This window comes from Amycolatopsis sp. ATCC 39116, from assembly GCF_000231075.2.
GTDB classification, from domain to species: Bacteria; Actinomycetota; Actinomycetes; order Mycobacteriales; family Pseudonocardiaceae; genus Amycolatopsis_E; species Amycolatopsis_E tucumanensis.
The window spans coordinates 1-115343 of the sequence record NZ_AFWY03000002.1 but is presented as its reverse complement, the minus strand read 5'-3'; the positions used below and the strand labels follow the sequence as shown (position 1 = coordinate 115343).

100 protein-coding genes and 2 tRNA genes (1 of these 102 running past the window's edge) are annotated in these 115343 nt (G+C 71.0%); 42 read left to right on the top strand and 60 right to left on the bottom strand.

Annotated elements, in window-relative coordinates:
- From AMY39116_RS0303210 to AMY39116_RS0303190, 5 genes are all read left to right on the top strand, one after another.
- On the top strand, window positions 1-1482 hold the 3' portion of the coding sequence (locus tag AMY39116_RS0303210) for an FtsW/RodA/SpoVE family cell cycle protein (protein WP_020416271.1). It extends 15 nt beyond the left edge of the window; only the last 1482 of its 1497 coding nucleotides appear in the window; the start codon falls outside the window, past its left edge; the stop codon is at window positions 1480-1482.
- A complete protein-coding gene (locus AMY39116_RS0303205) occupies window positions 1479-2945 on the top strand; it encodes a penicillin-binding protein 2 (protein WP_020416270.1) in 1467 nt (488 codons plus the stop codon). Before AMY39116_RS0303210 ends, AMY39116_RS0303205 begins: the two co-directional genes overlap by 4 nt.
- A gap of 3 nt (window positions 2946-2948) precedes the next feature.
- Window positions 2949-4130 carry a serine/threonine-protein kinase gene (locus AMY39116_RS0303200; protein ID WP_020416269.1) on the top strand — a complete coding sequence of 394 codons (1182 nt, stop codon included), beginning with the start codon at window positions 2949-2951 and terminating at the stop codon, window positions 4128-4130.
- Between the two features lie 37 nt (window positions 4131-4167).
- On the top strand, window positions 4168-6153 hold the full coding sequence (pknB, locus tag AMY39116_RS0303195; RefSeq protein ID WP_027935588.1) for a Stk1 family PASTA domain-containing Ser/Thr kinase: 1986 nt from the start codon (window positions 4168-4170) through the stop codon (window positions 6151-6153).
- Window positions 6154-6361: 208 nt separating this feature from the next.
- Window positions 6362-8002, top strand: coding sequence for a hypothetical protein (locus AMY39116_RS0303190; RefSeq protein WP_157358393.1), 1641 nt, complete (start codon window positions 6362-6364; stop codon window positions 8000-8002).
- Here AMY39116_RS0303190 and AMY39116_RS0303185 read toward each other — a convergent pair.
- The 5 genes from AMY39116_RS0303185 to AMY39116_RS0303165 are packed head-to-tail and all read right to left on the bottom strand — an operon-like array spanning window position 7996 to window position 12111.
- Entirely contained in the window at window positions 7996-9351 is a 1356-nt protein-coding gene (locus AMY39116_RS0303185) for a cell wall metabolism sensor histidine kinase WalK (RefSeq protein ID WP_020416266.1), read from the bottom strand. The two genes, AMY39116_RS0303190 and AMY39116_RS0303185, sit on opposite strands and share 7 nt — an antisense overlap.
- A complete protein-coding gene (locus AMY39116_RS0303180) occupies window positions 9348-10028 on the bottom strand; it encodes a response regulator transcription factor (RefSeq protein ID WP_157358391.1) in 681 nt (226 codons plus the stop codon). The genes AMY39116_RS0303185 and AMY39116_RS0303180 overlap by 4 nt, the downstream gene beginning before the upstream one ends.
- A 33-nt stretch (window positions 10029-10061) precedes the next feature.
- Window positions 10062-10697 carry a hypothetical protein gene (locus AMY39116_RS0303175; RefSeq protein ID WP_020416264.1) on the bottom strand — a complete coding sequence of 212 codons (636 nt, stop codon included), beginning with the start codon at window positions 10695-10697 and terminating at the stop codon, window positions 10062-10064.
- Window positions 10694-11473 carry an ABC transporter ATP-binding protein gene (locus tag AMY39116_RS0303170; protein WP_020416263.1) on the bottom strand — a complete coding sequence of 260 codons (780 nt, stop codon included), beginning with the start codon at window positions 11471-11473 and terminating at the stop codon, window positions 10694-10696. Before AMY39116_RS0303170 ends, AMY39116_RS0303175 begins: the two co-directional genes overlap by 4 nt.
- Window positions 11470-12111, bottom strand: a complete 642-nt coding sequence (locus tag AMY39116_RS0303165; protein ID WP_027935587.1) for an aminodeoxychorismate/anthranilate synthase component II — start codon at window positions 12109-12111, stop codon at window positions 11470-11472. The genes AMY39116_RS0303170 and AMY39116_RS0303165 overlap by 4 nt, the downstream gene beginning before the upstream one ends.
- Before the next feature lie 116 nt (window positions 12112-12227).
- On the opposite strand from AMY39116_RS0303165, the gene AMY39116_RS0303160 reads away from it, so the two are divergent.
- Window positions 12228-13544, top strand: a complete 1317-nt coding sequence (locus AMY39116_RS0303160; RefSeq protein ID WP_020416261.1) for an FAD-dependent oxidoreductase — start codon at window positions 12228-12230, stop codon at window positions 13542-13544.
- Here the strand turns inward: AMY39116_RS0303160 and AMY39116_RS46760 are convergent.
- Window positions 13541-13696 (bottom strand): hypothetical protein, encoded by a 156-nt coding sequence (locus tag AMY39116_RS46760; protein ID WP_020416260.1) that lies wholly within the window; start codon window positions 13694-13696, stop codon window positions 13541-13543. The two genes, AMY39116_RS0303160 and AMY39116_RS46760, sit on opposite strands and share 4 nt — an antisense overlap.
- Window positions 13696-14532 (bottom strand): class E sortase, encoded by an 837-nt coding sequence (locus tag AMY39116_RS0303150; protein ID WP_020416259.1) that lies wholly within the window; start codon window positions 14530-14532, stop codon window positions 13696-13698. Before AMY39116_RS0303150 ends, AMY39116_RS46760 begins: the two co-directional genes overlap by 1 nt.
- Window positions 14533-14624: 92 nt before the next feature.
- Here AMY39116_RS0303150 and crgA point away from each other — a divergent pair, with 92 nt between their 5' ends.
- Window positions 14625-14891, top strand: a complete 267-nt coding sequence (gene crgA / locus AMY39116_RS0303145) for a cell division protein CrgA (RefSeq protein ID WP_027935586.1) — start codon at window positions 14625-14627, stop codon at window positions 14889-14891.
- 189 nt (window positions 14892-15080) lie between these two features.
- Window positions 15081-15380, top strand: coding sequence for a PH domain-containing protein (locus AMY39116_RS0303140; protein ID WP_020416257.1), 300 nt, complete (start codon window positions 15081-15083; stop codon window positions 15378-15380).
- Here AMY39116_RS0303140 and AMY39116_RS0303135 read toward each other — a convergent pair.
- Window positions 15377-16312: a rhomboid family intramembrane serine protease gene (locus tag AMY39116_RS0303135; protein WP_164470586.1), complete on the bottom strand. Its 936-nt coding sequence runs from the start codon at window positions 16310-16312 to the stop codon at window positions 15377-15379. The two genes, AMY39116_RS0303140 and AMY39116_RS0303135, sit on opposite strands and share 4 nt — an antisense overlap.
- A gap of 28 nt (window positions 16313-16340) precedes the next feature.
- Window positions 16341-16892, bottom strand: coding sequence for a peptidylprolyl isomerase (locus tag AMY39116_RS0303130; RefSeq protein WP_017985993.1), 552 nt, complete (start codon window positions 16890-16892; stop codon window positions 16341-16343).
- Window positions 16893-16989: 97 nt separating this feature from the next.
- Between AMY39116_RS0303130 and AMY39116_RS0303125 the strand changes: the two genes are divergently transcribed.
- The gene (locus AMY39116_RS0303125) at window positions 16990-17592 is read left to right on the top strand and encodes a hypothetical protein (protein ID WP_235716044.1); all 603 of its coding nucleotides are present in this window, start codon (window positions 16990-16992) and stop codon (window positions 17590-17592) included.
- A 150-nt stretch (window positions 17593-17742) separates the two neighbouring features.
- Here the strand turns inward: AMY39116_RS0303125 and AMY39116_RS0303120 are convergent, their stop codons facing one another.
- Window positions 17743-18195: a hypothetical protein gene (locus AMY39116_RS0303120; RefSeq protein ID WP_027935584.1), complete on the bottom strand. Its 453-nt coding sequence runs from the start codon at window positions 18193-18195 to the stop codon at window positions 17743-17745.
- Window positions 18196-18356: 161 nt separating this feature from the next.
- Window positions 18357-18872, bottom strand: coding sequence for a DUF2020 domain-containing protein (locus tag AMY39116_RS0303115; protein ID WP_020416253.1), 516 nt, complete (start codon window positions 18870-18872; stop codon window positions 18357-18359).
- Between the two features lie 126 nt (window positions 18873-18998).
- Between AMY39116_RS0303115 and AMY39116_RS0303110 the strand changes: the two genes are divergently transcribed.
- Both AMY39116_RS0303110 and AMY39116_RS0303105 read left to right on the top strand, forming a co-directional pair.
- Window positions 18999-20003 (top strand): M14 family zinc carboxypeptidase, encoded by a 1005-nt coding sequence (locus AMY39116_RS0303110; protein WP_020416252.1) that lies wholly within the window; start codon window positions 18999-19001, stop codon window positions 20001-20003.
- Window positions 20004-20036: 33 nt separating this feature from the next.
- A complete protein-coding gene (locus tag AMY39116_RS0303105; RefSeq protein ID WP_020416251.1) occupies window positions 20037-20666 on the top strand; it encodes a transcriptional regulator in 630 nt (209 codons plus the stop codon).
- Here the strand turns inward: AMY39116_RS0303105 and AMY39116_RS0303100 are convergent.
- The 7 genes from AMY39116_RS0303100 to AMY39116_RS0303070 all read right to left on the bottom strand — a co-directional run bounded on the left by AMY39116_RS0303100 (window position 20656) and on the right by AMY39116_RS0303070 (window position 26539).
- The gene (locus AMY39116_RS0303100; RefSeq protein WP_020416250.1) at window positions 20656-21534 is read right to left on the bottom strand and encodes a spermidine synthase; all 879 of its coding nucleotides are present in this window, start codon (window positions 21532-21534) and stop codon (window positions 20656-20658) included. The genes AMY39116_RS0303105 and AMY39116_RS0303100 overlap by 11 nt on opposite strands.
- 10 nt (window positions 21535-21544) lie before the next feature.
- On the bottom strand, window positions 21545-22381 hold the full coding sequence (locus AMY39116_RS0303095; protein ID WP_020416249.1) for a hypothetical protein: 837 nt from the start codon (window positions 22379-22381) through the stop codon (window positions 21545-21547).
- Complete coding sequence (locus AMY39116_RS0303090; RefSeq protein ID WP_235716042.1) at window positions 22378-23691, bottom strand: hypothetical protein; 1314 nt, start codon at window positions 23689-23691, stop codon at window positions 22378-22380. The genes AMY39116_RS0303095 and AMY39116_RS0303090 overlap by 4 nt, the downstream gene beginning before the upstream one ends.
- Window positions 23688-23978 carry a DUF6403 family protein gene (locus AMY39116_RS0303085; protein ID WP_020416247.1) on the bottom strand — a complete coding sequence of 97 codons (291 nt, stop codon included), beginning with the start codon at window positions 23976-23978 and terminating at the stop codon, window positions 23688-23690. Before AMY39116_RS0303085 ends, AMY39116_RS0303090 begins: the two co-directional genes overlap by 4 nt.
- Before the next feature lie 101 nt (window positions 23979-24079).
- Window positions 24080-26191, bottom strand: coding sequence for a DUF262 and DUF1524 domain-containing protein (locus AMY39116_RS0303080; RefSeq protein ID WP_020416246.1), 2112 nt, complete (start codon window positions 26189-26191; stop codon window positions 24080-24082).
- A 57-nt stretch (window positions 26192-26248) separates the two neighbouring features.
- Window positions 26249-26321: transfer RNA gene (locus AMY39116_RS0303075), tRNA-Ala, on the bottom strand.
- Between the two features lie 29 nt (window positions 26322-26350).
- On the bottom strand, window positions 26351-26539 hold the full coding sequence (locus AMY39116_RS0303070; RefSeq protein WP_017985983.1) for a DLW-39 family protein: 189 nt from the start codon (window positions 26537-26539) through the stop codon (window positions 26351-26353).
- 169 nt (window positions 26540-26708) lie between these two features.
- Between AMY39116_RS0303070 and AMY39116_RS0303065 the strand changes: the two genes are divergently transcribed.
- The 3 genes from AMY39116_RS0303065 (at window position 26709) to AMY39116_RS0303055 (ending at window position 29516) form a co-directional block, all read left to right on the top strand.
- Window positions 26709-28106 carry an FAD-binding oxidoreductase gene (locus AMY39116_RS0303065; RefSeq protein WP_020416245.1) on the top strand — a complete coding sequence of 466 codons (1398 nt, stop codon included), beginning with the start codon at window positions 26709-26711 and terminating at the stop codon, window positions 28104-28106.
- A 61-nt stretch (window positions 28107-28167) separates the two neighbouring features.
- A complete protein-coding gene (locus AMY39116_RS0303060; RefSeq protein ID WP_020416244.1) occupies window positions 28168-28401 on the top strand; it encodes a CsbD family protein in 234 nt (77 codons plus the stop codon).
- 146 nt (window positions 28402-28547) lie between these two features.
- Window positions 28548-29516, top strand: a complete 969-nt coding sequence (locus tag AMY39116_RS0303055; RefSeq protein WP_020416243.1) for a MerR family transcriptional regulator — start codon at window positions 28548-28550, stop codon at window positions 29514-29516.
- Here the strand turns inward: AMY39116_RS0303055 and AMY39116_RS0303050 are convergent.
- Both AMY39116_RS0303050 and AMY39116_RS0303045 read right to left on the bottom strand, forming a co-directional pair.
- A complete protein-coding gene (locus tag AMY39116_RS0303050; protein ID WP_020416242.1) occupies window positions 29513-30370 on the bottom strand; it encodes a YceI family protein in 858 nt (285 codons plus the stop codon). The genes AMY39116_RS0303055 and AMY39116_RS0303050 overlap by 4 nt on opposite strands.
- A 103-nt stretch (window positions 30371-30473) precedes the next feature.
- Window positions 30474-31607 (bottom strand): PP2C family protein-serine/threonine phosphatase, encoded by a 1134-nt coding sequence (locus AMY39116_RS0303045; RefSeq protein WP_020416241.1) that lies wholly within the window; start codon window positions 31605-31607, stop codon window positions 30474-30476.
- 149 nt (window positions 31608-31756) lie between these two features.
- Here AMY39116_RS0303045 and AMY39116_RS0303040 point away from each other — a divergent pair, with 149 nt between their 5' ends.
- Complete coding sequence (locus tag AMY39116_RS0303040) at window positions 31757-32584, top strand: LLM class flavin-dependent oxidoreductase (protein WP_020416240.1); 828 nt, start codon at window positions 31757-31759, stop codon at window positions 32582-32584.
- A gap of 60 nt (window positions 32585-32644) precedes the next feature.
- On the opposite strand, the gene AMY39116_RS0303035 is transcribed toward AMY39116_RS0303040, so the two are convergent.
- From AMY39116_RS0303035 to AMY39116_RS0302995, 9 genes are all read right to left on the bottom strand, one after another.
- Window positions 32645-32718: transfer RNA gene (locus tag AMY39116_RS0303035), tRNA-Ile, on the bottom strand.
- 30 nt (window positions 32719-32748) lie between these two features.
- Complete coding sequence (locus AMY39116_RS0303030) at window positions 32749-33465, bottom strand: DUF3566 domain-containing protein (RefSeq protein ID WP_017985957.1); 717 nt, start codon at window positions 33463-33465, stop codon at window positions 32749-32751.
- Window positions 33466-35985 (bottom strand): DNA gyrase subunit A, encoded by a 2520-nt coding sequence (gene gyrA, locus AMY39116_RS0303025; protein WP_020416239.1) that lies wholly within the window; start codon window positions 35983-35985, stop codon window positions 33466-33468. It lies immediately after the preceding gene.
- Window positions 35986-36028: 43 nt separating this feature from the next.
- Window positions 36029-37996 carry a DNA topoisomerase (ATP-hydrolyzing) subunit B gene (gyrB, locus tag AMY39116_RS0303020; RefSeq protein WP_020416238.1) on the bottom strand — a complete coding sequence of 656 codons (1968 nt, stop codon included), beginning with the start codon at window positions 37994-37996 and terminating at the stop codon, window positions 36029-36031.
- A gap of 178 nt (window positions 37997-38174) precedes the next feature.
- The gene (locus tag AMY39116_RS42135) at window positions 38175-38786 is read right to left on the bottom strand and encodes a DciA family protein (RefSeq protein WP_027935582.1); all 612 of its coding nucleotides are present in this window, start codon (window positions 38784-38786) and stop codon (window positions 38175-38177) included.
- 115 nt (window positions 38787-38901) lie between these two features.
- Complete coding sequence (gene recF, locus AMY39116_RS0303010; RefSeq protein WP_020416236.1) at window positions 38902-40059, bottom strand: DNA replication/repair protein RecF; 1158 nt, start codon at window positions 40057-40059, stop codon at window positions 38902-38904.
- 10 nt (window positions 40060-40069) lie between these two features.
- Window positions 40070-40960, bottom strand: coding sequence for a phosphogluconate dehydrogenase (NAD(+)-dependent, decarboxylating) (gnd, locus tag AMY39116_RS0303005; protein WP_020416235.1), 891 nt, complete (start codon window positions 40958-40960; stop codon window positions 40070-40072).
- Window positions 40961-40991: 31 nt separating this feature from the next.
- Entirely contained in the window at window positions 40992-42125 is a 1134-nt protein-coding gene (dnaN, locus tag AMY39116_RS0303000) for a DNA polymerase III subunit beta (protein WP_020416234.1), read from the bottom strand.
- Between the two features lie 587 nt (window positions 42126-42712).
- Window positions 42713-43525, bottom strand: coding sequence for a DMT family transporter (locus tag AMY39116_RS0302995; protein ID WP_020416233.1), 813 nt, complete (start codon window positions 43523-43525; stop codon window positions 42713-42715).
- A gap of 74 nt (window positions 43526-43599) precedes the next feature.
- On the opposite strand from AMY39116_RS0302995, the gene AMY39116_RS0302990 reads away from it, so the two are divergent.
- Window positions 43600-44520 carry a LysR family transcriptional regulator gene (locus AMY39116_RS0302990; RefSeq protein WP_020416232.1) on the top strand — a complete coding sequence of 307 codons (921 nt, stop codon included), beginning with the start codon at window positions 43600-43602 and terminating at the stop codon, window positions 44518-44520.
- Here AMY39116_RS0302990 and dnaA read toward each other — a convergent pair.
- Entirely contained in the window at window positions 44498-46111 is a 1614-nt protein-coding gene (dnaA, locus tag AMY39116_RS0302985) for a chromosomal replication initiator protein DnaA (RefSeq protein ID WP_020416231.1), read from the bottom strand. The genes AMY39116_RS0302990 and dnaA overlap by 23 nt on opposite strands.
- Before the next feature lie 519 nt (window positions 46112-46630).
- Here dnaA and rpmH point away from each other — a divergent pair.
- The 8 genes from rpmH (at window position 46631) to AMY39116_RS0302945 (ending at window position 52344) form a co-directional block, all read left to right on the top strand.
- On the top strand, window positions 46631-46774 hold the full coding sequence (rpmH, locus tag AMY39116_RS0302980) for a 50S ribosomal protein L34 (RefSeq protein ID WP_017985946.1): 144 nt from the start codon (window positions 46631-46633) through the stop codon (window positions 46772-46774).
- Between the two features lie 22 nt (window positions 46775-46796).
- A complete protein-coding gene (gene rnpA / locus AMY39116_RS0302975; protein WP_081617639.1) occupies window positions 46797-47216 on the top strand; it encodes a ribonuclease P protein component in 420 nt (139 codons plus the stop codon).
- Window positions 47209-47517 (top strand): membrane protein insertion efficiency factor YidD, encoded by a 309-nt coding sequence (yidD, locus tag AMY39116_RS0302970; RefSeq protein ID WP_027935580.1) that lies wholly within the window; start codon window positions 47209-47211, stop codon window positions 47515-47517. Before rnpA ends, yidD begins: the two co-directional genes overlap by 8 nt.
- 4 nt (window positions 47518-47521) lie before the next feature.
- Window positions 47522-48637, top strand: coding sequence for a membrane protein insertase YidC (yidC, locus tag AMY39116_RS0302965; protein WP_020416229.1), 1116 nt, complete (start codon window positions 47522-47524; stop codon window positions 48635-48637).
- A 29-nt stretch (window positions 48638-48666) separates the two neighbouring features.
- Window positions 48667-49203, top strand: a complete 537-nt coding sequence (locus tag AMY39116_RS0302960; RefSeq protein WP_020416228.1) for a R3H domain-containing nucleic acid-binding protein — start codon at window positions 48667-48669, stop codon at window positions 49201-49203.
- A gap of 481 nt (window positions 49204-49684) precedes the next feature.
- Window positions 49685-50341, top strand: a complete 657-nt coding sequence (gene rsmG, locus AMY39116_RS0302955) for a 16S rRNA (guanine(527)-N(7))-methyltransferase RsmG (RefSeq protein ID WP_020416227.1) — start codon at window positions 49685-49687, stop codon at window positions 50339-50341.
- Window positions 50342-50443: 102 nt separating this feature from the next.
- Window positions 50444-51346 (top strand): ParA family protein, encoded by a 903-nt coding sequence (locus tag AMY39116_RS0302950; RefSeq protein ID WP_084506005.1) that lies wholly within the window; start codon window positions 50444-50446, stop codon window positions 51344-51346.
- Window positions 51343-52344 carry a ParB/RepB/Spo0J family partition protein gene (locus tag AMY39116_RS0302945; RefSeq protein ID WP_020416225.1) on the top strand — a complete coding sequence of 334 codons (1002 nt, stop codon included), beginning with the start codon at window positions 51343-51345 and terminating at the stop codon, window positions 52342-52344. Before AMY39116_RS0302950 ends, AMY39116_RS0302945 begins: the two co-directional genes overlap by 4 nt.
- A gap of 95 nt (window positions 52345-52439) precedes the next feature.
- Here AMY39116_RS0302945 and AMY39116_RS0302940 read toward each other — a convergent pair whose 3' ends face one another.
- A complete protein-coding gene (locus tag AMY39116_RS0302940) occupies window positions 52440-53390 on the bottom strand; it encodes a D-alanine--D-alanine ligase (RefSeq protein ID WP_027935578.1) in 951 nt (316 codons plus the stop codon).
- A 51-nt stretch (window positions 53391-53441) separates the two neighbouring features.
- Window positions 53442-54755 carry a PLP-dependent aminotransferase family protein gene (locus tag AMY39116_RS0302935; RefSeq protein WP_027935577.1) on the bottom strand — a complete coding sequence of 438 codons (1314 nt, stop codon included), beginning with the start codon at window positions 54753-54755 and terminating at the stop codon, window positions 53442-53444.
- Window positions 54756-54936: 181 nt separating this feature from the next.
- On the opposite strand from AMY39116_RS0302935, the gene AMY39116_RS0302930 reads away from it, so the two are divergent.
- A complete protein-coding gene (locus tag AMY39116_RS0302930) occupies window positions 54937-55584 on the top strand; it encodes a GNAT family N-acetyltransferase (protein ID WP_027935576.1) in 648 nt (215 codons plus the stop codon).
- An 80-nt stretch (window positions 55585-55664) separates the two neighbouring features.
- Here the strand turns inward: AMY39116_RS0302930 and AMY39116_RS0302925 are convergent, their stop codons facing one another.
- The 9 genes from AMY39116_RS0302925 to AMY39116_RS0302885 all read right to left on the bottom strand — a co-directional run bounded on the left by AMY39116_RS0302925 (window position 55665) and on the right by AMY39116_RS0302885 (window position 66376).
- Window positions 55665-56798, bottom strand: coding sequence for an N-acetylmuramoyl-L-alanine amidase (locus AMY39116_RS0302925; RefSeq protein ID WP_020416221.1), 1134 nt, complete (start codon window positions 56796-56798; stop codon window positions 55665-55667).
- Between the two features lie 202 nt (window positions 56799-57000).
- A complete protein-coding gene (gene trxA / locus AMY39116_RS0302920) occupies window positions 57001-57327 on the bottom strand; it encodes a thioredoxin (RefSeq protein ID WP_017985934.1) in 327 nt (108 codons plus the stop codon).
- 31 nt (window positions 57328-57358) lie between these two features.
- Window positions 57359-58351: a thioredoxin-disulfide reductase gene (gene trxB / locus AMY39116_RS0302915; protein WP_020416220.1), complete on the bottom strand. Its 993-nt coding sequence runs from the start codon at window positions 58349-58351 to the stop codon at window positions 57359-57361.
- 101 nt (window positions 58352-58452) lie between these two features.
- Window positions 58453-59220 carry an anti-sigma factor gene (locus AMY39116_RS0302910; RefSeq protein ID WP_020416219.1) on the bottom strand — a complete coding sequence of 256 codons (768 nt, stop codon included), beginning with the start codon at window positions 59218-59220 and terminating at the stop codon, window positions 58453-58455.
- Window positions 59217-59852 carry an RNA polymerase sigma factor SigM gene (sigM, locus tag AMY39116_RS0302905; protein WP_027933195.1) on the bottom strand — a complete coding sequence of 212 codons (636 nt, stop codon included), beginning with the start codon at window positions 59850-59852 and terminating at the stop codon, window positions 59217-59219. Before sigM ends, AMY39116_RS0302910 begins: the two co-directional genes overlap by 4 nt.
- A 10-nt stretch (window positions 59853-59862) precedes the next feature.
- A complete protein-coding gene (locus AMY39116_RS0302900) occupies window positions 59863-61452 on the bottom strand; it encodes a protein kinase family protein (protein WP_020416217.1) in 1590 nt (529 codons plus the stop codon).
- A gap of 80 nt (window positions 61453-61532) precedes the next feature.
- Window positions 61533-63410, bottom strand: coding sequence for a murein biosynthesis integral membrane protein MurJ (gene murJ, locus AMY39116_RS0302895; RefSeq protein ID WP_020416216.1), 1878 nt, complete (start codon window positions 63408-63410; stop codon window positions 61533-61535).
- A 315-nt stretch (window positions 63411-63725) separates the two neighbouring features.
- A complete protein-coding gene (locus AMY39116_RS0302890) occupies window positions 63726-65855 on the bottom strand; it encodes a DUF6049 family protein (RefSeq protein ID WP_020416215.1) in 2130 nt (709 codons plus the stop codon).
- The gene (locus AMY39116_RS0302885) at window positions 65852-66376 is read right to left on the bottom strand and encodes an NUDIX hydrolase (RefSeq protein WP_026153651.1); all 525 of its coding nucleotides are present in this window, start codon (window positions 66374-66376) and stop codon (window positions 65852-65854) included. Before AMY39116_RS0302885 ends, AMY39116_RS0302890 begins: the two co-directional genes overlap by 4 nt.
- A gap of 131 nt (window positions 66377-66507) precedes the next feature.
- Here AMY39116_RS0302885 and AMY39116_RS0302880 point away from each other — a divergent pair, with 131 nt between their 5' ends.
- From AMY39116_RS0302880 to AMY39116_RS0302870, 3 genes are all read left to right on the top strand, one after another.
- Window positions 66508-67941, top strand: coding sequence for a CCA tRNA nucleotidyltransferase (locus AMY39116_RS0302880; RefSeq protein ID WP_020416214.1), 1434 nt, complete (start codon window positions 66508-66510; stop codon window positions 67939-67941).
- 34 nt (window positions 67942-67975) lie between these two features.
- Entirely contained in the window at window positions 67976-69265 is a 1290-nt protein-coding gene (locus AMY39116_RS0302875) for a sensor histidine kinase (protein WP_020416213.1), read from the top strand.
- A 72-nt stretch (window positions 69266-69337) separates the two neighbouring features.
- Window positions 69338-69709 (top strand): hypothetical protein, encoded by a 372-nt coding sequence (locus tag AMY39116_RS0302870; RefSeq protein WP_039791182.1) that lies wholly within the window; start codon window positions 69338-69340, stop codon window positions 69707-69709.
- Here the strand turns inward: AMY39116_RS0302870 and AMY39116_RS0302865 are convergent.
- The 5 genes from AMY39116_RS0302865 to AMY39116_RS42130 are packed head-to-tail and all read right to left on the bottom strand — an operon-like array spanning window position 69706 to window position 82518.
- Entirely contained in the window at window positions 69706-71553 is a 1848-nt protein-coding gene (locus AMY39116_RS0302865; protein ID WP_027935575.1) for a TNT domain-containing protein, read from the bottom strand. The two genes, AMY39116_RS0302870 and AMY39116_RS0302865, sit on opposite strands and share 4 nt — an antisense overlap.
- A gap of 37 nt (window positions 71554-71590) precedes the next feature.
- Window positions 71591-73360: a hypothetical protein gene (locus AMY39116_RS0302860; RefSeq protein WP_020416210.1), complete on the bottom strand. Its 1770-nt coding sequence runs from the start codon at window positions 73358-73360 to the stop codon at window positions 71591-71593.
- A complete protein-coding gene (locus AMY39116_RS0302855) occupies window positions 73327-75372 on the bottom strand; it encodes a YrhB domain-containing protein (RefSeq protein WP_020416209.1) in 2046 nt (681 codons plus the stop codon). Before AMY39116_RS0302855 ends, AMY39116_RS0302860 begins: the two co-directional genes overlap by 34 nt.
- Entirely contained in the window at window positions 75372-76880 is a 1509-nt protein-coding gene (locus AMY39116_RS0302850) for a TNT domain-containing protein (protein WP_020416208.1), read from the bottom strand. The genes AMY39116_RS0302855 and AMY39116_RS0302850 overlap by 1 nt, the downstream gene beginning before the upstream one ends.
- 28 nt (window positions 76881-76908) lie before the next feature.
- Window positions 76909-82518 carry a toxin glutamine deamidase domain-containing protein gene (locus tag AMY39116_RS42130; protein WP_020416207.1) on the bottom strand — a complete coding sequence of 1870 codons (5610 nt, stop codon included), beginning with the start codon at window positions 82516-82518 and terminating at the stop codon, window positions 76909-76911.
- A 1223-nt stretch (window positions 82519-83741) separates the two neighbouring features.
- On the opposite strand from AMY39116_RS42130, the gene AMY39116_RS44575 reads away from it, so the two are divergent.
- Window positions 83742-85241, top strand: a complete 1500-nt coding sequence (locus tag AMY39116_RS44575) for a hypothetical protein (protein WP_051123471.1) — start codon at window positions 83742-83744, stop codon at window positions 85239-85241.
- Between the two features lie 247 nt (window positions 85242-85488).
- Here AMY39116_RS44575 and AMY39116_RS0302835 read toward each other — a convergent pair whose 3' ends face one another.
- Genes AMY39116_RS0302835 through AMY39116_RS0302825 form a run of 3 tightly spaced genes read right to left on the bottom strand, consistent with a single transcriptional unit; the run spans window position 85489 to window position 87699 of the window.
- The gene (locus AMY39116_RS0302835; RefSeq protein WP_027935574.1) at window positions 85489-85818 is read right to left on the bottom strand and encodes a hypothetical protein; all 330 of its coding nucleotides are present in this window, start codon (window positions 85816-85818) and stop codon (window positions 85489-85491) included.
- Window positions 85815-86405 carry a YbaB/EbfC family nucleoid-associated protein gene (locus AMY39116_RS0302830; RefSeq protein WP_020416205.1) on the bottom strand — a complete coding sequence of 197 codons (591 nt, stop codon included), beginning with the start codon at window positions 86403-86405 and terminating at the stop codon, window positions 85815-85817. The genes AMY39116_RS0302835 and AMY39116_RS0302830 overlap by 4 nt, the downstream gene beginning before the upstream one ends.
- Before the next feature lie 55 nt (window positions 86406-86460).
- A complete protein-coding gene (locus AMY39116_RS0302825) occupies window positions 86461-87699 on the bottom strand; it encodes an MFS transporter (protein ID WP_039791177.1) in 1239 nt (412 codons plus the stop codon).
- A gap of 232 nt (window positions 87700-87931) precedes the next feature.
- Between AMY39116_RS0302825 and AMY39116_RS0302820 the strand changes: the two genes are divergently transcribed.
- The gene (locus AMY39116_RS0302820) at window positions 87932-88567 is read left to right on the top strand and encodes a YqgE/AlgH family protein (RefSeq protein ID WP_255346830.1); all 636 of its coding nucleotides are present in this window, start codon (window positions 87932-87934) and stop codon (window positions 88565-88567) included.
- Here the strand turns inward: AMY39116_RS0302820 and AMY39116_RS0302815 are convergent.
- Window positions 88564-88968: an SdpI family protein gene (locus tag AMY39116_RS0302815; protein ID WP_027935573.1), complete on the bottom strand. Its 405-nt coding sequence runs from the start codon at window positions 88966-88968 to the stop codon at window positions 88564-88566. The genes AMY39116_RS0302820 and AMY39116_RS0302815 overlap by 4 nt on opposite strands.
- Window positions 88969-89034: 66 nt before the next feature.
- Here AMY39116_RS0302815 and AMY39116_RS0302810 point away from each other — a divergent pair, with 66 nt between their 5' ends.
- Both AMY39116_RS0302810 and leuS read left to right on the top strand, forming a co-directional pair.
- Entirely contained in the window at window positions 89035-90126 is a 1092-nt protein-coding gene (locus tag AMY39116_RS0302810; protein ID WP_027935572.1) for an esterase-like activity of phytase family protein, read from the top strand.
- Window positions 90127-90160: 34 nt separating this feature from the next.
- Window positions 90161-92995 carry a leucine--tRNA ligase gene (gene leuS / locus AMY39116_RS0302805; protein ID WP_020416201.1) on the top strand — a complete coding sequence of 945 codons (2835 nt, stop codon included), beginning with the start codon at window positions 90161-90163 and terminating at the stop codon, window positions 92993-92995.
- Here the strand turns inward: leuS and AMY39116_RS0302800 are convergent.
- On the bottom strand, window positions 92992-93735 hold the full coding sequence (locus AMY39116_RS0302800) for a TetR/AcrR family transcriptional regulator (protein ID WP_020416200.1): 744 nt from the start codon (window positions 93733-93735) through the stop codon (window positions 92992-92994). The genes leuS and AMY39116_RS0302800 overlap by 4 nt on opposite strands.
- Before the next feature lie 391 nt (window positions 93736-94126).
- Here AMY39116_RS0302800 and ptsP point away from each other — a divergent pair, with 391 nt between their 5' ends.
- On the top strand, window positions 94127-95758 hold the full coding sequence (gene ptsP / locus AMY39116_RS0302795; RefSeq protein ID WP_020416199.1) for a phosphoenolpyruvate--protein phosphotransferase: 1632 nt from the start codon (window positions 94127-94129) through the stop codon (window positions 95756-95758).
- A 529-nt stretch (window positions 95759-96287) separates the two neighbouring features.
- On the opposite strand, the gene AMY39116_RS0302790 is transcribed toward ptsP, so the two are convergent.
- From AMY39116_RS0302790 to AMY39116_RS0302775, 4 genes are read right to left on the bottom strand one after another with little or no spacing between them, the layout of a single operon-like run.
- Window positions 96288-96905: a DUF1707 domain-containing protein gene (locus AMY39116_RS0302790; protein ID WP_020416198.1), complete on the bottom strand. Its 618-nt coding sequence runs from the start codon at window positions 96903-96905 to the stop codon at window positions 96288-96290.
- A gap of 48 nt (window positions 96906-96953) precedes the next feature.
- Window positions 96954-97598 (bottom strand): response regulator transcription factor, encoded by a 645-nt coding sequence (locus AMY39116_RS0302785; protein ID WP_020416197.1) that lies wholly within the window; start codon window positions 97596-97598, stop codon window positions 96954-96956.
- A complete protein-coding gene (gene macS, locus AMY39116_RS0302780; RefSeq protein WP_020416196.1) occupies window positions 97595-98731 on the bottom strand; it encodes a MacS family sensor histidine kinase in 1137 nt (378 codons plus the stop codon). The genes AMY39116_RS0302785 and macS overlap by 4 nt, the downstream gene beginning before the upstream one ends.
- Window positions 98728-99906 (bottom strand): AI-2E family transporter, encoded by a 1179-nt coding sequence (locus tag AMY39116_RS0302775; protein ID WP_020416195.1) that lies wholly within the window; start codon window positions 99904-99906, stop codon window positions 98728-98730. Before AMY39116_RS0302775 ends, macS begins: the two co-directional genes overlap by 4 nt.
- Before the next feature lie 195 nt (window positions 99907-100101).
- Here AMY39116_RS0302775 and AMY39116_RS0302770 point away from each other — a divergent pair, with 195 nt between their 5' ends.
- From AMY39116_RS0302770 to AMY39116_RS0302750, 5 genes are all read left to right on the top strand, one after another.
- Entirely contained in the window at window positions 100102-100803 is a 702-nt protein-coding gene (locus tag AMY39116_RS0302770) for a hypothetical protein (protein ID WP_020416194.1), read from the top strand.
- 217 nt (window positions 100804-101020) lie between these two features.
- A complete protein-coding gene (locus tag AMY39116_RS0302765; protein WP_020416193.1) occupies window positions 101021-101479 on the top strand; it encodes a hypothetical protein in 459 nt (152 codons plus the stop codon).
- Window positions 101480-101519: 40 nt separating this feature from the next.
- Window positions 101520-101765, top strand: coding sequence for a hypothetical protein (locus tag AMY39116_RS0302760; protein ID WP_020416192.1), 246 nt, complete (start codon window positions 101520-101522; stop codon window positions 101763-101765).
- Window positions 101766-102051: 286 nt separating this feature from the next.
- Window positions 102052-102963, top strand: coding sequence for a hypothetical protein (locus AMY39116_RS0302755; RefSeq protein ID WP_020416191.1), 912 nt, complete (start codon window positions 102052-102054; stop codon window positions 102961-102963).
- Window positions 102964-103159: 196 nt separating this feature from the next.
- Window positions 103160-106069 carry a hypothetical protein gene (locus AMY39116_RS0302750; RefSeq protein WP_020416190.1) on the top strand — a complete coding sequence of 970 codons (2910 nt, stop codon included), beginning with the start codon at window positions 103160-103162 and terminating at the stop codon, window positions 106067-106069.
- Between the two features lie 56 nt (window positions 106070-106125).
- On the opposite strand, the gene AMY39116_RS0302745 is transcribed toward AMY39116_RS0302750, so the two are convergent.
- On the bottom strand, window positions 106126-106896 hold the full coding sequence (locus AMY39116_RS0302745) for a dioxygenase (protein WP_027935570.1): 771 nt from the start codon (window positions 106894-106896) through the stop codon (window positions 106126-106128).
- Between the two features lie 124 nt (window positions 106897-107020).
- Between AMY39116_RS0302745 and AMY39116_RS0302740 the strand changes: the two genes are divergently transcribed.
- On the top strand, window positions 107021-107392 hold the full coding sequence (locus AMY39116_RS0302740) for a hypothetical protein (RefSeq protein WP_020416188.1): 372 nt from the start codon (window positions 107021-107023) through the stop codon (window positions 107390-107392).
- On the opposite strand, the gene AMY39116_RS0302735 is transcribed toward AMY39116_RS0302740, so the two are convergent.
- A complete protein-coding gene (locus AMY39116_RS0302735) occupies window positions 107378-109576 on the bottom strand; it encodes an excinuclease ABC subunit UvrA (protein ID WP_020416187.1) in 2199 nt (732 codons plus the stop codon). The genes AMY39116_RS0302740 and AMY39116_RS0302735 overlap by 15 nt on opposite strands.
- 62 nt (window positions 109577-109638) lie before the next feature.
- Between AMY39116_RS0302735 and AMY39116_RS0302730 the strand changes: the two genes are divergently transcribed.
- Genes AMY39116_RS0302730 through AMY39116_RS0302720 form a run of 3 tightly spaced genes read left to right on the top strand, consistent with a single transcriptional unit; the run spans window position 109639 to window position 111785 of the window.
- Complete coding sequence (locus tag AMY39116_RS0302730; protein ID WP_235716041.1) at window positions 109639-110592, top strand: YafY family protein; 954 nt, start codon at window positions 109639-109641, stop codon at window positions 110590-110592.
- Window positions 110593-110596: 4 nt separating this feature from the next.
- Window positions 110597-111403 carry an AraC family transcriptional regulator gene (locus AMY39116_RS47320; protein ID WP_235716040.1) on the top strand — a complete coding sequence of 269 codons (807 nt, stop codon included), beginning with the start codon at window positions 110597-110599 and terminating at the stop codon, window positions 111401-111403.
- The gene (locus tag AMY39116_RS0302720; protein WP_020416184.1) at window positions 111369-111785 is read left to right on the top strand and encodes a thioesterase family protein; all 417 of its coding nucleotides are present in this window, start codon (window positions 111369-111371) and stop codon (window positions 111783-111785) included. Before AMY39116_RS47320 ends, AMY39116_RS0302720 begins: the two co-directional genes overlap by 35 nt.
- On the opposite strand, the gene AMY39116_RS0302715 is transcribed toward AMY39116_RS0302720, so the two are convergent.
- The 3 genes from AMY39116_RS0302715 to AMY39116_RS0302705 form a co-directional block, all read right to left on the bottom strand.
- The gene (locus AMY39116_RS0302715; protein WP_020416183.1) at window positions 111780-112550 is read right to left on the bottom strand and encodes an alpha/beta fold hydrolase; all 771 of its coding nucleotides are present in this window, start codon (window positions 112548-112550) and stop codon (window positions 111780-111782) included. The two genes, AMY39116_RS0302720 and AMY39116_RS0302715, sit on opposite strands and share 6 nt — an antisense overlap.
- Window positions 112547-113950 (bottom strand): replicative DNA helicase, encoded by a 1404-nt coding sequence (dnaB, locus tag AMY39116_RS0302710; protein WP_017985894.1) that lies wholly within the window; start codon window positions 113948-113950, stop codon window positions 112547-112549. The genes AMY39116_RS0302715 and dnaB overlap by 4 nt, the downstream gene beginning before the upstream one ends.
- Before the next feature lie 443 nt (window positions 113951-114393).
- Complete coding sequence (locus tag AMY39116_RS0302705; RefSeq protein ID WP_020416182.1) at window positions 114394-115182, bottom strand: ESX secretion-associated protein EspG; 789 nt, start codon at window positions 115180-115182, stop codon at window positions 114394-114396.
- Window positions 115183-115343: the final 161 nt, after the last annotated feature.

Genomic DNA, 115343 nt, shown 5'->3' with positions numbered 1-115343 from the left:
CTGTCGGACCAGGCAGCCTCCATCTACGCGACCAACCCCCCGCGGGAAATGCCGACCCGGCGTGGCACGGAACTGGCCATGCTGGGTTTCGCCGCGTTCATCGTGACGTGCGCGTTCGTGCTCGTGCAGGCGAACCAGGAGCAGGAGCTGTCCTGGTCGATCGTCTGGTACGGGCTGGCCTACCTGGGGCTGTTCTCGGTCGCCCACGCGGCCGTGCGCAAGTGGGCGGCGTACGCGGATCCGCTGATCCTGCCGTGCGTCGCGCTGCTCAACGGCCTCGGCCTGGTGATGATCTACCGGATCGACCTGGCCAACGCCGAGAAGGCGACGCAGGCCAGCAAGGACTTCACCGCGGACGCGCCGAAGCAGGTCTTGTTCACCGCGCTCGCGCTGGTGCTGTTCCTCGCCGTGCTGATCCTGGTCAAGGACCACCGGACGCTGACCCGCTACGGCTACACCGCCGGCCTGGTCGGCATGGTCGCGCTGGCGCTGCCCGCGGTGCTGCCCAGCTCGCTGTCCGAGGTCAACGGCGCGAAGGTGTGGCTGAAGCTGCCGGGCTTCTCCATCCAGCCGGCGGAGTTCTCGAAGATCCTGTTGATGATCTTCTTCGCGTCCTTCCTGGTGGCCAAACGCGACCTGTTCATGATCGCGGGCCGCAAGGTGTTCGGCGTCGAGCTGCCGCGCGCGCGTGACCTGGGCCCGCTGCTCATCGCGGCCGGTGTCTGCCTGCTGGTCCTGGTGTTCGAGAAGGACCTGGGCACCTCGCTGCTGCTGTTCGGCATCGTGCTGGTGATGCTCTACGTCGCCACCGAGCGCGCGATCTGGGTGGTCACCGGGCTGAGCTTCTTCATCGTCGGCTGCCTGATCGCCTACCAGCTGTTCACGCACGTCGAGCAGCGCGTGGCGAACTGGATCGACCCGCTGGCGACCTACTCCGACCCGGGCGGCGGCTACCAGATCGCGCAGGGCCTGTTCGGCCTCGGCACCGGCGGCGTCGGCGGCACCGGCCTCGGCGCCGGGCGCCCGGAGATCGTGCCGGAGTCGAACACCGACTTCATCACCGCCGGCCTCGGCGAGGAGCTCGGGTTCGTCGGGCTCGCCGCGATCCTGATGATCTACCTGCTGCTGGCCACCCGCGGCATGCGCAGCGCGCTGGCGGTGCGGGACACCTTCGGCAAGCTGCTCGGCTGCGGCCTGTCGTTCGCGATCGTCATGCAGGTGTTCGTGATCGTCGGCGGGGTCACCAAGCTGATCCCGATGACCGGCATCACGACGCCGTTCCTGTCCTACGGCGGCTCGTCGCTGCTCGCCAACTACATCCTGGTCGCCCTGCTGCTCCGCATCTCGGACGCGGCGCGGCGGCCCGCCCAGAAACCCCGGCCCAAGCAGCCGCAGCAGCAGGCTCCGCTGGCCGAGGCGCACACGGTGATGGTGCAGCGGCCGCCGGCCGGGGGCAATCCGACAGGGGAACCGACGGCATGAACAAGCCCATGCGCCGCGTCGGCATCGCCATGATCACCATGGTGGTGCTGCTGCTGGTCAACATCACCTACATCCAGGTGGTGAAGGCCGACGACTACCGCACCGACTCGCGCAACCAGCGGGTGCTGCTGGACCAGTACTCCCGGCAGCGCGGCAGCATCGTGTCGCAGTACGACGGCCAGGTGCTCGCCGACGTGGTGGCGACGAACGACAAGCTGAAGTTCGAGCGCCGCTACACCGACGGCCCGATGTACGCGCCGGTCACCGGCTACTACTCGGTGCGCTACGGCTCCGGCGGCCTGGAGCGCGCCGAGGACGACATCCTCAACGGCGAGGACCCGCGGCTGTTCGTGCGCCGCCTGTCGGACATGGTCACCGGACGGGATCCGCGCGGCGGCAACGTGCAGCTGACGATCAACCCGGCCGTCCAGTCGGCGCTGTACAACGCGATGACGTCGAAGGGCTACACCGGCGCCGCGGTCGCGATGAACCCGAAGACCGGCGAGATCCTCGCGATGGTCTCCACCCCGTCCTACGACCCGAACGCGCTGGCCTCGCACGACAGCACGGCCCAGCAGGAGGCGTGGACGCGGTTCACGGACGACCCGAAGGAGCCGATGCTCAACCGGGCGATCTCGCAGACCTACCCGCCGGGCTCGACGTTCAAGCTGCTGGTCGCGGCCGCCGAACTGGAGAACGGCGCCACCGCCGACACCCCGGTGAGCAACGCGCCGAACGTGCAGCTGCCGGGCACCCGGGTCACGCTGGAGAACTACGGCGGCGCGGCCTGCCCCGGCACCACGTTCAAGGAAGCACTGGCGCACTCCTGCAACGTGCCGTTCGCGACGTTCGCCGGCCAGCTGGGCGCCGACAAGCTGAACCAGATCGCGGTCAACTTCGGCATCGGCACGCCGCTGTCGATCCCGATGAACGTGGCGCCGTCCAGCCTCGGTGAGATGGACTCGCAGGCCGCGCTGTACCAGAGCGGCATCGGCCAGCGCGACGTGCGGCTGACCCCGCTGCAGGACCTGATGCTGTCCGCCACGATCGCCAACGGCGGCATGGCCATGAAGCCGCAGCTGATCAAGAAGCTGCTCGCGCCGGACCTGTCCGACCTGGAGACCTTCTCGCCGCAGGAGCTGACCGGCACGCCGGCGCTGTCCGCGGAGAACGCGGCCGTGCTGCGCGACATGATGATCGCCTCCGAGGCCAACACCAAGGGCGGCGGCAAGCGCGCGAACATCCAGATCGCGTCCAAGACCGGCACCGCCGAGCACGGCACCGACCCGAAGGCCACGCCGCCGCACGCCTGGTACACCGCGTTCGCGCCGGCCGCCGACCCGCAGATCGCCGTCGCGGTCATCGTCGAGTCCGGCGGCAACCGCGGCCTGGAGGCCACCGGTGGCACCGTGGCGGCCGAGATCGGCCGCGCCGCGATCAACGCCCAGCTCGGGGGTGGGTAGCGCATGCTGTCCACCGGTCAGCTGCTGGCCGATCGCTACCGTCTCGTCCACCGCATCGCCGTCGGCGGGATGGGCGAGGTCTGGCAGGCCAGCGACACCCGGTTGGACCGGATCGTCGCGGTGAAGGTGCTCAAGGCCGAGCTGTCCCAGGACGCGGAGTTCCTGCACCGCTTCCGCACCGAGGCGCGCACGACCGCGTCGCTGAACCACCCCGGCATCGCGGCCGTGCACGACTACGGCGAGACGGTCGCGGGCGAGCACGCGATCGCCTACCTCGTGATGGAGCACGTCGACGGCGAGCCGCTGGCCGGGATCCTGATGCGCGAGGGCAGGCTGGCGGCCGACCGGACGCTGGACATCCTCGAGCAGGCTGGCAACGCGCTGCAGGCCGCGCACGAACGCGGTCTGGTGCACCGGGACGTCAAGCCGGGCAACATCCTGGTCACCCCGAACGGCACGGTGAAGGTCACCGACTTCGGCATCGCGAAGGCGGCCGACGCGGCGCCGGTGACCAGGTCCGGCATGGTCATGGGCACCGCCCACTACATCGCGCCGGAGCAGGCGCTCGGCCACGACGCGGAGCCGGCGAGCGACGTGTACTCGCTGGCCGTGTGCGGTTACGAGTGCCTGGCCGGGCACCGGCCGTTCCTGTCCGAGAACGCGGTCACGGTCGCGATGATGCACATCCGCGACCTGCCGCCGCCGCTGCCGCCGGACGTGCCACCGCACGCCCGCGCGGTCATCGAGGCGACCCTGGTCAAGGACCCGCGGCAGCGCTACAACAGCGGCGGCGAGTTCGCGGCCGCCATCGCCGCGGTCCGCAACGGGCACGCGCTGCCGACGCCGTCCGGACTGGTGCAGACTTATGCCCCGGTCGTCGGCCCGGTGGCTGCCGTCGGCCCGGTTTCGCAGCCGGCGATGCAGCCGGTGAGCCCACCCGGTATGCCGCACCCGAGCGGGGTGCTGCCGATGCCGGTGCCACCGCGGCGGCGGGTGCCGATCGCCGTGTGGGTGCTGCTGGCCGTTCTGGTGGCCGGGATCGTGGTGGTTCTGCTGGTGCTCCTGCCCGACTGGGGCGGCGACAGCGGAACCGGCCGCGTCCCGGGCGGTCAGGTCGGCACGACCGACATGGTTCCCGGCACGCGGCAACTCCCTCCCCCCGAAGAGACGACCTACGAGGCATGATGAGCACACCTTGGACGGAACGGAACGGCTTTCTCCGATGACTGCACCCAGGATGCTGTCCAACCGCTATGAACTGGGCGACACGCTCGGTTACGGCGGCATGTCCGAGGTCCACCACGGCACGGACGTCCGGCTGGGCCGCGAGGTCGCCGTGAAGATCCTGCGTGCCGACCTCGCCCGCGACCCCCAGTTCCAGGAGCGGTTCCGCCGCGAGGCGCAGAACGCCGCGGCGCTGAACCACCCGGCGATCGTCGCCGTGTACGACACCGGTGAGGCGCAGACCGAGTACGGTCCGCTGCCCTACATCGTGATGGAGTACGTCCGCGGCCGGACGCTGCGCGACATCGTCAAGACCGAGGGGCCGCTGTCGCAGAAGCGGGCCATGGAGGTCATGGCCGACGTCTGCGCCGCGCTCGACTTCTCGCACCGGCACGGCATCGTGCACCGGGACGTGAAGCCGGCCAACGTGATGATCACCGACCAGGGCGCGGTCAAGGTGATGGACTTCGGCATCGCCCGCGCGATGCACGACGGCCAGGCCGCGATGACCCAGACCGCCGCGGTGATCGGCACGGCCCAGTACCTGTCGCCGGAGCAGGCGCGCGGCGAAGGTGTGGACGCCCGCAGTGACGTCTACGCCGCGGGCTGCGTCCTGTTCGAGCTGATCACCGGCGAGCCGCCGTTCACCGGTGACTCGCCGGTCGCGGTGGCCTACCAGCACGTGCGGGAGGACCCGAAGGCGCCGTCGGCGGTCAACCCCGCGGTGTCGCCGGAGCTGGACGCGATCGTGCTGAAGGCGCTGGCCAAGGGCCCGGCCAACCGGTACCAGTCGGCCGCCGAGATGCGCGCCGACCTGGTGCGGACGCTGTCCGGGCAGCGGCCGTCGGCGCCGATGGTCATGACCGCCGACGAGCGGACGCAGGTGATCGGCGGGGCGCCCGGTCACGCGGCCGACTACGACTACGACCCCGACGCGGTCGAAGAGGACGAGAAGCGCCGGAAGCGCAGGCGCGTCACGGCCGCGGTGATCTTCACGTTGATCGCCCTCGGGCTGATCGCGTTCATCATGTGGCTGGCGGGCGCGTTCGAGTCGAAGCCGGCGACCGCGATGATCCCCGAGGTCAACGGCCAGCAGCAGGCGCAGGCCGAGGCGACGTTGCGGGACAAGGGTTTCACCAACATCGTGCTCGCGGACAAGCCGTGCGTGCGCCAGCCCAACGGCGTGGAGACCTGCTCGGCGGACGCGGTCGGCAAGGCGATCAACACCGATCCCGCCGCCGGCGTGAGCGTCGCGCTCGACCAGAAGATCACGCTGTACATCGGACGCGCGCCGGCGAACGTCGCGGTGCCGAGCGTGCTCGGCAAGACCCGGGAGGAGGCCCTGGCCCTGCTCAACCAGGTCGGGCTGCTCCTGGACCCGAACGTCCAGGAGGTCGACGTCAACGACGAAGACCAGTACGGCAAGGTCCAGAGCCAGAACCCGAACGCGAACACGCAGATCGCGCAGGGCAGCACGGTGTCCATCAAGATCGGCAAGACGCCGAACATGGTGGAGGTCACCGACTACACCGGCCAGCAGTACGACGTCGCGAAGGCCGGCCTGGAGGCGCTCGGGTTCAGGGTCAGCAAGCAGGAGGCCGACTCCGACCAGCCGGAGGGCCAGGTCCTCAACCAGAAGCCGAACGCGGGCCAGCAGCGCGAGGGCTCGACCGTGACCCTGACGGTGTCGAACGGGTCGGAGCAGAGGATCTCGATGCCGGACCTGCGTGGCCTGACCCAGAACGAGGCGCTGCAGCGGATGCAGCAGCTCGGCTGGGACGGCCAGGTGAACTACCAGTCCGACAAGCTGTCCGACGAGGACATGGACGGCAAGGTCACCGGCAGCGTGCCGACGGCGGGCAGCCAGATCAAGAAGAACGAGACGATCACGCTGCTGATCGGGGATTCCGACAACAGCGGCGGTGGCGGCGGCAACGACAGCACGACGCCGACCACGCCGACGCGGATCCCCGGATTCCCGTAAACCAGCGAGTGACGAAGGGCCCGCTTCCCCAGGGAGGCGGGCCCTTTCGTTTGGCACACGATCAGCGAGTGGCTGTGACAGAACTGGCACACAACGCGAATAGCGTGCGGACATGGTCTCCGCTCCGCCGATACCCCCTGCCCGGATTCGGGAACCCGATCTCGCCTCGCGCGAGCCGATCGAGAGCGGCAAGCGATGGCAGGCGGTCGTGGCAGTGGCCGGTGGGACCGCCCTGATCGCGGCACAAGCCGCGCGGTACGGCAACTGGATCGTCGACGACGCCGCCATCACGTTCGGCTACGCCCGCGGTTTCGCGGAAGGTCTGGGGCCGGTTGTGCAGCCCGGCGCGGAAGCCGTGGAGGGGTACTCGAATCCCACGTGGACCGCGCTGCTGGCGATCGGCAAGCTGCTCGGCTTGTTCGACCGGGGCGCGATCCTCGGCATCCCGGACTACGTCCTGTTCCCGAAGGCGCTGGCGCTGGTGTGCTGTGCGGGCATCCTCGCCGCGGTCCACTCGGCGGCGACGGTCGTGGGGCGTCGGCCTTGGGTGGTGACCCTGGTCGCCGGGGTTGCGCTCGCGTCCGTGCCGTCGTTCGTGATCTGGTCGTTCTCCGGTCTGGAGAACTCGCTGTACGCGCTGGTGGTCGTCGCGCTCGCGGTGACGGTCTTCCGAGCCGTCCTGGCCGGGCGGTTGCGGACGCGGGGGGTCGCGGCGGCGGCCGGGGTACTCGCTGCGGCGGCGGCCCTGACCCGGCCGGAGGGCGCGGTCTACGCGGCGGTTTACCCGTTGGTGTTGCTGATCCACCTGCGCGGGCCGGTGCTGTGGTCGAGCGTCCGGCACGTCCTCGTCTCGGTCGCGGCGTTCGCGGTCCCGTACGGCGGGTACCTCCTGTGGCGTTACGCCGAGTTCGGGCGGATGGTGCCGAACACCGCCGTGGCGAAGAAGCAGGGCGTGCCGGAGATCGAGCAGCTGACCCGCGCCGGTGACCTGGTGCAGTACCTCGGGGCGCCGGCCGTGCTCGTGCTGGTCGTCCTGATCGGGCTCGCCCTCGCCCGCTCCTCGTCGTGGCGAGACGGCATGGTCGCGTTGCTGGTGCCGCTCGGTCTCGCGTCGCTCGCGTACGCGGTGCTCGAACCGGACTGGATGGGCCAGTTCCGGTTCGCCACACCCGTGTGGGCGCTGCTGGCGTTGATCGCCGCGCTCACGACGGTGGAGGTCTTCCGAGCCGCGCGAGCGCGTGGCCGCGCACTGATCACAGTCGCGCTCGTCGCGACGCTGCTGCCGTCCGGTGTGGTGCTCGCGGAGGCGGGCGAGAAGTTCAGCCGGACGCCGACACTGCCGATGTGCTTCATCGCAGACCGGTTCGGGCGGATGTTCAACCAGTACGCGGACATCCTGGGCGTGCAGGAGGGCTCGGTGCTCGAACCCGACCTGGGGGGCACGGCCTTGACCAGCCGGTTGCACGTGGTCGACCTGGCCGGTCTCGTGGACGCGAAGATCGCGGACTTCTACCACGACGGGGACATGGCGGGACTGCGCGACCACGTGTTCGAGACGGTCCAGCCGACGTTCGTGCACTTCCGCTTGTACTGGGGCGGAGTCACCGGACTCGCCGGCGATCCACGACTCGCACGCGACTACGTGCCGCTCTACGAGTACCCGCTCCCGGCCGACTACGGCGGCGACTTCGTGCGCCGTGACGTGGCCGGCGACCCGGTGCTGCTCGACGCGGCACGGGAGTACGCCCGGGAGACGATCCCGGTGACGGAGAGCCGGATCAACGCGTGGGGCCTGCGACAGTGCGGTGACACGCTGGCACCGGGACAGACGACGCTCGGACTTCACTGACCCCGCGGCAAGACCACGGTGAACACCGCACCGTCCTGTTCGGACACCGTGATGCGGCCGCCGTGGATGCGGGCGTTCTCCTGGGCGATCGCCAGTCCGAGTCCGCTGCCGGAGGTCGCCGTGCGCGCCCGGTCGCCGCGGGCGAAGCGGTCGAAGACCAGCTCGCGGAGATCCTCGGGAACACCCGGACCGGAGTCGGCCACTTCGGCCGTGACCACCCCGGGCCGCGTTCCGTCGATGGTGACGGTGATCGGCGCGGCACCGTGGGTGAGCGCGTTGGTCAAGAGGTTGCGCGCGATGGTGTGCACCCGCCGCGGATCGGCGCACACCGTCACGTCGCCGACCGTGTGAAGGGTGGTGCCGTCAGCGCCACCGACCAGGTCGATCGCCTCCGCCCACAGGTCGGCCAGGTCCAGGGGGCCGGCATGGAAGTCGGCCACACCCGCGTCGAACCGCGACATCTCCAGCAGGTCCTCGACGAGGTTCGCGAGGCGCCGCGACTGCACGGACAGCAGCCGGGCGGCGCGCCGGCGGGCGTCCGGGTTCTCGCTGTCGACTCCGTCAGCGGCGGCGACCACCGTCGCCACCGGTGTGCGCAGGTCGTGTGCGACGTCGGCGACGAAACGGCGCTGCTGTTCCTCTTTCGCGCGCAGCTCCGCGATCGACCGCCCGACCTGCTCGGCCATGGCGTTGAACGACCCGGCCAGGTCCGCGAGCTCGTCGCCTCCCCGAACGACCAGGCGCGTGTCGAGCTCACCCCCGCCCAGCCGGATCGCGGCGTTCGCGACCGCCCGCACCGGCCGCTGGATCCGCTTGGCGGCCACCATCCCGCCCGCGATCCCGAGCACCGTCACCAGCAACGCCATACCGGCGAGGTTGCGCCGCAACTTCGACAGGTCCGCCCGCAGCGCGTCCAGGGTGTAGTACTCGACGAGCACAACGTGCTTGACGGGCGACCCGGCCAGCACCAGGAACGGTGAGTTCTCGGGCTCGGTGCCCAGCGGCTCGTCCCCCGCGCGAGCGGCGGACAGCAGCCATCCCGGCACCGCCACCGGCGGCTCGGCGCCGTGCAGTACCGCCTGCTCGCCGGTGTAGTCGAACACGCTCCACGCGACCGCGTGTTCGCGCGACATGTAGTCGATCACCCGGTCGGTGGACAAGTTCTGAGCGACGAACCGCACCTGGGCGAGATCCGACGCGAAGTCGGCGCGCGACGCCGAGTGGAAGCGCCGCGTGGTGTCGTTCGACTGGAGCTGGTAGGCCGCCAGCGCCATCGCCGCCGTCGCTGCCACCGTCACCACGACGACCGCGGCCGCGATGCGTGCGCGCAGACCGAAGTGCGGCCTCATGGCCTGGTCAGCCGGTACCCGAGGCCGCGTACGGTCCGAATCAGCTCGGGATGCGCGGGATCCTTCTCGATCTTCGCCCGCAGCCGGGCCACGGCGGCGTCGACCATGCGCGAATCGCCCACGTAGCCGTAGTCCCAGACCCGTTTGAGCAGCATCTGCCTGCTCAGCACCTGCCCCGGGTGGTTGGCGAACTCGACGAGCAGTTTCAGCTCGGTGGCGGTGAGGTTGAGCTCCGCCCCGTCGGCCCGCACCGTCAGGCCGTCGGTGTCCACCTCGAGGTGACCGACCTGCAACTTCGGGGTGGACGGCGCGGCACCGCGCCGCAGGATCGCCTTGATCCGGGCGTCGACGACCCGCGGTTCGACGGGTTTCACCACGTAGTCGTCCGCGCCGCCCTCCAGCCCGACGATGACGTCCACCGGGTCGCCGCGCGCGGTCAGCATGATGACCGGCACCAGGCTGCGGGCCCGGATGCGACGGCAGACCTCGAACCCGTCGACGTCCGGCAGCATGACGTCCAGCAGGATCAGGTCGACCACGCGTGCGCCGTCGAACAACTCCGCCAGCGCGCTCTCGCCGGACTCCGCAACGACCACGTCGTGCCCGAGCCCGCCGAGCGCGAGCGAAAACGCCTCCGCCAGTGCTTCGTCGTCCTCAACCAACATCACCGACGCCACGAACACCCCCAAACCGGTGTTCCGGCACGATACTCAAGCCCGCCGGTGCACGAGCCAGCCCGTGGCCGCGGCACTCGCCACCAGCAGCAGCGCGCCACCGAGCAGGCCGAGCGCCACCGCGCCGCTGTGGGAGCCCGCGCCGGTCAGGGAGCGCAGCATCGGGTTCACCACCGGCACCCACCGGACCAGCAGCACGACCCCGAGCAGCGCCAGCGCGGCCAGCACGGTGTAGCCGATCCGCGGCAGCAGCAGCCGCGAGCAGGGCAAGCCGAGCGCGATGCCGGTCGCCGCGCAGGCCGCGTGCGCTACCACCCCGTCGGTCAGGACGGCGGCGGGCAGACCGTGGTGCACCAGGGCCGCCCACGCCAGGGACACCGCGGTGAGCACCACGCAGCAGAGCGCGGCCGCGGCCACGAACCCGGCGAGCACAGTGGACAGCCGGCGGGCGTGGACCAGCGTGATGAGCCGCTGAACCGGGTCCTCGGCGTCCACCAGCGCGATGGTCAGCCAGCACGCCACGACCGTGAGACCGCCCGCGCTGACGGCGAACTCCGGCGGAACCGGCGCCGTCGGATCGTTGTACAGGACGGCGAGCAGGACCAGGTAGGCCAGCGACGGCGGCAGCCAGCGCTGCGAATGCCCGAGCAGCGCGAGCTGGTAGCGGATCACCGGCGTGCCTCCGGGGTGTCGACCCGCACCACCGACCAGCCGCCGCTCAGCGCCTTGAGCAGCAGTTCGTCCGCGCTCTCCGCGGCGACGGTCAGTTCGACGTGGTCGCCGTCGTGGCGGGTGGCGAGCACCCCGGGCAGGTCCACCGCGCCGGAGCCGCGCAGCACCACGCGTGCGGCCCGGTCCACCACCCGCAGCACGCCGTCGGTCAGGCGGAAGACCTCGGTCGCGTGGGCGTGGGCGCGCTCGTCGCGGTGCTCGGTGAACACCACGCTCGCCCCGCGGGCGCTGGTTTCGGCGATGATCTCGGCCAGCACGCCGTGCGCGTCCGGGTCGAGCCCGGACCACGGTTCGTCCAGCACGAGCAGGTCCGGTTCGGTCAGCAACGCCTGGGCCAGCCCGACTTTCTGCGCGTTGCCCTTCGACAGCTGCCGCAACGGGGCGCGCGGACCACCGGCCAGCGCCAGCCGGTCCAGCAGCGCCCTCGGGTCCACTTCGGATGCCCCGGAGATCCGGCCGAGGTGCCGCAGGTAGGCGAGCGCGGTCATCCGCGTCGAAGCCGGGAACCGGTCGGGCACGTACCCGACGCGCGGGCGGCCGGTGACCGTGCCGGACGTGGGCCGGGACAGCCCGGCGAGGATCCGCAGGAGTGTCGACTTGCCGGAGCCGTTGGCGCCGACGATGCCGACCACGGTCCCGGGGCGCACGTCGAGGTCGACCCCGGTCAGCACCGGGGCGTCACCGTAGCGCTTGCCGACCCCCAGCAGCCGGATCACGCAGCGGCGGCCTTCTGCAACGCCGCGACCTCACGCTCCAGCGCGTCGACCACCGGCGCCTGGACCGGGTGACCGGCGGTGGCCATCCAGTTCGCCAGCATCCGGTGCCCGCCCTGCGTCAGGACCGACTCGGGGTGGAACTGCACGCCCTCGACCGGCAGCTCGCGGTGCCGCATGCCCATGACCACACCGGACTCGGTGCGCGCGGTGACCTCGAAGGAGTCCGGGATCGTCTCCGGCAGCACGGTCAGCGAGTGGTAGCGGGTCGCGGTGAACGGGTCGGGCAGGCCGGCCAGCACGCCGCTGCCCTCGTGGTGCACCTGGCTGGTCTTGCCGTGCAGCAGCTCCGGCGCGCGGTCCACCGTCGCGCCCCACGCCACGCCGATCGCCTGGTGGCCGAGGCAGACGCCGAGCATCGGGGTGTGAGTGTCGGCACACTTGCGCACGACGTCGATGCTCTGGCCGGCGCGCTCCGGGGTGCCGGGGCCGGGCGAGACGAGCACCCCGTCGAACTCCGGCACGCGGTCGAGGTCGACGACGTCGTTGCGCCAGACAGTGCATTCGTTGCCGAGCTGGGCCAGGTACTGGACCAGGTTGTAGACGAAGCTGTCGTAGTTGTCGACGACCAATACGCGCATGCCGCCCAGCGTACCGGCGTCCACGATGTGGACCGCAATTCATATCACAGTGAAAGTAAGGGTCACCTATCTTTACCGTGGCAAGGGTGAGCCGTAGTCCTCTTCGCGTCGCCATCGTGGGCGCCGGCCCCGCCGGCATCTACGCCGCCGACATCCTCGACAAGTCCGACGCCGACGTCAGCATCGACATCTTCGAACGCATGCCGGCGCCGTTCGGGCTGATCCGGTACGGCGTCGCGCCCGACCACCCGCGCATCAAGGGCATCGTCACCGCGCTGCACAAGGTGCTCGACCGGCCCGGCATCCGCCTGCTCGGCAACGTCGACTACGGCACCGACATCAAGCTGGACGACCTGCGCGAGTTCTACGACGCGGTCATCTTCGCCACCGGCGCGATGAGCGACCGCGCGCTGAACATCCCGGGCGTCGACCTGCCCGGCAGCTACGGCGCCGCGGACTTCGTGTCCTGGTACGACGGCCACCCGGACGTCCCGCGCACCTGGCCGCTGGACGCGACCAGTGTCGCCGTCCTCGGTGTCGGCAACGTCGCGCTGGACGTCGCCCGGGTGCTCGCGAAGACCGCGGACGAGCTGCTGACCACCGACATCCCGCCGAACGTGTACGAGGGCCTGAAGTCGAGCAAGGTCACCGACGTGCACGTGTTCGGCCGCCGCGGGCCCGCCCAGGCCAAGTTCACCCCGCTCGAGCTGCGCGAGCTGGACCACTCGCCGAACGTCGAGGTCATCGTCTACCCCGAGGACATCGAGTTCGACGACGGCTCGATCGCCGCGATCCGCGCCTCCAAGCAGGTCGACATGGTGGTCAAGACGCTCCAGGAGTGGGCGATCCGCGACCAGGGCGACCGGCCGAAGCGGCTGCACCTGCACTTCTTCCACTCGCCGACGGAGATCCTCGGCGACGACCGGGTCACCGGCCTGCGCACCGAGCGCACCGAGCTGACCGGCGACGGCAACGTCCGCGGCACCGGCGAGTTCCACGACTGGGACGTCCAGGCCGTGTACCGCGCGGTCGGCTACCTGTCGTCCGAGCTGCCGGAGATCCCGTTCGACCACGACAGCGGCACGGTCCCGAACGAGGGCGGCCGGGTGCTGGACATCGACGGCGACCAGGTGCCGGGCGTGTACGTGACCGGCTGGATCAAGCGCGGCCCGGTCGGCCTGATCGGCCACACCAAGGGCGACGCGGCCGAGACGATCCGCAACCTGCTGGCCGACGCGGACCAGCTGACCGCGCCGGAGCAGGCCGACCCGGACGCGATCACGTCGTTCCTCGCCGACCGCGGCGTCCCGTTCACCACCTGGGAAGGCTGGGGCAAGCTGGACGCGCACGAACGCGCCCTGGGTGAGCCGCAGGGCCGTGAGCGCGTGAAGGTCGTGGAGCGCGAGGAGATGATCCGCGTCTCGCGCGGCTAGTTCACCGACACCTGGTTGAACGGGAGCATCGGCTCCAGCCAGGGAAAGACGACGAACAGCAGCAACGCGATCACGCCGAGCACCAGCACGAGCGCGATCAGGGCCCGGACCGCGACCGGTCCGGGCAGCTTGCGCCAGATCCAGCCGTACATCACACGCCTCCGATCGCCTGCAGCAGCTGTTCGTAGGTGGCACCCGGGGTCTTCGGGTACTGGTTGGTCAGCACCGCGTGCACGATCAGCCGCTGCTTGTCGGAGAACCGCGGGTGGCAGGTGGTCAGCGTGAGCAGGGCGACCTGCTGGGCCGTCGGCAGCACGTCGGCGGTCTGGTGCGGCACCGGCGCGACCACCTCGCCCTGGTCCGGCCGCACGATCTCCCGGCCGAAGGTGCGGCCGTACGGGCCGCCGTCCGGCGCGTCCGTGCGCAGCGTGCCGACGTTCGCGCACTGCGGCCGTGCGGCCTTGTCCGCGTTCCAGTTCGCGAGCTCGTCGGAGTGCGGCAGGACGCGGTAGACGAAGAAGTCGCTCTGGGTCTCGATCACGATCGCGTCGCACGAGGCGAGCAGGTCGAGGTCGTTGAACGGGGCGCCCTTGCCCACGCGGTGCCCGGCGACGGCGAAGTTCCCCGGCTCGCCCGGCAGCGCGGTGCCCTTGTAGTGCCCCGGCCCGACTTCGAGCGCCTTCGCGTCGGTACCCTCCTGGATCGTGAAGTGGTAGTCCGCGCCGAAGCTCGGGATGTACATCTTCGCGAACGCCTCGCCGTCGATCAGGTCGGCGTGCAGCGTGCGGCCCTGCGCCCAGTCCTGGTCCAGCGCCACCGTCGCGCTGGCCTGCTTGCGCGCGGAGAACAGGTCCGTGACGTAGAGCTCGTAGACCACGAACAGGAGCACGACGAGTCCGGCGGTGATCAGCAGTTCGCCGATCGTCCGCACGGTCCTGGCGAAACCGCCACCGGACTTCTGCGGTGGCGGGGCGTCGAGGACTGCCACGCGCGCTCCTCTCTCGGGGACGCTTACGTTAACGTGTGAGGTAGGAGGTGGATGCGCACCACCTGGCCAAACCCGAACACCGCGAGGTTCCGATGCCCAAGTCCAAGGTCCGCAAGAAGACGGCTTACACGCCGCCGGCCGATCGGCGCACGCCGGTCAAGGTGCGTGCCGCTGGGCCGTCCAGCCTGATCTACAAGATCGTGATGTTCGGGCTGATGCTGCTCGGCCTGGTCTGGCTCGTCGTGAACTACATCGCGGGCGACAAGATCCCGTTCATGGCGGACCTTGGCAACGGCAACTTCGCGGTCGGCTTCGCGTTGATGATCGTCGGTCTGCTCATGACGATGCGCTGGCGCTGAGCGGAAGATCACAGCGATTGCCCCGAACAGCCGCTTGACCACTAATTACAGCACTGTGACTTTTCCCCAGTGTGGATAACCACTGTGGATAACTCGTCTCCGCACTGGGCTCCGCGACCCGTTCTGGTCGGAGCCGGTTGTGCCGCGGCCGTTTTCGCGGCGGCCGCGGCGGTACTGGCGAGCGACCGCATGGGCACCGTGTTCTTCGCCGTCGCGGCGATCGCGCTGACCGCGTTGTCCCTGCACGGTTTGCTCGTCCGCCCCCGTCTCACCGCGGATCCGCGTGGGCTGCGGATCCGCACCACGACGGGAAAACACGACCTGCACTGGCCCGAGGTGACCGCGCGCGTGCGCACCACTCGCCGCCTCGGCCGCGACTCGGCGACGCTGGAAATCGAAGCGGGCGAGCAGCTGTTCGTCTTCGGCTGGCTCGAACTCGGCGCCGACCCGCGGGACGTGCTCGACACGCTGACCGCGTTGCGGCCCTAGCCGGGGATCCCGCAGTTCAGCTCGTCACCACGGTAGCCGCACACCACGCTCGCCAGCTGCGCATCACGCACGAACACCAGCACCAGCAACGCGATCAGCAGCACCGCCACCGCGCCGCCCTGCCAGTACTGGCGCCCCTTCGCGGGGGCGTACACCATCGCCGCCGTGACGAGCGCGCCGACGACCAGGCCACCGAGGTGGCCGAGCAACGAGATGTTCGGCAGCGACACGGTGATGATCAGGTTCAGCACGATCGTGCCGATCGCGTACGCCGGGTTCAGCCGCAGCCGGATGACGGCGACGAGCATCGCGCCCAGCAACCCGTAGATGGCACCGGACGCCCCCGCCGTGCCCCGGTCGACCCCGTCGAACAGGTACACCGCCACCGCGCCGCCCAGCAGCGACACCAGGTACAGCACCGTGAAGCGCACGCGCCCCAGCAGCGTCTCCATGTCGCGGCCGAGGATCCACAGGGCGAGCATGTTGACCGCGAGGTGGATGGGGCCGTAGTGCAGGAAGCCGGACATGACCAGCCGCCACCACTCGTCCTCGCCCGCGATCGCCAGCGGCCACAACACCCCGTCGCCGAACAGTGGCGCGGTGTCGTTGCGGGTCAGGCTGCCCGCCTGCGACACCGTGACCACGTACGCCAGCACGTTGAGCACGATGAGGATCGGCGTGACCACCGGCCGGTGCGAAACCTGGGCGCCGGCGACCGTGCGCGGCGTGTAGCGCTGGACGTTCTGCTCGCGCCGCCCGGTCTGCACGCAGTCGATGCACTGGTAGCCGACCGAGGCCTCACGCAGGCAGTCCGGGCACGCCGGACGGCCACACCGGACACAGCTGAGCCCGGTGGGGCGCGACGGGTGCCACCAGCAACCGGGCAGGGCCGACTGCTGGGGCGGCTGCGAGGCAGGCGGGTGGGGAGGCATGTTCACGATGCCTCCAACCTACCCTGGCTCAGCCTGCGCGTTCGATGTCGATCTTCTCGATGACGACGTCCTGCAGCGGCTTGTCCGCCGGGCCGGTCGCGGTGTTCGCGATCGAGTCCACGACGTCGCGCGACTGCTGGTCGGCGACCTCACCGAAGATCGTGTGCTTGAAGTTCAGGTGCGGCGTCTTGGCCACGGTGATGAAGAACTGCGAGCCGTTGGTGCCCGGTCCCGCGTTCGCCATCGCCAGCAGGTACGGCCGGTCGAACTGGAGTTCGGGGTGGAACTCGTCGCCGAACTGGTAGCCGGGGCCGCCGCGGCCGGTGCCGGTCGGGTCGCCGCCCTGGATCATGAAGCCCGAGATGACGCGGTGGAAGATCGCGCCGTCGTAGAACGGGCCGGAGTTCTCGCCCTTGGCGTTCGGGCGCTGGTACTCCTTCGTGCCCTCGGCGAGGCCGACGAAGTTGGCCACCGTCTTGGGGGCGTGATCAGGGAAAAGGTTGATCCGGATGTCCCCGGCGTTGGTGTGCAGGACGGCGGTCGCCTTCGCACCAACGAGGGATTCACTGCTCTGGGTCACCGCTTCATCGTGCCATCCGCAGCGAGATCGGCCGGAAACGGGCAGGATGGTTACGGGGATGGAACGTGAGACGAAACGATTGTCGAGGTGAAAGGCCATGACCCGAGCTGCGGACTCGGTGGGTGAGTCGGTCAAGGCCGGCTTGCTCGGCCTGAGCAAGCGGGCCGTCGAGGTCGGCAAGGCAGGCGCCGAGGTGACCGCTCAGGCCGCCCATGCGGCCGAGAAACGGCTTTCCGAGAGCACCGAGGAGGCGCGCAAGGAAGCCGCCAAGCGGGGCCGTCAGGCCCGGAAGGACCTGAGCAAGGCCAGCAAGCAGGCGCGCAAGGAGGCCGCGGCGCGGCTCGCCGAGCTGCGCAAGCCCGGCCGCAAGGCCCGCAAGGCCGCGGTGCAGGCCGCGAAGGCCGCCGGCGAGTCGAAGCGCAAGGCCAAGAAGGACTTCAAGCAGGCGAAGAAGGACTTCCGGGCCGCGCTGGAGGAGGCGAAGCTGGCCGCCAAGGGCACGAAGAAGAGCCGCAAGTGGCCGCTCTTCCTGGTGCTGGGCGTCCTGGCCGCGGCGGGCGCCGCGGTCGCGCTGCGTGGCAAGCAGGAGCCGCCGGTGGCCACCGAGCCGCCGCGCGCCGCGCCGAAGCCGGCCACCCCGGAGTCGACGGCGAACGGCCAGCACGCGCCGAGCCCGTCACCCGCGGAAAAGCAGAACTGACACGTTCCACCGGAGGTGCCGCTCGGCTCTGAGCCGAGCGGCGCTTCCGCCTGCGCGGGCGACGTCCGCGGGATGCCCGCACATGCGAAAACGGCCGCTTTCCCTACTGGTACCGAAGGGAAAACGGCCGCTTCGCGCGCGTGGCCTGCCTCAGGCGGCGGCCGCGTGCTTGTCGATCAGCTTGCCCAGGCGGGGCAGCGCCTCCTCGACGTTCTTCTTGCCGTTCGGGCGCAGCTTCTCGTAGACCTTCTTGATGCTGTCGCGGCTGCTCTTGGCGGCGCGCGCGTCGGTCACGCCCAGCAGCGCGTCGGCGGCCTGGTCACCACGGCTGGACAGGTAGGCGCCGAAGTCGCCGCCACCCTGGCCCTTGAAGTCGGCGTAGAACGGCTCGAGCGCGGCGGTGAAGTCGTCGAGCAGGCTGTCGACGGCGGAGCCGATGATGCCCGGCTTGATCTTCTTGACCGCGGCGAAGCCGGTCTTGATGACGGCGCCGGACACGCCGCCCTTGTCCGAGACCTCTTCGTCGACCAGCGTCTCCAGGTCGGTCACAACGGCCGGACGCCTGCTGGAGTCGAGCAGGATTTCCTTGAGGGTGTCAGCCACGAATGTCTGTCCTTCTTCACATCGAGGTACACGGGGGGCTTCTCGCAGCCCGTGGCACGGCGCCGGCCGCAGGTCTCGACCGAACGCGTGCTGGTCCTCCCCCGGCTGCGAGGTGCGATCAGGGTAATACAAGATCAACTTGACACTGCACCCTGGCGGCCTTAAAGCCGCGAGATCGCCTGCCGGGCAACGGTTCTCGCCTTCACCGTCTGTTGCTGATCGGTGGTCACCACGACGGCCGTACCGCCCTTGGCCACGGCATATACCGCGCCGTCCGGTTTCGCTGCGTAACCGCCCTGCCACCCTGGCGGATCGGTCGCGGGGTTGCTCGTGGCCACCGGGGCCGCCTGGTCGACGATCGCCTTCGCCACCGCCGGATCGCCGGTGTAGACGCGCACGGTCAGCTGGAGCTTCCCGGAGCGCGCGTAGAAGAAGCACGTCGGGTGCGGCTGGTCGGCGGAGACCTCCACCTTCGACACCCGCTGCCCGTTGGCGTCCGCGACGAACGAGTTCTCCAGGTACGGGCAGGGCGCGGCACGGGCCGGCGTGGGCTCCGGCGGCAGCTGCACGGCGGTCGTCGCCGGCGCACTCGGGGACGGCGGCGTCTCCGGAGCCTGCTGGGCGGCACAACCGGCCAACGCGGCGGCCGCGATCAGGGCGGGCAGAACTCGTCGCATAACCCGATCAGTGAACCACCCGGCGCCCGCCGGGTTGTGGCGGGCGCGCCGCTACAGCAGGGTAGAAGGCACTACTCTACGTGTTCATTCGGAGGCGAAATGTATTCACGTCGGGCCGCCGGTGGCGTGCTCGCCCTGGTGACCGGAGCCGCCCTGCTGGCCGGGACCGCGCCCGCGCAGGCCGTCGCGGCCGAATTCCCGGCCGGCGACGAGGGCTACCACACCTACGCCGAGGTCACGACGGAACTGCAGAAGGCGACCGCGAACCACCCGGACATCGCGGTGCTCTCCAGCGTGGGCAAGTCTTACGAGGGCCGCGAGCTGAACCTGGTGAAGATCAGCGACAACGCCGCCGCCGACGAGGGCGAGCCCGAGGTGCTGTTCACCTGCAACCAGCACGCCCGCGAGCACCTGACCACCGAGATGTGCCTGCACATCGTGCAGCGCTTCACCGACGGCTACGCGACCGACCCGCACATCCGCTCGCTGGTCGACGGCCACGTGATCTGGGTGATCCCGAACGTCAACCCGGACGGCTCGGAGTACGACATCTCGGACACCGACTACAAGTACTGGCGCAAGAACCGCAGGCCCGTGGACGGCGGCAAGATCGGCACCGACCTCAACCGCAACTGGGGCTACAAGTGGGGCTGCTGCGACGGCTCCAGCACGCGGCCCGCCTCGGACACCTACCGCGGCCCGTCGGCCTTCTCCGAGCCGGAGACGCAGGCCGTGTCGAGGTTCGTCGACTCCCGCGCGTCGGGCGGGAAGCAGCGGATCAAGGCGCACATCGACTTCCACACCTACTCCGAGCTGGTGCTCTGGCCGTTCGGGCACACCGAGGAGGACACCGGCGAGGGCATGACGGCCGAGGACAACGCCCGCTTCCGCGATGTCGGGCAGCGCATGGCGGCGACCAACGGGTACACCGCCCAGCAGTCCAGCGATCTCTACGTCACCGACGGTGACATCAACGACTGGATGTGGGGCACCCACAAGATCCTGACGTTCACCTTCGAGATGTACCCGACGAGCCCGTTCCCCGGCTTCTACCCGCCGGACGAGGACATCGTGCGGGAGACGACCCGCAACGACGCGGCCGTGGACATCCTGATCTCCGAGGCGCGCTAGACAATCGATCCAGGTTTTGTACATCATGCCCAGGTGACCGATGCCGACGCGGTGCTCTCCGCGCTCCGACCCGTGCTCGACGGCCTGGCCGCCACCTTCGGCGGCAACTGCGAGGTCGTCCTGCACGACTACCGGCGGCCGGAGGGCTCCGTCGTCGCCGTCGCGGGCGAGGTCACCGGCCGGGCGCCCGGCGGCTCGATGAGCGAGCTGGGGCTGAGCCTGCTCAAGCAGGGCCGCGACGCGCGCGACCAGATCAACTACCTGACGCGGACCCCGGCCGGGCGCGTGGTCAAGGCCTCCACGATGCTGCTGCGCGACCGCGACGGCGAGGTGTTCGGGGCGTTGTGCGTGAACCTGGACGTGACCGACCTGCGGCACGCGGCCGTGCTGCTCGGCGAGCTGGCGGCGGTGACCGCGCTGCCCGACGCGACCACGACGTTCACCAACGACGTCGGGCAGCTGATCCGCGCGGTCGTGGCCGAGGAGGAGCTGAAGCTCGGCCGTCCGGTGAGCCGCATGACGCGCGCCGAGCGGCTGGACCTGTTCCGGGCCCTCGACGAGCGCGGGCTGTTCGCGCTGCAGAAGGCCGTGCCGGAGGTGGCGGCCGCGCTGGGGATCTCCCGCGCGTCGGCCTATAACCACCTGGCCGAGATCAGGTCCTAGGCGGCAGGCCGAAGACGTTCCACGGCGGACGCGGGGTGTCCAGCGCCTCGTCGTCGTGGATCGGTTTCGCGTTGCCGCGGAACCGGTCCAGCTCCTCGCCGCTGGTGACGCGGGCCGGGAAGGCCGCGGACGCGGCGCGGCGGGTGATCTCGTCGACGGGCAGGTCCGCGCGCGAGGCGACCAGCACGACGTTGCCGAACCGCCGCCCGCGCAGCACCCCGGAGTCGGCGAGCATCACGACGTGCGGGAACACGGCGCCGATGGTGGCGACGACCCGGCGGGCGAACTTCAGGCCCGGCCCGTCGGCGACGTTGATCAGGTACGTGCCCGCCGGCCGCAGCACCCGCGCGACGTCGGTGGTGAACTCCAGGGTCGCCACGTCGCCCGGCATCTTCGCGCGCTGGAAGACGTCCGCGACGACCAGGTCGGCCGAGTCGTCGCGGCGCGTTGCGACGCCCTCGCGGCCGTCGGAGATGCGCACCCGCAGGTTCGGGACCGCGCGCAGGTCGAGCTGTTCGCGGACGAGGTCGATGAGCGGCTCGTCGGCGTCGAAGACGAGCTGCCGCGAGCCGGGCCGCGTGGCCGCGATGTAGCGCGGCACGGTGCAGCCCGCGCCGCCGAGGTGCAGCGCCTCCAGCGGGCCGCCGGCGAGGCAGTCGATCACGTCGCCGATGCGCCGCACGTACTCGAACTCCAGGTGCGTCGGATCGTCCAGGTCCACATAGGACTGCGCGACCTCGTCGACGGTCAGGAGCCAGGCGTTGGGGCGGTCGGCGTCGGCGAGCAACTCGGCGAGTCCGAAGCGGACCGGGTAGCGGCCTGGAACCGGTCGGGCGGCGCCGCGCCGCTTCGTGCCTCTGCCTGCCATTGCCGCAACTTTACGTGACGCGACGGCAGCGTTCGCTCAGCGCGTCGACCCGCTTGGCCAGCGCGTTGTAGTCCGCCTCGGTGCGGGCGTCCGGGATGTCGTCCAGCAACCGCACGTAGTCGTTGATGATCGAGGCGGGGTGCCGTCCGTCGAGGTCGATGATCTGCTGGGCCAGCACGGCGGCTCCGGCGTTGAGCCTGCTGCGGGCGTCGCCTTCCGCCGTCCGCTGTTCCTGCACGCGGATCGCGAGCCGGGCGGCGCGCCGGGCCGCGAGGTTGAGACCGACCGCGCCGAGCACGACGGCCAGCACCGCGGCTCCGGCGATGAGGAACCGCGGCAGCGGCGCGCTGACCTCACGCGCGCCGTCCGGGACGGTGCCGGCGCGGACGAGCAGGTCGTAGTTCACCGCGACGACCTTGATCGCCTCCAGCGGCCGGTCGGCGAACTGGTCGATGCCGCGTTTGATGATCTGTTCGGCCACGAAGGCCTTGCCGAAGTTTTCGTCGTCGCGGTCGGGCAGGAGCGCGCAGCCGTAGGTGTCGTACTCGTCGCCGTCCTGGCTGAGCAGCAGGACGAGGTTGCCGTCGGCGGCGCGCTCGACGTCGTCACAGCCTTCGCGGAGGTCCGCGCCGGGTTCGTCGAGGATGACGACGAGCCGCCGGTTGCCGATGACCCGTTCGGCCGCGGCCTCGTCGAGGTCCACCCCGTCCGCAACGTACACCGAGGACGTGCGCACGTCGCGGGCCATGGCGCCGTCGAAGATCCCGCCGGTCCACAGTGCCCAGAGCGCGAAGGCGAAGCAGACGACGGTGGCGATGCCGAAGGTGCTGCGGAAGAACTTCGTCATGCCAGCCTGCCCCGGAGGTAGACAGCGGGCCGGTACTCCCGGCGCTTCAGGGTCTTCGCCACGTGGTCGAGTTCGGCCTCGGCGTCGTCGAGGAGTGCGGCGACGTGCTGGTCCGGCAGGTTCTCGGCGACGGCTTCCCGCGCGGACTGGAGGGTGGCGATCGCCCTGGTCAGCGCGGGGTCGGTGGTGTCGCCGGTAAGCCCGGAGACCTCGATGGCCAGCGCGGTGAGGCCGGCCATCCGCACGCTCGCGCCCGACCGCCGTCGCGCGGCCGTGCGCACCGCCCGCGCCGTCAGGACCAGGAAGACCACCGCGCAGGCCGCGAAGATCCACGGCAGCGCGGGCAGCGCGACCCGGACGGGGTCGAACGGCTGGTACGGCAGGGGGCGGTCGAACAGGCCCGCGTAGCGGACGTCGGTGACGCGGTCGAGGTAGGCGCCGAGGATGTTGCGCTGCGGGTAGGCGTAGAGGCTGAGCCGGTCGCTGTACTGGCCGTAGAAGCTGGCCGCCGCGACCTCGGCGAAGTCGGCGGCCTGCGGCCCGTGGTACTCGACCCACTCGCCGACCATGACGACGATCGGCTTGCCCGGGAAGACGCTGGTCAGCGCGGTGCCGTAGTCCGGGATGGGCTGCCCGGCCTGCTGCCGCGGGAGGACGACGAACAGCGCGCCGTTCGGGAAGGCGTCGGCCGCGGAGGGGATGTCGGTCATGCCGTGCACACCGGTGGCGCGCAGGTCCGCGACGACGGGTTCGAGCTCGGCGGCGGTCGGCTGGCGGTACCGGATGGTGTCGGTGTCGGGTGGTTCGGGCCGGTCCTGGATGTGGGCGATCAGGAAGAGCAGCAGGTCGGTGACGTCACCGGCGGCGAACTGGGCGCGCCAGCCGGTGAGCCGGTCGGCGACGACCTGGCCGGGGTCGCCGGTGACCTGGGTGCCCATGATCGTGATGTTCGCGTTCTCGACGTCGCGGACTCGGTCGCGCTCGGCCTTGTCCAGCCCGGGCGGGGCGACGAGGATGCGGACGTCGGTGCCGCCGGTCGCCGCGCGGACCTGCTGTTCGTCCCACTGCGCGATCGAACCGGGCAGGCGGGTGACCGGGTTGGCGGCGACGAGCGCGGTCATCTCCTCCACGGAGGGGACGGTGGTGTCGCTGAGCTCGCCGGCCTCGCCCTCACGGATGGGTTCGGTGTGCGTCGGCGACTGTCCGTAACTGACGTCGAAGGCCTGCCCCTGGGCGACGAGGAAGACGACGAGAACGCCGATCGCGGCGGCGAGGCAGCCCCAGCGCAGCCATTCGAGCCCGCGCTTCACGCGTCGCGCCACAGCTGATCGGCCCGGCGGGCGGCGTGCTCGGCGGTCTCGGCCGCGCCGGTGCCGCCACCGTCGGCGAGCAGGCGCTCCGCCTTGGCGAGGAGGTGTTCGGCCTCTTCGACGTCGGTCCGGGCGGCATCACGACTGATCTGCGCCCTGGCGACAGCCGCCCGCGCCGACGACCAAGCGGTGCCGGTGGAGCGGCGCCGGTCGCGCCACCGCGGAAGCAAGACGACACCACCGCCCGCGAGGACGAGCACCACGGCAGCGGCGAGCCAGACGGCCAAGGAGGACAAGGGAACCCCAGCGGATCAGGTGATCAACGAGCCCTGATTGTCCATGATCGGAAGGCCGGGCGCGACAGGTTCACCCAAGATGTCACATCAGATCATGCAGCAGCTTCGGCACCGTTGCCCAGTTGACGCTCCAAAGCCTGCCGGACCAGGCCGAGGACATACGGGATGTCGTCCTCTCGGCTCAGTCCGACCTCGACGTCACCGTTCCCCCAGCGGCCGAGGTTGGTCACGTCCTTTGCGATGCCACGCACATCCCGGAGCTCGGAGAACGGCATGTTGAGGGAAAGCCTCAGCCGAGACGCCTGCGGCACGATGTCGACGATGTTCGTCTCCGCCTTGTACGCGATGTAGAGCTTGAGGACTTCCTCGTTGATGTTCGGGTCGAGCGCGAGCAGATGCGGTCGTAGCGCCTCGAAGAGGACGCGCATCGGGCGGCCGACAGCGAGGTGCGGATGGTCCTCGAGGCTGTATCTCGAGCCCGCCTGCCCCTTCTTGGGGCGGTACGCATCCAGCACACTGTCGTCCAAAGCTGGCGCCGACCAGACCTTGACGACAAGGGAGGCCAGACGGTCCGCTCGTGCGTCGATGGCAGCCTCGTCCCATCGCTCGACAGCGCCAAGGCCCTGGTTCAGGCGCAGCGGGCTCTCCTTGAAACCGCCAGGCATGTCCCGCTTCTCGGCGAACGGCCGGTCGCTGTACTCGCTGTTGTAACCGGTAAGCGTCAGATTGCCGATGGTGTGCAGCTTGGCCGCGTGGACACGTTCCCAGTCGGGCCCCAGTTCCTGCCGCCACGAACTGGACAGGTTCTCGTTCTGCGGCATGATGTGCTCGACGGTGTACTCGTCGACAGGAACCCGTTCCTTCCGATCGAAGTTCTCAAGACGTCGCAACCAGTACGACCGACGCGGCAAGTTGTACATGTCACGGGTCACAAGTTCACGTGCGAACTCCGCGTCGTTGGGAAACCGACGATACGACGGCAACAGCAAAAATGCGGCCTTGACGCTTTCCAGGTAGCGATCTTTCTTGAGCGATCTACTGAAAGTCGAGAACGTCTTGTTCAGCGAATTGGTCGGAATAGCACAGATTGCCCGCCGGAACACGTAGGACTCGATCAAGCGTAGCGTTTCAAGGAACTCGTCCCGAGACAAAACCTGAGTGGCGTAGTCATTGTACAGTTCGAGCAGCAACGGGTACGCCACGTCGACTTTTAGGTCACGCAAGTCGGCGAACGCATCGGCGAGCCCACTATCGCTTTCGCGCTTCAAAGCCATGGCACAGTAGTAACCGGCGTAAGCACGCACGTCCGCCACCAGCGCGTCGACACCTGCTGCGGCTACTTCCTCACGGCGTGCGTATGACTTGAAGGCGTCGTAGACCGCACGAACATTGGGGATTTCGCCAGTTCGGACCGTGAGGTAGTGGCGCATGAACGAGTCAAAGTGCGCACCGTACCCCTCCTGACCGAAACCGAGTTCCATCGGCCGCCAATGTCGTTCGTACAACTCGTTCTGCAGGTCAGGTTCGAGACCCATCAAAACGAAGTTGCGGATCAGATCAGCTTGACTGAGCTCCCTGCCGGTGGAGTTCATGCTCTCAAAGATGAGCTGAGGGTTGTCCTGCTCGCGGTTCAGCGAGACATCGACGATGACCAGCTTGCTCAAGCCGCGGCACAGCGACACCAGGTCACCGTTGAGCGCTCCTATCCGTTCGTCGAAGAACTCGAAGTTCTGCTTGATACGCACGGAGTGATCGGCGGGGAGGTCTCGCTGCTGTAGCAGCGCCGTGAGACTGTCCTTGTCCGTCTGCGTGAGTAGCAGTTTGAAGGCCTTCTCCCCGTCCTCCAACGGATTGAGCAGGTAGTAGTTGCGCAACTTCTTCGCGGAGAAGCCGTCGACGGGTTCGCTGTCGCCTAGGTGGCGCGAGAGGGCCTCCAACAAGAGGCTCACTGTTGTGAGGCGTTGCTGTCCGTCGATCACCAGAAGGGGCGACTGACTGGAAACCTGGTAAAGCCCCTTCTCGACGTAGACGACCGAGCCTACGAAGTGCGCACTGACGCCTTCATCCCTGCCCGCCCGGAGAATGTCCGACCACAACTGCTCACACTCGGCACGCTGCCAACTGTAAGTCCGCTGGTAGATCGGTATGACGAACTGCGGCGACTTCTTCAGAAACTGGAGAAGTGAAGCCTCGGTTGCCTTCACGCCCGCTACACCCCCATGTGACGCGGTCAAGCAGCGGCAAGCGCTGATGTCACTTTGTGGAGCTGAGGGGAATCGAACCCCTGACCTCTGCCTTGCAAAAGCAGCGCTCTACCAATTGAGCTACAGCCCCGGACGCGGGCCCCCAAGCCCGCGGGAAGTTCAGTTGTTCGTGCCTGCCTCGGCGGCCTTCGCCGGCGCGCTGCCGTTCGTCGAGACCGCGGCCAGCGGGCGCTCGGTCGGGGCGGTGGCCTCGCGCCACAGGTCGGCCTCAGCCTTCGCGTCCTTGTTGCGCTTGATCACGAACAGCACCCCACCCGCGACGACTGCGAGCGCCAGCAGCTTCTTCACGTTCAGGCCCCTCTTCGACGGTCCGGCTGACCTCACGATGCTACTGCACCCACCAGGGGGAGGTTCGCGCGGTGCGGACGGCCGCGAATTGTAATGCCGGTCACATCCACTTCGACTTCCTCTGGTGGTTCGCGCCACGTCCACCGTCCGCCCGCGAAAGCAGGAAGTCATGAACCCCTTCGACGTGGAGACCTTGCGGCGGTCCCTCGACGGCGCCGCCCTGACACCCGGCGATCCGGGCTACGACCAGGGCCGCGCCGTGTGGAACGGCCTCATCGACCGCCATCCGGCGGTCATCGTCCAGCCGTCCGGCCCGCGTGACGTCGCCACGGCGCTCGCGACCGCCCGGGACTCCGGGCTGGAGGTGGCTGTCCGCGGCGGCGGGCACAACGTCGGCGGGGCCGCGGTCGCCGATGGCGGCCTGACCATCGACCTGAGCAGCCTCGACCAGGTCGTGGTCGACCCCGGCAGCCGCACCGCGCGGGTCGGCGGCGGCGCGCGCTGGCGACAGGTCGACACCGCGACCCAGGGGCACGGCCTGGCGACCGTCGGCGGCACCGTCAGCGACACCGGCGTCGCCGGCCTCACCCTCGGCGGCGGCTTCGGCTGGCTCACCAACCAGTACGGCCTGGCCTGCGACAACCTGCTCTCCGCGGAGGTCGTCCTCCCCTCCGGCGACGTGCTGCGCGCGTCGGACACCGAGAACACCGACCTGTTCTGGGCCCTGCGCGGTGGCGGCGGGAACTTCGGCGTCGTCACCGAGTTCGAGTTCCGGCTCCACCCGGTCGGGCCGATCGTCCAGCTCGGGCTGTTCTTCTGGGACGACGACCGCGGCGCCGAAGCCCTGCGGCACATGCAGGGGATCGTCGAATCGTTGCCGCGGAAAGCCGGCGCCATCATCGCGGCGCTGAACGCTCCGCCCGCCGATTTCGTGCCCGAGGAACACCACTTCCGCCCGGGTTACGCGCTCCTCCTCGCCGGTTTCGGCCCGGAACCGGAATTCGGCGAAGCCGCGCAGCAGGTCCGCACCGGTCTCGCGCCGCTGTTCGAGTTCACCACCCCGATGCCCTACGTCGCGCTCCAGCAAATGCTCGACGAGACCGCGTTGCCGGGCATCCTCGCCTACGAGAAAGCGCTTTACCTGGACCGCTTCTCGGAGCCGGTCATCACCGCGGTCACCGAACGGATGCCGCTGCGGAGCTCGCCGATGTCGTTCCTGCCCAACATGTTCGCGGGCGGCGCGTTCACCGAGGTCGCCGACGACGCCACGGCGTTCGGCGGCGCCCGGAACCCCGTGGTGCTGTTCAGCATCGCCGCGCTGGCCACCGACGCGGACCTCCTCGCGCGTGACCGGCAATGGGCCCGGGATCTGTGGGACGCCGTGGCGCCGCATTCGTCCGGCACCGGCGGCTACGTCAATTTCATGACCGACTACGAGGACGACCGCGTGCGCACGAGTTTCGGGGCCGCGAAATACGCACGGCTGGCCCGGATCAAGGCGCACTACGACCCGGAGAACCTGCTGCACCGCAACCCGAACATAAAACCCGCACTCGCACCCGCGTGAGTGATTAGCGCCCTCGCCACCCGGGTAGCCGATTCGTGACGGTGACGAAGGAGGGGCAGGAATGACCGACAAGGAAGACCGTCAGGAAGGCATCAAGGGCGCGGTCGAGGGCCTGAAGGGCAAGGTCAAGGAGACCGCGGGCACGTTCCTGGGGAACGACTCGGCGCAGCGGGAAGGCCGCGCGCAGCAGGAGAAGGCGGACGCGCAGCAGCGGGTCAGCGAGAAGGAAGCCGAAGCCGACCGGGCGCGGGAGGAAGCGGCCCTCGGTGAGGCGCGGCAGCGCAGCGAGCAGTAACACACCCCGAGACACGGCCAGGTCAGACGCGGCACGGTTCCCCGTCTGTCCTGGCCGTTCCACGTGGAACCAAGGTTGACCTTGTCCCTGGGGCAAGCCCCACAGTCGCTTCCGCCGGGCAAACTGCCTGGTACGAGGAGGGCGACATGGGACTGCTCACGATCGGGGCGTTCGCCCGCGCGGCGGGACTGTCCCCGAAGGCCTTGCGGCTCTACGACGACCTGGGCCTCCTCCGGCCCGCGTCGGTCGACCCGGTGTCCGGCTACCGGCGGTACTCGCCGGACCAGCTGGAGCGGGCCCGCCTGATCGGTTTGCTGCGCCGGACCGGGATGCCGCTGGCGCGGATCTCCCTGGCGTTGTCCAGCTCCGATCCGGCAACCGAGGTCCTCGCGTACTGGCGTTCGGTCGAGGCCGACGTCGCGGCGCGCGGGCGGCTCGTCGCCTTCCTCGTCGAGCAACTGTCCGGAAAGGACACTGCGATGACGGGACTCATCCACGCCGCACGCGCCGACCGTGGCCTGGTGCGGGAATCGAACCAGGACGCCGCCTACGCCGGGCCGCACCTGCTGGCCGTCGCCGACGGGTTCGGCCAGGGCGGGCACCAGGCGAGCGTCGCCGCGATCGAGGCCGTGCGGCCGCTGGACTCGCTGACGAGCGGCGATCCGCTGGCGGCCCTCGGCGAAGCGTTCCGCGCGGCCGGCGCCGCAGTCCGAAACCTCGAGGACGCCGGCACCACGCTGACCGCGCTCCTGTGGTCGGGTTCCCGGCTCGGGGTCGTGCACGTCGGCGATTCGCGCGCGTACCTGCTGCGCGCAGGCGAGCTCCACCAGCTGACGCAGGACCACGTGCAGGGCACCGCGATCCCGGCGACGCTGGTCAAGGCCTTGCACCGGCAGCCGGCCGAGCCGGATCTGCTGCTGCGCGACGGCCGGGACGGCGACCGGTACCTGCTGTGCTCCGACGGCCTCTACAACGCGGTGCCGGCCGACGTGCTGCACGCCGAGCTGCGGGCGGCCGCCACCCCGGGCGACGCCGTCGGCACGCTGGTCGACCTCGCGAACCGGCGTGGCGGCCCGGACAACATCGCCTGCGTGGTCGCCGACGTCGCGGCTTAGGCGCCGCGGACGGCCTGGACGTCGAAGCGGAGCTCGACCGTCGAACCGACCACGACCAGGCCCTTCGCGAGCGTCTGCTGCCAGTTGATCGTGAAGTCCTCGCGGTGCAGCTCGGCCTTCGCGACCGCGCCGAGGCGCTCGCCGTTCCACGACCGCAGGCCGAGGTAGCTCGCGTCCAGGCGCACGCCGCGGCTCGCACCGCGCAGGTTGAGCGTGCCGTCGATCTGCCAGCGGTCCCCGGCCACGCGCTGGGCCCGGTCGCTGAAGAAGTGGATCTTCGGGAAGCGTTCGACGTCGAGGAAGTCGGGCGAGCGCAGGTGCTCGTCCCGCTTCTCGGCAGCGGTGTCGATGCTGGCCGCGTCGATGACGACCTCGATCGACGAGTTCTCGATCCGCTCGCCGACAGTGACGCTGCCGTGGAAGCGCGTGAACCGGCCGTGGACGCGGGACAGGCCGATGTGCCGCGCGACGAAGCGGATCGACGTGTGGTCCGGGTCGATCACCCAGCGGCCCGGACCCGGCAGGCGGACGCTCGCGTCGGGGTGCAGCTCGACGTCGCCCAGGGAGGTGTGGTCGCCGCTGGCGACGTCGACGGTGTGGGTGGCCTCGCGGTAACCGCCCGCGGTGATCGTCACCTGGTAGGTGCCGGTGGCCGCGGTGACGACCACCAGTCCGTAGTCGTCGGACACGGCCCGGAACACCCGCGGGCTGCGCTTGTGCCGGAGGACCATCTCGGCGCCGGCCAGCGGGTTGCCCGTCTCGTCCCGCAGCCGGGCGCTCACCAGGCCGGCGCCGGCCGCGAAGGTGACGGGCTCCCCCTGCCGGCCGTCACGTCGACGCAGGCGGCTGAACATCGGAGGCGCTCCCATCGGTCGGTGGTCCGCAGGCGACCATAACCAGCCGAACGGCGTTCCGTGACCCGGTCGTTACCAGAGTCACCGCTCCGGCATCGCTGAATCACCCCATCCAGTCGAGGCAGATGACGCAGGCGTCGTCCTTGGGGTGCCCGGCGGCGGCATCGACAACGGCCCTGGTCATCGCCTGCACCACGGCACGCGGGTGCAGGTCGGCGGTCTCCCGCGCCAGCCTGCTCAGGTCCACCGACGCCGCCTCCCGCTCCAGCATCCCGTCGGTCAGGAGGAACAGCCGGTCACCCGGGCGCAGGTCGACGACCTGGACCTCGTGCGGCTTGTCCTGCAGGCCGGTGCCGAAGGGGGTGTCGCGGTGCAACGGCAGCTCGCGGACGTGGCCGTCGCGCAGGAGCAGCGGGAGCGGGTGCCCGGCGTTGACGACTTCGGCGCGGCCTTCGGCCAGCTCGAAGCGGAACAGCTGACCGGTCGCGTAGGGGATCTTCGCGTGCTCCCGCACGGCCCGGTCGGCCTCCGCCGCCTGGTCGGCGAGGGACCGGTTGGCGCGGCGGGCGCCGCGCAACGCGCCCATGAGCAGGGTCGCGACCAGGCCAGACTGGACGTCATGGCCGACCGCGTCGGTGATCGTCAGGTTCAACGTGCCGTGGTCGAGGGCGTAGTCGTAGGTGTCGCCGCCCACGTCGTCGGCGGGCACCAGCGCGCAGGCGAGCGTGAACTCCGGGGCCTCGCAGCACGGGGCAGGCGGCAGCAGCTGGTGCTGGATCTCGGCGGCCAGGCTCACCTGGGTGGTGCGCTCGCCCCACTCGTAGAGATCGGTGAAGCGCCGGTCGGTGACGATGAGGTAGGCGAGGGCGTGGGCCACCTCGCCCACCTGCTCCAGCACGTCGGGGCGGGGCACGGTCGTTTCGAGCAGACCGATGGCGTCACCGCGGTGCGTGACGGGCACGATGACGCGCCCCTGGTCGTGGAACGGCTCCTGGCTGTAGAGGACGCGCTCGTAGACGGTGCCGGCCAGGTCGACGCGGTCGGCGTCCGCGCCGCGCAGGGCTGTGCCGTGAAGCCGGACGAGCGCGCGGGCCACGAGGTCGACGAGCAGGAACGAGGTGTCCGAAGCGGCGAACCGCTCGGCCAGGTAAGCCGCGACCACGTCGACCGAGCGAACCGGAGAGGCCCGCTCAGCGGCGGCGAGCACCGCCGCAAGACCGGACGGGACATCGGACATCGCCGGCTCCCTCCCTCGGTCGCGGTGGATACCCGCTCAGACCGGCCGGTTAACCCTCCAGCGGCGGGTCCTGTCGGATGCACGGTGGCTCGTTCGTAGAAGATGTGAAGCTCGGCACCAGGCCGGGCCACGTGGGAGGAGCTCCACCGATGACGGGTGGTTCGACACACGAGATCAGGCCGTTGCGGTTCGGCGTCGTCGCGCCGATCACCACTGACATGCCGGCTTGGCGTGATCAGTTGCGCGGGCTGGCCGACAGTGGTTTCTCGACGGTCCTGATGCCCGACGTGCCGCAGTGGCAGCCGGCACCGGGCCCGGCGCTCGCCGTGGCGGCAACGATCACCGGCCTGCGCGTGGGCACCTGGGTGTACGCGTCTCCGGTGCGGCCCGCGTGGATCACGGCGTGGGAGGCGCACTCGCTGTCCGTGCTCACCGAGGGGCGGTTCGAAATGGGCATCGGCACCGGCCGGCCCGGGATCGCCGACCAACTCCGTGAGCTGGGTCTGCCGCTCCCTCCGGAGGGCCAGCGGTGGAGCCAAGTGCGTGACGTCGTCGCCGCCTTGCGGGAGCTCGACGGTCCGGACCGGCACACGCCGGTGGCCATGGCCGTGCGCGGCCCGAAGGCACAAGCGCTGGCGGCTGAACTCGCCGACACGGTGACCTTCGTGATGCCACAGATCGAGACCCGGGCGGCGACGGTGCAACGGGTAGAAAGCTTCGACAACCACCGCGGTGCGGAACTGGCATTGCACGTACCTGTGGTCGGCGACTCGGTCGCCGCGTTCATGGCCGGACCCGACACCGACCCCGCCGCCGTCCGGGCCGCGGACTCGCTCGCGTTCCTGCCCAGCGATCCCGCCGCTGCGGCCGAGGAAATCCAGCGGCGACGCGAGGAAATCGGCTTCTCCTACTTCGTGTTCGGCGCTGACGCCGCCGGTGCCCTCGCGCCGGTGGTCGCCGAGCTGGCGGGACGGTAGGCAGCCAACAAAGACTCAGCCCCCGTTTCCCTTGGTTGGGAGACGGGGGCTGACCTGTTGTGGGCCCAGGAGGACTTGAACCTCCGACCTCTTCGTTATCAGCGAAGCGCTCTAACCGCCTGAGCTATGGGCCCTCGAACGGAGAGAAGACTACAACATGCCTTCTACTCGCGTTCCGACAGGGTCACCTCTAGGCCTCCGGCCAGGTCGGCGGACACGTTGTAGATGAACGCGCTCACCGTGGCCAGCGCCGAGAGCAGCACGATGTTGATCGCGCCGAGGATGGCCGCGATGCCGAACACCCGGCCGGCGCTGATGAGCGGTTCGTTGGTCACGCCGGCGCCCTCGCCGGACACCAGGGACGAGTAGGTGCCGTTCAGCTTGTCCCACACGCCCATGCCGTCGAGCACCGTGTACAGCACGCCGACGGCCACCAGCCACACGAAGAACAGCGCGACACCGAGAACCAGCGACAGCTTCAGCACCGACCAGGGGTCGAACCGCTTGATCTGCAGGCTCGCCCGGCGCGGGCCGCGGCCGGGGCGGCGCAGTGCGCTGGGCGTCGAACGTCCCTTGGTGCCGGCACTGGCGACGCTCACCGTTTCCTGCCCCCTCAACCCTGACAACGCGTCGTCGCGCGCCGCGGGGTTGCCGAACAGACCCTGCGCCGCCGAACCGGTGACGACCGGCTGGTCGTCACCGTTCGAGTACAACACAGTTTTCTCGGCCTGGCCTTCCGACGACCACCCGTCCCGGTAACCGCCTGCCTTGGGGTCGGTCGTCGTGCCCTGACCGGCGTCGCGGCTCAGCCGCTGCCAGGGCGGCGTGCCCGCGTCACCGGTCTGCGCACCGTGCTGTTCGGGGTTCTCCGGTGTCGTCACTTAGCTCTCTTCCGAGACGGGTTCTTCGGTTCCTCCGTTGCCTTCACCATTACCGACGCCCGAGGGCTCATCAGCGTTGCGTGCGACCGCGAGAAGAGTCGTACCCTCGCCCAGGTTGATCAACCGCACGCCCTTCGTCTGCCTGCCCGCCTTGCGCACCTGGTCCGCGGGCGTGCGGATGACGCCGCCGCTGGAGGTGATGGCGTAGAGCTCGTCGTCGGCGTCGACGATGAGCGCCCCCACCAGCCTGCCACGCTTGCGGTCGTGCTGGATGGTCAGCACACCCTTGCCGCCGCGGCCCTGCACCGGGTAGTCCTCGATCGGCGTCCGCTTGGCGTACCCACCGTCGGTGGCGACCAGCAGGAACTTGTCCGGCTTGACCACGTTCAGCGCGAGCAGCTCGTCACCATCGTTGAACCGCATGCCGAGCACACCCGACGTCGGGCGGCCCATCGGGCGCAGCGTCTCGTCGGTGGCGTGGAACCGGATCGACTGGCCCTCGGCCGACACCAGCAGCAGGTCGTCCTCCGGGCCGGCGAGCACCGCGCCGACCAGCTCGTCGCCCTCGCGCAGGTTGATGCCGATCAGGCCGCCGGAGCGGTTCGAGTCGAACTCGCTCAGCCGCGTCTTCTTGACCAGGCCCTTCTTCGTGGCCAGCACCAGGTACGGCGCGACCTCGTAGTTCGGGATCTCGATGATCTGCGCGATCGTCTCGTCCGGCTGGAACGCCAGCAGGTTCGCGACGTGCTGACCGCGGGCGGCGCGGTTGGCCTCGGGCAGCTCGTACGCCTTCGCGCGGTAGACGCGGCCCTTGTTCGTGAAGAACAGGATCCAGTCGTGCGTCGAGCACACGAAGAAGTGCTGGACGATGTCGTCCTGCTTGAGCTGCGCGCCCTGCACGCCCTTGCCACCGCGGCGCTGCGAGCGGTACAGGTCGGTCTTGGTGCGCTTCGCGTAGCCGGTGCGCGTGATGGTGACCACCACGTCCTCGACCGCGATCAGGTCCTCGACCGACACGTCGCCGTCGAACGGGATGATCTGGGTGCGCCGGTCGTCGCCGAACTTGTCGACGATCTCGGTCAGCTCGTCCTTGACGATCTGCCGCTGGCGCTCCGGCTTGTCCAGGATGTCCTGCAGGTCGGCGATCTCCAGCTCGATCTTCGCCAGTTCGTCGACGATCTTCTGGCGCTCCAGGGCAGCCAGGCGGCGCAACTGCATGTCCAGGATCGCGGTGGCCTGGATCTCGTCGATGTCCAGCAGCTCGATCAGGCCGGTGCGCGCCTCGTCGACCGTCGGCGACCGGCGGATCAACGCGATGACCTCGTCCAGCTGGTCCAGCGCCTTGACCAGACCACGCAGGATGTGGGCGCGTTCCTCGGCCTTGCGCAGGCGGAACCGGGTCCGCCGGACGATGACCTCGATCTGGTGCTTGACGTAGTGCCGGACGACCTGGTCCAGCCGCAGCGTCCGCGGCACGCCGTCGACGAGCGCCAGCATGTTGACGCCGAAGTTGTACTGCAGCTGGGTGTGCTTGTAGAGGTTGTTCAGCACGACCTTGGCGACCGCGTCCCGCTTGAGCGTGACCACGATCCGCATGCCGCGACGGCTGTTGGACTCGTCGGCGATGTCCGCGATGCCGGTCAGCTTCCCGTCCCGCACCAGGCTGGCGATGTTCTCCACCAGGTTGTCCGGGTTGACCTGGTAGGGCAGCTCGGTGACGACCAGCGTCGTGCGGCCGCGGGCGTCCTCCTCGACCTCGACCACCGCGCGCATCCGGATCGAACCGCGGCCGGTGCGGTAGGCCTCCTCGATGCCGGAGGTGCCCAGGATCAGGCCCTTCGTCGGGAAGTCCGGGCCCTTGATCCGCTGCATCAGCGCGGCCAGCGTCTCGTCGTCGCCGGCCTCCCAGTTGTCCAGCGCCCACACGACACCCTCGGCGACCTCGCGCAGGTTGTGCGGCGGGATGTTGGTCGCCATGCCGACCGCGATGCCCGACGTGCCGTTGACCAGCAGGTTCGGGATCCGCGACGGCAGGACGTCCGGCTCCTGCGTGCGGCCGTCGTAGTTGGGCGAGAAGTCGACGGTCTCCTCTTCGATGTCCCGCAGCATCTCCATGGCCAGCGGGTCGAGCCGCGACTCGGTGTACCGCATGGCCGCCGCGGGGTCGTTGCCCGGCGAGCCGAAGTTGCCCTGGCCGTCGATCAGCGGGTACCGCAGCGCCCACGGCTGGGCCAGCCGCACGAGGGCGTCGTAGATCGCCGAGTCGCCGTGCGGGTGGTAGTTGCCCATCACGTCGCCGACCACGCGCGAGCACTTGTTGTACCCGCGCTCCGGCCGGAACCCCGAGTCGTACATCGAGTAGAGGACGCGGCGGTGCACCGGCTTGAGGCCGTCCCGCACGTCCGGCAGCGCGCGCGACACGATCACGCTCATCGCGTACTCGATGTACGAGCGCTGCATCTCATGCTGGATGTCGACCGGCTCGGTGCGGTCGTGTTCCGGCGGCAAGGTTTCCGTCATGGGGTCCTTCTACTGACGAATGGGAAAAGGAGGCGGGGGCGCGCTACACGTCGAGGAAGCGGACGTCCTTGGCGTTGCGGGTGATGAACGAGCGCCGGGCTTCGACGTCCTCGCCCATCAGGACGCTGAACAGCTCGTCCGCCGCGGCGGCATCGTCCAGCGTGACCTGCAGCAGCAGCCGGCGGGACGGGTCCATCGTGGTCTCCCACAGCTCTTCGGCGTTCATCTCGCCGAGACCCTTGTACCGCTGGATGCCGTCTTCCTTCGGCACCTTGCGGCCGGCTTCGGCGCCGGCCGCGAGCAGACCGTCGCGCTCCTTGTCCGAGTACGCGTACTCCGGCTCCGACCGCGGCCACTTGATCTTGTAGAGCGGCGGCTGCGCGAGGTAGACATGGCCGTGCTCGATCAGCGGGCGCATGAACCGGAACAGCAGCGTCAGCAGCAGGGTGCGGATGTGCTGGCCGTCGACGTCGGCGTCGGCCATCAGCACGATCTTGTGGTACCGCAGCTTGGAGAGGTCGAAGTCGTCGTGGATGCCGGTGCCCAGCGCGGTGATCAGCGACTGGACCTCGTTGTTCTTGAGCACCCGGTCGATGCGGGCCTTCTCCACGTTGATGATCTTGCCCCGGATCGGCAGGATCGCCTGGAACCGCGACTCCCGCCCCTCCTTGGCCGACCCGCCCGCGGAGTCACCCTCCACGATGTAGAGCTCGCACTCCTCCGGGTTGGTCGACTGGCAGTCCTTGAGCTTGCCGGGCAGGCCGCCGATCTCCAGCGCGCCCTTGCGGCGCACCAGGTCGCGCGCCCGGCGGGCGGCCATCCGCGCCTGCGCGCTGGACAGCGCCTTGTTGATGATCGTCTTGGCTTCGGCCGGGTTGCGCTCGAACCAGTCGGACAGCCACTCGTTGGTCTTGGACTGGACGAACGACTTGGCCTCGCTGTTGCCCAGCTTGGTCTTGGTCTGGCCCTCGAACTGCGGCTCGGCCAGCTTGATCGAGATGATCGCGGTCAGGCCCTCGCGCACGTCGTCGCCGGAGAGGTTCTCGTCCTTCTCCTTGAGGAGTTTCTTGTCCCGCGCGTACGCGTTGACCACGCGGGTCAGCGCAGCGCGGAAGCCCTCCTCGTGGGTCCCACCCTCATGGGTGTTGATGGTGTTGGCGAAGGTGTGCACCGACGGCGTGAACGAGTTGTTCCACTGCATCGCGACCTCGACCTCGAGGCCGTCGCCCTTGGCGTCGAAGCAGATGATGCTGGAGTGGATCGGGTCCTTCGAGCCGTTGATGTGCTTGACGAAGTCCTCGAGCCCGCCCGGGTAGTGGTAGACGCGCTCCTTGACCCGCGCCTGCTTGCCGTCGGCGTCGGCCTCGGTCTCCGCCTCGGTGACCCGCTCGTCGCGCAACGTGATGCTCAGGCCCTTGTTCAGGAAGGCCATCTCCTGCAGGCGGCGCGAGACCGTCTCGGTGTTGTACGTCGTGGTCTCGAAGATGTCCGGGTCGGCCCAGAAGGTGGTGGAGGTGCCGGTGCCCTCGGCGGGGCCGACCTCCTCCAGCGGGCCGGGCTTGGAGTGGTCGTAGTGCTGGCGCCACTTCTTGCCGTCGCGGGAGACCTCGACGTCGAGCGCCCTGGACAGGGCGTTGACGACGGAGACACCGACGCCGTGCAGACCGCCGGACACCGCGTAGCTCTCGCTGTCGAACTTGCCGCCCGCGTGCAGCACGGTGTGCACGATCTCCAGCGTCGACTTCTTGTGGACCGGGTGCTCCTCGACGGGGATGCCGCGGCCGTCGTCGACCACGCGGACGCCGCCGTCGGCGAGGAGGGTGACCTCGACCTTCGTCGCGTAGCCAGCCATGGCCTCGTCGACCGAGTTGTCGACGACCTCCCAGATCAGGTGGTGCAGACCGCGTTCACCGGTGGAACCGATGTACATGCCTGGCCGCTTGCGGACCGCCTCGAGACCCTCGAGCACCGTGATGGAGGACGCGTTGTAGTCGTTCTGCTGAGCTGCCACGAGCCTGCTTTCTCCTCAGTCTTGCCCAAGGGACTCCCCCACTGCCCTCCAGTCTACTTGGCCAGCTCCGCTGACATGCCGCAAGGACACCCCTGATTTCGTCACAGAGGCCCGAACGCGAGCGTCGCCGGGTCCGGCGCTATCCGGCGGGGGTCGAGCCGCGATACGACGCGCTCAGTCACCCATAGGTGTCGCGCGGCCCGCGACCGGGCACGTGCCGCGGGCCCTTCCGCCAGCTCGGGGCGGTCGGGCCGTGGATGCGCATGCGCTTGACCACACCGTGCCCCACCCCGGCGGCGATCTTGGCGATGAGCTGGCTCTGCAGCAGGCGCAGCTGCGTGGCCCACGCGGTCGAGTCGGCGCGGACGGTGAGCTCGCCGTCCTTCAGCGTCACCGGCTGGGCGTGCTCGGCGACGTCCTCGCCGACCAGGCGGGCCCACTCGCCGAAGACCCGGCTGCTGGTCACGCGCTCCTGCCAGCCGCGTTCGGCGACCAGCCGCCCGACGAGGCGGCCGAACGGCTGCGGGTCGCGGGCGTCCGGGCCGGCTCCCGACCAGCGGCGCCGGCGCGGGCTCTGGCCGCCGAGCTCGAACTTCCGCCTGCCCGGCTCGGTGCCCCTGGCGTCGGCCTTGGCGCGAGCGGCGGCCAGTGCGGAGCGGACGAGATCACGTCCGGTAGTGTTCCCGTTCGGCCCAGCCGGGACGTCACCGTCCGTGTCTGATCCACTCTTCTGGGGAGTCTGCGCCGCTTGTGGCGCGGTTGAAGATCGCTCGTTTGGCCGCTTGGTCACGCGGGGCGATAACGCGTTCACCGTGTTATCCACACTATCCACAGAGTTGTCCCCAGATCGGTGGGTAACTCCTGTGTCGCCGGTCACTCGCCGTGGCTCATCAGGCCGTTCGTCATCAGGCACTGCGCACCTCCCCGTCGGCGACGGTGAACCGGACCCCGGCGAGTTCCGCTGGCACGTCCTCGTCCACCGCCGCGGTGACCAGCACCTGTTCGGCACCCGCGGCCACCTCGGCCAGCCGTGACCGGCGCCGCCGGTCGAGCTCGGCGAAGACGTCGTCGAGCAGGAGCACCGGCTCACCCGCTTCCCGCCGCAGCAGCTCGTAGGACGCCAGCCGCAGCGCGAGGGCGAACGACCAGGATTCCCCATGGCTCGCGTAGCCCTTCGCGGGGGCCTCGCCGAGGATGATTTCCAGCTCGTCGCGGTGCGGCCCGACCAGGCTGATCCCCCGTTCCAGCTCCTGCTGCCGGACCTGCGCCATCGCCTCCACCAGGATACCGGTGAGGACCTCCGGTTCGGCGCGTTTCCCGTCCGGAACCCCGTACCCCTCGGGCAGTGCCGCGCCGAGGCTGGACCGGTACGAGATCTTCGCCGGCCGCGAGTCGGGCGCCACCCCGGCGTAGGCCGCGGTGGTGTGCGGCCCGAGGTCGGCGACCAGGTCGAGCCGCGCGGCGAGCAGCTGGGCGCCGACCACCGAGAGGTGGTTGTCCCACACCTCCAGGGTCGACAGCGCGTACGGGTCGTCGCGCGCCGCACCCTTCTTCTTGCCCGCCGTCTTCAACAACGCGTTGCGCTGCTTGAGGATCCGCTCGTAGTCCGCGCGCACCCCCGCGTACCGGGGCGCGCGCTGCACCAGCAGCTCGTCCATGAACCGGCGGCGCTCACCCGGGTCGCCGCGCACCAGCGCCAGGTCCTCCGGGGAGAACAACACGGTGCGCAGGATCCCGAGGATGTCCCGCGGCTTCCCGACCGCGCCCCGGTTGACCCGGGCGCGGTTCGCCCGGCCGGGGTTGATCTCCAGCTCGACGGTCAGCTCGCGATCCTCGTTGACCACGGCCGCCCGCACGAGTGCCCGCTCACAACCGTGCCGCACCAGCGGGGCGTCCGTCGCGACCCGGTGCGACCCGAGGGTCGCCAGGTAGCCGATCGCCTCCAGCAGGTTGGTCTTCCCGCGGCCGTTCTGGCCGACGAGGACCGTCGGTCCGGGGGTGAGCGGCAGGTCAGCGTGCTCCCAGGAGCGGAAGTCGGTGACCTGCAGGTGCCGTATGTGCACGGCTGGGTGCCTACTCGCCGGCCTTCTTAACGGCGTGGCCGCCGAACTGGTTGCGCAGCGCCGCGACGGCGCGCATGGCGGACGAGTCCTTCCGCCGCGAGGCGAACCGCGCGAACAGGGCGGCCGAGATCACCGGCGCCGGCACCGCGTGGTTGATGGCCTCCTCCAGCGTCCACCGGCCCTCGCCGGAGTCCTCGACGTAGCCCTCGAGGTCGTCCAGCTCCGGGTCCTCGTCCAGCGCCCGCACCAGCAGGTCGAGCAGCCAGGACCGGACGACGGTGCCGCGCTGCCAGCCCTTGATCACGGCCGGCACGTCCTCGACGACCTTCGCGGCCTCGAGCAGCTCGAAGCCTTCGGCGTAGGCCTGCATCAGGCCGTACTCGATGCCGTTGTGGATCATCTTCGCGTAGTGGCCCGCGCCGACCGAGCCGGCGTGCGAGAAGCCCTCCTCGCGCGGGCCGTCCGGGCGCAGCGCGTCGAAGATCGGCATGGCGCGCTCGACGAGCTCCTTGTCGCCGCCGACCATCAGGCCGTAGCCGTTCTCCTTGCCCCACACGCCACCGGACACACCGCAGTCGAGGTAGCCGATGCCCTTCGCGGACAGCACCTCGGCGTTGTGCTTGTCGTCGGTGAACCGGGAGTTGCCGCCGTCGATCACCAGATCGCCCTCGGCGAGCAGCTCACCCAGCTCGGCCACCGTCTCACGGGTCGGCCCGCCCGCGGGGACCATCACCCAGACGATCCGCGGGGCGTCCAGTTTGGACACCATGTCGGCGAGCGAGGTCGAGTCCGAGACCGCCTGGTTGCGGTCGAAGCCGACCACCTCGTGCCCGGCGGCGCGCAGCCGCTCGCGCATGTTGAAGCCCATCCGGCCGAGGCCGACCAGTCCCAGCTGAACCATGGAACTCCCCTTCGTGCTTTCTCCGTCGCGGTCAGCCGGGTAGGCGGACCGGCATCAGTAGATAGAGGTAACCAGGAACGACCTGGCCCTGCTCATCGGCCGGCTTGATCAAAGCCGGACGGTTCGGGGTGGTGAAGGTCAGCTCGGCGCGGTCGTGGTGCAGCGCGCCCAGGCCGTCGACGAGGTAGCCCGGGTTGAACGCGATCGTCACCGGCTCGCCTTCGTACTCCACCGGCAGCTCCTCTTCGGCGCTGCCCTCGTCGTCGCCGCCGGCCGACAGGCGCAGCGAGTTGTTGCCGAACTCCAGCCGGACCTGGGTACCCCGCTCCGCCACCAGCGACACACGTTTGATCGCCTCCGAGAGCGGGGACACCTCGATCACCGCGCGGGAGGAGTGCTGGTTCGGGAGGAGCTGCCGGTATGGCGGGAACTCGGCGTCGAGCAGCCGGGTGGTCGTGTAGCGGCCGTTGCCGGACAGGCCGAGCAGGCCCTCGCCGCTGGCGAGCCCGACGGACACCTTGTTGCCCGCGGTGCCGAGCGACTTGGCCGCCTCGGCGAGGGTGCGCGCCGGGACGAGCACCGCGGCGTCGGCCAGACCCTCGGCGGGCTCCCACGCGAATTCGCGCATCGCCAGGCGGAAGCGGTCGGTGGCGACGAGGGTGAGCGAGTTGCCGGAGATCTCCAGCCGCATGCCGGTCAGCATCGGCAGGGTGTCGTCCTTGCCCGCCGCGACGGCGACCTGGGTGACCGCCTGGCCGAACGCCTCGCCCGCGACCTCGCCGGCGAACGTCGGCTGGGCCGGCAGCTGCGGGTAGTCCTCGACCGGCATGGTCGGCAGGCTGAACCGGGCGCTGCCGCAGGTGATGGAGGCGCGGGAGCCCTCGACGGAGATCTCGACCGGCTGGGCCGGGAGCGCCTTGGTGATGTCGGCGAGCAGCCGCCCGGACACCAGCAGCCTGCCGCCGTCGGCGATCGTCGCCGGGACGCCGACCGTCGCGGACACCTCGTAGTCGAAGCCGGAGACGGTGAGCGCGTCGGTGGAGCCGTCGGATCCGGCGTCGAGCAGCACCCCGCCCAGGACCGGGACCGGTGGCCTCGACGGCAGGCTGCGTGCCACCCACGCGACGGCGTCCGCGAGCCCGTCGCGCTCGACGCGGATCTTCATGTGCCCATCCTTTCGACAGCCGAGCCCCTCATCGCGGCCCGAGAAGATCGACAAACGTCCCCGGGCAGGCCTCGAGCAGCGCGCTGGCCAGGGATCTCGCAGTGTGGTGTGGCCCGGTGCCGATGTCGCCAACGACGAGCGGGCTGGGTGTGGATACCCACGTTAGAACGTGAGCGGCACCGGCGTCACTCGGGGCAGCCCATCGATTTGTCGATAAGACGATCTCGTCCGGAGCTCTGTCCCCATGTCCACAGCCCCCTGTTTTTCTCCGAAGGACTTCTTGAGAAAAAACCAAGGGCAGTGACAGTAATAGGGGCTGTGGATTCTGGGGACTACTGCCGTCGTCGCAGGTCCGCTCGCGCGGCGGGGTGTGGACATCTGTGGAGTACTACCGGTGGACAACTCGGGCCGTCCGTGGACAACTTCGGGCGCTCCCCAACTGATCCACAGTTGTCCCCAGCTGTCCACAGAACTGTCCCCAGTTGTGGGGATGTTCGTCCCCATGGCCGCGCACAGACGCGGTCGCTGTGGAACCAACCCAGTGGGTGACCGCGCTCGCGTCGATCGATGCGTTCTCGTTACTGGGATCACAGATTTCGCGCCGCAGCGCGGCCCGCCGCGGCCGCACTCGCTGTCACACAAGCGATCCCGGCCCACGCGGCGAACGGCAGCCGCTCACCGAGCACGAGCGCGCCGGCCACTCCCGCCACTGCCGCTTCGAGGCTCTCCAGCACCGCGACCGTGCGCGGTGGAACCCGGCGCAGCGCGGCGAGATCGAGCGAGTACGGGATCACGGCCGACAGCACCGCGACGCCGAATCCCGCCAGCAGCAAGGAAGGCCGCCACACCGGCGCGGTCACGCCGAAGGGCAGCGCGAGGATCGCGGCCACCGTCACCGCGAGCGCGAGCATCGATCCATCCGGGACACTCGCGCCGACTTTCCGGCTCAGCACCAGGTATCCGCCCATCGACACGGCGGACAGCAGAGCGAGCGCGACTCCGGCCGCCGGAAGCGTCGTCCCGGACGGCGAATGGAACAGCCACACCCCGAAGGCGGCGACCAGAGCGAAACCGACGTCACGCGCGCGCCGTGCCGTCGCCACCGCGACCCCCAGCGGACCTAGCAACTGCAACGCGCTCGCCACGCCCAGCGGCAGGAAACCCAGCGCCGGGTAGATCAGGTTCATCCCGGCGATCGCCACGCCGAAACCCAGCACCGGCGGCAGGTTGCGGCGCGACGGCAACGCCGGGCGGTGGATCGCCAGCAGCACGAGCGCGGCGAAGGAGAGCCGCAAGGCGACCACCCCGCCGGGGCCGGCCGCGGCGAAGAGCTGCTTCCCGAACGCCTGCCCGGTCTGCACGCTGACGACGCTGCCGAGGACGAGAAGTGCGGCTCCCATGCCGTCGAGTCTTGGCGCGGACCCGGTGAAGATCCATCGAGACTTCGCGCACGGAACTCTTTAGCCTCCACTACATGATCGACCTCCGGCGCCTGAGCGTCCTCCGGGTACTGGCCGAGCACGGCACCGTCACGGCCGCCGCGGAGGCGCTGCACCTGACCCCGTCGGCGGTCTCGCAGCAACTCCGGTTGCTCGCCAAGGAGGTCGGTGTCGAACTGCTGCGCCGCGATGGCCGCCGCGTCCGGTTGACCCCCGCCGCGGTGGTGTTGCTCGAGCACGCGGATTCGCTGTTCGCGCAATGGGAACGGGCGCGGGCCGACCTGACCGCGGGCGAAGAGGTCGGCGCCGTGCGCATGTGCGGCGTCTCGTCGACGGTCGCCGCGTTGCTCGGTCCTGCGGTCACGCGGCTGCGGCAGGAGCACCCGCGGCTGACGGCGCGCGTAATAGAAGAGGAAAGCGCTGACTGCTACGAGCTGTTGCTCGCCGAGGCGGCCGACATCGCCGTCGTGCTGCCCACGCCCGAAGCGCCGCCCGTCGACGACCCCCGCTTCACGCAGTGGCCGCTCCTCGACGACCCGCAGGACCTCCTCGTCGCCGCCGGGCATCCGCTGACGCGGCAGGACGCGGTGGAACTCGCCGACGCCGCGCGTGAACCGTGGATCGTGAAGCCGCGCCACAACGACACGTACACGCTCCTGCAAGCCGCTTGTGCCGCCGCCGGTTTCACGCCGCGCATCGCGCACGAAGCCAAGGAGTGGTTCGCGGTGTCCGCGCTCGTCGCCGCCGGGCTCGGGGTGTGCCTCGTGCCGCGGCTCGCTCCCCTGCCACCGCAGCACGAGGTGGTGCGGATTCCGTTGCGCGGCAACCCGCGTCCGTCGCGGCGCATCGTCGGCTGCGTCCGGCGCGGGAGCGAGGAGCAGTGGCCGATCGCCCGCGCGATCGCGGCGATCGAAGCGGTGTGCGCGGAGCGGGCTACTGACGGGCGCGCTGTTTGATGCGCGCGGTGAGTTCCTGCACCTGGTCGTAGATCCGCCGGCGCTCGGCCATCTCCTTGCGGATCTTCTTGTCCGCGTGCATGACCGTCGTGTGGTCGCGGCCGCCGAACGTCTGCCCGATCTTCGGCAGCGACATGTCCGTCAGCTCGCGGCACAGGTACATCGCGATCTGCCGCGCCGTGGCAAGGGCTTTCGTCTTGCCGGGGCCGCACAGGTCGTCGACCGTCACGTCGAAGAACTCGGCCGTGGTGGCCATGATCGTCGGCGCGCTGATCTCCGGCGCCTGCGAGTCCGGGATCAGGTCGCGCAGCACGATCTCGGCGAGACCGACGTCCACCGGCTGCTGGTTCAGCGACGCGAACGCGGTGACGCGGATGAGCGCGCCCTCCAGTTCGCGGATGTTCGCCTCCACGCGCGAGGCGATGAACTCGAGCACGTCACCCGGCACGGCCAGCCGGTCCTGCGCCGCCTTCTTGCGGAGGATCGCGATGCGCGTCTCCAGTTCGGGCGGCTGGATGTCGGTGATGAGGCCCCACTCGAACCGCGTGCGCAGCCGGTCCTCCAGGGTCTCCAGCCGCTTCGGCGGCCGGTCCGAGGACACCACGATCTGCTTGTTCGAGTTGTGCAGCGTGTTGAAGGTGTGGAAGAACTCCTCCTGAGTACCTTCCTTGCCCTCCAGGAACTGGATGTCGTCGACGAGCAGGATGTCGATGTCCCGGTAGCGCCGCTGGAACGCCACCTTCCGGTCGTCGCGCAGCGAGTTGATGAAGTCGTTGGTGAACTCTTCGGTCGAGACGTAGCGCACGCGCATGCCGGGGAAGAGCCGCTGAGCGTAGTGCCCGACGGCGTGCAGCAGGTGCGTCTTGCCCAGCCCGGACTCGCCCCAGATGAACAGCGGGTTGTACGCGCGGGAGGGCGCCTCGGCGACGGCGAACGCGGCCGCGTGCGCGAAGCGGTTGGACGCGCCGATGACGAACGTGTCGAACGTGTACTTCTCGTTGAGCCGCGTCTTCGACGTCTCCGGCTGGGCCGGCGCGGTGTAGGGCTGGCCCGCGCTCGGCTGGCCGGAGAACATCGGCCAGATCTCGTGCGCGGCGGCCAGGGCCTCGCCCTCTTCGTCGACTTCCTCGTCGCCGTCGTCCTCGGGCAGGACGGCCTTCACCGGTTCCGGCGGGTGCGCCCGGACCCGCCGCAGCGGCGGGAGCATGCCGTCGTCGAGCGGCGGCATCTTCGGGGGCATCACCGGCGCCTCGGCCGCGGCGACGGGCGCCGTTTCCACCCGGGCGGGTGACGGGTACGGGGCGGGCGGCGGAGGAGGCGGGGTCACCTCGGCGGTGTCGACCTTCACGGCCAGCGAGACGGGACGGCCGAGCCGGCGCGAGAGCGCGTGCGTGATCGGGTCCCGCAGGGCGCGCTCGATCGCTTCCTTGGCGAAGTCACTCGGGGCGGCGAGCAGGGCCGTGCCGTCGAGCAGGCCGATCGGGCGGGTGACTCGCATCCAGGCCCGCTGCTGAGGCGAAAGCGTGCCGTCCGACAGCTCCCGGACCACCTGGTCCCAGACCACGCCCAGATTCAACTGGTGCTCGGACACCGACTTCGTCCCCTCCCCTCGTCACCCCGGACGACCCCACCGACCTCGAAGAACACCCGAGCCGGGCGCCTGGCTCACTCACACGAGCGGCGCCTCGCGGCCCCCTGGTCACCGCGCGCAGCAAGTATCCACAGAGTTGTCCACAACTGTGCACTAATGTACGGCGGCCCGCAGTCACTCCACCTGCGGGTGCGAACCTACGCCAGCCAGAGCCTCCACACCTTCTTACGGCGGCGCCGAGCACCTCGAACGGGTGACCCAAGAGGAGACACGCTAACAAAGGCCCGTGCCGTGCCACAAGGCACCGTGGGAGCCAGGATGGCATGCCTCACGTGGCGTCGCCACTCGGTCCCCCGCTGTGGTTGAGGGGGCCGGTTGCCGGGCCGGTGAGCGGGGTGCGTACTCTCGATAAGTCTCCCGCGCGCGACGGGTTTGTTCGCATGCGCGCGATTCGAGACACCCCCGAGCTGATCGGTGGCTCCAGCTTGCCGCCGAGTATGTCGAGACCAGGAGTTAGCAGTGAGCAAGGGTAAGCGCACCTTCCAGCCGAACAACCGTCGACGCGCCCGGACCCACGGCTTCCGGCTGCGGATGCGCACCCGCGCCGGTCGCGCGATCCTGTCGGCCCGCCGTCGCAAGGGCCGCGAGAAGCTGTCCGCCTGATAGCGCCGTTCCGAGGCGCGACGTGCTGCCCCGTGCCGCCCGGTTGCGGCGCAGTGAGGACTTCCGCGAGGTCATGCGCAGGGGTGCTCGGGCAGGTCGGCGCCGCCTCGTGGTGCACGCGGTTCAGTCCACCGACCCGTCCGCGGGAACGCCGCGGGCGGGTTTTGTGGTGAGCAAGGCCGTGGGCAACTCAGTTGTGCGCCACCGGGTGACCCGGCGCCTGCGGCATCTCGTCATGCAGCGCCTCGGAACCGTGCCGCCCGGCAGTTCGTTGGTCGTGAGGGCCCTGCCGCCGGCGGCCACCGCGTCCAGTGCCGAACTCGGTGCCGATCTGGACGCGGCGCTGAAACGGCTGAGCCTGCTCCCGGGCCGCCCATCCGACGGCCCGGCGACACCCCGGCCGGACACGGCCGCGGACATGAGGGGCCACGCCGGTGAATGACGCCAGCACCGATGCACCGCGGAAGGTCGAGCGCCCTGGGCCGGTCGCCCAGGTGTTGTTGCTCCCGCTGCGGTTCTACCGCCGTTTCATCTCGCCCTACCTCCCGCCGAGCTGCCGCTTCTACCCCAGCTGCAGCACGTACGCGGTCGAGGCTCTGACCCGCTTCGGCGCCGCGAAGGGCAGTTACCTCGCCCTCCGACGGCTGCTGCGCTGCGGCCCGTGGACGATGCCCGGCCGCGACCCGGTGCCTGAGGTGTTCTCGTGGCGCCACCAGAGACCTGGTTTGTCAACCGAGGAGTAGCTCAGTGCTCGACTTCATCTACTACCCCGTGTCCTTCATCCTGTGGTGTTGGCACAAGGTCTTCGGGTTCGTCTTCGGGGCCGACAACGCGATCACCTGGCTCCTGGCGATCATCTTCCTGACCTTCACGGTTCGCGGCATCATGTTCAAGCCGTTCGTGAACCAGGTCCGGTCGATGAAGAAGATGCAGGAGTTCGCGCCGGAACTGAAGAAGATTCAGAAGAAGTACGCGAACGACCGCCAGCGCCAGGCGATGGAGATGCAGAAGCTCCAGAAGGAGCACGGCGTCAACCCGCTGGGCAGCTGCCTGCCGATGCTGCTGCAGATCCCGGTGTTCATCGGTCTGAACTGGGTGCTGCGCGCGTTCTCCATCCAGCCCGCGGACGGCAGCCCGAAGACGGAGAACTACTTCTTCGACCAGGCCGGCGTCGAGTCGTACGTGCACGCGAAGCTGTTCGGCGTCAACATCGGCGATGCCATCCACAACGCCTCGATGCTGGGCGGTCAGGGCGGCGGCTGGCACTGGCACGTCGCACCGGTCGCGATCCCGCTGATGATCCTCGCGTCGGTCCTGACCCACCTGACCGCGCGGCACTCGGCGCAGCGGCAGAACCTGAACCCCGAGGCGATCACGCCGCAGACGCAGATGATGCAGCGGCTGACGATGTACATCTTCCCGCTCGGTGTTCTGGTGTTCGGTGCGTTCTTCCCGATCGGTCTGCTCGTCTACTGGCTGGCGAACAACGGCTGGACCCTGATGCAGCAGCGCCTGGTCTACACGCGCATCGACAAGGAAGAGGCGCAGAAGAAGGCCGAGGCCGCCGAGAAGCGCAACTCGCTGGCGCCGCGCCCGGGTGCGAAGCCGAAGCCGGGCCAGAAGCCGGTCCAGCCGAAGAAGACGGACGACGGTGACGGCGCGGCCGACAAGCCGGCCGCCGACGGCAAGCCGGCCGCCGACGGCAAGGCGACCGGGCAGAAGCCGGGTTCGAAGGCCGGCTCCCCGCACCGCTTCCCGCAGCAGGGGCAACGCCCGCAGAACGGCTCGGCGCAGAAGCGCAAGAAGCCTTCGCAGGGCGGCAAGAACTCAGGACAGAAGGGCTCGGGGCAGAAGCGCCGCTGAGCGCTGGAGCCCGGTGAAAGGAGATGACGATGGCGGAGACGGTCGAAGCGATCGACGCTGACGACGAGGCGCCCGCTGCGGAGGCGACGGGTTCGTCGACGGAGGACCTGCTGGTCCGCGAGGGCGACATCGCGGGCGACTACCTGGAGCGGCTGCTGGACCTGCTCGACTACGACGGGGACATCGACCTCGACGTGGAGAGCGGCCGCGCGATCGTGAGCATCGACGGCGGTGACGATCTGGAGAAGCTGGTCGGCGGACGCGGCCAGGTGCTCGAGGCGCTGCAGGAACTGACGCGGCTCGCGGTGCAGCAGGAGACCGGCACCCGGAGCCGGCTGATGCTCGACATCGCCGGCTGGCGGGCCGGCCGCCGCGCCGAGCTGAGCGAGCTGGGCCGCACGACGGCCGAGACGGTCAAGGCGACGGGCGAGAAGGTGCGGCTGCAGCCGATGAGCCCGTTCGAGCGAAAGGTCGTCCACGACGCGGTGGCCGCCGTGGGCGGCGTCAAGAGCGAAAGCGAGGGCGAGGAGCCCAAGCGGCGTGTCGTGGTGATGCCGGACGCGTAGGCGTTCAGGTTTCTCGGAAGGCGGCCCACTTCGGTGGGCCGCCTTTCTTATGTCCGCGATTTCGAGCGGTGGTTCTCTGGCGGTGGCGACGAGGTGTGCCGCCGTAGGCGCGTCAGAGCGATGGCTGCTCCTGTGCCCGCAAGTCCGAGCGGCGGCCGGCTCGCGGCTTGCTGCGAAACGGCCCAGCCGTGGTACCGCGCGGGTTGGCGGTTCTCGCGGTGGCTCCGCTCGACACGGCGCCGCGCATTGCGCGGATGCGAGACTGTCGGAAGGTGCTCACTTCGTGCGGGTCGGGCGGCGACTCGCGGACGGGGTCGCGTCTATGACTGTGCGTCGGTTTCACGTGGAACCAGCCGCTGACACTCCTCGGGGCAGTTTCACGTGAAACCGTCCACAGTTGCGGTCCGCCTCCCCGCGATGATGTTCGCGTCGTGGAGAATCGGGGGCGTTGGTCGTTTCACGTGAAACCCGAGGAGTGCTAGTGGTGCCGGTGCCCGACGTGGCGGGGCGAGTGTTCGGCGATGGCCTCGATCAGGCCGTCGCCTTCGCTGAGATGCTCGAGCGGTTCGGCGTCGAGCGGGGGTTGATCGGGCCGCGTGAGGTGGAGCGGCTTTGGGATCGGCACCTGCTGAACTCCGCCGTCGTCGGTGAGCGGATCGCGGCTGGCGTCCGGGTGATCGACGTCGGGTCCGGCGCCGGCTTTCCCGGGGTGCCGCTCGCCATCGCGCGGCCGGATCTGGAGGTCGTTCTCGTCGAGCCCATGGCTCGGCGCGCCGACTGGTTGAACGAAGTCGCCGAGACCATCAAACTGGACGTCACCGTCGTCCGCGGCCGGGCGGAGGAGAAGGCACTCCGGGATCGCGTCGGGACCGCGGACGTCGTCACCTCGCGGGCCGTCGCTCCGCTCGCGCGATTGGCGGGCTGGTGCCTCCCCCTCGTCCGGGAGGGTGGCATGATGCTCGCAGTCAAGGGAGCTAGTGCCCGGGACGAAGTTGCCCGTGATGCGAAGGCGGTTGCCCGCGTCGGTGGGGGTGCTCCAACGGTCTCTGAATGCGGGGTCGGCGTGCTCGAAACGCCGACGACCGTGGTGCGGGTGGAGCGCGTACGAAGTGCCCGTCGCCCGCGCCGTGCGGGATGACAGGATGGCGTACTGGATGGCTTGTGGAGGCCAGATCAGCATGATGCGACCCATGTTCCACGTGAAACCAACAGCGTCGATTGCGGAAAGGTGGCTCGGCCGGTGACCCCGCCTGCGTCAGACTGGACCCCCATTGCCGAAGAGGCCGAGCGCGCCGCCCGCGTGCTGCACCCGGAACCCAACTCCCTCCCCCGGCCCGATCAGCGCCGCGTGCTGACCGTCGCCAACCAGAAGGGCGGCGTCGGCAAGACGACCAGCGCCGTCAACCTCGCCGCGGCCCTCGCGGTGCACGGGCTCAAGACCCTCGTCATCGACCTCGACCCGCAGGGCAACGCCAGCACCGCGCTCAACGTGGACCACCGCTCCGGCACCCCCTCCATCTACGACGTCCTCCTCGGCGACCTCCCCCTGGGTGAGGCGATGGCCGTCAGCGAGCAGTCCCCCAACCTGTTCTGCGTCCCCGCGACGATCGACCTCGCCGGCGCCGAGATCGAGCTCGTCGAGATGCCCTCCCGCGAATCGCGGCTGAAGGAGGCGCTCACCGGCGAGGTGGTCGACCAGCTCGGCGTGGACTACGTCTTCATCGACTGCCCGCCCTCGCTCGGCCTCCTCACGGTCAACGCGATGGTCGCCGCCCGCGAGGTGCTCATCCCGATCCAGTGCGAGTACTACGCACTCGAAGGCCTCGGGCAGCTCCTCAGCAACATCGAGCTGGTGCAGAAGCACCTCAACCCCAGCCTCTCCGTCTCGACGATCCTCCTCACCATGTACGACGGCCGCACCAAGCTGGCCGACCAGGTGACCGCCGAGGTGCGCGACCACTTCGGCGACGTCGTCCTCAAGACCGTCATCCCCCGCAACGTGAAGGTGTCCGAGGCGCCCAGCTACGGCCAGACCGTGCTGGCGTACGACCCGGGTTCGCGGGGCGCGATGAGCTACGTCGATGCGGCTCGCGAACTCGCGGAGCGTGGCAGCAGCAACGGATCGAGGAGGGGCACGTTATGACCGAACGCAGGGGTGGCCTGGGGCGTGGCCTGGCCGCGCTGATCCCGACCGGACCGCCCGCAGGCGAGAACACCCCCAGTGCGCCGGCCCGCCCGGAGGCGCCGTCTCGCAACGGCGACAAGGACTGGTTCGCGGCCAACAGCGAGGTCGTCCCCAGCGGTGAGGTGGCCGGCGCCGTCTACCGCGAGATCCCGACGAGCTCGGTCAAGCCCAACCCGAAGCAGCCGCGGCAGGTCTTCGACGAGGACGCCCTCGCCGAGCTGGAGCACTCGATCCGCGAGTTCGGCCTCATGCAGCCGATCGTCGTCCGCGAACTCGGCGGCGGTGAGTACGAGCTCGTCATGGGCGAGCGCCGTCTGCGTGCGTCCCAGCGGGCCGAGCTGGAGAACATCCCGGCCATCGTCCGGCAGACCGCCGACGAAGCGATGCTGCGGGACGCGCTGCTGGAGAACATCCACCGCGTCCAGCTGAACCCGCTCGAAGAGGCGGCCGCCTACCAGCAGCTGCTCGACGAGTTCGAGGTGACACACGAGGAGCTCGCCTCCCGCATCGGCCGCAGCCGCCCGGTCATCACCAACACCATCCGGCTGCTCAAGCTCCCCCTCCCCGTGCAGCGCCGCGTCGCCGCCGGGGTTCTCTCCGCCGGGCACGCCCGGGCGCTGCTCTCGCTCGAAGATCCGGAGCAGCAGGAGGAGCTCGCGACGCGCATCGTCGCCGAGGGGCTCTCGGTCCGCGCGACCGAGGAGGCGGTGACTCTCAAGAAGAGCGAGGCGCCGGCCAAGCCGAAGGCCGCTCCCCGCAAGGCGATGCAGGCGCCCGGTCTCCAGGATCTGGCGAACCGGCTGTCGGACACCTTCGACACCCGCGTCAAGGTCGACCTCGGCCGCCGGAAGGGGCGCATCGTCGTCGAGTTCGGCTCGATCGACGATCTGGAGCGAATCGTCTCGATCATGGACCCGAATCGGACAAATCAGGCGCTGCGAACCGATGAGGAATGACACCAGGTCGTTTCGTCACGGTGATGATTTGATCTGACAACACTGAGGGCCACCTCCCGCTCGGGAAGGTGGCCCTCAGTGGTTCCGGGGACGTGTCAGGCGGACCGGCGGATCGCCCGTGCGACGAGATCGGCGAACACAGCGCCGAGCGACGTGCCCGCGGTCTCGATCGCCATCGGCACGGTCGACGTCTCGGTGAGGCCCGGCGACGAGTTCACTTCGAGGAACTGGACCGTGCCGTCGGCAGTCACGATCGCGTCGGTCCGCGAGATGTCCCGCAGACCGAGCAGCTTGTGCGCGGCGACGGCCAGTTCGCCGACCGCCTTCGCGGACGCCTCCGGCAGCCGGGCCGGCGCGAAGAAGTCGGTCAGCCCGGCGGTGTAGCGCGAGGTGTAGTCGTAGACACCGCTCTCCGGCACGATCTCCACCGCGGGCAGCGCCTCCGGCTCCCCGTCCCGCTCGACGACCGCCACCGCGACCTCGACGCCCTCGACCAGCCGCTCCGCCAGCACGGTGTCGCCGTACGCGAAGCAGCCCACCATCGCGGCGGGAAGCTCGGCGGCGTCCCGCACGACCTGGGCGCCCAGCGCGGACCCGCCCTGGTCGGGCTTGAGGATCAGCGGCAGGCCCAGGTGGTCGACGATCGCATCCAGCACGCCCTGCGCGCCCAGCTCCCGGAAGGTGCTGTGCGGCAGCACGACCCAGTCCGGCGTCGCGTACCCGGCGGCGGACAGCACGGCCTTCGCGGTCGGCTTGTCCCACGCCCGACGGCACCCGCGCGAGCTGGTGCCCACGTACGGCACCTTCAGCATCTCCAGGACGGTCTGCACTGACCCGTTCTCGCCCTGGCCACCGTGCAGTGCCACGACGGCCGCGTCGGGCCGCTCGGACCGCAACCGGTCGAGCAGGCCCGCGTCGGTGTCCCACTCCTCGACGGTCAGCCCCTGCTCCCGCAGCGCGGCGGACAGCCTGCGGCCGGACCGCAGCGAGACATCGCGTTCATGCGAAAGCCCGCCCGCGAGAACGGCGACGGTCGGCATAACCACGCCGGCACTCTCCTCAATCAACAGTCTAAATAGGACTCAGCAGCGCGGCGATCAGGCCGTGTCCGGCGACGGTGTCTCCGGGCCGGGGATCGCGCGCATGCTGACGTTACCGAACGTGCGCACCAGGTCCATTTCGGACTCGAGCACCGCGGCCAGGCGACGCACGCCCTCCTTGATCCGCTCGGGCGTCGGGTAGCAGTACGACAACCGCATCTGCCTGCTGCCGAAACCGTCGGCGTAGAAACCGGTGCCGGACGCGTAGGCGACCCGGGCGGTGACGGCGCGCGGCAGCATCGCCTTGGTGTCGACACCCTCCGGCACCGTCACCCACACGTAGAAACCGCCATCCGGGTGCGTCCAGCTGCAGCCGGACGGCAGGTGCTGCTCCAGGGCGGAGAGCATCGCGTCCCGCCGCTCCCGGTAGTTCTCGCGGAAGGTCTTGATCTGGCCCTTCCAGTCGTGCGTGGCCAGGTACCGCGACACGATCATCTGGTTGAGGCTCGGCGGGCACAGCGTGGCCGACTCCGCGGCCAGCACCAGCTTCTCCCGCACCGCGTGCGGCGCCAGGACCCAGCCGACCCGCAAGCCGGAGGCGAACGTCTTGGAGAACGAGCCCAGGTACACGACGTTGTCCGGGTCGAGCGACCGCAGCGCCGGGTAGGTCTGGTCGTCGAAGCCGAGCAGTCCGTACGGGTTGTCCTCGACCACCAGCACGCCGTGCGCCCGGCAGATCGCGAGGATCTCGGCGCGCCGCTCGACCGCGAGCGTCACGCCGGCCGGGTTGTGGAAGTTCGGGATCGTGTAGAGGAACTTGACCCGCTGCCCGGCCTTCTCGGCCGCCGCGAGAGCCTCCCGCAGCGCCTCCGGCACCAGCCCCTGGTCGTCCATCACGACGTGCACAACCTTCGCCTGGTACGCGGCGAACGAGCCCAGCGCGCCCACGTAGGACGGCCCCTCGGCCAGCACGACGTCGCCAGGGTCGCAGAACAGCCGGGTGACCATGTCCAGGCCCATCTGGGAGCCGACGGTCACCACGACGTCGTCGGAGTGCGCGTTGATGCCCTCCATCGCCATGACCTCGCAGATCTGCTCGCGCAGCACCGGCACGCCCTGCGCGGAGCCGTACTGCAGCGCGACCAGGCCGTCCTCCGCGATGATCTCCCCCACCTGCGAGGACAGGCTGTCCAGCGGGAGCGCGGCGAGGTTCGGCATGCCGCCGGCGAGCGAAACCACCTCCGGGCGGCTGGCCACCGCGAAGAGAGCTCGGATCTCCGACGCCGTCATGCCTGCCGTGCGGGCGGCGTAACGGGCGAGGTGGGGATCGAGGTCTCGGCGGCCAGTGTGCTCGGGTGGATTCGCAGTCATCGCACTTCGCTCTGTCGAATGGTCAGTTTCCCGAGTGTAACCACTCGTCCTTGTGATATTCCCGGCCTTCCGGCGCGGGTCACAGACGCCTATCCTCAATTGCGGCCGAGCAGGCTGCGGCGGTACGCCACGCCCTGCTCCACGTCGGGCCGGCCGCCGCGAAATCCGGGGAGGGGATCAGGTGTCGCGTCGAGTCGTGGGCGTCACCCTCGACAACCTGGAACACCTGCCCAAGAACTGCCGCCGGTGCGTGTACTGGGAGCTCGCGCCGCACCTGCGCGCGCAGGCGGAGGAGTTCGGCCAGACCGAGGTCGAGAAGGAGGCCTGGGTCTCCTCGGTGCTGCTGGAGTGGGGCTCCTGCGGCCGCATCATCTACAGCGACTCGCTGCCCGTCGGGTTCGTCCTGTACGCCCCGCCGAACCTGGTGCCGCGCTCGGTCGCCTTCCCCACGTCCCCGCCCAGCGCGGACGCGGTGCTGCTGACGAGCTTCCAGGTGCTGCCCGAGTTCCGCGGTGGCGGGCTGGGCCGCACGCTCATCCAGGCGGTCGCCAAGGACATGACGCGCCGCGGTGTGCGCGCGATCGAGGCGTTCGGCGACGCGAGCCCGGACGACGCCGACAACGAGCTGCTGGGGCACACCTGCGTGGTCCCGGCCGACTTCCTCACCGCGGTCGGGTTCAAGACCGTGCGCCCGCACCCCAAGTGGCCGAGGCTGCGCCTGGAGATCCGGTCGGCGCTGTCCTGGAAGGAAGACGTCGAAGCGGCGCTGGAGCGGCTCCTCGGCCAGGTGACCATCACCACAGCCGAGCCCAGCACAGCCCGCGCGTAGACGGAGTTATCCACAGAAACGGTCCACAAGGCAGCAGTTGTCCACAGGTTTCTGTGGACAACTGCTGTGAACGAGTGGGCTTATTCGGCCTTCGCCAGCTCGTGGGCGAGCACGTCGGCGAACGTGAACGTGCCGGTCGGCTGGTCGCCCTCACCGAGCAGGTACAGGCGCTTGACGGCGATCAGGATGCCCTCGGCGACGATGTCGCGGAACGCCGGGTCGGACAGCTTCGCCCGGTCGCCGGGGTTGCTCAGGTAGCCGATCTCCATCCGCACCGCAGGGCACCGCGTCAGCCGCAGGATGTCCCAGGTCTTGGCGTGCGTCCGGCAGTCCAGCAGACCAGTGCGGGCGGCCACCTCGCGCTGCAGGTAGCCGGCCAGCAGCTCACCCACCGTCGACGTGGTGCCCAGGCCGTTGCCCCAGTGGAACGAGGCGACGCCCTGCGCGTGCGGCGAGGAGTTGCGGTCGCAGTGCAGCGACAGGAACAGGTCGGCGCCCGCGTTGTTGGCGAACGCGGCGCGCTCCGCCTCCGCGGGCCCGGTGTCCGGGCCACGCGAGATCAGCGCCTCCATGCCGGTGGCCTTCATCCGGCCTTCCAGACGGCGCGCCAGGTCCCACACGATGTCGGCCTCACGCAGGCCGCCGATCTCCACACCCGGGTCGGCGCCGCCGTGACCGGGGTCGATGACGATCCGCTTGCCACGCAGCCGCGGCCCGGACTGGCGGACCTGCTCCTGCTCGCGCAGCAGCACCGGGCGGCCACCACGGGCACGCGGGGAGAGCTGCCGCAGCGCGCGGACGGTCGCCGGGCCGCAGATGCCGTCGATGACCAGGCCGTAGTCGCGCTGGAAGTTGCGCAGTGCGTGCTCGGTCTTCGGGCCGAACATGCCGTCCGGGCGGCCGGCGTCGTAGCCCAGCTCGGTCAGCCGGTCCTGCAGCGCGAACACGTCGTCGCCGTGCACCGGCGAGGAGATCAGGTAGGCCAGCGGCCTGCTGCCAAGGTGGAAGGTCGCGCCGCGCAGCACGTGGTAGGTGGCCGGGCCGACGACGCCGTCGATGAGCAGCCCTCGGCGCTGCTGGAACCCGCGGACGGCCCGTTCGACCTCGTGGTCGAACAGGTTGCCGGCATCCGGCCGGAGCAGACCGATCGAGGCCAGCATCGACCTGATCTCAGCGACGTCGTCCCCGACGTCGCCGCGGCGGAGCACCCGCATGCACTCCTCGCTCTTTCCTTGGGCATCGATCAAAAACCGATGCGGCACAAACAGTCTCGGGCTAACCTCGGGTACCCATTCTGCCCTGAGGACTCTCCGTGACCGCGTAGGGCCGGTCGGTGCGTCATCCGGGCGGGTGAGCATGGAAAAACCCGGGGGCCGTCCGTAGAAGACGTTTACCCCCGGGTCCGGGTTGCCTTCGTCAGGCGAGAACGTCGGACAGATCCGACAGCAGCGCGGCCTTCGGCTTGGCGCCGACGATCTGCTTCACCGGCTTGCCGCCCTGGAACAGGATCAGCGTCGGGATCGACATGACCTGGTAGTCGCGGGCGGTGCCCGGGTTCTCGTCGATGTCCAGCTTCGCGACGGTCAGCTTGTCCTTGTGCTCGGCGGCGATCTCCTCGAGCACCGGGGCGACCATCTTGCACGGCCCGCACCAGGTCGCCCAGAAGTCGACCAGGACCGGCTTGTCGCTGGTCAGAACGTCGTCGGCGAAGGACTTATCGGTCACCTTGACGGTGTCGGACATTTCATCTCCCTACTTGGTACGAGCTTGGAGTTCAGTTCGCGGAGCCGTAGCCGCCGCCCACCAGTTCGGGTGCGATTTCGGCTTCGGGGTTGCCGGCGTGCTCGGCCAGCCAGCGCTCGGCGTCGATGGCCGCGGAGCAGCCCGAGCCTGCGGCGGTGATGGCCTGCCGGTAGGTGTGGTCGACCAGGTCGCCCGCGGCGAAGACGCCCGGCAGGTTGGTGTAGGAGGTGCGGCCCTTGGTCAGGACGTAACCCTCGGCGTCCAGCTCGACCTGGCCCTTGACCAGCTCGCTGCGCGGGTCGTGGCCGATCGCGACGAAGAAGCCGGTGACGTCGAGCACCGACTCCTCGCCGGTGACGGTGTCCTTGAGCTTCAGGCCGGACACGGTGGTGTCGCCCAGCACCTCGACGACCTGCTTGTTCAGCGCCCACTTGATCTTCTCGTTCGCGCGGGCGCGCTCGAGCATGATCTTGGAGGCGCGGAACTCCTCGCGCCGGTGCACGATCGTCACCGACCGGGCGAACTTGGTCAGGAAGGTGGCCTCCTCCATGGCGGAGTCGCCACCGCCGAGCACGGCGATGTCCTGGTCGCGGAAGAAGAAGCCGTCACAGGTCGCGCACGCCGAGACACCGCGGCCGAGCAGCTCCTGCTCACCGGGCACGTTGAGGTAGCGCGCGGCCGAACCCATGGCGAGGACGACGGCCTTGGCCGCGTAGCGCGTGCCGTGGGCGGTGACGTACTTGACGTCGCCCTCCAGCTCGAGCTTCTCCACGTCCTCGGCGCGCAGCTCCGCGCCGAAGCGCTCGGCCTGCTTGCGCATCTCCTCCATCAGGTCCGGGCCCTGGATGCCGTCCCGGAAGCCGGGGTAGTTCTCGACCTCGGTGGTGGTCATGAGCGCGCCGCCGAACTGGGAACCCTCGAACACCAGCGGTTCGAGCTGGGCACGCGCGGCGTACACCGCGGCCGTGTACCCGGCCGGACCCGACCCCACGATGATGAGGTTCCGAACGTTTTCCGCTGCCACCCGTAGACCTCCGCTCGTCGTGACCTGCGTACCAGGCTCAACACGATCGTAGGGTCCAGTGTTCCCGGCGTGACACGGCTCGCCCGTGACGTGGAACGCGCTTACCCGATCACCTTGTCCAAGAGCACCCCGGCGTTGCCCGCGCCGCAGGTCGGGGCGAACGCGACCAGCCGGAACTTCGCCAGCTGACCGGTGGTCAGCAGCGTCAGCACGGCCGGCTGCCCGTCGATGGAGCCCTGGCGGACGCCGATCGGCTTGGCGGTGTCGGCGAAGCCGGCGGCGGTCAGGCACGTCTGCAGCACGTCCGCGTTGCGCAGCGGGCCGTAGTCGAACGTGCCCTGCATCTGGCCGACCGCGCTCGCGGCCTGGTCGCTGCGCAGGTTCAGCGGCGGCTGCGGCGCGCTCTGACCCGGCGGGGGCGCGGCCACGTTGCTGCCCGGCGACGGCGACGTGCCACCCGGGATGGCGATCGCGACGGCGGCCACCGCGGCGGCGGCCACGGCCACCACCCCGCTGATCCAGCCGATGCGCTTGTTGCGGCGACGGCGGGCCGCGTCCAGGCTCACCACCGGCGCCACGCCCGGCTGCTGCTGCTGCGGGAACGCGCGGCGCGACTCCTCGGCGATCGCGGCGTCCAGGCGGGCCGCGAACTCGGCCGGCATCGGCGGGACGTCCGCGCTCAGCTCAGCCAGGTCGGCGGTGGTCGCCTCCAGCGCCTCGATGATCGCGCGTGCCTCGGGATCGGCCTGCACCAGCGGCCACAGGCGGGCGGCTTCGTCGTCGTCCAGGACGCCGGCGTGCAGGTCCGCGAGCAGGTCGACAGACCAGGGCGGGCCGGCGGCCTCGATCCCCCGACTCTCGTCCGTCATCGTCCCTCCCTCTCGCGCTGTGCCCCAGACCGGCCGCCGCGCTCCCGTTTGCTTTCGGGAGTTGGGACGTTCGCTAATGCATCCGGGTTCCGGAGATGGCCGAGAACTTTGGCGAGTTTGGCGCGGCCGCGGGCGCAGCGGCTCTTCACCGTGCCCTCCGCGATGCCGAGCATCTTCGCGGTCTCGCTGACCGAGTACCCCTCGACGTCGACCAGCACGATCGGCATCCGCTGGTCCTCCGGCAGCTGCGCGAGCGCCTCCTTGATGACCAGCCGGGTCTCCCGGTCGGCCATCGAGTCCCGCGGCGTGGCCGGCTCGTTCACGCCGGTCTCCGGCAGCGGCACCGTCGGACGGGCCTGCCTGCGCCGGACCCGGTCCAGGCAGGCGTTCACCACGATCCGGTGCAACCAGGTGGTGACCTGGGATTCCGCGCGGAAGTTCGCGGCGGCGCGGAAGGCGGAGATGAAGGCGTCCTGCAGGGCGTCGGCGGCTTCCTCGGGGTCGCGCAGGGTGCGCAGGGCCACCGCCCACATGCGGTCCCGATGCCGCCGGACCAGTTCGCTGAACGCGTGCGGATCCCCCGACGCGTGCGCCGCGATGAGGTCGGCGTCCGTTGGTGCAGCTGCGGTCACCCGCAGCACCCTACTGGGCGGGGAGGAAGGTCAATTCGCCTATCTGGGACTGGTAGCCCTTGTCCGTGTCACTCAGCTGAGTGATCCAGATGATCACGTACTGCCCCTGCTGGGGCTGCGGAAGGGTGATGTCGGTGGTCTGCCCGTTCAACGTGGCCGTGCCGATCACGCGGGTGTCGGCCAGCTCCGGGTTGCGCGAGTCGGCCAGCCGGACCTCGATCGAGGTGCCCGGGCTGTCCGCGGCCACCGTGATCTTGGCCAGGTTGATCGGCTTGTCGAAGCTCGCCAGCAGCCCGACGCCCTCCTTGATGGCCGGGAACTGCTGCCGGTACTGGTCGGTCCGCCAGATCGTGGTGGGGTCGCCGTCCACGGTGTTGCGGGCCCGGCTGGTGTTGTCGCCGTTGCCGTCCGGGTTGTAGACCGTGACGCTCTCCGGGCCGACCGCGGCGCCGATCTGCGCCTGCCCGCCGGGCGACGGCGGCGGGTTCGGCGACGGGTTGACCGGGGCCGACGCGGACGCCGTCGGAGTCGGGTTGGCCACGTTGATCGGCGGGCCGCCCGAGCTGGGATCGTCCTGGAAGAAGCTGATCGCCAGCATGCCGAGCCAGGCCAGGATCGCGACCGCGGCGACGACCAGCACGGTGACGCCGAGCGCCAGCTTTCGCCGCCGCGCGCGGTCCTTGACCGGCTTCTTCGTCGTCCAGATCGTGCCGTCGCCGTCGGCCTCCATCTGGGCCTTGATCAGCTGCGTCCGCTCCTCGGCCTCGGCGGCCATCTCCAGCGCGCGCACGATCGCGGCGCTGGTGCGGATGCCGCCAGGGCCGCCGTCCTCGACCGTGCGGACCGCCAGCGACGACAGCTCCTGCGGCACCGACGGCTGCAGGGAGCGAGGTGGCACGAGCCGTCCGTTCGGGGCGTGCGGCGCGGCCGGGATCGCGGCCGGCCCGCCCGGCAGCGGCCAGCGGCCGGTGAGCAGCAGGTACAGGATCCCGCCGATGGCCTTCACGTCGTCGCGCAGCGTCGCGTCCGGCAGCGGGCCGGGGAACGCCAGGCGGAGCGAGCCTTCGGTGGTCAGGCGCAGGCGCTGCGGGTGGTCCAGGCCGAGCACGAGACCGGAGTGGTGGGCCCGCTCGACGGCCTCGGCGAGCCGCTGGACCATCCGGGCCGCGGCGAGCGGCTGGACCGGGCGGTCGGCGACCAGGTCGATCAGGTCGGTGCCCTTGGTCCACTCGGTGACCACGACGCCCAGCAGGCCCTCACCGGAGGTGATGCCGTTGCCGAGGGTGAGCACGTCGAGCACCCTGGCGACCGCTTCGTGGTTGAACTTGGCGGCGTGCGTGGCGCGTTCGAGGGTCTTGCGGGCCTGACGTGCGGCTTCGGCGTCCGCGGGGTCGCCGACGAGCAGCGTCAGCGCGACGTCCCGCCGCAGCTGGCCGTCCCGCGCACGCCACAGGTGGGCGCCCGCCCGCTCGTCGATGCCGAACTGGGCGAGCAACCGGTACCGGCCGTCTCCGACCACGCTGCCCGGCGCGAGGGAGCCTCCCCTCGCGCGGACACCCGTCCGGATCGGACCGGACTGCTCGCTCCGCTTCTCGTTCACCCCACGCTCTCTTTCCCGCGCCCTGTGGTCGAGGGTACGTGAACACACGGGGTGAGACAGGGTTATCCGTGAGTGGTTCGTTACCCGCGCTTGATCAATCGGGTGATTCTCTTCGTGGCCGGCGACAGCTCGTCCACCCTGAGCAGCGCCAGTACGCCGAACGACACACCGAGGCCGACGATGCCCTGCAGGATCAGCTTGATCCACGCGGTCAGCCGCTCGCCGAAGTCCGGGACCACCCACCCGACCGCGACCGCGGCGAGCACACCCAGCCCGCTCGCCACGACGGTGAACAGGATGACGCCGAGCACGCGCTTGCTGCGCAGGTTGCCCAGGCTCACCCACAGCCAGACCTGGCCCATGATCGCGCCGACCACGAACGTCAGCGAGTTGACCATCATCGCGCCCAGCACGATGTTCTGGTCCGACAGCAGCACCGGGCACAGGTACAGCAGCGGGATCTTGACCAGGGTCATCACGACCATGATCAGCGTCGGCGTGCGGGCGTCCTTCATCGCGTAGAACACCCGCAGCTGCAGCATCACCAGCGCGTACGGCAGCAGGCCGAACGCCGAGATGGCCAGTGCCTCACCCAGCCGCGACGCGTCCGCGGTCGAGTTCTCCCCGCCGCTGAACAACGCCACACCGACCGAGGTGCCGATCACCGACATCACCGCGGCGATCGGCACGAGCATCACCGTCGAGATGCGGGAGGCGTAGGACAGGTCGGCGACCACCTTGCGGGTGTCGCCGTCGGCGGCGTTGCGCGACAGCCGCGGCATGATCGCGGTGAGCAGCGAGACGCCGATGACGCCGTACGGCAGCTGGAACAGCAGCCAGGCGTTCGAGTAGATCGTCACACCGCCCGGGTCACCGCTGGTCAGCACGCGGGTGTTGACGGTGAAGCCGATCTGGCTGACCGCGACGTAGCCGAGGATCCACAGCGCGAGGCCGCCGAACTCCTTCATGCGCTTGTCGATGCCCCAGCGCCACTTGAACCGGAACCCGCTGCGCAGCAGCGGCGGCACCAGCATGATCGCCTGCACGACGATGCCCATGGTCACGCCGATGCCCAGCAGCAGCAGCTTCGGCTGGCTCATCTCGACCGGGTTGAACGTGATCTCGCCGGGGGTGAGCATGAACACGGCCAGCGTGAAGATCACGACCAGGTTGTTCACCACCGGCGCCCAGGCCGGCGGCCCGAAGATCTGCTTGGCGTTGAGGATCGCCGAGAGCAGCGCGAACAGGCCGTAGAACAGGATCTCCGGCAGCAGCAGCCTGGCGAACGCCGTGGTCAGGTCCGAGCTGGTCTTGCCCGGTTCGCCGTCCAGGTAGAGCGAGGTCAGCCACGGCGCGGCGGCCACCGCGACCACCGTGCCGATCACGAGCAGCACGAACGCCACGGTCAGCATGCGCTGGGTGTAGGCCAGGCCGCCGTCCTTGTCGTCCTGCGACCGCACCAGCAGCGGCACCACCACACTGCTCAGGACGCCGCCGAGCAGCAGCTCGAAGACGATGTTGGGCAGCGTGTTGGCGATGTTGAACGAGTCGTTCACCACGCCGGTGCCCACGGCCCAGACCAGCATGATCTTCCAGAGGAACCCGGTGATCCGGCTGATCAGGGACGCGATGGCGATCCGGCTGCTGGACTTCGCCAGCGACGGCGCGGCCGGCTTCTCCGGCGCCTCGACGGGCGCGTGGAAGCCGGTGGCGTCCAGGCCGGGACCCTCGCCGAACGAGGTGGACGGCGACGCCGTGATGCGCGGCATCATCCGCGTCGCCAGCGCGTCGTAGGGCCGCAGCACGTCCGGGTCGGCCACCGGCCAGCGGTTGCCGCCCTGCACGCCGCTGATCCGCGGGATCAGCATGGTCGCGTCGGGGTCGTTCGGCGGCAGCGGCGGCGCGCCGAACGGCATGCTGTCCTGGTGGCGCTGCCGCTCCTGCCGCCACGGCCGCACCGGCTGGCGGCGGTCCGGCGGGGCCTGTCTGCCCGTGGGCGGCGGCTGCCTGCGATCCGGCGGCGGCTGGCGGCGCGGTGGCTGCGGCAGCCGGTCCGGCGGCAGTTGTCCCTGCTGGCGAGTCGGCTGCGGGGGCCGCGGCCTGCCGTTCGCCACAGGCGGGATGCGGCGGGTCTGGTCCTGCCGAGCGCGATCAGGCGGCGGCGGGCGCCGTGTTCCGCGGTCGGCGGGACGCTCGGGTGGCCACCCCGGGTCTCTGTCCAACGCGCGCGCCCAATCCTCGCCGGTCCGGTTCTGGCACCCCAGAGTAGTCGGTCAGGCCTTGCGGGCCCGGACGCGACGGTAGATCTGGCGCGCGGAGAGCAGGACCAGGGCCGCCGCGCCCGCGATCGTGAGGACCAGCGTCACGACGCCGTACTCGTTGGACCGCAGCTCGAACCGCGCCGGGTTGCCCAGCGGCGTGCCGCCGGGGGTGGTCAGCGAGACGGTCAGGTTGAACACGCCGGCGCGCAGGGCCTCGGCCGGGATCCGCTCGCTGCCGCCGAGGCCGGCCGGGACCAGGCGGTCCGGCACCTGCTCGACGCGCAGGCCGGGTGTGTTGCTCAGCTGGATCCGCACCGCGATCTGCACCGGCAGCCGGTTGTTGAACGACACCGGCAGCGGCGCCGACCCGGACGCCATCGAGATCGGCACCGGCGGGGTGTCCACCGTCACGCGGCCGAGCAGGCCGTCCAGTTCGGCGCGGGCGTCGGCGGCCGAGGCCTCCGCGGCGCCCTGCCGCGCGCGCCAGGCCGCCGACGTGCTGCGGACCAGCGCGAACCGCAGCGGTTCGAGCAGCTCGGCGGGCTCCACCTGCGCGGCCGGGTCGATCTGCATCGCGCCCTGCAGGTCGGCCATCGTGGTCTCGATGGAGCTCATCTCGTCGGTGACCGACGTCGGGGTCGCGGTGGCCAGGTCCTCGGCCGTGTAGCTCATCTTGGCGCTGCCCGTGCTCGCGGTCGCCAGCAGCGCGGGCAGCGACTGCGGGGTCAGCATGTTGCGGTCGACGAAGTCGCCGACGTTGCGCAGGAAACCGGTCAGCTCGTCCTGCGTCGCCGTCCACCGGCGGGGCGGGGCGACCAGCACCGGACGGGAGGCGCCACCGGCAAGGCCGCCGCGGAACGCGAGCGCGGCCAGGCCGTTCTGCGTGGCGATGTCCGGGTCGCCCACCGGCGTCGCCGCGGTCGCCTCGGTACTGCCGGACGCGCCGGCCAGCCCGGACAGGACCAGCGAGTCGACCTGCTGCGCCCGCAGCGCGGTGCCGTCCAGCGTGACCGCGCCGGACGACTGGCCGCTCGTCGACGAGTCGACCGGGTCGGTGATCAGGGTGCGTACGCCGGCCCCGCTCAGCGCGGCCAGCGTGCTCTGGTCCAGCGCGCCGCCCGCCCACAGCACGCCGTTCTGCGGGGTGACGCCGAGCAGTTCCTGCACTCGCGCGCCGGTGTCCAGGGCGAACGGCAGCAGGTCACCGCTGCGGACCTTGGTCAGCGCGGTCAGGTCGGCGTCGGCGTAGGGCAGCTGGACCACGCACTGCCCGGTGACCAGCTCCCGCAGCGACTGCAGCCACGCCTTCGCGGCCTCCGCGCCGGTGCCGCCGGTGGTGCCGGTCGAGGTGCGGACCTGGTAGCCGCGGGACATCGCGTCCACGGTGTCGAGCAGGTCGGGGTCGATGGCGTAGCAGAGCGCGCGGGTCAGCTGCGGGTCGTCGCGGACCGCGCTCGCCGACTCCACCAGCCCGTACAGGCGGCCACCGGGCCGCAGCTCGGTCGCCAGCACGTCGTCGGACAGCACCGCGGTGCCGCCCAGCGGCGCGGCCACGATCCGCGGGCGGGTGTCGGCGATCGGCCACAGCATCGTGAACGGCGACGGCGAGGTGTTCTGGCTGGTCGCGCTCTTGCCCGGCGCGGACAGGACCGGCAGCAGCATGCTCATCGACGCCAGCCGCGCCGCGCCGCCGTAGTCCGGCGTGCCGTTGACGTTGACCAGCATCGGGTACACGCCGGCGCTGTTCACGCGCAGGTTGCCGCGCGTCCCGTCGAGCCGGACGGTGACGCTGAGCTGGGCGGTCTGCCCCGGCTCCAGGGTCGACGGCTCGACGTCGACCCAGTCGGTGCTCGACGCGGCGGCCGCGGCCGCGCCGCTCATCGCGGTGCGCACCTGGCGCTCGGTGGTGAGCCGCTCGCCCAGCTCCAGCCGGACCTGCAGGTCGCTGATCCGCCGGTCGCCCACGTTCGTCACGGAGCCGGTGACGTTGAGCGTCACCGAGTTCGTGGTGATCACGCGCGGATTGAGCTGCGCGACGTCCAGCCGCAGGCGGCTGGGCGCGTCCGACTGGGCACTCGCCGTGACCGGGGTGAACATCGCGAGGAGGAACGCAACCAGCCCGGTGGCGGCGAACCGCTTCACTCCGACGCTCCTTCTGTCGCTCGCGTGTCGTCGTCGAACAGTTCCCGCGCCTTGCGCACCAGGGACCGCTCGTCGGTGTAGGCGAGCCGGGTCTCCAGATCGGCGATCGGCACCCAGGCCACCTCGGTGACCTCCGAGTCCTCGTCGGACAGCTCGCCGCCGGTGGCTTCCAGCAGGAAATGATGCACCGTCTTGTGCACCCGCCGTCGCTCGGCCACGAACCAGTAGTCGATGGTGCCGAGCGGCCGCAGCACTTCCGCGGAGATCCCGGTCTCCTCCTTCACCTCGCGCACCGCAGTCTGCTCGATCGTCTCGCCGTCTTCGATGTGGCCCTTCGGCAGCGACCACAGCAGCTTCCCGTGGCGGTCCAGCCTGCCGATGAGCACGGCGTTCTCCCTGGCGGGATCGACCACGAGGCCGCCGGCGGAGGTCTCCACGGAGGTCGTCATCTTCCGGCCGCGGCGGCGGCGTGACCGGCGTCGCGGCTTACCCCCGCCGGAGCGACCGGCCGATCCAGACATGCTGCGATGCTAGTGCGTGGCGGCCCCTTCCGGCCGCTACTGCGTAGTTGACTGTTCACTCCTCGTCGATCGGTAGGCTGGTTCCTCGTGTCTGTCATGGTTGAGTCGACTCCCGAGGCGGTTCGATCCCGGTGAACGAACTGACCGCGAAGCGGAACGCGGTGACCGAGCTGATGCGGATCTCGCCGCTGGCCGACGAGCTGGCCGGGCTGTTCGCGAAGGCCGGGCACCGGCTGTACCTGGTCGGCGGCAGCGTCCGGGACGCGCTGCTCGGCCGGCTGTCCGCCGACCTCGACTTCACCACCGACGCGCGGCCCGAGCAGATCCTGAAGGTCGTCCGCGGCTGGGCCGACGGGGTGTGGGAGGCGGGCATCGCCTTCGGCACCGTCGGCGTCACCAAGCGCGGCTCGACGCTGGAGATCACGACGTTCCGCGCGGACGTCTACGACCGGGTGAGCCGCAACCCCGAGGTGACCTTCGGCGACTCGATCGAGGGCGACCTCAAGCGCCGCGACTTCACGGTCAACGCGATGGCGATCGACTTGTCGACCAAGCAGTTCGTCGACCCACACGACGGGATGGACGCGCTGCGGCGGAAGGTGCTCGACACCCCCGCCACCCCGGAGGAGTCCTTCGCCGACGACCCGCTGCGCATGCTGCGTGCCGCTCGGTTCGCCGCCCAGCTCGGCTTCGAGCCGGCGCCCCGCGTGGTGACCGCGATGACCGAGATGGCCGGCGAGATCCAGCGCATCACCGCCGAGCGGGTGCAGACCGAGCTGTCCAAGCTGATGCTCGGCCGGTACCCGCGGCGCGGGCTGGAGCTGATGGTCGACACCGGGCTCGCCGAGCACGTCCTGCCCGAGGTGCCCGGCATGCGGCTGGCCATCGACGAGCACCACCAGCACAAGGACGTCTACCAGCACTCGCTGACCGTGCTGGACCAGGCGATCGCGCTGGAGCGCCGGGACGACCCGGACGCCGAGCCCGACCTCGTGCTCCGGCTGGCCGCGCTGCTGCACGACATCGGCAAGCCCGCCACCCGCCGGTTCGAGGAGGGCGGCGGCGTGAGCTTCCACCACCACGAGGTGGTCGGCGCCAAGATGGCCCGCAAGCGTTTGCGCGCGCTGAAGTACCCGAAGCAGGTCATCGAGGACGTCGGCCAGCTGGTGTTCCTCCACCTGCGGTTCCACGGCTACGGCAAGGGCGAGTGGACCGACTCGGCGGTGCGCCGGTACGTCACCGACGCGGGTGAGCTGCTGCCCCGGCTGCACAAGCTGGTCCGCGCCGACTGCACGACGCGCAACAAGCGCAAGGCGGCCGCGCTGCAGCGCACCTACGACGAGCTCGAGGAGCGGATCGCGCGCATCCAGGCCGAGGAGGACCTGGCGAAGGTGCGGCCCGACCTGGACGGCAACGAGATCATGAAGATCCTCGGCCTGCCGCCGGGGCCGATGGTCGGCAAGGCGTGGAAGCACCTGAAGGAGCTGCGCCTGGACCGCGGGCCGCTCGACCACGACGAGGCCGTCGCCGAGTTGCGCCGCTGGGCCGAGGAGAACGGCCTGTAACTTCAGGGTGCGTCGAGACGACCGGGAGGTCGTGATGTCCCCACCGCGAGCGGCGAGTTACCTGAGCACCCTGCTGCGGCGGGGCGCGCCCGCGATGGCCGGCGCGACCGGTGGACTGGACGACGAGGTCGCCGACCCGGCGCCGGTGTCCCCGCTCGCCCGGATGCGGCGCATGGCGGGGCCGGTCGACCTCGCGGCGCAGGACAACCTGCTGCTCCGCGCCACCCGGTACGTCGCGATGGTCCCGCTGATCTACCGCGTGCTGGCGGTGGCTGGGGCGCTGGTCGCGTTCCTTGCCGGCGACCACGGTGGCGTGGCGCCGGTGGTGGCGGTCGCGGTGTGCTCGATCGCGCTGAACCTGTACGGGCTGCGCTGGCTGTTCCGGTCGACGCCGTTCCACGGCGGTGGCGCGGTCCGGTTGCTGGTGCTCGACGTGGTGTTCACGGTCGTGGCCAACCTGGTGGTCGCGGCGACGGTGCCCGCCCCGGCCTTCACAGCCGCGATGCAGGTGCCGGGCAAGCACCTGCTCGGCGGGGTCGCGTTGCTGACCCTCGCGCTGGGAGTCGGGTACGGGCTGGGGCTGACGGTGCTGAGCGTGCCGCTCGCCGGGGCCGCGTGGTGGCTCAACAGCGGCGTGTTCAACGTGAAACAAGCCTTCGCCGGGGTCGGGACGATCATCGGCGTGCTGGTGACGGCGACCGGCGCGCTGGTGCTGCTCGGCCTCGGCACCCGGCTGGCGCTGGCGTACGGGATCAGGCACGGCCGCGAGGCCGAACGCGCGCGGCAGCACCGGATGCTGCACGACACGGTGCTGCAGACGCTGGAGACGATCGCCCTGCCGGGCTCCGGCAGCAGCGAACACCAGCTCAGCGAGATGCGGCGGCTGGCCCGCGCGCAGGCGATCGAGGTGCGGCAGACGATCGAGGGCGCGGAAGGCAGCGGCCCCCTCGGCGAGAAACTGGCGGCCCTGGCAGCGGAAATGGCCCGCGACGGCCTGCGCGCCCAGCTGGTCATGGCGGAACTCGACCCGGACACCCTGACCGAGGTCCGGCAGGTCGCCATCCGCGACGCGGCCCGCGAGGCCCTGCGGAACACGCTGAAGCACTCGGGCACCGACCGGGTCGTCGTGCGCGCCGAGGAACGGGACGGCGGGGTGGCGGTAGTGATCCGCGACCACGGCGCCGGCTTCGACGAGGCGGACCGCCCACCGGGCTTCGGAATCAGCGAGTCGATCACGGCGCGGCTGGCCGAGGCGGGCGGCCAGGCGCGGGTGGAGTCCAGCCCGGGCAGCGGAACTCGCGTGACGCTCTGGATGCCGCGATGATTGCCGGGGTATCGCGCGGTATGGCGCGTTCGCGCTGAAAGGAGCTGATTTCGGGTGGATAACTTGCCGCGCATGACCGAAGAACAGAACGACACCCGGAGGCTCGCCATCGAAGCGCTGGAGACCGCCCGCGAAGCCCGTGTGCTCGCCGTCGCGGCCTCGAAGGAGGTCGGTGACGTGTCAGCTCAGCTGAGAGGGCACATCACGGTGCTCCACGCGCTGCGTGAGACCCAGCTCGAGCAGGGGGCCCGGTTGGATCGACTCGAACGGAGGGTGGACGAGGGCTTCGCGCGGGTGGACGCGAGGTTCGAGCAGGTGGACCGGCGGTTTGAGCAAGTGGACGCGAGGTTCGAGCAGGTCGACGCCAGGTTCGAGCAGGTCGTCGACCAGATGAACGCGCGGTTCGATCAGCTGGTTGCGCTGATCAAGAGCAGCAAGCGCTAAAGCCGCTCCAACCCGCCCGTCTCCACGTGGTGCCCGACGGGGTGCGGCAGGAAGTACGCCACCGCCCCGCCGGGCATCGCTCCCCATGGTTGTGTCACGCCGGTCAGCACGCGCACCGGCCGCGCCACCCGGTACAGCGCCCGCTGCCCCTCCCGCTCCGGCAGCAGCGACGTCTCCGGGAACCGCGCCGTCTCGTCGTGCACCAGGTTGCCCGCCTCGCCGCCGAACCGCACCAGCGTCGTCCCTGCGGGCAACGTGATCAGCCGCTTCGCGCGGTAGAACGTCAGCGGCGGCTCGCCCCGCTGCGGTGTGATCGGCCAGTCGCCCTCGTCGTCGACCACCCGCACCGGGTACAGCAGCAGCGATCCGAGCAGGAACCGCGCCGCCTCCTCGACCCGCGCGAACGCCGCCGGCTCCGCGCCGTCCGGACCGGTGACCTCCCAGCTCGACTCCGTCCGCTGCAGGCTCCACGCCCCCTCGGCCCGCGAACCGATCCGGTACGCCGAGGGCGCGATCCCGTACTCCGCCAGCCGCCGCTCCAGGACCGTCAGAACCTCCGACGCCCGCAGCCCGTACGGCGGATCGCCGCCGCGGTCGATGAGCGTGACCGCGTCCACCTCACCCGCGTCGGGCTGTGGCGGCAGCGGCCTGCCCAGCAGCTCCGCCTCCGCGGCCGCGAGCAGGTGCGCCGGCACGGTCGGCGCCCGGTAACCCTGCGCGCGCACGTGCTCGACCAGCTCCGGCTGCGGCGGCAGACCGTATTTCCGCAGGTAGTGCGGCACCGCCGCGGCCCAGATCCACGTGCCGTCGGTGTGGAAGGCGTCGGGCACGTCCGGCTGCGCCACCGGCGCGAACAGGTCCGGCAACCGGTTCGGCCTGGCCACCGCGACCGGCGCCCGGTACAGGTAGTCGAACAACGCGCGGGCCTCGTCCGGCGGCAGCGCCTGCCGGTTGACCACGGGCGGCTCGCCGGGCCCGTCGACGACCGCGGCGTGCCGGAACGCCGCGTCTACAGGCAAGCCGGCCTTCGCCGCGAGCCAGTCCGGGACCTGCTTCCGGTCGCGCGGGAAGTGCTCCAGCTCGGCCTCGTACGCGCGGGCCGTCGGCCTGCCTGAGGGTGACTGGCGCCAGTTCGGCTCGGCCGACGAGTCGTAGTCGAACGTGAAGTCGGCCGGCGCGACCAGCGTCAACGTGCCCTTGAACCACGTCCCGGCGCCCGGCTGGTACATCGCGGCCCGCAGGTCGCCGAACAGCTGCCCGAGCCGCGGCGACGCGGGCAACGACACCGACTCGCCTTCGCCCGCGGCGCGGACCTCGATCTCCGCGTAGTCCCCGACCTGCCGGAACTGCGCGGCGATCCGCTCCCAGCCGTCGGGCACGACGTCCCGCAACAGCCGCGCGATCTCCCGCACCAGCTCCTGCGGATCCCCGGCTCCGAGCTGCCGCACACCGGCGGCGAAGTCGTGCCGCTCCTGCCAGATCGCGGTGATTTCGGCCTCGGTGGCGTCGACGGCGAAGTCGTGCAGGCCGAGCTGCCGCGCCCGCGTCTCGTCGGTGCCGTTCCAGCGCAACGTCAGCCCCTCGCCGGGGGCGACGCGGTAGATGTCGTCGTCGAACAGGCAGTGCGTCTGCAGGCTGAAGGTCGCGGCGACCTCGGCTTCCGGCAGCACCTTCGCCGGCCGCCCGTCGAACTCCTTGTCGAAGTCGGCGGGCGCGTCCTCGCCGGGCGGCGTCACGAGCAGGACGGTGCCGTCCGCGCTGGAGCGTTGCGCCGGGAAGACGCGCCCCTGCCACACGGCGTACAGCCCGTCGGGGCGCTCCGCCAACTCCACTCGGTACCGCACGACTTCCCCCTGCGTCCGGAAAACGGGCCCGTCAAACTTAACCGGGCGGGTACCGGCGCGCCCAGTCCTCCCGCAACGACCGGCTGCGTGTGATCCCGTACAGGTTGAAGTGCAGGTAGATGTCGTTGGCGATGTTGTCCAGCAGTCCCAGCGGCGTCAGCGCCCCGACCAGGTCCGCGGGCAGGCCGGGCACGCCGAGCCTGGCGCCGGCCAGCGCCCCGGTGAGCGCGGCGGTCAGCGGCGGTTCGGCCGACTGCAGTCCGGCGGCCTGGATCGCGGCGAACGGGTCGTGCTGCCGCTTGGTGGCGGCGAACACGGCGCGCCCGGCCACCGCGAGCGGGCTCGCCGGGTCACCGAGCGTCTCGATCTGCTCGGTGTCCGGGATGTCGCGGCCGTCGCGCATCGCGAGGACGATCGCGGCGATCTCGTCGAACGGCGCCTGCCCGGACTTCCGCAGCTCACCAAGGACGGCGTGGAACGGCCACGACGGCTCGCCGTTGACCAGCACCTTCGTGAGCAACCGGACGACCAGCTCGATCGCGGTGGCGGCCTCGCCGCCCGCGCCGGTCAGGGCCCGCGCGACGGCCATCTGGTACGACAGCCCGGCGTTCTCGAGCTCGAAGCCCGCGGTCATGGTCGCGGCGAGCACGGCGGTCAGCGGGTTCGGCGGCGCTTCCGGGCCGTCGCCGAGCGCGACCGAGAGCCAGCTCTCCGGCTTCGGCGCGGGCGGGAACCCCTCGGGCACGTCGCCGGTGAGGGTCATGAACGGCAGGCCGCGCATGACGGCTTCGGTGTGCCGGAGGGCCTGCCGGGTCATCGGGCCGAGCACGTCGCCGTTGCCGAGGGCGAGGCACTCCCCGAGCGCGAACCCGACGTAGGCGCCGACGACGCGGTGCCAGGCGAACAACCCCGAGGGTGTCCCGGCGTCCTGGAACTTGCCCAGCGTCCACGGCCTCGGTTCGGGGCGCCCGGTGTTGTCGTAGTGGTTGATCAGGCCCGCCCCGGCGAGGTCGGCAGGCCACTCGACCGGCCGGCCGTCGTGGCGCAGCCGCAGGTTGCGCACCCACAGGGCGTACGCGCGCCCGTAGCGCTGGCATTCGTCGGCGCTGAGCTCGTACCCGTTCTTCCTGGCCCAGCCGCCGACCGCGCGGAGCCGCTGCGGAACGAGGTCGCCGAGCCCGGACTCGCCGGCCAGCTCCGCGATCCGCGGGGAAACCTCGGGCGCGACTTCGTCGACATACCGGCCCGGGTTCTGCTCGGCCCCGTCGATCTCCGCCGCCAGGTCGACGCCCACGGACAGGACGTGCCCGGGGTCCAGGTCCAGCCGCGTCTCCCCCGCGCCGGGCCGCAGCAGGTCGCGGGGCCGGATCCGGCGCCACCGGTGCACACCGGCCGGGACCGTGCCCGTCGCGGTGTAGGCGGGGACGACGATCTGGCCGTCCCGCGTGCGATTGCGGACGGGCTCGCCGTCCGCACCGAGCGGAACCAGGACCTCGCAGTCCAGCAACAGCCTGCGCATGGTCGGTTCGTCGATCCAGCCGACGCGGTGCATGCCCAGCAGCCTCCCCGCCGGGGTGGTGGCTTTCGGACTGCCGAACCACTCCGGGCCGGGCCGGTGCGCGGGGTTCTCCCGGACGTTGCCGGTCGGCTGCTCGCGCTCGTCGACCTCGATCCACCGCACGATCGCCGGCTCCGGAGTGCCGAGCCCGGGGAACTCGTTGCGCCGGAACTCGGGGTCCGGCACGGCCTTCCAGTCGGTGAAGCGCTGAGCCGTCACGGCCGGATCGCCGGATAGCGCCGAAGCCATCGCTGTCCTTCCTCCCCCTCCGGGATCCCCTCGAACCGGCGGGCGACGTCCGTGACGACCCGCTCGATCAGCGGTTTGAGTTCGAGCTGGTCCACCCACTTCTGCGGCAGGCCGGGCACGCCGTTGCGCGCGCCGGCCAGCGCGCCGGCGATCGCCCCGGTCAGCGCGCCGCGACCGGAGTGGTTCACCGCGCGCAGCAGTGCGACCTCGGGGTTGTTCTCGAACCCGCTCACGGCGGCGAGCGCGCGCCCGAGGACGGACGCCGTGTCGTGGCCGTCACCGATCTCCTCGGGCTCGGGCAGGTGGTACAGGCCCTGTTCCGGGATGGCGATCAGGGACCGCGCGGCCAGCTCGCGCACGGCGTCCCACCGCGGTCCGTCCCGGTCCTGCAGCACCGCACCGGCCGACACCCACAACGCGGGGCTGAACTCCCGCTCCAGTGATCGTTCGAACAGCAGGCCGAGGAACACGGCGAAGGTCAGGTCGGTCTCGTCCGATTCCGGCAGGGCCGAGAAGGAGCGGACCGCCGCCTCGGACGCACCGAACGGCACCTCGCTCCGGCCACCGATGGTGAGCACACCGGGCAGCGCGCCGAGCAGGACCGCCGGGCCGGAGCGGAGATCGGCCGGGTCCGGATCGCGGACGGCGTGCAGCTCGGCCAGGTGCGGCAGCCACCCTTCGATGTCCGGCACCGCCTCGCCCTGGGTGTGCAGCCACCGGGTGGTCGCCTCGTGCGCCGCACCGCCGCGCAGGACGGCCTCGGTGAGGAACAGCAGGCGCTGGGTGAGCGGGCCGACCGGACCGGGCTCGGTCCCGTCCGCCGAGTTGCCCAGCGCTTCCCCGAGCGCGAAGCCGACGTACGCGCCGACGATGCGTTGCCAGCTGAAGTTGGTGTCCTGGCCGACGTCGGCGAACTTGCCGAACGAGTCCACCCGCAACACCGGTTCGCCGTTGTCGTCGTACCCGCGGGCCAGGCCGAACGCGGCGAGGTCGTACGGCGGTCGCGGCGGCAGCGCCATGCCCATGCGCCGGACCCAGGACCGTCCGGTGACCACTCGGTAGCACTCGTCCGCGGTGAGCTCGAAACCGTGGGCGCGGGCGCTGTCCCCCGCGTCGACCGGCAGCTCCACCGGCTCGGGCAGCCCGATCCGCGCCGCGGTGTCGGCGGCCCAGCGCGTCAGGTCCGCCGAGGCCTCCACGCATTCGCCGGTGACCTCGATCTTGTCGCTGTACCGGGGGAACTCGGCGTTCGCCGCGCGGATCTCCTCGGTGGTGACCTCGACCGGGAGCTGCCACGGGCCGTGGATGACCAGGTCGGCTTCCGGCACGTGGGACAGCAGGGTCACCGGGTCCAGCCAGAACCACTCCCGGCTGCCCGGCGGGAAGAAGCGGGTCGACGTCCACAGCTCCACCGTGCGACGGCCGTCCTTCGTGGACTGGTGGCGCACCCGGCCGTCGGACAGCGGCACCAGCACGCTCTCCTCGAGCAGGCCGATGACGAACTTCCGCTGGTCCAGCCAGCCGATGTGGCGGAACTCGACGAGGTGGTCGAGCGTGGTCCACGGCATCGGGTAGCCACGCCGGCTCGGCCCCGTCCGGTACTCGGGGTTCGGGCGGAACTCGCCGGTGTCCGTGCCGTCCGGCAGGTAGCGCTGCCAGCCCGTGATCGCGGCGAGCGGCACGCCGAGGCGGCCGAGGCCGGAGGCGGCGTACTCGGGGTCGATGACCTCGGCCCAGTGGTCGCGGCCCGGGTACTGGGCGGGGATGCTGAAGCCACCGCTGATGGGCGACGCGTGGCGCAGGTCGCCCTCCGGGTCGCGGACGATCAGCGCGGGTGGCGGGATGATCTGCTCGCCGAGGTCGCCGCCGTCGAGGTAGGCGGTGGAGTTGTAGGGGACGTACCAGCCTTCCGGGCGCCGCACGAGGTTCGCCTGGTCGGCACGCAGGCCGGCGTCGGGGTGGACCTCGCGCAGCCACTCCTCGACCTTCGCGACCGCTTCTGCCGCTTCCACTACTCGATCCTTTCCAGGCTTGCGTCCGCCACGTGCTCGCTCAGCGGTTTCGGCAGGACGTACGCGACACCGCCACCGGGCAGGTTCGCCCAGGGGATCGCGATGCCGGTCACGACCGCGAGGCTGCGCCGGAGCCGGTAGCGCCGCTCCTCGCGGTCCCGCTCGATGGGCAGCGAGGTCGCGGGGAAACGGGTTTCGTCGTGGTGGACCAGGTTGCCGGTCTCGTCGCCGAAGCGCTGCACGACCGTGGCCGCGGGCAGCCGGATCAGGCGTTTGTTGCGCAGCAGGGTCAGCGGCGGCTCGCCCTCGGCGGGCTGGATCGGCCAGTCCGCGAGCTCGGCGGAGGTTTCCAGCGGAGTTTCGGCGCCGCCCGTGGTCCGCGCGGGGTGCAGCAGCAGGGCGCCGAGCAGGTGCTGCGCCGCGTCCTCGGCGCGTTCGAAGTACTGCGGGCGCACCGGCGCCCCACCGGCGTAGCGCGCGACTTCCCAGCCGCGATCGGTCGGGTTGAGGCACCACGCGCCGTCGGCTCGCGACGCCAGCCGGTAGGCCGCGGGCCAGATGCCGTGCTCGGCCAGCCGCTGCGCCAGAACCACCAGCAACGCCGGGTCCTCCAGCGCCGGATCGGTGCGGGTCTCCAGTTCGGCCGCGATGTCCCCGGTGGTCGGCAGCGCCTCGCCCGGATCGGCCTTCGGACGGGACCGGCCGAGCAGGTCGGCCGCCGCGGTGCGCCGGGTCAGCTTGTCGACGTAGGGCGGCTGGAAGTCCTGGTCCCGGATGTGCGCGAGGAAGTCCGGCTCCGGCGGGGTGCCGTACTTGCGCAGGTAGTGCGGGACCGACGCGTGCCAGATCCACGAGCCGTCGGTGTGGTAGCTCTCCGGCACGTCGGATTCGGTGCCGCCGCTGAAGATGTCCGGGCCCAGCCCGCTGCCGACCAGCACCGCGGGCTGGCGTTCGAGGTACCGCAGGAGCGCGGGCACCTCGTTCTCGGGCACCGGCGGACGCCCCATGACGGGCGCGGCGCCGTCCTCGTACGTGTCGACCACGCGGGCGTGCCGGAACTTGACGCCGAGCGGCAGGCCGGCCGCGCGGCGCCACCAGTCCGGCAGGTGCTCCGGATCCCGGGGAAACGCTTTCAACTCGGCTTCCAGCGCGGCGGGCAGGTCGTCCGGGGGCGTCCGCCACCACGGTTGGCTCGTGGTGCTGACGTCGAGGTCGAACTCACCGGACGGGTGCAGCGCGTAGCGGGCCTGCAGCCACGCGCCGACACCCGGCTCGTACATGGCCTCCCGTAGTTCGGCGAACACCTCGGCCAGCTCGGCCGACGCCGGGAAGGTCCGGCCGGAGCCGCGCGTGAACGCGATCGGCTCCAGCTCGGCGTGGTCACCGACCTGGCGGAAGTTCAGCTCGATCCGTTCCCACCCGGACGGCGCGTCGGCCCTGGCGAGCGTGCCGATGCGCACGAGCAACGGACGGTGCGGCTCCATGATCGCCGTCGCCTCCCTGCCCATCTCCGTAGTGCCGCTCACTGTAACCAGCTCACGCGAGGATGGAGGTGCACGGGAAACCAGCGGGCTGCGCCTCCCACATGCCGAACGTGCGCCGCTGCACCGACTCGATGAAAGACTCCTCCTGGGCGGTGAGCGCCCGGCCCTCTTCCTTGGCCTGCTTGCGCATCCCGTCGACGGTGGCGTAGAGCGCGAACAACGGTCCCTCGCCGCGAAGGTAGAAGGCGCGCTCCCGTTCGGTCTCCGCGATGAACTCCGCCTCGGTCAGCGAGCGGAAGTTCGACGGCAGCTCGTCCTGCAGGACCTTCTCCAGGTGCGTGCTGTTCTCCTCGAACTGGCCGGTGCGGACGTTGAGCAGGAAGCCGGTGAGGTTGCCGTCGCCGTCCCGGTCGACCCTGTAGGTCTTGTTGAAGCACTTGAAGTACTGCGGGGTCGGGACCTCGACGGCTTCCTCCACCAGGGGTTGCTGGGGTCCGTCGAGCTTGCGGTGCCTGCCGCCCCGGGCGGTGCCGCCCGCGGCGCCCGGCCCGGCCATGCCCGGCATCGGGGGCATCATGCTGACCGCGCCGACCGTGCCGTCCGAGGTGCGCACCTGCATGTCCAGTCCGCCGCCCTGGGCGAGCCGGTCCTCGGTGGCGAGGACCTCCATGCCGGGGGTGCCGGCGAGCTGGGCGGCCGCGCGGTAGGCGTCGTCCGCGCTGCCGACCTGCATCCCCGCGGACGCGAGGCCGGACAGGCGGGAGGCGTCGCCGTCGAAACCGGCGAGGTTCCGCTGGAGCTCGTCCCAGCCGGGTGAGGTCGCGGGGAGGGCGGTGCCCCCGACCGCGTTCGCGATGCCACCCAGCGCCGAGTCCAGCTCCCGCCGTGCGGCGGCGGCGCGCTCCAGCTGGTCGCGCAGGTAGGCGTCCGTGTAGGCGGGGTCGCTCGCGCGCGAGGGGTCGAACCCGGGCAGCAGCTGGTCACCGATGCCGCCGGGCGGGAAGCTTCCGCCTGCCGGGGGGAAGCTTCCGCCTGCCGGGGGGAAGCCGGGCTGCTGGGGCCGCTCGGGCGGCGGCTGGTGCTCGGCCGGTGGCCGGAAGTCCGCCTCGACGTGGTCCGGGAACTTCGGCATCGGCAGCCGCTCGTCCCAGGCTTCCTCGACCACCGGGATCGCGTCCGGGTAGGTGATCAGGTTGACCAGGATGCCCAGATTGGTGAGGAGCAGGCGCCGGAAGCCCGGGTTGTTGTCGACGGCGTCTCGGAGCTCGGGGTGCTCGTCCAGCAGCCGCTGGAACGCGTCGTCGACGCGCATGGTCTGCCCGTTGACGACGACGGTGTCCTCGCCGGGGCGGAGATCGTCCGCGCCGCGGTCCGCGGTGTCGTCCGCGGCCCGGTGGTCGTCCGGGTTCTCGTCCCGTGGTGCGGGTTCGTCCGGATCCGCGGGGGTTTCGTCGCGGGAGGTCGGCGCCTCGGCGGTGTCATCCCGGGGCACCGGCTCGTTCGAGGTGACGTCGCGTGGCTCGGCGGTGTCGTCCCGGGGAGCTGGCGCTTTGGGAGCGTCGTCCTGCCGTGTGTCCGGGAGGGTGTCGCGTGCCTGCGGGGTTTCGTCCCGGGGAGCTGGTGCCAGCGGGGTGTCGTCCTGTCGGCTTGCGGCGTCGGGAGTGGTGTCGCGTGCCTGGGGGGCTTCGTCCCGGGGAGCCGGTGCTTCGGGAGCGTCGTCCTGCCGTGTGTCCGGGAGGGTGTCGCGCGCCTGCGGGGTCTCGTCCCGGGGAGCTGGTGCCTGCGGGGTGTCGTCCTGTCGTGCGTCCGGGAGGGTGTCCCGTGCCTCCGGGATCCCATCTCGAAGCGTGTCGCGGCGGTCATTCCGCGGCTCCGGTTCGCGCGGCGTGTCGTCGCGCGGGGATTGCTCTTCGGGAGTCTCGTCCCGGCGAGTCGTCTCGTCCCGCGGTGCCGCTTCCTCCGGCGTCCCGTCTCGGTCGGCCGGCGCGTCCGCCTGCGATGCCTGGTCGCGCTGGAGCTCCAGGGTGTCGTGTCCGTCCGGCGTTCCGCCGTCGTGGACGGGCGGTTCGACCGGCATGAACGGCCCCAGGATGATCGGGGTCGTCGGCGTCGCCGAGCCGTGCTGCAGCGGCGTCATCGGAGTGTCCTGCAGCTGCGGGATCTGCTGGACCGGCGTGTCCGGAACCTGCGGAGTCTGCTGGACCGGCGTGTCCGGGACCTGCGGGTTCGGCGCCTGGGTGTTCGGCGCCTGCAGGTTGACCGTCTGCGGAGCGGGCCCCGGGGTGTTCGGGGCCTGCAGGTTGAGGGTCTGCGGGCCGGGCGCGTTCGGAGCCTGCTGCGTGCCGTAAGGCAGCGCGAACTGCGGGTTCGCCGCCAGCCCGTTGCTGGTGGCGAGCGACCCGAACGGCAGGAGGCTGACGCTCGTCGGGTTGGTCGGAAGCCTCATCAACCCGCCGTTCTGCGGGTCTATGAACACGACGCCTTCCGGCGTGTTGACGGCGAGGGCGACGTGCGCCTGGTGCGAACCGTCGGGCTGCTGGTACGACACGTAAATCACGTTGTGCGAGCCGTGCGGCATGTTCGCCACGCGCGCGATCGCATTGTCGTAGCTGCCCACACCGTGCACCCACTTGGCGCCGAGCTGGTCCTCCAGCCACTTCATGCGGTCGAAGGCCGCGAGGTCCTTGGGCAGGACCGGATCGGCCTGCGCGTCGATCCCGATCAGCCGCTGCGCGTAGGCCACGACGCACCGAGTGCAGTTGTGCCAGTAGCCCATGTCCACGGCGTTCGGCAGGACGCGGTTCGGGTTGACGTTCGGCAGCTCCGGGTGCCGCGCCGCGACGTAGGCGCGTTCGTTGGGGCCGACAGTGCCCGCGTGGATGGCGGGCAGCTGGTGGAGCGGTGTCGCGCCGGCCATGTTCGACCAGGGCGCCGGCTGGTTCTGCAACAGCGGCACGCCCTGCTGCACCAGTGGGCCGGGTTGCGACTGGACCGGCGCTTGCTGTTGGTACGGGTTGTGCACGGGCGCCTGCTGAGGCGGCCCGAACTGCCCGTGCTGCTGGTGAACCGGCGCGGGACCGGCTTGGTTCGGCTGCGTCGGCGCGGGCTGCTGGTACGGGTTGTGCACCGGCGTGTGCTGGGGCGGTCCGAACTGCCCTTGCTGCTGGTAGGGGTTGTGGACCGGCTGCTGGTGCTGCCCCTGCTGGTACGGGTTGTGGACAGGCGCCTGCTGAGGCGGCCCGAACTGCCCCTGCTGCTGGTACGGCCCGCCCTGGTGCGGCGGCGGCTGCTGGTGCGGGTGCGAACCCGGCGCCTCGTCCGGGCGGACCGGCGTCGCCGAGCCGGGCTGCGCCGGAACGCCGTCCAGGCGGTTCCGCAGCGCGTCGCCCGCGGCGGGGTTCCAAACCGGATCGGTGCGTTCGGGACCTGCGCCGAGCAGCTCGCTGATCCGGCTGACCGGCGGCTCCGGCGTGGTGGACGGCGCCGGTTCGCTCTTTCTGGACAACGGCGTGCCGTCGCCGCTGTGCGTCTGCATCAGGTGCACACCGGACGGGTTCGGCGGCAGGTCGGCGAGCCGGCTCGTCATCGGGTCGACCAGCGCCACCCCGTGTTCGGTGTTGACCACGCTGAACGCGCGCTGACCGTCAGGCGTGTCGACCGACAGCACGGCCCGCGAACCGACCGGCTGCCCGGCCATCTCGCGCACCACGCTGTTGTAGTCCGGCAGCTGGTGGAACTCGCCACCGAGCTGCCTGGCGAGGAAGTCCCTGCCGCGCGGGTCGTCCGGCCTGCCCGGCTGTGCCTCGGCCTGGATGCCTTCCATGCGCAGCTCGAACGCGAGCACGGATTCGGCCGAGTTGGTCCGGTAGGCCTCCGGCATCGCGTCGGCGTAGTAGCCGCGGGTGTTGACGTCCGCGATCTCCGGCAGGTGCTCGCGGAGGAACCGGACCTCCTGGTGGGCGTTGCGGGTGAGCGGCGTGGGGCCGGTGGCCTGGGCACGCGGGTCGACGGGATCCGTGCTCCGCGCGTGGATGGCCGGCTCACCGACGACGTCGGAGGACCGGCGGATGCCACCCCAGCCGTTCGCCGGTTCACCGATCTTCGGCGGTTTCGGGGCTTCCTGTGGGGGCTTCGACGTGGTGTCCGAGTCGGACTTCGCCGGGACATCGGCCGCCGCGGCTTCACCGCCGAAGGCGCGCGCGAACTCGCGCTGGGACGCGGCGTGGATCTCCGCTGCCTGGACGTCCGCCACCTCGCGGTTGCGGTCCATCTGCTGCTTGGCGGCGTCGGGCGGGAGGTAACGCGGGTCGTCGGGGGTGATCTCCTCGAGCCGGATCACCCACTTCTTGCCGCCGTGCGGGGTCTCGATCTCGATCTTCTCTTTGACGACCAGCTGGGTGCCCGGCTTGTACAGGACCTCGTGTTCCGCCTTGTTCGAGGCCAGGGACTCGATGTATCGACCGGTCTTGCCCTCGATGATCATCTCGACGTCGCCGGGCCACATGGCCGCGCCCATGTCGGAACGGCTCGAGCTGAGGAACTGCGATTCGACCACGACCGCGTCGACTTCGTACCGGCTGGCCACGATGGCGGCCGCCTCGCCGCGCACGTTGACCCGGCGCACCGTCTCGCCCTCGTACCGCGGCATCTCGTTCAGGCCGGACACGAGCGCGCGGACCATCGGCATGACCTCGTCGAGGTTCCGCCCGGTGCGCAGTGCGTCGTTGATGACGTCGAAGACGGCGCTCGAGGTGTAGCTGTGCACGGCGTAGGCGCCGTTGTCGGTCATGTGGCGCAGAGCCGCGTCCAGGTCGCGCATCTGCAGCGCTTCGAGGAACTCGTGCTCGTGGGTGAGCCTGCCGGTGCGCTCGTCGACGATGCCGCTGGCGAGCTGGTCCTCGCCGAGGGCGTCGAAGTCGGCGCGGTCGTGTGTGCGGAAGTCCAGGTCCGCGATGTACGGCTCGTCGACGACCGGCCGGTCGCGCTCCGGCACCGCGTCCTCGCGGGTCGGGGTGGCGGTGTCCTCCGGGGGATCGAACGGGGTGCGCTCGGCGGCGGGCGCCTCGTCGCGCGCAGGGGTGGCCGTGTCCTCCGCGGGGTCGAACGGGTTTCGTTCGGCGGGTGCCTGGTCGCGCGTGGGGGCGGCGGTGTCTTCGGCGGAGTCGAACGGGTTTCGTTCCGAGGGTGCCTGGTCGCGCGTGGGGGCGGCGGTGTCTTCGGCGGAGTCGAACGGGTTTCGTTCCGAGGGTGCCTGGTCGCGCCGTGGGGTGGCCGTCTCCTCCGCAGGGTCGAACGGGGTGCGTTCGGGGGTGGGTGCTTCATCGCGGCGTGGCGTCGCGGTGTCTTCGGCGGGGTCGAACGGGCTGCGCTCGGCCGCGGGTGCCTCCTGGCGAGGAGTTGCGGTGTTCTGCGGCGGGTCGAACGGCGTCCGCTCGGCGGCGGGCGCGTCCTCGCGCGGAGGGGTGACGGTGTCCTGCGCCGGGTCGAAGGGGGTGCGTTCGGCGGCAGGCGTCTCCTCGCGGCGCGGGGTTGCGGTTTCCTCGGCCGTGGGCTGCGCCGCGGTCTCGCGCGTCGGCACGGGCGTGTCGCGCGAGATGGGCGTCTCGGCCGGCGGGCCCGCCTGCGGGAGCGGCGCCGGCTGCTCGGGCGGGGTGGCCAGCATCCAGCGCGGATCCGTGGGCGCGCCAGGCCGCCCGCCCTGCGACGGCTGGCCGTATCCACCCTGCGGAGTCTGCTGTGGCGGACCGTACGGCTGCCCGCCCTGCGGCGAGCGCGGTTGCTGCGACGGCGGCCCGTAAGTCGGTGGCTGCTGCGAGGGCGGGCCGTACCCACCCTGAGGCGGCCGGGGCGGACCACCGTTCGGCGGCGTGCCCATCGGGCGCTGGGGTGGCGTGTTGCCGTACCCACTCTGCGGCTGACCCCGGAACGGCGCGCCCTGAGCGGGACCGCCGTGGGGCGGCTGCCCCTGAACCGGCGGCCGGACCTGCCCGCCTTGCGGGGCGCCACCCTGAGGTGACTGCCCCTGGAACGGACCGCCCTGAACGGGACCGCCCTGAACCGGGCCGCCCTGAACCGGGCCACCCTGCATCGGTGCACCCTGCGCAGGGCCGCCCTGAACTGGGCCGCCTTGAACCGGGCCGCCTTGGGCAGGGCCGCCTTGGGCAGGGCCGCCCTGCATCGGCGCACCCTGGACGGGACCGCCTTGCACGGGCGTGCCGTGGGGCGGCCTGCCCTGCGGCGGTTGGCCTTGGAGTGGAGCGCCTTGGGGTGGCCTGCCCTGCACCGGGCCGCCCTGGCCTTGGAATGGTGCGCCTTGGGCGAATCCCTGCGGGGGGCCTGCCCTGAGGTGGCTGCCCCTGGAACGGGCCGCCCTGCGCCGGGCCACCTTGAACCGGGCCACCCTGAACGGGACCGCCCTGTGCCGGGCCGCTTTGGGGCGGCTGTCCCTGGAACGGCGCGCCTTGTGCGGGGGCGCCCTGAGGTGGCCGACCCTGGAACGGTGCGCCCTGGGCGAAGCCTTGGGGCGGCCTGCCCTGCACCGGAGGGCCGGCGTGCGGAGCACGCGGCGGCTGAGCACCCTGACCGTAGCCCTGAGGTGCGCCACCCGGGTAACCCTGCATCGGCGCGGCGGGAGGCATTTGCGGCGGCGGCTGCTGTCCCCGGTCGCCGTGCTGGGGCGACGAAGGTGCGCCTCCGGTAGGGCCGAAGCCACCGGGTGTGTAACCGGCGGCTGCCACGCCGTCCGGGTTCGTCGACGGGTCGTTGGGCGGGAACCCGCTGCCCGGCTGGGCCGGACCCGCACCGGCCAGGGCGGGCACCCGGTCCGCACCGGTGGCCGGGGCGCCGTCCGAAGTCCCGGACGTGCCGCGGGACGAGGTACCTCCCGTGTTGCCGGAACCCGCGGAGGATCCACCGGCCGAGCCCGCGGAGGAGCTGCCGGACGGGGAGCCCGCCGAAGCACTGCCGGAGCCTGCGGCGGAGCCGCTGGACGAGCCGGCGGACGAACCAGCAGAAGAACCGCTGGCAGAACCAGCGGAAGAACCGCCCGCGGAGTTGCCGGCCGAGCCCGCGGAGGAGCTGCCCCCTGAACCTGCCGACGAACCGCCTGCCGACGAACCGCCGGATGACGAGCCACCTGCGGACGAGCCGCCGGACGACGAACTGCCTGCGGACGAACCAGCGGAGGAACCTCCGGCCGACGAACCACCGGACGAACCCGCGGACGAGCCGCCTGCCGACGAACCGCCCGAAGTACCTCCCGTCGAACCCCCGCCGGCCTGGCTGGGGGCGCCGCCCACTGGTGCGCCGCCGACCGGGGCTGCCGGTGCGGCCGTCGACGCCGCCGGGGCCTGGCCGCCCTGGTGCGCGGAACCGCCGTCCGAAGTGGACCGTGGCGGTTCGGCCGCGGTGGCGGGGCGATCCGCCACCACCGCCGACTGGCCGCTCACCCGGTCGTTCGCGATCGCGTTCGACACCGACCCGGACGAGCTGCCCGACGAGGCCATCGCCGGCTCACGCGCGGCCGGCGCAGACGACGAACCGCTCGAATCGGAGCGCGACGAACCACCGGAATCCGAACGGGACGAGCCACCCGAGTCCGAAGACGACGACGAACCACCCGAGTCCGACGAGCCGGAATCCACCGGCGAACCGTCGACCTTGATGTTGCCCGCCCGCACGTCGGCGTTGAAGCTCTTGATCTCGTTGATCTGGTCCTTGGCACCACCGGTCGCGCGGTCCACGGCCCCCGCGGACGCGCCCATCGCCAGGTCCTGCATCTTCAGGTTGCCGAGGTCGCCGGTCAGCGCGGCCTGCCCGACCGTCGTGGCCACACCTTCGACGGCCCCGCGCACGCCCTCCCGCACGGCGCGGTCCGCGATCTGCCCGGCGACGCTGTCCTGCAGCCCCTTGGTCGCGCCCTTCGGGATCGCGTGCCCGGCCGCCCCGGCGACACCACCGGCCACACCGCTGGCCAGCGCACCGGCGGTCTTGTCGAAGTCCCAGCTCTTGCGGTCGCCCTTGGCCATCTGCAGCGCCTGGATGCCGCCGTCCAGCGCCAGGTTCATCGCGACGTTCATCGCGATCTCCTTGGCCAGCCGCTTCAGCAACTGCATCGCGACCTTGCGAAAGCCCTCCTGCAGCATCTTCTGCACGAGCTGCCGGAAGACCATCTGCACGGTCATCCGCGTGGCCATCTGCGCGGGCACGATGCCCGCCGTCGACCCGCCGAACGTGACCACGGCGGCCGCGATCATCGCCGCGATCTGGATCGCCAGGATGATCAGCGACGCGATGATCATGTACTTCGTGTACTCGACGTCGAGCGCCGTCGCGTTCGCCGACTGCGCCAGCGCCTCGCACGCCTTGGTCAGGTTCGTGAAGTAGGCCTCGTCACCGGTGACGAACTTGTCCCACATCTTCTGGAACTCGACCGCGGGCTGACCGGTCCAGGTGCTCAGCACCTCCGACGCGGCCCCGTTCGCCTTGTCGACGATCGGCCCCAGCGCGTCCCGTGCGGCCAGCCACGCGTCCCGGACCTCGCGCAGCTTGTCCTCGTCGCCCTCCGGCCAGTGCTCGCCGACGACGATGGGCAGCAGCCACTTGACGTCCTCGGGGAACTCCATCCCCATGGTCAGACCTGACCTGTGTTCTTGATGACCTTCTCGGCGTCCTTGTGCGTGCCCTCGGTCGCGTCCGCGGCGTCCTTCACGGCCTTCGCCACGTCCTTCAGCGCCTGGTCGAGGCTCCCGAAGGCCTCGGTGCAGTTCTTCGCGGCCGGTTCGTAGTCCTTGGCGAACGCCTGGCCGGACTCGTCGTTGCCCCAGCAGGCGCCCTGCGCCTCGAGCGCGGCCTTGAGCGCCGCGCCGGCGGCTTTCAGGTCGTCACCCGCCGGCGGGAACTTCCCCGCGCCGGACCGGACCGTGTCCGGGTCCATGTCATGGCCGGTACCGGCTCCGGTCATCGGTCACCCCGCGTCATCCAGGTGTCGGGCATTTCGTCGTCGTCGTTGCTCGGACGCGGGCGGCGCGCCGCCGGTTTCGGTGCCGGCGCAGAAATCGGCGCGTCCCGGCGCATGATCGTCTGCGACTCCGGGTCCTCGGCGGGGCGCGGCTCCGGTTCCGGCTCGGGTTCGAGGAAGTCCGGGATGTCCGGCATCAGGCCGGCCAGCGACGGCGCGCCCTCGATGAACTCGGACAGGTCGGGCAGGTCCGCGGTCAGCGGCCGGAACAACTCGGCCTGCTGCTGCTTGACCTGCAGCATCCCGCGGCGCACCAGGTCGCTGATCGTGCGCGCCAGCGCCTCCGGGCGGGTGCGGTCGAACGTCGTCGGAGCGAGCTTGAGGTCGGCCAGCGTGCCCTGCGCGTCGATGGTGACCTTGACCAGGCCGTCCGGCGAGGACAGTTCCGCGGTGAGGGCGGACGCGGCCTCCTGCGCCTCCCTCAGCTGCGCCGTCTGCTGGTGGAACTTGTCCATCAACTGGTCGACGGTCTCACGCATCGCCGCGTTGCGGGCTTCCTTCTGCGCGCGGTCGTCCCCCGGGGTGCTCACGCGGGCCACTCTAGTGGGCCGCGTTCCGCCGGTCGGCGTAATCGGGAAAATTCCGTCACTCGGTGCGGGCGCGCCGCGCGATCACCAGGTACCCGGCCGCGCCGAGCAGGTACAGCGCGGTGGCGACGAGCAGCAGCGACACGGACCGCCCGGTCAACGGCACGACCGTCGCGGCGAGGGAGACCGCGATCACCTGCGTGATGTTGAACAGCGTGTCGTACAGGGAGAACACCCGGCCGCGGGCCTCGTCGCGCACGTCGTGCTGGATCGAGGAGTCCACGCACAGCTTGACGACCTGGCCTGCGGCGGTGATGACGAACGACGCGACCAGCACGGTCGGCAGCTGCATCGGCAGGCCGAGCCCGGCCTGCGCGACCGCGGCGACCACCAGCGCGCCGGGGATCGCGCGGCGGCGGCCGAGCCTGCGCACCAGCCGCGGCGTGAGGAAGCCGGCGAACAGGATCCCGGCGCCCGCCATCGCGGCGAGCTGCCCCAGTCCGGGCAGCCCGGCCTTGAGCAGCCCCTGGTCGGTGAAGCTGAACCGCAGCAGCAGCACCGTGATCAGCAGCGAAATGCCGTAGGACGCCCGGTGCGCGAGCAGCGCGACGAACCCGGCGACGACGCTGGGCGCGCCCAGCGCGGCCTTGGCCCCGTCGACCAAGCCGCGGGCCACGGCAAGGAACGCATCACTGGGCTCGTCGACCGAATCCGGTCCCAGCGCGCCACGGGCGAACCGGCGGGCGATCGCGGCCGAGACCACAGTGCCGAGCATCGCGACGGCCGTCGTCCAGCCGGAACCGGTGTTCCCGGCGCCGATCAACGACCGCAACCCGATGGCGACCCCGCCGCCGAGCACCGCGACCAGCGAGCCGAGCGTGGTCGCCACCGCGTTGGCCGTGACCAGGGTGCCCGCTGGCACGACGTGCGGCAGCGACGCGGACAGACCGGACCCGACGAACCGCGAGATGCCCTCCACGATCAGCGCGAGCACGAACAGTTCCAGCCCGGCGAACCCGAGCCCGACCGAGACCGCGGTCGCGACGATCGCCGTGCCGCGCAGCAGGTTGGCCACGATCAGCACGCGCCGCCGGTCCCAGCGGTCCAGCAGAGCGCCCGCGAACGGCCCGATGAACGAGTACGGCAGCAGCAGGACGGCGAACCCGCCCGCGATGGTCAGCGGGTCGGCGCCGCGCTCGGGGTTGAACAGCACCGCCCCGGCCAGCCCGGCCCGGAACATGCCGTCGGAGAACTGGGCGGCGAAGCGGGTGAACAGAAGCGTGCGGAAGCCCGCCATCGCGAAGAACGCGCGCGGTGACACCTTCTCGACGGGATGTGCACTCGCTGTCACGGCTCACCAGCTTACGGTGCCGGGCGCGCCGGAAGGAGGGGAAGATTTCGAGGGCCGGCGCACTTGGTCGCCTCTCGGCGGCATTGCGCAGTGTGGCTCCTGCCGAACGGTATTCCACAAAGGCTTTTCTTCAGTGAGCCCGGGGGACACGGAGTGCGCCGGCCACCCAGTCCAACGGGTGGGGGCCGCGCCTTGTTCCCGGCCGTGCGGCCCTGTTTTCCGGGAGTGGGATCATGGGTGCGTGCCAGCGGACGCCGAGGTTGAACCGGGATCGCTCCTGGTCGCCGCTCCTACGATGTTCGATCCCAACTTCCGCCGCACGGTGGTGTTCATCATCGACCACCGGGAGGAGGGAACGCTCGGGGTCGTCCTGAACCGCCCGAGCGACGTGCCGGTCGACGACGTGCTGCCCAGCTGGGGACGGCACGTGGTGGAGCCGCAGTCGGTGTTCGTCGGCGGCCCGGTGGAGAAGAAGACCGCGTTGTGCCTGGCCGCGCTGCGTGCCGGGGAGACCGCGTCGGGCGTGCCGGGGCTGATCGGCGTGCGTGGTCCGGTGGCGCTGGTCGACCTGGACGCCGATCCGGACGCGCTGGTGCCGAAGGTGCGTGGCCTGCGCGTGTTCGCGGGTTACGCGGGCTGGGACTCCGGTCAGCTGGACGGCGAGATCGACCGCGGTGACTGGCTCATCGTCCCGGCGCTGCCCAGCGACGTGCTGGCCACGCCGGAGCGGGACCTGTGGGGCCAGGTCCTGCGCCGCCAGGGTGTGCCGACGGCGTTGCTGGCCACCCACCCGGGCGACTTGCAGCGAAACTAGGCGCGCTGCACGGCACACCCGCCGCAAGCGCAACCGGAGCACCCGGCCGGCGCGGCGGGAGCCGGCGGCGGCACGGCGGCCGCGGCCCGGTTGCCCAGCACGCCACCACCGGCGACGAGCGCGAACATGCCGACCAGGCCGATCGCGGTCGCGGTCAGGACACCCGCGGTGCCCGGCATGAGCAGGCCGGCGATCCCGGCCACGATCCCGATCACCCCGGCGACCATGGTGGGCAGCCCGGCGACGCGGTTCGCGACGCGGAACGCCTCGTCGGAGCGCAGGGTGGCGGCCGTGCGCACACCGGCGCCGCGGTCGCGCGGGAGTTTCTCCCGCCAGCCGAGCAGGCCTCCCCAGCCCACGACGACACCCAGCACGAGCGGAACCAGCGCGACTACGAACACGTCAACGAGCATAAGCGTGATGTTGGCGCTACCCGCTGGACACCCACGTGCGCTGTGCTGCACGCCATGCTGAAGCGACTCTCGGCCGGCGTGCTCGCCGGCTCTCTGCTCTTGACCGTCGCTCCCGCCGCACAGGCCGCTCCCGCGCCCGTGCGTTTCCTGGGGGAACAAATTATCTCGCACGCGCTGCCCGTCGGCGACTACACGATCGGGGAGTTGTCGAGCATCGACTACGACCCGCGCACCGGCGAGTACGTCTTCATCGCCGACGACACCTCCGAGGCGCCGGCCCGGTTCTTCACGGCGAAGGTCCCGGTGTCCGCCAAGGGGCTCGGACCGGTCACCTTCACCAGCGCGCAGCTGTTCCGGCAGCCGGACGGCGGCACCTACCCGGAGGACTCGGTCGACCCCGAGGAGATGCGGGTCGACCCGTGGACCGGCTCCTACTACTGGAGCCAGGAGGGCATCCGGTCGGACACCGCGCTGATCGACCCGTCGGTCCAGGTGGCCCGGCGCGACGGCGGCTACGTGCGCACCCTGCCGATTCCGGACAACGAGCGGATGCGCCCGGACTCCGGCCCGCGCCGCAACCTCGTGCTGGAAGGCCTCACCTTCGCCGCCGCGGGCACGCTCGTCGTCAGCTCGGTGGAGGGCCCGCTGCTGCAGGACGGCCCGGTCGCGACGCCCGAGCGGGGCGCGCTGTCCCGGATCACCGTGCAGGCCCGCACCGGTCCGGTCCTCGCGCAGTACGCCTACCCGCAGGAACCGGTCTTCGCCGACTCGAACCCGCCCGGCGGCACCACCGACACCGGCGTCTCGTCGATCCTCGCCGCCGATCCGCTGGACCCGTCGCGCTACCTCGTGATGGAGCGCTCCTACGTGTCCGGCGTCGGCAACAAGGTGCGGATCTACGAGATCGACACGACCGGCGCGACGAACGTCCTGCACACCGCTTCCCTGGACGGCGCGAAGGTGCGGCCGGTGCGGAAGAAGCTGCTGCTCGACCTGGCCGACTACCCGCTGTCCAAGGTCGACAACCTGGAGGGCATGACCTGGGGACCGCGCCTGCCGAGCGGCGAGCGGACCCTGCTGCTGGTCAGCGACGACAACCTGTCGACCCGCCAGATCACGCAGGTCATCGCATTCGCGGTGCGCTGAGAGCCGGGCAGGCCGGGCCGCTTACCATGGTTGGGTGAGTGAAGCAATCGAGGAAACGCCCGGCCACCGGTACAACGCCGAGCTGGCCGGTCGGGTCGAGCTGCGCTGGCAGAACTACTGGGCCGATCACGGCACCTTCCACGCACCGAACCCGGCCGGCTCGCTGGCGACCGACTCCAGCGTTCCCTCGGACAAGCTCTTCGTGCAGGACATGTTCCCCTACCCGTCGGGGGCCGGTCTGCACGTCGGGCACCCGCTGGGCTTCATCGCGACGGACGTCTACGCCCGCTACCACCGGATGATCGGGCGCAACGTCCTGCACACCATGGGCTTCGACGCGTTCGGCCTGCCCGCCGAGCAGTACGCGGTGCAGACGGGGCAGCACCCGCGCACGACGACCGAGCAGAACATGGAGACCTACCTGCGGCAGATCCGCAGGCTGGGGCTTGGCCACGACGAGCGCCGCCGGATCGCGACGATCGATCCGGAGTACTACAAGTGGACCCAGTGGATCTTCCTGAAGATCTACAACTCCTGGTACGACGAGAAGCTGGGCAAGGCCCGCCCCATCGTCGAGCTGGAGGCCGAGTACGCGCAGGACAAGCGCCGCACGCCCGACGGGCGCGGCTGGTGCGAGCTGACCCGCGCCGAGCAGCTGAAGATCCTGGACGAGCACCGGCTGGCCTACATCTCCGAGGCGCCGGTGAACTGGTGCCCCGGCCTGGGCACGGTGCTGTCCAACGAGGAGGTCACGCCGGACGGCCGCAGCGAGCGCGGCAACTTCCCGGTGTTCCGCCGCAACCTTCGCCAGTGGATGATGCGCATCACCGCCTACGCCGACCGCTTGGTCGACGACCTGGACCGGCTGGAGTGGCCGGAGAAGGTCAAGTCGATGCAGCGCAACTGGATCGGCCGATCGCACGGCGCGCGCGTCACCTTCGCCGCCGGTGAGCACAAGATCGAGGTCTTCACCACCCGTCCGGACACGCTGTTCGGCGCCACCTACATGGTGCTGGCGCCCGAGCACCCGCTGGTCGACGAGCTGACCACCGCGCAGTGGCCGTCCGATGTGGACGAGCGGTGGACCGGCGGGGCCGCCACCCCGGCCGAGGCCGTCGCCGCCTACCGCCGCGCCGCGTCCCGGAAGTCCGAACTGGACCGCCAGGAGAGCAAGGACAAGACGGGCGTCTTCGTCGGCTCGTACGCGGTGAACCCGGTCAACGGCAAGGAGATCCCGGTCTTCATCGCCGACTACGTGCTGATGGGCTACGGCACCGGCGCGATCATGGCGGTGCCCGCGCAGGACCAGCGCGACTGGGACTTCGCGGAGAAGTTCGGCCTGGAGATCGTCCGCACGGTCCAGCCGAGCGAGGGCTTCGACGGCAAGGCGTTCACCGGCGACGGGGTCGCGATCAACAGTGGCTTCCTGGACGGGATGAACGTCGACGACGCCAAGAAGACGATCATCCAGTGGCTGGAGGAGAACGGCCACGGCGCCGGCACGGTGCAGTACAAGCTGCGCGACTGGCTGTTCTCGCGGCAGCGGTACTGGGGCGAGCCGTTCCCCATCGTGTACGACGAGGACGGCCAGGCGCACGCGATCCCGGAGCACATGCTGCCGGTCGAGCTGCCCGAGGTGGACGACTACTCGCCGCGCACCTTCGACCCGGAGGACGCCGACAGCGAGCCGTCGCCGCCGCTGTCCCGCGCGAGCGACTGGGTCGAGGTCGAGCTGGACCTCGGCGACGGCAAGAAGACCTACCGCCGCGACACCAACACGATGCCGAACTGGGCCGGTTCCTGCTGGTACCAGCTGCGCTACATCGACCCGGACAACGCCGAGCGGTTCGTCGACGCGGGCAACGAGCAGTACTGGATGGGCCCGCGCCCGGCCGAGCACGGCGTGAACGACCCGGGCGGTGTCGACCTGTACGTCGGCGGCGTCGAGCACGCGGTGCTGCACCTGCTGTACTCGCGGTTCTGGCAGAAGGTGCTGTTCGACCTGGGGTACGTCAGCGCCGAGGAGCCGTACCGGCGGCTGTTCAACCAGGGCTACATCCAGGCCTACGCCTACACCGACGAGCGCGGCTTCTACGTCCCGGCCGAGGAGGTCGAGGAGAAGGACGGCAAGTTCTTCCACCAGGGCAAGGAAGTCAAGCAAGAGTACGGGAAGATGGGCAAGAGCCTGAAGAACGTGGTCACGCCCGACCAGATGGCGGCGGACTACGGGGCCGACACCTTCCGGTTCTACGAGATGTCGATGGGCCCGCTGGCCGACTCCCGGCCGTGGGCGACCAAGGACGTCGTCGGCGCCCACCGGTTCCTGCAGCGGGTGTGGCGGCTGGTGGTCTCCGAGCAGACCGGTGAGCTGCGCGTGTCCGGCGCGGAGGCGACGGACGAGGACCGCCGGATCCTGCACAAGACCATCGCCGGGGTCCGCGACGACTACTCGGGCCTGCGGTTCAACACCGCCGGCGCGAAGCTGATCGAGTACAACAACCACCTCACCAAGGTCTACGGCGCCGCCGAGGCGACGCCGCGCGAGCTGGTCGAGCCGCTGGTGCTGATGCTGGCGCCGCTGTGCCCGCACATCGCCGAGGAGCTGTGGCACCGGCTGGGCCACGAGGACTCGCTGGTGCACGGCCCGTTCCCGGTCGCGGACGAGAAGTTCCTGGTCGAGGACACGGTGGAGTACCCGATCCAGGTCAACGGCAAGGTCCGCGCGCGGATCCAGGTGCCCGCCGACGCGGCGAAGGACGCCGTCGAGGCGGCGGCGCTGGCCGACGAGAAGATCGCGGCGCTGTTGAACGGCGGCACGCCGCGCAAGGTCATCGTCGTGCCGGGCCGCCTGGTGAACGTGGTCCTCTAGGGGGTGTCGAGGCCGATCTCGCGCGCGAGGTCGGCCAGCAGCGCGTCGAACACGGCGTCCGGCTTGGACATCGGGATCGGGTAGTTGCCGAACACCTCCAGCGTCACGTGCCCGTAGAGGCGCGCCCAGAACTGGATCATCACGTACGTGGTGCCCAGGTCGAGCTTGTCCGGCGGGAAGTCGACGCCGGACTCGCGCAGCACCGCCAGCAGGTCGTCCTGGAACGCGGTGAGGTCGTCGTGCAGCTCGACGGGCACCGCTTCGGCCGGCGGGATCTCCAGCTGGAAGTTGGCCAGCAGGTGCCCGGCCGCGGTGAGGAAGATCCGGCCGAACGGCTCGTTGGCCCGGTTCAGGGTCGCCACGCTGCCCGCGGCCGAGCCGACCTCGCCGGTCGGCGACGCGAACACGAGCGTGAACTCCTTGGTGTGGGTGAGCGCCCAGCGGCGGAAGCCGCGGCAGATCGCGAAGAGCTGGACCGCGCCGTCGTCGGGCAGCCCGGAGAGTTCTTCGGTGAGTTCGGCGGCCAGGTCGGCGACGACGTCGAGGCGGAGGTGCTCGACGAGGTCGTCGCGTGAGCCGTAGTACCGGTAGAGGGCGGGTGCGGTGATGCCGAGCTCGCGGGCGATGGCCCGCAGGGTGACGGCTTCCGGTCCGCGCTCGACGAGGAGCTTGCGCGCGGTGCGGCGGATGTCCTGATCGGTCGCCGCGCGCTCGCGACCCCGTCGGGTCGGCTTGTCCATCCCGGCATTCTAGAAGGTGAGCGCGGCATTTCCGACGTAATCGGGCGCCGCCGGTACCGATCGCTCGGGGGGCTACGCGATCGGTACCAGCGACCCGATGCCCGGCTTCCGGTGGCGCAACCGGTGCCGGACGCCAAGTGAGAGCCCGCGTGAACCCTGGCGGGACGGCCCGATGTCGAGATTGCCCCGATCGGGTGACGTCGCGGACGCTCACCCTAGTGTCGCACCATCAGCCGCAGAAGTTACAAGAATCTTCACGTTTGCATAGGGAAGAGTGCCCGGACGGGCTCACCGCGCTCTGGTCGCGTGCGTTCCAGTCCGACGGCTGCGGAAGCCGCGGGTTCGTGGAACGCTGGTCGGGAACGCATCCGGAGAGGGTATGGTCTAGACCATGTCGGAAACGAGGCTGTCCGGGGTGCCGGTGAGCCCGGGTCGCGCGAGCGGTCCGGTCGTCGCCGTGCCCGAACCCGCAGGCGCACCCGAGAGCGGGCCCGCGCCGTCCGATCCGCAGGCCGAGGCCGCGCGGATCGCCCCCGCCGCGCGCGTGGTCGCCGAGCGGCTGGAAGCGCTTGCGGGCCAGGCGTCCGGCGACGCCGCGACGATCCTGCTGACCAGCGCGGCGATGGCGGGTGACCCGGCGCTGATCAGCGAGGCGGAACGGTTGGTGGCCGCGGAAGGCAGGCCCGCCGAGCGGGCGGTCTACGAGGCGGCGAACGGCTTCGCGAAAGCGCTTGCAGCGGCCGGCGGGTACATGGCCGAGCGGGTCCGCGACATCGAGGACATCCGGGACCGTGTGATCGCGGAGTTGCGGGGTGTCGCACCGCCGGGCGTGCCCGACCTGGCCGGCCCGAGCGTGCTCGTCGCGCGGGACCTGGCGCCTGCCGACACGGCGGGCCTCGACCCGGCGCAGGTGCTCGCGCTGGTGACCGAGGAGGGCGGGCCGACCAGCCACACCGCGATCCTGGCCCGCTCGCTGGGCATCCCGGCGGTGGTGGCGGTGCGCGGGGTCCTCGCGCTGGAGGCGGACGCGCTGCTGGTGGACGGCGACACCGGCGTGGTGGAGGTCGTCGCGGCGGACGCCCCGGTGGTCGCCGCGGCACGCGAGGGCGCGGCGGAGTGGAACGGCGTCGGCGCGACGGCGGACGACCACCGCGTCAAGGTGCTCGGCAACGTCGGCTCACCCGCCGACGCGCGGGCCGCCGCGGATGCGGGCGCGGAGGGCGTGGGCCTGTTCCGCACGGAGTTCTGCTACCTGGACGCACCGGCCGAGCCGCCGGTCGGCGAGCAGCGTGCCGCGTACGCCGCGGTGCTGACGCCGTTCGCGGGGAAACCGGTGGTCGTGCGGACGCTGGACGCGGGCGCCGACAAGCCGCTGGCGTTCCTGTCCCCCGCGGCGGAACCGAACCCGGCGCTCGGCGTGCGGGGCCTGCGCGTGGCGTTCGACCGGCCGGACGTGCTGGACCGGCAACTGGAAGCGATCGCGGGCGCGGCCGCGGATTCGGGCGCCGAGGTGTCGGTGATGGCGCCGATGGTGGCGACGGCTGAGGAGGCGGCGTGGTTCGCGGAACGCGTGCGGGCGGCGGGGATCGCGCGGGCCGGGGTGATGATCGAGGTGCCGTCGGCCGCGCTGGCGGCGGAGGAGATCCTGGCCGCGGTCGACTTCGTCTCGGTGGGCACGAACGACCTGGCGCAGTACACCTTCGCCGCGGACCGGCAGCTGGGCGCGGTGGCGGGCTTGAACGACCCGTGGCAGCCCGCGCTGCTGCGGCTGATCGCGATGATCGGCGCAGCCGCGAAGGCGAGCGGCAAACCGGCGGGCGTGTGCGGTGAGGCGGCCGCGGATCCCCTGCTGGCCCGCGTGCTCACCGGCCTGGGCATGACGAGCCTGTCGATGAACGCGAGCGCGATCCGCGCAGTGGGAGCCGGCCTGGCCACGGCCACGCTGGCCGACTGCGAAGCGGCTGCACAGGCCGCGCTCAAGGCCACGACACCGGCCGAGGCGCGCGCCGCCGCAAGGGGCTGACCGCGGGGGAACTGACGACGCGGCGCTGGCCGGGCGGGGCTGGCTGCGCAGCCTGGCCGTGCGGGGTGAGCCTCGGTGACTGACCGTCTGGGGGTTAGCCCGGTGGGGCTGACCGCGGGGGAACTGACGACGCGGCGCTGGCCGGGCGGGGCTGACCGTGCGGGGTGAGCCTCGGTGACTGACCGTCCGGGGGTTAGCCCGGTGGGGCTGATTGCGCTGGGCTGGCCGCGCGCGGGGTTGGAGGCGCAGGCGCTTGCGGCGTGTGGCACCGCGAGAGCTCGCGCCCCGCGGCCGGTGGCGCCCCTTCGGCGCGGTGGCGCCACGGTCTCCGCCGTAGCCGCTGCCCGCCTGCGGCGCGAACGCCCGCGCGCAGGCGGTGCGAACGCCACGACCACTGGCGCCTACCGGGTGCCATCACCCCGCCAGGGCGACCCCCGCGCCACTGGTGCCCAGCCTCCCCGGCAGGACCGTCGCGCGCTACGGCTGCCCGTCGCCCGCCGTGCCAACGCCCCCGGGCGCCACCCCGCCGCTACAGGCCGAAGATCCCCCGCCGCGGGTGGCGGATCACCAGCGAGCCCCCGTGCAACCGCCCGGCGAACACCAGCCGCGGGTTGCCCGGCCGGCCGTCCGAACCGGTCTTGTCCTGCAGCGAGCCGTACTTGATCTCGGTGATCGCGTTCAGGTCGACCGCCGCGTGCTCGGGGATGATCACCTCGACCGAACCCCACTTGCAGTCCAGCTCGACGCGCACCACCGGGCTGCTCACCTGCGCCTCGCTGAAGTCGAGCTTCGTCGAGCCGTACCGGTTGCGCACCACGACCTCCGGCGGCACCAGCCAGCGGCCGTTGCGCACCAGCGCCGAGTACTTCGCGTTCAGCTCGAGCCGCTGGTCGGACGAGTACGACGCGGCGGGCGCGGCCGGGTACACGTCGGGGTGCACCAGCCCGGGCAGGTCCGCGAGCACGGCGTTCAGCTCACCCCGCGTCCGCGCCGCCAGCGCCGTGTCGGTGCGCTCGGTGAACTCGTCCAGGTCGATCATGCCGCGGCCGATCGCCTTCTGCAGCACCTCGACGACGTGCTCGCGCTCCGCGTCCGACACCCGCAGGTCGCGCGGGCTCATCGGCTTGGTCCCGGTCTCCTCGCCCATGCCACCACGCTACGGCCGCGGACCCCGAACCGAGATCCGGGAAAATCCCTAGTCTTTGTCCAGCCCGTGCTCGATCGCGTACCGCGCGAGCTCCACGCGGTTGTGCAGCTGCAGCTTCCGCAGCGTCGACTGCACGTGGTTCTCCACCGTCCGGTGCGACAACACGAGCCGCTCGGCGATCTGCCGCGCCGTGAGGCCCTTCGCGACCAGCCGCAGGACGTCGGTCTCCCGTTCGGTCAGCCGCGGCGGCGCCACCCCGCCGGCCGGCGCGTACGCCATCCGCCGGTACTCGCCCAGCACCAGGCCGGCCAGCCCGGGCGTGAAGACCGGGTCGCCCTCCGCGGTCCGGCGCACGGCCTCGACCAGTTCCCGCACCGACGCCGACTTCACCAGGTACCCGGACGCCCCGGCCTTGACCGCCTCCAGCACGTCGCTGTGCTCGCCGCTGGCCGACAGCACGAGCACCCGGGTGTCCGGCAGCGACGTGGTGATCTCGCGGGTCGCGTCGACCCCGGACGTGCTGCCCAGGTTCATGTCCATCAGCACCACGTCGGGCCGGACCGCGGTCGCGATGCGCACCGCGGCGGTGGCGTCCGGCGCGGTCGCCCGCACGTCGAAGCCGTTCTCGGTCAGGTCGCGCGCCACGCCGTCCCGCCAGATCGGGTGGTCGTCGACGACCATCACGCTGATCATTTCCTCGGCACCCGGATCTCCCATTCGGTCCCCTGCCCTGGCGCGGTCTCCAGGGAGATCGTGCCACCGAGTTCGGCCACGCGTCCCCGCATCGAGCGAACAACGCCCAACCGGCCCTCACCCTCCGCATCCGCGAGCCGTCCCTCGGGGATGCCCGGACCGTCGTCCCGGACGGTCACCACGACCTCGCCACCGACGTCCTCCAGCAGCACCCACGCCTTGGCCGCCGGGCCGGCGTGCTTGTCGACGTTGGACAGCGCCTCGCGGACGACGGCGACCAGCTCCGCGGTCGTGCGCGACGGCAGGTTCACCTCGCCCGCCGGGGCGGCGACCTGCACCTTCGACGACCCCAGCAGTTGCAGCGCGGCCCGCAGGTCGGTCTCGCCGGTGCTGTGCCCCCTCGGCCCGGTGGTGACCAGCGCCCGCAGCGCGATCTCCTGCTCACCGGCCAGTTCGGCGAGCTCGGCCGCCTCCCCGCCCAGCTCGGCGCCGCGCCGCCGGACGCGCGCCAGCACCTGCAGCACGCTGTCGTGGACGTCCCGCGCCAGCCGTTCCCGCTCGGCGTTGGCGACCTCGGTGCGCAGCGCCTCGGCGAGCACGGCCGCCGACTTGCGGGCGGTGGTCGCGCTCATCCCGATCAGCAGCCCGCTCGCGACCAGCAGCACCCCGTCGCGCGCCACGTCGAGGGTGAACCCCTGCCGCGCGATCCCCGTCGCGGCCGCGATCACCAGCCCGGCGGCGACACCGCCCACCCCGCCGAAGCGCGTGCCCGCGGCGACCGGCGCCCCGGCCACCCACACGGTCGTGATCAGCGGCGCCACGGCCGCGTTCTGCGCGTCGGTCAGGATCCACGGCGAGGTCAGCATCAGGGCGCAGGTGACCAGGACGTCGGCGAGGACGAACCAGCGCCACCGCCACCGCAGCGCCTCCCGCGCGTAGACCAGCGCGGTCGCGACCGTCCACAAGGCCATCGCGCCGAGCACGGTCCAGGCCAGCCACGGTCGCTGGTAGCCGTCGCTGTGCACGATCACCGCACCCAGCGCGAACAGCAGAGTCAGCACGCGCAGGCCGATCGTGCCCCACCACAGCGGGGTCGCCGGTTCGCGCGCCGTCGGGCCGAACCGGCGGCTCACGACTTGTCCGGTTCGCCGGGCTCCTTGTCCGCCTCCGCGGGGTCGGCGTTGGGCACGGCTTCGATGTCGTGCAGGACGTCGACCTCGGCCGGGTCCGGGTCGACCTCGTGCAGCAGCGAGCGCACGCCGGCGTTGACGATCGACATCAGCGGCACCGCGAGCAGCGCGCCCGGGATGCCGTAGATGACCAGACCCGCGGCGATGCCGAGCACCACGGCCAGCGGGTGCAGCTTGACCGCCCGGCCGAGCAGCAGCGGCTGCAGGATGTGGCTCTCCAGCTGCATGACCGCGATCAGGATCGCCAGCACGATCAGCGCGGTGACGAAACCCTTGGTGACCAGCGCGACGAGCACGGCGACCGCGCCGGTGATCACCGCGCCGAAGATCGGGATGAACGCGCCGAGGAACACCAGCGTGGACAGCGGGATCGCGAGCGGGACACCGAGGATCGCCAGCCCGATCCCGACGCCGACCGCGTCCACCACGGCGACCGCGGCGGTGGCACGGACGAACGCGACCAGCGAGGCGAACCCGCGCCGGCCCGCGACGTCCACCCGGCGCCGGACCCGCTGCGGGATGCCCAGCGTCACCCAGCTCCAGATCTTGTCGCCGCCGGCGAGGAAGAAGATCAGGACGAACAGCGTCAGCACGAACCCGGTGAGGATCTCGCCGACGGTGGTCGCCGTGGTGAGCGCGCTGTTGGTGAACGCGGCCTGGTTGTCCTGCAGGAACGCGATCGAGTTGTCAAGGAACTGCTGGATCTGCTCCTGCTTGAGGTGCAGGTCGTTGATCAGCCAGTCGCGGATCTGGTCGAGGCTGCTGTTGACCTGGCTGGTCAGCGCGGGCAGGCCGTCGGTGACGTTGATGACCACGAACGCGAGCAGCCCGCCGAGCACCGCGAGCCCGCCGATCAGCACGATCGCCGTCGCCAGCCCCCTGGGCACCCGGATCTGCACCAGCCGCGCCACCGCCGGGGCGAGCAGCGCGGCGAGCAGCAGCGCGATCGCCACCGGGATCACCACGACCGACAGGAAGGCGAGCAGCCGCAGGATGAGGTAGGCGGCCGCGGCCACCACGAGGAACCGCCAGCTGAACGCGGCGCTGACGCGGAGCCCACGCGGGACGACCGAGTCGTCGCTGAGGAATCCGTACTTCGGGGGCTGCGGCTCACTCACGGATCCACCCTATCGAGCCGGACGAATACGGCAGCGCAACTCGCGCAAGCAGCGCCCGGGCCGGCCATCACACGATCAGGCGCAGTGCCGGCAGCGGGCCAGCGCAGGTTCCGGCGGTATGTCAATCTCGATCAAGATCGACACTGCGTGATCGCGTTGAGCACCCAGCGCGATGAGGGGAGTGGAAACTTCTCCATGGCGCGACGGACCACGGCCGGGACCACCCCGGTGCGCGTGCTGCTCGGCATCGCCGGGGCGTTCGCGATCACGCTGGTGTCCTGGCTCCTCGCCTCGTCGGCGTCGGCTGCCGAGGAGCGGCCGGATCCGCTGGCCCCGTTGATCGACCTCGTCGGCACGACGACCGAGCCGGTGCACGAGGTCGTGCGGCAGGTGACCGAGGTGATCGTGCCACCGCTGCGGACCGACCGGATCGTCGCCGACCTGACCGGCACCGCGCCGGTGTTCCGGGAACCGGCGCGCGCGACCGGCACCACGAGCACGACCCGGGCGAGCGTCCCGCCGCCGGCCGCGCCGGAACGCCGAGCCACGGCGAAGCCGCGGCAACCGGAGCCGCGACCGGTCCCGGCGCGCATCACGCCACCCGCGCCGCCCGCGATCGAGCGCGTCGTCACGCCGGTCCGGCTCCCGGAACCGGCACCAGACGCGATGCCGGACGGTCCGCGGCCGTCGGAGCCGAGGGAGGAAGCGCCGGAACCGGCGGCTCCGGCACCGCCCGCGAACGGCGTCTGCACGGCTCCGGTGCACCCGACGGACACGGCCGGGGCGTGCCCGCCACGTCCGGCGCCACCGCCGGTGCCCGCCGGAATGGCCGACCGGTTCCGTCCCGTTCTCCCTGAATTCATCCGGGCGGACTGCCCGCAGGTCTCCCCCGACTGATTTCCGGCGGAATTCTCCGCGACGTTTCCAGCTGTTCTCCGTTGTGTCCATTTTCAGCCGCTCTGACCAGCAGTGGAGCGGCTTTTTGTGCTGCCCGGAAACGCTTTCTTCACACTTCCGGGTAGTCGATCTGGTGAATTCTTCCATTCGACGTTTAACGTCATTTGCGACGGGAGTGCGTGGAACTTCCGGCCGAATGAAGAGGAGTGCACTGACGATGTTCAGCAAATTCCGCAAGACGACGGCGGCGGCGGTGCTGGTGGGGGCCGGCCTGCTCGCGATGGGCGCCGCCGGGGGAACGGCGTCGGCGGCGACCGGTTCGGAACCGTCCGGCGTGACCTGCCCCGCGCAGGTGCCGTCGCACCCGACCGGCGCCGACTACGTCAACGCGTGGAACCAGTCCGGGGCCTGCTTCGGCGCGGGCGCCGCGGGGCTGGTCAGCTCGGCGTGGGCCGGCGCGATCCCGTCGATCGTGCAGGGGGCGGCCGGGGCCGTCGGCGTCCGTGACGACAGCGGGTTGACCGCTCCGGTGGTCGTGCCGTCGCACCCGACGGGTGCGGATTACGTCAACGCCTGGAACGAGTCCGGCGCGCTCGCCGGTGCCGGTGCCGCCGGCCTCGTCAGCTCGGCGTGGGCGGGCGCGATCCCGTCCATCGTCCAGGGCGCCCTCGGATAGCGCTTTCACCCACGAACCCACAAACAAAGGAGTGCACGTCATGCGCAAGACCCTGATCCGCGGCGCCGCCGCTTTCGCCATCGCCCTCGGCGCGTTCGCCTTCGCCGGCACGGCGTCGGCCGACGAGCTGACCGCTCCGGTCGTGGTGCCGTCGCACCCGACGGGTGCGGATTACGTCAACGCCTGGAACGAGTCCGGCGCGCTCGCCGGTGCCGGTGCCGCCGGCCTCGTCAGCTCTGCCTGGGCGGGCGCGATCCCGTCCATCGTGCAGGGCGCGCTGGGCTGATTTCCCTTGGTGCGCCCAGGATCTCTGGCATCCTGGGCGCACCGGGGCCCGGTCACCTCGCGTAAGGCCCGACCACACCCAGTGTTCTTCACACGATCGTGCGATCAAGTCGTGTCGAAGGTGCGAGGGTCGCCCGGGGTTTGGTTATCTCGACAGCGCAAGCGGTTACCGCATCGATGCGAATACGTTTCGGACACGGTCCGGCGGGGAAACCGCGATCAACTTTTTCGACAGGAGAACGGTGTTGCAGGCGAACGCGGCCATGGGACGGGGTACGGCACCCGCCGTGCGCTGGCTCGTCCGCGCCCTGCTCGTGATCGCCGGTGCCGCACTCGGCACAGCGGCCGCCTGGCTGCTCGGCGACGCCACCGCCTCCGCCACCCAGATCGCCCCCGCTCCCGCCGACACGCGCACGAGCGGTGACGAGCCGACCCCGGTCACCGACCGCGTGGTCACCGCGACCGACGACCTCACCTGGGGCGCCTCCGACCTGGTCGGCAACGCCACGGCGACCGTGCTGAAGTACGGCATGGCCGGCGGTCCGGCGGACCCCGCCCGCGGCGAGGAGGCCGCGGCGGACCTGCGCCAGACGGTCCACTCGTTCACGCGCGACGCGGTGCTGCGCCCGGTCGAGCGCACCCTCGGCACGGCCGAGCACATCAGCCGCAAGCCGCAGGACGCGCCGCAGGTCATCGGCCAGGCGCTGACCCCACCGCCCGCGGTCAAGGACTTCGGCGACAAGGTGTGGAACATCCTGCGCCCCGCTGGCGGAAGCCTGATCAAGCTGCCGGGCCTGGACGGCTCCGGCGACGACGGACAGCCTGCCGCGCTCCCCGCGGCCGAGGTCCTGCCCGCTCCGGTCGCCGACGCCGTGATGGGTCCGGTCGCCAACGCGCTTCCGGACAGCACGCACGGCCAGGCGGCCAAGGCCGGTCACCACGACCGCGCCGCCGACCGTTCCGAGGGCGAGCACCGGGACCAGTTCCCGTACTCGCCGCTGCGCGGGCCGCTCGCGCCCGCGGGTGTTCCGTTCGCCCCCGGTGGCGCTGTCACCGGTGGCCACATCGACGGCCTGCTGTTCGGCGTTCCCGCCGGCGGCCCGGCCGTGCGTGGTGTGGACGACCGCAGTGCCGTCCGCATCGTTTCCCGGCACACGCCGGTTCAGCCGGGCGAGCAGCCCGGTGTCACTCCTGACTGATTTCCGCGCGGGGTAGCTCGAAGCGCCGCCCTGTTCGCCGTGCCCCTTCTTCGGGCCGGTGTCGCGCGCGCAACCAGAGCACCCCGCTTTTCAGCCCTCGCGGGCGCACTCACCCGTGCCCGCGAACCCCGGTGCTCCGTTAGCGCACCGACCCTCAAGCCCCGCAAGGGAACCCGAAGAAAAGGAGAAACCCTCGATGCAGACCTGGGCAAAGCGCGGAATCCAAACCGCGCTGGTCACGGGTGGCTTGCTGATGCTGGGTACCGGCATCGCATCTGCCGACGAGAACGTGAACCCGGACAGTCCGGCCGGTCCGCTGGACGTCAACCTGAGCGTGCCGGTCGACATCCAGGACAACGCCCTGGGCACCCTGGGCAAGCAGGTCAACCTGCCTGAGGTCCACAAGGAGATCAGCACCAAGCCGATCACCGACGCCGCCAACAAGGCCGCTGCCCCGGTCACCAAGACCGGCGCCCTCAAGCCCGCCGCCCCGGCGATGGGTGCCGCCAACGGCGTGATCGCCAAGGCCACCGACGCCGCCACCGGTGCGGCGCAGCGCGTGGGCCAGGCCACGAACCCGGGCGCCCAGCGCGCCACGGTCGCGCAGGACGCCGCTCCGTCCGTTCAGGACAACGGCGACCCGTTCCACGGCAACAAGGTCTCGCTGAACGCCGCGCTGCCGATCCTGATCAGCGGCAACGCGCTCGGTGTGCTGGGTGACGCGTCCGTCGAGTCGGACGCCACGCAGACCTACGAGCACAACTCGGACATCAACACCGACGGTTCGCACGGCGGCCTCGCCGGCAACGTCGTCGCGCTGGACTGGGCCCTGCCCGTCCAGATCTCGGGCAACGCGCTCGGCCTGGTCGGCAGCGGCCACACCTCGGGCAGCGCGACCCAGGAGGCGTCGACCACCGGTGACATCGTCACCGACGGCACCAACGGCGGCCTGTCCGGCAACGTCATCGCCCCGCAGGGCGCGACCCCGCTGCAGGTGTCGGGCAACGCGCTGGGCTGGTTCCTCGGCCACGCCGAGACCGACTTCGAAGGCTCCAGCGAGGCGGAGTCCGGCGGCTCGATCGAGACGCACGGCTCGAAGGGCGCCGGCACCGGCAACGTCGCGGGCGTCCCGGTGGCCCTGCCCGCCAAGGTGTCGGGCAACGCCATCTCCTGGGGCGGCGACGCCGACGTCCCGGCCGGCTCGTACGACGCCGAGGCCGAGGCCGGCGACACCGCCGACGGCCCGCGTGGCCCGAGCTACATCCAGACCGACGGTGACGACTCGTTCCTGGCGGGCAACGTCGCGCAGCCGCAGCCCGCGGTGCCGGCGACCGTTGCGGGCAACGCCGCGGCCTGGATCGGCAACTCCCTCGTCGGTGGCGGCGCGGACCGCCAGTCCGGTGGCGTGGACCTCGGCAGCGAGGCCACCTCGGGCGGCACCACCAGCACCAGCGGTGAGAACGCGGCCGGTTCCGGCAACATCGCCGACGCGCCCGTCGCCCTGCCCGTCGAGGCGTTCTGCGTCGGCGGCACCTGGATCGGCAACGCGCACGCCAACGGCTGCGACAACGAGACCGAGGCGCAGGCCGGTTCGGACACCTTCACCTCCGGCAACGGCAGCTTCCTCGGCGGCAACAGCGTTTCGGCCCCGCCGGCGGGCACCGTCGAGGTCTTCGGTGTCGGCGGCTCGTGGATCGGCAACGCCTCGGGCAGCGCGACCGAGACGAAGGACGTCAAGGCCGGTGGCTACACCGGGACGCTGGGCAACGACTCGGCCGGCTCCGGCAACGCCGTGCAGGTCCCGGTTGCCGTGCCCGCCGAGGTGTTCGGCGTCGGCGGCTCGTGGATCGGTCAGGGGGCCGGGGAGGCTTCCGAGACCAAGACCGTGACCTCCGGTGGCGACGGCAACACCCAGGACGACAACGCCGCGGCCTCCGCGAACCTGGTCCAGGTTCCGGTGTCGGCCCCGGTCCAGGTGTTCGGCATCGGCGGCGCGTGGATCGGCCAGGGCGCCGGCGCGGCCACGACCGACACCACCTCGACCGCGGGTGGCGACGGCAAGGCGACGGGCAAGGGCGGCTTCGCGGCAGGCAACCTCGCCGCGGTGCCGGTTTCGCTCCCGGCGCAGGTGCACGGCCTCGGCGCCGCGTGGATCGGCAACGGCTTCGGCGAGTCGGAGAACGTGACCGACTCGACCGCGGGCGGCGACCTGAACACCACCGGCGAGGGCGGCTCCGTCGCGGGCAACATCGTCGAGGCGCCGGTCGGCGCCGTGGCCACCGTCTTCGGTGACGCCGCGGTGTGGGGCGGCGTGGTCAAGGGCGACGCGTCCAACGACGTCGTTTCGACCGCGGGTGGCGACGCCGAGACCAACGGCGAGGGTGGCTCGATCGCGGGCAACGTGCTCGCGGCGCAGGCGCTGCCGGTGGCCCAGGTGTTCGGCAACGCCGCGAGCCTGGTCGGTGTCGCGCACGCGACCGGCGTCAACGACACCGAGGCCAACTCGGGTGGCGACATCACCACCTCGGGCGAGGGCGGCGCGCTGTCCGGCGACATCTTCGACGTCCCGGCCGCGGCCGTGGCGCAGGTGTTCGGCAACGCCCTGTCCGTGGGCGGGGTCGCGCACGCGGTGGCCGACAACACCACCACCGGGACCGTGGGCGGCACGGACACCACGTCCGGCCCGGCCAAGGCGCTGTCCGGGATCAGCAAGCAGGTGCCGGTCGGCGTCGTCGCGCAGGTCTACGACATCCCGCTGGGCCTGATCGCGGTCACCAGCACGACGGTCAGCAACGCGACGGACATCTCGGTCGCCGGCAAGGAGCCGCAGATCGAGCTGCCGATCACGATGCCGGAGATGGGCGCCACCGCCCTGCCGAAGCTGCCGGCGCTGCCGGCCCGCTCGGAGCGCTCCGCGCTGCCGCAGGTCAACACGCTGCCGGTCGAGCTGCCGGGTGCGGACCTGGCGGACCTGCCCGCGAGCGTCGAGGGTGTCCTGCCCGCCGGTGACCTCCCGGCCATCGCGCAGCTGGACTCCCAGCCGACCGCCGTCTTCCAGCAGGTCAACGACCTGGTCGGCGGCAAGGGGATCAACATCAAGGGCTGACGCCCTGACGAAGTGAAAACGGGCCCGGTGGTGCTTCCGGGCCCGTTTTCCTTTTCTCAACCGATCTGCACCGACCGTTTCGCGAGGCCGTACCAGTAGCCGTCGATGACCGTTTCCGGCCTGGCGTCCTCGGAGCCGGCGCCGAGGCTGACGAACAACGGCGCGAAGTGCTCGATGCGCGGGTGCGCGAGCGTCGCGGCAGGCGCCTTGTGGCGGAAGTCGAGCAGCGCGTCGATGTCGTTGGCGCGCAACGTTTCCGCGCCCCACTGGTCGAACTCGGTGGACCACTGAGGCGGGTTGCCGTCCACGCCGACGCCCATCGCGGAGAGGTTGTGCGTGAAGAACCCGCTGCCGATGATCAGCACGCCTTCGTCCCGCAGCGGCTTCAGCTTGCGGCCCAGCTCGAACAGCTTGTGCGGGTCCAGCGTCGGCATGGACATCTGCAGCACCGGCACGTCCGCGTCCGGGTACATCTCGACGAGCGGCACGTAGGCGCCGTGGTCGAGGCCGCGGTCGGGGGCCTCGTGCACCTCGGTGCCGGGGCCGGACAGCAGTTTCCGCACCTTCGCGGCCAGCTCGGGCGCGCCGGGGGCCGGGTATTTCACGGTGTAGTAGTGCTCGGGGAAGCCCCAGAAGTCGTAGACCAGCGGAACCGTCGTGGTCGCGCCGACGGTGACCGGCGCCTCCTCCCAGTGCGCCGAGACGACGAGGATCGCCTTGGGCTTGGGCAGGTTCGCCGACCAGTCGGCCAGCTGACGGGTCCACCGGGCGTCATCGGCGAGCGGCGGCGCGCCATGGCTCAGGTAGAGCACGGGAGTCGCACTCATCGCAGCCTCCATGTTTGAAAGTTCAACTACTACGCTACCCGACGCGCTGGGGGCGCGCAGTATTCCCGGCCGCGGAACCGGTACAGAGTGGCCCTACCCGGACGGCGCGCGCCTATCCTGAGCCATGGCGGTGAACGTGGCGATCTACCTGGTCGTATGTGCCACGCCGCCGTTGCTGTTCTGGCTCGCGAGCAAGGCGCCCGCGGTGGCCGCCGCCCTCCGTCGCCGCCGGGCACCCGCGCCGACCGGCCTGCCCATCGAACGCCTCGCGGCGGACCTGCGCCGCGTGCACCGCTGCCTCGAAGACCTCGCCCCGGACGCGCCGATGCTGCGCCGCCGCGCGACGCACCAGGCGTACGACGCACTGCTGGTCCAGGCCTGCACGGCACTCGGCCTGCAGCACTGGCTGGACTCGCTGCCCGAGGGCGTGGAGCGCGACATCGAGCGGCTGCGGGTGGAAGAGGCGCTGCGCCGCGCCGGGTTAGTCGTTCCCTGACAGCCGGGCCAGGTACCGCCCGGTCTTCGACCCCGGCTGACGGACCAGCTCCGCGGGTGGTCCCTGGAACAGCACCCGCCCGCCGTGCCTGCCCGCTCCGGGACCCAGGTCGACCACCCAGTCCGCCCTGGCGATCACGTCGAGGTTGTGCTCGATGACCACGACGGTCGAGCCGCCCGCCACCAGCCGCTCGAACAGCTCGACCAGGCCGGCGACGTCGGAGGGGTGCAGCCCGGTGGTGGGTTCGTCGAAAACGAAGGTCCGGCCGGGACGGGAAAGTTCGACGGCGAGCTTCAGGCGCTGGCGTTCCCCGCCGGACAGCGTGTTCAGGGGCTGCCCGAGCGACAGGTACCCGAGGCCGACGTCGACGAGCCGGTCCAGCACCGGCTCGTCGGGGAACACGCTCCGCGCGTCCCTCGCGGACAGGTCGAGCACTTCGCTGATCGTGTGACCGCGGTAGGTGTGGCGCAGGACGTCCTCGACGAACCGGCGTCCCTGGCATTCCTCGCACGTCGTGACCATCGGGTCGAGGAAGGCCAGGTCGGTGTAGATCACGCCGAGGCCGTTGCAGCGCGGGCAGGCCCCCTCCGAGTTGGCGCTGAACAGCGAGGCGCTGACCCCGTTCGCGGCGGCGAACCGCTGCCGGATGCCGTCGAGCATCCCGGTGAAGGTCGCCGGGCTCGATCGGCGCGATCCGCGGATCGGGCTCTGGTCGACCGACACCGCGTCCGGGACGAACCCGTGCACCAGCGTGCTCTTGCCGGACCCGGCCACGCCGGTGACGACCGTCAGCACACCCAGCGGGATGTCCGCGTCGACCCCGCGCAGGTTGTGGCGCGTGGCGCCGCGGATCTCCAGGAACCGCTCAGCCCGTCGCGGGTTCTCCTTGATCCGCGGGCGGTGCCGCAGGTGGTGGCCGGTCGGCGTGTCCGCCAGCCCGGCGACCCCGCCCTGGTAGACCACCCGGCCACCGTCCTGCCCGGCGCCGGGCCCGAGGTCGATGACGTGGTCGGCCGCGGCGATCACGTCCGGGTCGTGCTCGACCACCAGGACGGTGTTCCCCTTGTCCCGCAGGCTCTTCAGCAGCGCGACCAGCTGGGCCACGTCGTCCGGGTGCAGCCCGACGCTCGGCTCGTCGAACACGTAGAGCATGCCGGTGAGGCTGCTGCCCAGGTGGCGCACCATCTTCACACGCTGCGACTCGCCGCCGGACAGGGTCGAGGTCGGGCGGTCCATCGTGAGGTAGCCGAGGCCGATCGACACGAGCCGCCGCAACTGCGCGACCAGCGCGGCGACCACCGGCTCCGGTTCGGTCAGCGTCCGCGCGAAGGCCAGCAGATCCTCGGCCTCCATCGCGGCGCACTCGGCGATCGACCGTCCGTCCACTTTGGACGCCAGCGCCTCCGGCGACAGCCGCGCGCCGTGGCACTTCGGGCACGTCTCCTGGATGACGACCCGCTCGAAGGCCTCGCGGATGCGGCCCTTCAGCGAGTCGGCGTCCTTCGGCAGCCAGATGCGTTCGAACCGCGGCAGCAGCCCTTCGTAGTTCGCGGACGGTGCGTCCGGCACGCCGTGCAGGAACGCGTGCCACTCCGCGGGCGTGTACTCGGCGAGCGGTTTGTCCAGGTCGAACAGGCCGGAGTCGGCGAAGGTGCGCCACATCCAACCGCCGGGCTGGAACGTGGGGAACCGGATCGCGCCTTCGTTGAGCGAGCGGCGGCGGTCGATGAGTTCGTCGACGACGATCGTTCGCGCGGTGCCCAGCCCGGTGCAGTGCGGGCACATCCCCTGGGGGTCGTTGAAGGAGAACGCGTTCGAGTACCCGGCGAACGGCCGGCCGGCGCGCGACCAGAGCAACCGCATCAGCGAATAGATGTCGGTGACCGTGCCGACCGTCGAACGCGGCCCGCCACCGAGGCGTTTCTGGTCCACCACGATCGCGGCGGGCAGGTTCTCGATCGCGTCCACGTCGGGCTGGCCGTAGCGGGGCAGCCGGTTGCGCACGAAGGTGGTGAACGTTTCGTTGAGCTGCCGCTGGGACTCGGCCGCGATCGTGTCGAAGACCAGCGACGACTTGCCCGACCCGGACACCCCGGTGACCACGGTGAACGCGTCCTTCGGCAGCGCGACGGTGAGGTCCCGGAGGTTGTGCTCGCGGGCGCCGACGACCCGTAGTTCAGTCATGCCGTCGACGCTAGGAACGATCGCGGCCACATCCTGGCCGCGATTCCTGCGACCATCGATCCGTGCACGGACCGAGCGCGCGGATGCTGGAGCTGCTGTCGTTGCTGCAGACCGGCCGCACCTGGAGTGGCGCTGATCTGACCGAGCGGCTGGGTGTCTCGCCGCGCACCCTGCGCCGGGACGTCGAACGGCTGCGCGAGCTGGGCTTCCCGGTGTCGTCGGTGTCCGGGCCCGGCGGCCGCTACCAGCTCGCCGCCGGCCGCGCGATGCCCCCGCTGCTGCTCACCGACGAGGAGGCCGTGGCCACGGTCGTCGGGCTGCGGTTCGCGGCGCTGGCGCAGGTGGACGGCGCCACGGGCGCTGCCGACGGTGCGCTGCGGAAGCTGGAGCAGGTGCTGCCGTCGCGGTTGCGGTACCGGGTCGCGGCGGTGCTGGCTTCGACCGAGGCGGTCTCCCGGGCGGTGGGCCTGCTCGACCTGCGCGTGCTCCAGCTGCTGGCCACCGCCGCGCACGCCCACCAGGACGTGCGGTTCGGGTACACGACGCGCGCCGGGGAACGGAGCGAACGCCGGGCCGAGCCGTACCGCCAGGTGCTGCTGGGCAAGCGGTGGTACCTGCTGGCCTGGGACATCGACCGCCGCGACTGGCGGACCTTCCGGATCGACCGGATCACCGACGTGACCGTGCCCGGGACGACGTTCACCCCGCGCCCGCTGCCGCCGGACCCGGTGAGCTTCGTGCAGTCCAGCGCGGACTTCCCGCTCAGCAGGCATCGCGGGGTCGTCCGGTTCGACGCGCCGGTCTCCGTCGTGTCGGAGCGGCTGATGGCCGAAGCCGGCACGCTGGAAGCGCTCGACGAGCACAGCTGCCGGTTCGTCACACCCGTGGACTCGTGGGAGTGGCTGGCGGTGACCTTGCCGATGGTCGGCGTGCCGTACACCATCGAAGGTCCGCCGGAACTCGTCAAGCGGTCCCGCGAACTCGCCGACCGCATCCGCGCCGCGACGGAAGGGTGAGGCCGTGAGCGTTCCGCTGCACCACCGCGCGGGTCCCTCCGTGTACCGCTCTCGCGCACCACACCCGGGCCTGCGGCCGGTGGTCGCCGCCGCTTGGGCGGGGAGGCCGGGCTGGGTCCGGGACATCCGCGTGCTGCCGGACGGGTGCGTCGACCTTGTGTGGGACGGGCGCGAGCTCTCGGCGGTCGTCACGCGCGACGCTGCCTTGCGTGTTCCGCTGCGCTCGTCGTGGTCGGCCGGCCTGCGGTTGCGCTGCGGTGTGGCCGGATCGCTGCTCGGGACCTCGATCGCGGACCTGCCCCCGGGCGCGACGCCGCTGCGGGAGCTGTGGCCGGAGGCCAGCGAGGACCGGTTCGCCGGCTGCGCCACCCCGGCGCAAGCGCTTGCGTTGCTGGAAGACCTGGTCGGCTGGCGTGCGGCGGAGCCGGATCCGGTGGTGTCCGCGGCGGTCTCCCTGCTGTCCGGGGCCCGGGTGCCCGAACTGGCGACCAGCACCGGGACGAGTGAGCGCGTGCTGCGCCGCCGGTTCACCCACGAGGTCGGCATGTCGCCGAAACGACTCCAGCGCGTGTTGCGGTTGCAGGCCTTCCTGGCCGGGTTGACGCCGGCGACCGCACTGGCCGCGGCCGCCGCCGAGCACGGTTACGCCGACCAGTCCCACCTCGGCCGGGAGACCCGACGGCTCACCGGCTCCTCGCCCGCCGAGCTGGTGCGCGGCCGGCGGCTGGCCGAAACGTTCCAGACGCCGGGGTCCGCCTGGCCGCAGGATCGTCGCCATGAGCTTCCGGCTGACGATCGCGGTGCGCACTGACGACCTCGACCTCAACGGGCACGTCCGCGGCCCGGCCTACCTCGCCTACGCCGACCACGCCCGGTGGGAGTGCCTGTGGGCGGCCGGGATCGACCCGGACCGGCTGCGGGAGAAGGACCTCGGGCCGGTCAACCTGGAGACCACGATCCGGTTCCGCCGCGAGCTGCGGGCCCGCGCGACGATCACGGTGACCACGGACTTCGCCTGGGGCCCCGGCAAGATCTCGCGGGTGGCGCAGGAGTTCCACGACCCGGGCGGCGTCCTGGTGGCCGAGGTGACGAGCGTGTCCGGACTGCTCGACCTGACCTGGCGGCGACTGGTCGAGCAACCCGGCGACTACTGGCGCGCGCTCGCGGCCCGGCCCGAGCTGCTCGGCCTATGAGGTGAGGAACTCGCCGATCGCGTGGCCGAGTTCGGGTTGCGCGACCGCGCTGAGGTGGTTGCCCGGCACGCTCACGTACCGCCCGTGCGGCAGGGCTGCCGCGAGGTCCGGCGCGGTCTTGTTGTGTGGGTCCTCGGTGCCGGCGACGACCAGCGTCGGCGTGTCGAGGCGCGCCAGGTCCGCGCGGGGCGTGTCGACCGAGGTGTCGAGGACGTGCAGCAGCGCGTCGCGGTCGCCGCCGATCTGCTTGAAGAACGCCTCCGCCCGCCACTCCGCGGTGCCGCGCTCGAAAGTGCCCAGGCCGTTGAGGACCTTGCGGAAGTGCGCGTTGCCGCCGCTGGTGTGCTCGATGCCGTGCAGGCCCATCCCGGCGACGACTGCCCGGCGCGGGCGGGCTCCGCGCACCAGCATGCGGATGGTCGTCCGGCCGCCCAGCGAGTAGCCGCCCAGGTCGTAGTCGGTCAGGCCGAGGTGCTCGACCAGGTCGAACGCGTCGTCGGCGAGCACGTCCGGCGGGTAGGCGGCCGGGTCGTGCGGCTTCGCGCTTTCGCCGTGGCCACGCAGGTCCGGGGTGATCACGCGGAACCCGAGCCCGGCGAGGTGCGCGGCGTGGCCGTAGCTGATCCAGTTGACCTGCGACGTGGAGAAGTAGCCGTGGATCAGCACCAACGGGCGCCCCGAACCGGTCTCCCGGTAGGCCAGCTCGGCTCCGTCGCGCGCGGTGAAGCGCCGGAGCGTGGTGCTGGCCGACTCCGGGCCGGTCAACTCTGGGCCAGGTCGGCGAACCGGCTGTAGTGCAGCTGGTGCGCGACGACGATCGTGCTGGTCGGGCCGGCGCGGTGCTTCGCCAGGATCAGGTCGGCCTCGCCCGCGCGCGGGTCGTCCCGCTCCCACGCGTCCGGCCGGTTGATCAGGATGACCATGTCGGCGTCCTGCTCCAGCGAGCCGGACTCACGCAGGTCGGACAGCATCGGGCGCTTGTCGGTGCGTTGTTCCGGACCGCGGTTCAGCTGGCTGATCGCGATCACCGGCACCTCGAGCTCCTTGGCCAGCAGCTTGAGCTGACGGGAGAACTCCGAGACCTCCTGCTGCCGCGACTCGACGCGCTTGCCCGACGTCATCAGCTGCATGTAGTCCAGGACCACGAGCTTGAGGTCGTTGCGCTGCTTGAGCCGCCGCGCCTTGGCGCGGATCTCCATCATCGTCATGTTCGGCGAGTCGTCGATGAACAGCGGCGCCTCGCTGATCTCGCTCATCCGCCGCGCCAGCCGGGTCCAGTCGTCGTCGGACATGCGGCCGCTGCGCATGTCGGCGAGCCGGATCCGGGCCTCCGCGGAGAGCATGCGCATGACGATCTCGATGCGGCTCATCTCCAGGGAGAAGATGACGCTGGTCATGCCGTGCTTGATGGAGCACGACCGCGCGAAGTCCAGGCCCAGTGTCGACTTGCCGACACCGGGACGCGCGGCGACGATCACCATCTGGCCGGGGTGCAGGCCGTTGGTCACCTCGTCGAGGTCGGCGAAGCCGGTCGGCACACCCTGCGACACCCCGCCGCGGGAGGCGATCGCGTCGATCTCGTCCATGGTCGGCTGGAGCAGTTCCTCCAGCGCCACGTAGTCCTCGCTCGTGCGCCGCTCGGTGACGTCGTAGATCGCGGCCTGCGCGCGGTCCACGACCTCGTCGATGTCGCCGCCGTCGTTCGCCGCGCCGTAGCCGTACTGCACGATCCGCGTGCCCGCCTCGACCAGGCGGCGCAGCACGGCCTTCTCCGCGACGATCTGCGCGTAGTAGCCGGCGTTGGCGGCGGTCGGCACGGTCGCGATCAGGGTGTGCAGGTAGGGCGCGCCGCCGACGCGGGCCAGTTCGCCACGGCGTTCCAGCTCGGCGGACACGGTGATCGGGTCGGCGGGCTCGCCGCGCGCGTAGAGGTCGAGGACGCAGTCGTAGACCGCCTGGTGCTTGGGCAGGTAGAAGTCGTTGGGCGAGAGCACCTCGACCACGTCGGCGATGGCGTCCTTGGACAGCAGCATGCCGCCGAGCACGGACTGCTCGGCCGGGATGTCCTGCGGCGGCTGACGGTCGAACTCGCCGTACCGCGGCCCAGGGTCCTCGGGCCCGGGATCGGACGGATAGGCCGGACCACGATCGTCAGTCAGCGCCACCGCGCGGATACCTCCCAGACAGCGAACACCAGTTCGATTATGCCGGATCCCCGGCCGGAGTGTGGGACCGGCGCACCCGCGAGAACCGTGTCCCGCGGGCACCCAGTGCTACTACTCCGGCGGGCACCGTAGATCGCTCGGACGGACCAGTGCAAACCTGCTTGGGGACCGCTCTGTGGACAGCCTGTGGAGGAGCGGGGTCAACCAGTCACAGGCACGCCGCACCCTGTGGACAAACTGGGGGCAACTCCGGGGACCGCCAGGAAAACCGCAGGTCAAACCCTGTGGGTAACCTGTGGAGAACTCTGGTGAAAAAACTTCGGCGTGTCGCCGGGAAGCCGATCTTCGGCGTGTCGCGGCCGAGTGCAGGCCTCGACCTGTGGATGAGCCTACGCACAGTAGAAGACCCCCCACTCGTCCGAGTGGGGGGTCCGGCGGGCCGATCAGCCCAGAGATCGAATCGCGTTGTGTAGTCGTTCACCGATCGCTTGCGGGGTGCCGGGAGTCAGCACGATCAACGACTCGCCGGTGCCCGGGCGCTCCTCCATCAGCCAGCGGCCCTCGGCCGTGTCGATGAAGTTCAGCGCGCGGTCGCACCGCTTGCGCGTGCCGGCCCGGGTGCGGGCGGCGGCGTACAGACTGCCGGCCGCGACCCGCGGCGCCTCGAGGATGCGCTTGATCTCCTTGCCAGGGTCGGCCACCGTCCGGCCGCCGCCGCGCATGATCGACACGTCCTCCCCGGACGAGCGGCGGCCACCGCCGTAGACCTCGCTCTTCGGCGCCACGATCGGGCTGCTGCCACCCGGCGGCACCCGGGGGATCTGGTCCAGGAACGCCGGGAGCAGCTGGTCCGGACGCTGCGGCCGCATCACCACGACGTCTTCCTTGATGTGCCGGGCGAGGACGAACCCGCCACCGGGGCCGCTGCCCGCGAGCACCGCGAAGTTCTGCGGCGCGTCGTCCGGGAACGAGCCCTCGAACCAGCCGTAGAACTCCACACCGGGTCGCGCGATCGACTCGATCATCGCGGCGAACTCGCGGTCCATGCCCCGCGGCCCCATCAGGCCGTGGTGTGTCAGCACCGCGTTGACCTGCTGGTCGACGATCCGCTGGGCGGTCTCGTCGTACCAGGTCGGGGTGGGCGACAGCGTGTTGTGCGGCTCCGCACCCCGGCGCTGCAACAGGTTGAGCAGCGTCGGGGTGGTGATCGTCAGCGGCCGGTTCACCGGCATGGTCCCGGGCCTCATTCGCCGATGACGGGCGGAGCCGTCAGCTCGTCGGTACCGAACAGCTCGTTCGGATCGTCACCCACCATGTACTTGTTCTCGTGCTCTTCGTCTTCCTCGCCGTTGCCGTGACCGCCGCGTCCGCCCATGCCCGGCGCCCCGGCCAT

Excerpts from the sequence above, each read along its gene's own strand:
- trxA (WP_017985934.1), bottom strand. The coding sequence starts at position 57,327 with ATGTCCGACACCGTCAAGGTGACCGATAAGTCCTTCGCCGACGACGTT.
- AMY39116_RS0302785 (WP_020416197.1), bottom strand. The coding sequence starts at position 97,598 with ATGATCAGCGTGATGGTCGTCGACGACCACCCGATCTGGCGGGACGGC.
- AMY39116_RS0302810 (WP_027935572.1), top strand. The coding sequence starts at position 89,035 with ATGCTGAAGCGACTCTCGGCCGGCGTGCTCGCCGGCTCTCTGCTCTTG.
- AMY39116_RS0303205 (WP_020416270.1), top strand. The coding sequence starts at position 1,479 with ATGAACAAGCCCATGCGCCGCGTCGGCATCGCCATGATCACCATGGTG.
- AMY39116_RS0302960 (WP_020416228.1), top strand. The coding sequence starts at position 48,667 with ATGGCGGAGACGGTCGAAGCGATCGACGCTGACGACGAGGCGCCCGCT.
- AMY39116_RS0302800 (WP_020416200.1), bottom strand. The coding sequence starts at position 93,735 with ATGGACAAGCCGACCCGACGGGGTCGCGAGCGCGCGGCGACCGATCAG.
- AMY39116_RS0302835 (WP_027935574.1), bottom strand. The coding sequence starts at position 85,818 with ATGACCGGAGCCGGTACCGGCCATGACATGGACCCGGACACGGTCCGG.
- AMY39116_RS0302790 (WP_020416198.1), bottom strand. The coding sequence starts at position 96,905 with ATGGGCGAGGAGACCGGGACCAAGCCGATGAGCCCGCGCGACCTGCGG.
- AMY39116_RS0303060 (WP_020416244.1), top strand. The coding sequence starts at position 28,168 with ATGACCGACAAGGAAGACCGTCAGGAAGGCATCAAGGGCGCGGTCGAG.
- AMY39116_RS0302850 (WP_020416208.1), bottom strand. The coding sequence starts at position 76,880 with ATGGGCAGGGAGGCGACGGCGATCATGGAGCCGCACCGTCCGTTGCTC.
- AMY39116_RS0303135 (WP_164470586.1), bottom strand. The coding sequence starts at position 16,312 with ATGCCTCCCCACCCGCCTGCCTCGCAGCCGCCCCAGCAGTCGGCCCTG.
- AMY39116_RS0303050 (WP_020416242.1), bottom strand. The coding sequence starts at position 30,370 with ATGTTCAGCCGCCTGCGTCGACGTGACGGCCGGCAGGGGGAGCCCGTC.
- gnd (WP_020416235.1), bottom strand. The coding sequence starts at position 40,960 with ATGGTTCAGCTGGGACTGGTCGGCCTCGGCCGGATGGGCTTCAACATG.
- AMY39116_RS0303100 (WP_020416250.1), bottom strand. The coding sequence starts at position 21,534 with ATGGCAGGCAGAGGCACGAAGCGGCGCGGCGCCGCCCGACCGGTTCCA.
- AMY39116_RS0302720 (WP_020416184.1), top strand. The coding sequence starts at position 111,369 with ATGAGCTTCCGGCTGACGATCGCGGTGCGCACTGACGACCTCGACCTC.
- AMY39116_RS0302875 (WP_020416213.1), top strand. The coding sequence starts at position 67,976 with ATGTCCCCACCGCGAGCGGCGAGTTACCTGAGCACCCTGCTGCGGCGG.
- AMY39116_RS0302925 (WP_020416221.1), bottom strand. The coding sequence starts at position 56,798 with ATGCGGGTGCTCCGCCGCGGCGACGTCGGGGACGACGTCGCTGAGATC.
- AMY39116_RS42130 (WP_020416207.1), bottom strand. The coding sequence starts at position 82,518 with ATGCTGGCCACCCCGCCCGAGCAGCCGGCGCCGCTCCCGCAGGCGGGC.
- AMY39116_RS0302935 (WP_027935577.1), bottom strand. The coding sequence starts at position 54,755 with ATGACTGCGAATCCACCCGAGCACACTGGCCGCCGAGACCTCGATCCC.
- AMY39116_RS0303065 (WP_020416245.1), top strand. The coding sequence starts at position 26,709 with ATGAACCCCTTCGACGTGGAGACCTTGCGGCGGTCCCTCGACGGCGCC.
- AMY39116_RS0302860 (WP_020416210.1), bottom strand. The coding sequence starts at position 73,360 with ATGGCTTCGGCGCTATCCGGCGATCCGGCCGTGACGGCTCAGCGCTTC.
- AMY39116_RS0303185 (WP_020416266.1), bottom strand. The coding sequence starts at position 9,351 with ATGAGGCCGCACTTCGGTCTGCGCGCACGCATCGCGGCCGCGGTCGTC.
- AMY39116_RS0302770 (WP_020416194.1), top strand. The coding sequence starts at position 100,102 with ATGGCGCGACGGACCACGGCCGGGACCACCCCGGTGCGCGTGCTGCTC.
- pknB (WP_027935588.1), top strand. The coding sequence starts at position 4,168 with ATGACTGCACCCAGGATGCTGTCCAACCGCTATGAACTGGGCGACACG.
- AMY39116_RS0302885 (WP_026153651.1), bottom strand. The coding sequence starts at position 66,376 with ATGTCTGGATCGGCCGGTCGCTCCGGCGGGGGTAAGCCGCGACGCCGG.
- AMY39116_RS0302765 (WP_020416193.1), top strand. The coding sequence starts at position 101,021 with ATGTTCAGCAAATTCCGCAAGACGACGGCGGCGGCGGTGCTGGTGGGG.
- AMY39116_RS0303200 (WP_020416269.1), top strand. The coding sequence starts at position 2,949 with ATGCTGTCCACCGGTCAGCTGCTGGCCGATCGCTACCGTCTCGTCCAC.
- AMY39116_RS46760 (WP_020416260.1), bottom strand. The coding sequence starts at position 13,696 with ATGTACGGCTGGATCTGGCGCAAGCTGCCCGGACCGGTCGCGGTCCGG.
- AMY39116_RS0302870 (WP_039791182.1), top strand. The coding sequence starts at position 69,338 with ATGACCGAAGAACAGAACGACACCCGGAGGCTCGCCATCGAAGCGCTG.
- AMY39116_RS0302990 (WP_020416232.1), top strand. The coding sequence starts at position 43,600 with ATGATCGACCTCCGGCGCCTGAGCGTCCTCCGGGTACTGGCCGAGCAC.
- AMY39116_RS0303115 (WP_020416253.1), bottom strand. The coding sequence starts at position 18,872 with ATGCGACGAGTTCTGCCCGCCCTGATCGCGGCCGCCGCGTTGGCCGGT.
- AMY39116_RS0302745 (WP_027935570.1), bottom strand. The coding sequence starts at position 106,896 with ATGAGTGCGACTCCCGTGCTCTACCTGAGCCATGGCGCGCCGCCGCTC.
- AMY39116_RS0303125 (WP_235716044.1), top strand. The coding sequence starts at position 16,990 with ATGACCCGAGCTGCGGACTCGGTGGGTGAGTCGGTCAAGGCCGGCTTG.
- AMY39116_RS0303045 (WP_020416241.1), bottom strand. The coding sequence starts at position 31,607 with ATGTCCGATGTCCCGTCCGGTCTTGCGGCGGTGCTCGCCGCCGCTGAG.
- AMY39116_RS0302735 (WP_020416187.1), bottom strand. The coding sequence starts at position 109,576 with ATGACTGAACTACGGGTCGTCGGCGCCCGCGAGCACAACCTCCGGGAC.
- AMY39116_RS0302825 (WP_039791177.1), bottom strand. The coding sequence starts at position 87,699 with ATGGCGGGCTTCCGCACGCTTCTGTTCACCCGCTTCGCCGCCCAGTTC.
- AMY39116_RS0303095 (WP_020416249.1), bottom strand. The coding sequence starts at position 22,381 with ATGACGAAGTTCTTCCGCAGCACCTTCGGCATCGCCACCGTCGTCTGC.
- ptsP (WP_020416199.1), top strand. The coding sequence starts at position 94,127 with ATGTCGGAAACGAGGCTGTCCGGGGTGCCGGTGAGCCCGGGTCGCGCG.
- AMY39116_RS0302750 (WP_020416190.1), top strand. The coding sequence starts at position 103,160 with ATGCAGACCTGGGCAAAGCGCGGAATCCAAACCGCGCTGGTCACGGGT.
- gyrA (WP_020416239.1), bottom strand. The coding sequence starts at position 35,985 with ATGACGGAAACCTTGCCGCCGGAACACGACCGCACCGAGCCGGTCGAC.
- AMY39116_RS0302740 (WP_020416188.1), top strand. The coding sequence starts at position 107,021 with ATGGCGGTGAACGTGGCGATCTACCTGGTCGTATGTGCCACGCCGCCG.
- dnaN (WP_020416234.1), bottom strand. The coding sequence starts at position 42,125 with ATGAAGATCCGCGTCGAGCGCGACGGGCTCGCGGACGCCGTCGCGTGG.
- AMY39116_RS0303040 (WP_020416240.1), top strand. The coding sequence starts at position 31,757 with ATGACGGGTGGTTCGACACACGAGATCAGGCCGTTGCGGTTCGGCGTC.
- AMY39116_RS0302705 (WP_020416182.1), bottom strand. The coding sequence starts at position 115,182 with ATGCCGGTGAACCGGCCGCTGACGATCACCACCCCGACGCTGCTCAAC.
- AMY39116_RS0303165 (WP_027935587.1), bottom strand. The coding sequence starts at position 12,111 with ATGCGCGTATTGGTCGTCGACAACTACGACAGCTTCGTCTACAACCTG.
- AMY39116_RS0302910 (WP_020416219.1), bottom strand. The coding sequence starts at position 59,220 with ATGACGGACGAGAGTCGGGGGATCGAGGCCGCCGGCCCGCCCTGGTCT.
- AMY39116_RS0303140 (WP_020416257.1), top strand. The coding sequence starts at position 15,081 with ATGGGCACCGTGTTCTTCGCCGTCGCGGCGATCGCGCTGACCGCGTTG.
- AMY39116_RS0303055 (WP_020416243.1), top strand. The coding sequence starts at position 28,548 with ATGGGACTGCTCACGATCGGGGCGTTCGCCCGCGCGGCGGGACTGTCC.
- AMY39116_RS0302995 (WP_020416233.1), bottom strand. The coding sequence starts at position 43,525 with ATGGGAGCCGCACTTCTCGTCCTCGGCAGCGTCGTCAGCGTGCAGACC.
- AMY39116_RS0302945 (WP_020416225.1), top strand. The coding sequence starts at position 51,343 with ATGACCGAACGCAGGGGTGGCCTGGGGCGTGGCCTGGCCGCGCTGATC.
- crgA (WP_027935586.1), top strand. The coding sequence starts at position 14,625 with ATGCCCAAGTCCAAGGTCCGCAAGAAGACGGCTTACACGCCGCCGGCC.
- AMY39116_RS0302760 (WP_020416192.1), top strand. The coding sequence starts at position 101,520 with ATGCGCAAGACCCTGATCCGCGGCGCCGCCGCTTTCGCCATCGCCCTC.